The 115343-nt window shown below is 40.2% G+C and carries 79 protein-coding genes and 1 tRNA gene (1 of these 80 running past the window's edge); 33 read left to right on the top strand and 47 right to left on the bottom strand.

What is annotated here, in order from left to right:
- Nucleotides 1-398 precede the first annotated feature (398 nt).
- The 12 genes from B5X70_RS01435 (at nucleotide 399) to B5X70_RS01380 (ending at nucleotide 14008) form a co-directional block, all read left to right on the top strand.
- On the top strand, nucleotides 399-1448 hold the full coding sequence (locus B5X70_RS01435) for a nucleoside hydrolase (RefSeq protein WP_079556065.1): 1050 nt from the start codon (nucleotides 399-401) through the stop codon (nucleotides 1446-1448).
- A 131-nt stretch (nucleotides 1449-1579) separates the two neighbouring features.
- Entirely contained in the window at nucleotides 1580-2758 is a 1179-nt protein-coding gene (locus B5X70_RS01430) for a redoxin family protein (RefSeq protein ID WP_079556064.1), read from the top strand.
- A gap of 67 nt (nucleotides 2759-2825) precedes the next feature.
- Nucleotides 2826-3584 carry a ThuA domain-containing protein gene (locus B5X70_RS01425; protein WP_232468405.1) on the top strand — a complete coding sequence of 253 codons (759 nt, stop codon included), beginning with the start codon at nucleotides 2826-2828 and terminating at the stop codon, nucleotides 3582-3584.
- Nucleotides 3585-3626: 42 nt separating this feature from the next.
- Nucleotides 3627-6209 carry a beta-mannosidase gene (locus tag B5X70_RS01420; RefSeq protein WP_079556063.1) on the top strand — a complete coding sequence of 861 codons (2583 nt, stop codon included), beginning with the start codon at nucleotides 3627-3629 and terminating at the stop codon, nucleotides 6207-6209.
- A gap of 317 nt (nucleotides 6210-6526) precedes the next feature.
- A complete protein-coding gene (locus tag B5X70_RS01415) occupies nucleotides 6527-6760 on the top strand; it encodes a DUF4492 domain-containing protein (protein ID WP_079556062.1) in 234 nt (77 codons plus the stop codon).
- Entirely contained in the window at nucleotides 6744-8306 is a 1563-nt protein-coding gene (locus B5X70_RS01410) for a cytochrome ubiquinol oxidase subunit I (RefSeq protein WP_079556061.1), read from the top strand. The genes B5X70_RS01415 and B5X70_RS01410 overlap by 17 nt, the downstream gene beginning before the upstream one ends.
- Nucleotides 8299-9432 (top strand): cytochrome d ubiquinol oxidase subunit II, encoded by a 1134-nt coding sequence (gene cydB, locus B5X70_RS01405; protein ID WP_079556060.1) that lies wholly within the window; start codon nucleotides 8299-8301, stop codon nucleotides 9430-9432. The genes B5X70_RS01410 and cydB overlap by 8 nt, the downstream gene beginning before the upstream one ends.
- Nucleotides 9433-9764: 332 nt before the next feature.
- Nucleotides 9765-10622 (top strand): UDP-2,3-diacylglucosamine diphosphatase, encoded by an 858-nt coding sequence (locus tag B5X70_RS01400; RefSeq protein ID WP_079556059.1) that lies wholly within the window; start codon nucleotides 9765-9767, stop codon nucleotides 10620-10622.
- Nucleotides 10623-10625: 3 nt separating this feature from the next.
- Nucleotides 10626-10961: a hypothetical protein gene (locus tag B5X70_RS01395; RefSeq protein WP_079556058.1), complete on the top strand. Its 336-nt coding sequence runs from the start codon at nucleotides 10626-10628 to the stop codon at nucleotides 10959-10961.
- Between the two features lie 57 nt (nucleotides 10962-11018).
- Nucleotides 11019-11831, top strand: a complete 813-nt coding sequence (locus B5X70_RS01390; protein WP_079556057.1) for a peptidylprolyl isomerase — start codon at nucleotides 11019-11021, stop codon at nucleotides 11829-11831.
- A gap of 30 nt (nucleotides 11832-11861) precedes the next feature.
- Nucleotides 11862-12695, top strand: a complete 834-nt coding sequence (locus tag B5X70_RS01385) for a peptidylprolyl isomerase (protein ID WP_079556056.1) — start codon at nucleotides 11862-11864, stop codon at nucleotides 12693-12695.
- Nucleotides 12696-12697: 2 nt separating this feature from the next.
- Nucleotides 12698-14008: a peptidylprolyl isomerase gene (locus B5X70_RS01380; protein WP_079556055.1), complete on the top strand. Its 1311-nt coding sequence runs from the start codon at nucleotides 12698-12700 to the stop codon at nucleotides 14006-14008.
- Here B5X70_RS01380 and B5X70_RS01375 read toward each other — a convergent pair.
- Nucleotides 13995-14624 carry an NUDIX hydrolase gene (locus B5X70_RS01375; protein ID WP_232468406.1) on the bottom strand — a complete coding sequence of 210 codons (630 nt, stop codon included), beginning with the start codon at nucleotides 14622-14624 and terminating at the stop codon, nucleotides 13995-13997. The two genes, B5X70_RS01380 and B5X70_RS01375, sit on opposite strands and share 14 nt — an antisense overlap.
- A gap of 25 nt (nucleotides 14625-14649) precedes the next feature.
- On the opposite strand from B5X70_RS01375, the gene pyrE reads away from it, so the two are divergent.
- Together pyrE and B5X70_RS01365 are read left to right on the top strand one after the other, a co-directional pair.
- Nucleotides 14650-15282: an orotate phosphoribosyltransferase gene (gene pyrE / locus B5X70_RS01370; protein ID WP_079556054.1), complete on the top strand. Its 633-nt coding sequence runs from the start codon at nucleotides 14650-14652 to the stop codon at nucleotides 15280-15282.
- 12 nt (nucleotides 15283-15294) lie between these two features.
- Complete coding sequence (locus B5X70_RS01365) at nucleotides 15295-15705, top strand: SRPBCC family protein (RefSeq protein WP_079556053.1); 411 nt, start codon at nucleotides 15295-15297, stop codon at nucleotides 15703-15705.
- Here the strand turns inward: B5X70_RS01365 and B5X70_RS01360 are convergent.
- Complete coding sequence (locus tag B5X70_RS01360; protein WP_079556052.1) at nucleotides 15702-16442, bottom strand: biotin--[acetyl-CoA-carboxylase] ligase; 741 nt, start codon at nucleotides 16440-16442, stop codon at nucleotides 15702-15704. The two genes, B5X70_RS01365 and B5X70_RS01360, sit on opposite strands and share 4 nt — an antisense overlap.
- Before the next feature lie 138 nt (nucleotides 16443-16580).
- Between B5X70_RS01360 and rsfS the strand changes: the two genes are divergently transcribed.
- The 6 genes from rsfS (at nucleotide 16581) to B5X70_RS01330 (ending at nucleotide 22642) form a co-directional block, all read left to right on the top strand.
- Nucleotides 16581-16958, top strand: coding sequence for a ribosome silencing factor (gene rsfS / locus B5X70_RS01355; RefSeq protein WP_079556051.1), 378 nt, complete (start codon nucleotides 16581-16583; stop codon nucleotides 16956-16958).
- Nucleotides 16959-16983: 25 nt separating this feature from the next.
- Nucleotides 16984-19020, top strand: a complete 2037-nt coding sequence (gene ftsH / locus B5X70_RS01350; protein WP_079556050.1) for an ATP-dependent zinc metalloprotease FtsH — start codon at nucleotides 16984-16986, stop codon at nucleotides 19018-19020.
- Between the two features lie 11 nt (nucleotides 19021-19031).
- On the top strand, nucleotides 19032-19664 hold the full coding sequence (locus B5X70_RS01345) for a LutC/YkgG family protein (RefSeq protein WP_079556049.1): 633 nt from the start codon (nucleotides 19032-19034) through the stop codon (nucleotides 19662-19664).
- Nucleotides 19665-19918: 254 nt separating this feature from the next.
- The gene (locus B5X70_RS01340; RefSeq protein ID WP_079556048.1) at nucleotides 19919-20737 is read left to right on the top strand and encodes a phosphatidate cytidylyltransferase; all 819 of its coding nucleotides are present in this window, start codon (nucleotides 19919-19921) and stop codon (nucleotides 20735-20737) included.
- Nucleotides 20738-20763: 26 nt separating this feature from the next.
- Nucleotides 20764-21423, top strand: coding sequence for a phosphatidylserine decarboxylase family protein (locus tag B5X70_RS01335; protein ID WP_079556047.1), 660 nt, complete (start codon nucleotides 20764-20766; stop codon nucleotides 21421-21423).
- Nucleotides 21424-21520: 97 nt separating this feature from the next.
- Nucleotides 21521-22642, top strand: coding sequence for a lipid II:glycine glycyltransferase FemX (locus B5X70_RS01330; RefSeq protein WP_079556046.1), 1122 nt, complete (start codon nucleotides 21521-21523; stop codon nucleotides 22640-22642).
- 65 nt (nucleotides 22643-22707) lie between these two features.
- On the opposite strand, the gene B5X70_RS01325 is transcribed toward B5X70_RS01330, so the two are convergent.
- Both B5X70_RS01325 and B5X70_RS01320 read right to left on the bottom strand, forming a co-directional pair.
- Nucleotides 22708-23313 carry a hypothetical protein gene (locus tag B5X70_RS01325; RefSeq protein WP_079556045.1) on the bottom strand — a complete coding sequence of 202 codons (606 nt, stop codon included), beginning with the start codon at nucleotides 23311-23313 and terminating at the stop codon, nucleotides 22708-22710.
- Between the two features lie 78 nt (nucleotides 23314-23391).
- The gene (locus B5X70_RS01320; protein WP_079556044.1) at nucleotides 23392-23799 is read right to left on the bottom strand and encodes a hypothetical protein; all 408 of its coding nucleotides are present in this window, start codon (nucleotides 23797-23799) and stop codon (nucleotides 23392-23394) included.
- 354 nt (nucleotides 23800-24153) lie between these two features.
- On the opposite strand from B5X70_RS01320, the gene B5X70_RS01315 reads away from it, so the two are divergent.
- Nucleotides 24154-24726 carry a GNAT family N-acetyltransferase gene (locus tag B5X70_RS01315; RefSeq protein ID WP_079556043.1) on the top strand — a complete coding sequence of 191 codons (573 nt, stop codon included), beginning with the start codon at nucleotides 24154-24156 and terminating at the stop codon, nucleotides 24724-24726.
- Here B5X70_RS01315 and B5X70_RS01310 read toward each other — a convergent pair.
- From B5X70_RS01310 to ribD, 7 genes are all read right to left on the bottom strand, one after another.
- Nucleotides 24721-27903: a two-component regulator propeller domain-containing protein gene (locus B5X70_RS01310; RefSeq protein WP_079556042.1), complete on the bottom strand. Its 3183-nt coding sequence runs from the start codon at nucleotides 27901-27903 to the stop codon at nucleotides 24721-24723. The genes B5X70_RS01315 and B5X70_RS01310 overlap by 6 nt on opposite strands.
- Nucleotides 27900-28886 (bottom strand): hypothetical protein, encoded by a 987-nt coding sequence (locus tag B5X70_RS01305; RefSeq protein WP_232468407.1) that lies wholly within the window; start codon nucleotides 28884-28886, stop codon nucleotides 27900-27902. Before B5X70_RS01305 ends, B5X70_RS01310 begins: the two co-directional genes overlap by 4 nt.
- 18 nt (nucleotides 28887-28904) lie before the next feature.
- Nucleotides 28905-30347, bottom strand: a complete 1443-nt coding sequence (locus tag B5X70_RS01300) for a PKD domain-containing protein (protein WP_079556041.1) — start codon at nucleotides 30345-30347, stop codon at nucleotides 28905-28907.
- A 9-nt stretch (nucleotides 30348-30356) separates the two neighbouring features.
- A complete protein-coding gene (locus B5X70_RS01295) occupies nucleotides 30357-31265 on the bottom strand; it encodes a PorP/SprF family type IX secretion system membrane protein (protein WP_262481295.1) in 909 nt (302 codons plus the stop codon).
- A gap of 16 nt (nucleotides 31266-31281) precedes the next feature.
- Nucleotides 31282-33621, bottom strand: coding sequence for a T9SS type B sorting domain-containing protein (locus B5X70_RS01290; protein WP_079556039.1), 2340 nt, complete (start codon nucleotides 33619-33621; stop codon nucleotides 31282-31284).
- A gap of 333 nt (nucleotides 33622-33954) precedes the next feature.
- Entirely contained in the window at nucleotides 33955-35418 is a 1464-nt protein-coding gene (gene cls / locus B5X70_RS01285) for a cardiolipin synthase (RefSeq protein WP_079556038.1), read from the bottom strand.
- The gene (gene ribD, locus B5X70_RS01280) at nucleotides 35419-36486 is read right to left on the bottom strand and encodes a bifunctional diaminohydroxyphosphoribosylaminopyrimidine deaminase/5-amino-6-(5-phosphoribosylamino)uracil reductase RibD (RefSeq protein ID WP_079556222.1); all 1068 of its coding nucleotides are present in this window, start codon (nucleotides 36484-36486) and stop codon (nucleotides 35419-35421) included. It abuts the gene before it with no gap.
- A gap of 120 nt (nucleotides 36487-36606) precedes the next feature.
- Here ribD and prmC point away from each other — a divergent pair, with 120 nt between their 5' ends.
- Nucleotides 36607-37458: a peptide chain release factor N(5)-glutamine methyltransferase gene (prmC, locus tag B5X70_RS01275; RefSeq protein WP_079556037.1), complete on the top strand. Its 852-nt coding sequence runs from the start codon at nucleotides 36607-36609 to the stop codon at nucleotides 37456-37458.
- A gap of 7 nt (nucleotides 37459-37465) precedes the next feature.
- Here prmC and B5X70_RS01270 read toward each other — a convergent pair whose 3' ends face one another.
- Entirely contained in the window at nucleotides 37466-38068 is a 603-nt protein-coding gene (locus B5X70_RS01270) for an acyl carrier protein phosphodiesterase (protein WP_079556036.1), read from the bottom strand.
- 222 nt (nucleotides 38069-38290) lie between these two features.
- On the opposite strand from B5X70_RS01270, the gene B5X70_RS01265 reads away from it, so the two are divergent.
- A complete protein-coding gene (locus B5X70_RS01265) occupies nucleotides 38291-39625 on the top strand; it encodes a cyclic 2,3-diphosphoglycerate synthase (RefSeq protein WP_079556035.1) in 1335 nt (444 codons plus the stop codon).
- 100 nt (nucleotides 39626-39725) lie between these two features.
- Here B5X70_RS01265 and B5X70_RS01260 read toward each other — a convergent pair whose 3' ends face one another.
- From B5X70_RS01260 to B5X70_RS01235, 5 genes are all read right to left on the bottom strand, one after another.
- A complete protein-coding gene (locus B5X70_RS01260) occupies nucleotides 39726-42116 on the bottom strand; it encodes a TlpA family protein disulfide reductase (protein ID WP_079556034.1) in 2391 nt (796 codons plus the stop codon).
- A 312-nt stretch (nucleotides 42117-42428) separates the two neighbouring features.
- Nucleotides 42429-45572 carry a beta-galactosidase, LacZ type gene (locus tag B5X70_RS01255; RefSeq protein WP_159449972.1) on the bottom strand — a complete coding sequence of 1048 codons (3144 nt, stop codon included), beginning with the start codon at nucleotides 45570-45572 and terminating at the stop codon, nucleotides 42429-42431.
- Nucleotides 45573-45856: 284 nt separating this feature from the next.
- Nucleotides 45857-48313: an immunoglobulin-like domain-containing protein gene (locus B5X70_RS01250; RefSeq protein WP_079556032.1), complete on the bottom strand. Its 2457-nt coding sequence runs from the start codon at nucleotides 48311-48313 to the stop codon at nucleotides 45857-45859.
- Between the two features lie 196 nt (nucleotides 48314-48509).
- Nucleotides 48510-50699, bottom strand: coding sequence for an immunoglobulin-like domain-containing protein (locus tag B5X70_RS01245; RefSeq protein WP_079556031.1), 2190 nt, complete (start codon nucleotides 50697-50699; stop codon nucleotides 48510-48512).
- Nucleotides 50700-51536: 837 nt separating this feature from the next.
- On the bottom strand, nucleotides 51537-51977 hold the full coding sequence (locus B5X70_RS01235) for a hypothetical protein (protein WP_232468408.1): 441 nt from the start codon (nucleotides 51975-51977) through the stop codon (nucleotides 51537-51539).
- 145 nt (nucleotides 51978-52122) lie between these two features.
- On the opposite strand from B5X70_RS01235, the gene B5X70_RS01230 reads away from it, so the two are divergent.
- Together B5X70_RS01230 and B5X70_RS01225 are read left to right on the top strand one after the other, a co-directional pair.
- Nucleotides 52123-52878 carry an AraC family transcriptional regulator gene (locus B5X70_RS01230; RefSeq protein WP_079556029.1) on the top strand — a complete coding sequence of 252 codons (756 nt, stop codon included), beginning with the start codon at nucleotides 52123-52125 and terminating at the stop codon, nucleotides 52876-52878.
- A gap of 67 nt (nucleotides 52879-52945) precedes the next feature.
- Complete coding sequence (locus B5X70_RS01225; protein ID WP_079556028.1) at nucleotides 52946-53353, top strand: VOC family protein; 408 nt, start codon at nucleotides 52946-52948, stop codon at nucleotides 53351-53353.
- Between the two features lie 351 nt (nucleotides 53354-53704).
- On the opposite strand, the gene B5X70_RS01220 is transcribed toward B5X70_RS01225, so the two are convergent.
- Nucleotides 53705-55780 carry a beta-galactosidase gene (locus B5X70_RS01220; protein ID WP_079556220.1) on the bottom strand — a complete coding sequence of 692 codons (2076 nt, stop codon included), beginning with the start codon at nucleotides 55778-55780 and terminating at the stop codon, nucleotides 53705-53707.
- 423 nt (nucleotides 55781-56203) lie between these two features.
- On the opposite strand from B5X70_RS01220, the gene B5X70_RS01215 reads away from it, so the two are divergent.
- Nucleotides 56204-58465 (top strand): S9 family peptidase, encoded by a 2262-nt coding sequence (locus B5X70_RS01215; RefSeq protein WP_079556027.1) that lies wholly within the window; start codon nucleotides 56204-56206, stop codon nucleotides 58463-58465.
- A gap of 261 nt (nucleotides 58466-58726) precedes the next feature.
- On the opposite strand, the gene B5X70_RS01210 is transcribed toward B5X70_RS01215, so the two are convergent.
- From B5X70_RS01210 to B5X70_RS01200, 3 genes are all read right to left on the bottom strand, one after another.
- A complete protein-coding gene (locus B5X70_RS01210; protein WP_079556026.1) occupies nucleotides 58727-60394 on the bottom strand; it encodes a family 43 glycosylhydrolase in 1668 nt (555 codons plus the stop codon).
- Between the two features lie 284 nt (nucleotides 60395-60678).
- Nucleotides 60679-62166, bottom strand: a complete 1488-nt coding sequence (locus B5X70_RS01205) for a UxaA family hydrolase (protein WP_079556025.1) — start codon at nucleotides 62164-62166, stop codon at nucleotides 60679-60681.
- 31 nt (nucleotides 62167-62197) lie between these two features.
- Complete coding sequence (locus B5X70_RS01200) at nucleotides 62198-63679, bottom strand: tagaturonate reductase (RefSeq protein WP_198314233.1); 1482 nt, start codon at nucleotides 63677-63679, stop codon at nucleotides 62198-62200.
- A gap of 455 nt (nucleotides 63680-64134) precedes the next feature.
- Here B5X70_RS01200 and B5X70_RS01195 point away from each other — a divergent pair, with 455 nt between their 5' ends.
- Nucleotides 64135-64395 carry a RagB/SusD family nutrient uptake outer membrane protein gene (locus B5X70_RS01195; RefSeq protein ID WP_198314234.1) on the top strand — a complete coding sequence of 87 codons (261 nt, stop codon included), beginning with the start codon at nucleotides 64135-64137 and terminating at the stop codon, nucleotides 64393-64395.
- 94 nt (nucleotides 64396-64489) lie between these two features.
- Here B5X70_RS01195 and B5X70_RS01190 read toward each other — a convergent pair whose 3' ends face one another.
- The 17 genes from B5X70_RS01190 to tatC form a co-directional block, all read right to left on the bottom strand.
- The gene (locus B5X70_RS01190) at nucleotides 64490-66061 is read right to left on the bottom strand and encodes a glycoside hydrolase (RefSeq protein WP_079556024.1); all 1572 of its coding nucleotides are present in this window, start codon (nucleotides 66059-66061) and stop codon (nucleotides 64490-64492) included.
- 239 nt (nucleotides 66062-66300) lie between these two features.
- Nucleotides 66301-69393 (bottom strand): beta-galactosidase, LacZ type, encoded by a 3093-nt coding sequence (locus B5X70_RS01185; protein WP_079556023.1) that lies wholly within the window; start codon nucleotides 69391-69393, stop codon nucleotides 66301-66303.
- A 352-nt stretch (nucleotides 69394-69745) separates the two neighbouring features.
- A complete protein-coding gene (locus tag B5X70_RS01180; protein ID WP_079556022.1) occupies nucleotides 69746-70642 on the bottom strand; it encodes a 4-hydroxy-3-methylbut-2-enyl diphosphate reductase in 897 nt (298 codons plus the stop codon).
- A complete protein-coding gene (gene cmk / locus B5X70_RS01175) occupies nucleotides 70639-71355 on the bottom strand; it encodes a (d)CMP kinase (protein WP_079556021.1) in 717 nt (238 codons plus the stop codon). Before cmk ends, B5X70_RS01180 begins: the two co-directional genes overlap by 4 nt.
- A gap of 72 nt (nucleotides 71356-71427) precedes the next feature.
- The gene (gene porQ, locus B5X70_RS01170; RefSeq protein WP_079556020.1) at nucleotides 71428-72456 is read right to left on the bottom strand and encodes a type IX secretion system protein PorQ; all 1029 of its coding nucleotides are present in this window, start codon (nucleotides 72454-72456) and stop codon (nucleotides 71428-71430) included.
- Nucleotides 72457-72606: 150 nt separating this feature from the next.
- Complete coding sequence (locus B5X70_RS01165) at nucleotides 72607-73113, bottom strand: YkgJ family cysteine cluster protein (protein ID WP_232468409.1); 507 nt, start codon at nucleotides 73111-73113, stop codon at nucleotides 72607-72609.
- 80 nt (nucleotides 73114-73193) lie between these two features.
- Complete coding sequence (gene nhaC / locus B5X70_RS01160) at nucleotides 73194-74606, bottom strand: Na+/H+ antiporter NhaC (RefSeq protein ID WP_079556018.1); 1413 nt, start codon at nucleotides 74604-74606, stop codon at nucleotides 73194-73196.
- A 41-nt stretch (nucleotides 74607-74647) separates the two neighbouring features.
- Entirely contained in the window at nucleotides 74648-75607 is a 960-nt protein-coding gene (locus B5X70_RS01155) for a pyridoxal-phosphate dependent enzyme (protein WP_079556016.1), read from the bottom strand.
- Nucleotides 75608-75840: 233 nt separating this feature from the next.
- Nucleotides 75841-78045 carry a sodium-translocating pyrophosphatase gene (locus B5X70_RS01150; RefSeq protein ID WP_079556014.1) on the bottom strand — a complete coding sequence of 735 codons (2205 nt, stop codon included), beginning with the start codon at nucleotides 78043-78045 and terminating at the stop codon, nucleotides 75841-75843.
- A 471-nt stretch (nucleotides 78046-78516) separates the two neighbouring features.
- The gene (locus B5X70_RS01145; protein ID WP_079556012.1) at nucleotides 78517-81546 is read right to left on the bottom strand and encodes a basic secretory protein-like protein; all 3030 of its coding nucleotides are present in this window, start codon (nucleotides 81544-81546) and stop codon (nucleotides 78517-78519) included.
- Between the two features lie 197 nt (nucleotides 81547-81743).
- Nucleotides 81744-82583: an endonuclease/exonuclease/phosphatase family protein gene (locus B5X70_RS01140; protein WP_079556011.1), complete on the bottom strand. Its 840-nt coding sequence runs from the start codon at nucleotides 82581-82583 to the stop codon at nucleotides 81744-81746.
- A 159-nt stretch (nucleotides 82584-82742) separates the two neighbouring features.
- A complete protein-coding gene (clpX, locus tag B5X70_RS01135) occupies nucleotides 82743-83957 on the bottom strand; it encodes an ATP-dependent Clp protease ATP-binding subunit ClpX (RefSeq protein ID WP_079556010.1) in 1215 nt (404 codons plus the stop codon).
- Nucleotides 83958-83966: 9 nt separating this feature from the next.
- The gene (gene clpP / locus B5X70_RS01130) at nucleotides 83967-84647 is read right to left on the bottom strand and encodes an ATP-dependent Clp endopeptidase proteolytic subunit ClpP (RefSeq protein WP_079556009.1); all 681 of its coding nucleotides are present in this window, start codon (nucleotides 84645-84647) and stop codon (nucleotides 83967-83969) included.
- Between the two features lie 71 nt (nucleotides 84648-84718).
- Complete coding sequence (tig, locus tag B5X70_RS01125; protein ID WP_079556007.1) at nucleotides 84719-86080, bottom strand: trigger factor; 1362 nt, start codon at nucleotides 86078-86080, stop codon at nucleotides 84719-84721.
- Nucleotides 86081-86351: 271 nt separating this feature from the next.
- Nucleotides 86352-86433: transfer RNA gene (locus B5X70_RS01120), tRNA-Leu, on the bottom strand.
- A 72-nt stretch (nucleotides 86434-86505) separates the two neighbouring features.
- The gene (gene lptB / locus B5X70_RS01115; protein WP_079556006.1) at nucleotides 86506-87264 is read right to left on the bottom strand and encodes an LPS export ABC transporter ATP-binding protein; all 759 of its coding nucleotides are present in this window, start codon (nucleotides 87262-87264) and stop codon (nucleotides 86506-86508) included.
- 34 nt (nucleotides 87265-87298) lie between these two features.
- The gene (gene tatC / locus B5X70_RS01110) at nucleotides 87299-88105 is read right to left on the bottom strand and encodes a twin-arginine translocase subunit TatC (protein ID WP_079556005.1); all 807 of its coding nucleotides are present in this window, start codon (nucleotides 88103-88105) and stop codon (nucleotides 87299-87301) included.
- Between the two features lie 692 nt (nucleotides 88106-88797).
- On the opposite strand from tatC, the gene recQ reads away from it, so the two are divergent.
- Nucleotides 88798-90978, top strand: a complete 2181-nt coding sequence (gene recQ / locus B5X70_RS01105) for a DNA helicase RecQ (RefSeq protein ID WP_079556004.1) — start codon at nucleotides 88798-88800, stop codon at nucleotides 90976-90978.
- On the opposite strand, the gene B5X70_RS01100 is transcribed toward recQ, so the two are convergent.
- Both B5X70_RS01100 and B5X70_RS01095 read right to left on the bottom strand, forming a co-directional pair.
- Nucleotides 90975-93011 (bottom strand): ComEA family DNA-binding protein, encoded by a 2037-nt coding sequence (locus B5X70_RS01100; RefSeq protein WP_079556003.1) that lies wholly within the window; start codon nucleotides 93009-93011, stop codon nucleotides 90975-90977. The genes recQ and B5X70_RS01100 overlap by 4 nt on opposite strands.
- An 11-nt stretch (nucleotides 93012-93022) precedes the next feature.
- Nucleotides 93023-93925, bottom strand: a complete 903-nt coding sequence (locus B5X70_RS01095) for a hypothetical protein (protein ID WP_079556002.1) — start codon at nucleotides 93923-93925, stop codon at nucleotides 93023-93025.
- Between the two features lie 217 nt (nucleotides 93926-94142).
- On the opposite strand from B5X70_RS01095, the gene hpt reads away from it, so the two are divergent.
- From hpt to obgE, 3 genes are all read left to right on the top strand, one after another.
- Nucleotides 94143-94685 (top strand): hypoxanthine phosphoribosyltransferase, encoded by a 543-nt coding sequence (hpt, locus tag B5X70_RS01090; RefSeq protein WP_079556001.1) that lies wholly within the window; start codon nucleotides 94143-94145, stop codon nucleotides 94683-94685.
- A gap of 149 nt (nucleotides 94686-94834) precedes the next feature.
- Nucleotides 94835-95407, top strand: coding sequence for an adenylate kinase (locus B5X70_RS01085; RefSeq protein WP_079556000.1), 573 nt, complete (start codon nucleotides 94835-94837; stop codon nucleotides 95405-95407).
- A gap of 246 nt (nucleotides 95408-95653) precedes the next feature.
- Complete coding sequence (obgE, locus tag B5X70_RS01080) at nucleotides 95654-96658, top strand: GTPase ObgE (RefSeq protein WP_079555999.1); 1005 nt, start codon at nucleotides 95654-95656, stop codon at nucleotides 96656-96658.
- Nucleotides 96659-96664: 6 nt separating this feature from the next.
- Here the strand turns inward: obgE and B5X70_RS01075 are convergent, their stop codons facing one another.
- A complete protein-coding gene (locus tag B5X70_RS01075; RefSeq protein WP_079555998.1) occupies nucleotides 96665-100978 on the bottom strand; it encodes a hybrid sensor histidine kinase/response regulator transcription factor in 4314 nt (1437 codons plus the stop codon).
- A 306-nt stretch (nucleotides 100979-101284) separates the two neighbouring features.
- On the opposite strand from B5X70_RS01075, the gene B5X70_RS01070 reads away from it, so the two are divergent.
- Both B5X70_RS01070 and B5X70_RS01065 read left to right on the top strand, forming a co-directional pair.
- The gene (locus tag B5X70_RS01070) at nucleotides 101285-102760 is read left to right on the top strand and encodes an arabinan endo-1,5-alpha-L-arabinosidase (protein WP_079555997.1); all 1476 of its coding nucleotides are present in this window, start codon (nucleotides 101285-101287) and stop codon (nucleotides 102758-102760) included.
- Between the two features lie 34 nt (nucleotides 102761-102794).
- On the top strand, nucleotides 102795-103919 hold the full coding sequence (locus B5X70_RS01065; RefSeq protein ID WP_232468410.1) for an aldose epimerase family protein: 1125 nt from the start codon (nucleotides 102795-102797) through the stop codon (nucleotides 103917-103919).
- A 73-nt stretch (nucleotides 103920-103992) separates the two neighbouring features.
- Here B5X70_RS01065 and B5X70_RS01060 read toward each other — a convergent pair whose 3' ends face one another.
- The 6 genes from B5X70_RS01060 to B5X70_RS01035 form a co-directional block, all read right to left on the bottom strand.
- The gene (locus tag B5X70_RS01060; RefSeq protein WP_079555996.1) at nucleotides 103993-104940 is read right to left on the bottom strand and encodes a LamG-like jellyroll fold domain-containing protein; all 948 of its coding nucleotides are present in this window, start codon (nucleotides 104938-104940) and stop codon (nucleotides 103993-103995) included.
- A gap of 496 nt (nucleotides 104941-105436) precedes the next feature.
- The gene (locus B5X70_RS01055) at nucleotides 105437-107218 is read right to left on the bottom strand and encodes a RagB/SusD family nutrient uptake outer membrane protein (RefSeq protein WP_079555995.1); all 1782 of its coding nucleotides are present in this window, start codon (nucleotides 107216-107218) and stop codon (nucleotides 105437-105439) included.
- Nucleotides 107219-107237: 19 nt separating this feature from the next.
- Entirely contained in the window at nucleotides 107238-110381 is a 3144-nt protein-coding gene (locus B5X70_RS01050) for a SusC/RagA family TonB-linked outer membrane protein (RefSeq protein ID WP_079555994.1), read from the bottom strand.
- Between the two features lie 33 nt (nucleotides 110382-110414).
- A complete protein-coding gene (locus B5X70_RS01045; RefSeq protein WP_079555993.1) occupies nucleotides 110415-112169 on the bottom strand; it encodes a RagB/SusD family nutrient uptake outer membrane protein in 1755 nt (584 codons plus the stop codon).
- 10 nt (nucleotides 112170-112179) lie between these two features.
- Nucleotides 112180-115290, bottom strand: a complete 3111-nt coding sequence (locus B5X70_RS01040) for a SusC/RagA family TonB-linked outer membrane protein (RefSeq protein ID WP_079556215.1) — start codon at nucleotides 115288-115290, stop codon at nucleotides 112180-112182.
- Nucleotides 115291-115312: 22 nt separating this feature from the next.
- On the bottom strand, nucleotides 115313-115343 hold the end of the coding sequence (locus B5X70_RS01035) for a family 43 glycosylhydrolase (protein ID WP_079555992.1). It continues 2723 nt past the right edge of the window; 31 of the gene's 2754 nt are visible here — the last part of the coding sequence; the start codon falls outside the window, past its right edge; it ends in the stop codon at nucleotides 115313-115315.

Raw genomic sequence — 115343 nt, 5'->3', positions numbered from 1 at the left:
GCCTTTTGTTATATTATGCACACAACAAGCCCACCCCTTATGATAGGAGATGATGATGAGCTTTGCTGTGATGAATAAAAATCATATGGTAAAAGATTATTTACATGACAAAACTATGATATTTTTCTGGTTGATTCAAAATTTTCACAAAAAAAAAGAGCTTTGTCATAAATTTGCTGTTCAGAAACCTCTTTAGCCCATTGAATTTACTCGGGTCTTTGCTCCCTAAACTCATTAAGTAATCAACATGCAAATTACTGTTTTATTTTGTATATTCGTATACAGTTCCAGACCATTGAGAATTCGAATTCATTCCTGATATTAAAAGGTCATATTCGATGAAGCAACTTCACAAATTCCCCTATCACTTTAGAAACAACTAAATCATCAAAAAGATTATGGCAAACAACAAAATAAAAACAATCGTGCTTCTAGTACTTATCTTAGGATTGATTACCAGGAGCCCGGCACAAGTTAAAATCATCTTTGACACCGATATCGGCGGTGATGCCGACGATCTTGGTGCCCTCGCAATGCTTCACGGATTTGTAAAAAATGGAGAGTGCGAACTGCTGGCAGTTATGATCTGGAACACGGAAAAATACGCCGTACCAATGGTTGACGCCGTAAACAGATTTTACGGAAATTCGAGCATTCCTATAGGGGTAAGGTCGGGAGGAACGCATACTGTAGATTTTAACCATGGTAAAATCATTGCAGAAAACCTGCCACATAAACTTAAATATGAAGATGTGCCGGAAACAACCGACTTATACAGGAAAGTTCTTTCAAAACAACAAGATTCAAGCATCGTTTTAGTTTGTGTTGGACCTTTAAAAAACATCAAGAGAGTGCTTGAAACAACTTCTTGTGAACATTCAGAACTAAATGGGAAAGAACTTCTCCATAAAAAAGTAAAAAAGATGGTCATCATGGGAGGTGAATATCCTGAAGGTGAATGGGAATGGAATTTTTGTGGAGGGATGCCAGGAGTAACAAAGTTTGTATTAGAAAACCTGGAAATGCCTGTTGTTTTTTCCGGGTACGAACTTGGTTTGCAGATTCAAACCGGATATGCCTTCAACAATATTGACCAAAACCACCCTCTCTATTTGGGATTTAAACATTTTAGCAAGCATGCCCCCTGGATGAAAGAGAACTTTCAGGGTAGAATTCTCAATAACGCAACCTATGATCAAACAGCAGTGCTTTATGCAGTGCGTGGCGGCGTTGGCTTATGGTGGGATAAAATTACGGGAGGACATAACAAAGCTGATGAAAATGGTGGCAACAGGTGGATTAAGGGAACAGTAACAAATCATTCATACCTCCGTCTACTTGAGGATTCTTCGAAATTGGGATCTTTAATTGAGGATTTGATGTTATTTGATATTTGCAATAATCAATCAGGGATTCATCAAGAGCAGCAAATAAGTAAAATAGATTAAATGTTGCTCTATAAGACGATATTATTTTATCAAAAAAATGTACTAATATATCATTCTACCAGAGATCAAGTAAAAAAAACAGCAGAAACAAAATTTTATTATTACATTAACTCGATAAAAAACATCTGGTTATGAAAATTAATATCATTTTAAGAAACTGCGCCATTACAATAATGGCTTTTTCTGCTATTCAATCTTGTAAAGTTCCCTCTAGGGATGGTGAACTATTCGAACCAAATCCAATTGTTCTGGAACGAATGGAAGTTAAAACACTTGAAACAGGATCAAAAATGCCTCCGTTCGAGCTTCCTGACATGTATGGTCAAATGGTATCTCACGAACAATTTTCCGATGCTGAAGTACTGGTTGTTGCATTCATCTCAAACCATTGTCCTACCTCCCAAGCCTACGAGGATAGAATCATTCGTTTTGTTGAAGATTACGAGGACAAAGGCGTTACTCTGGTAGCCATTAATCCAAACAGTCCATTTGGATTGCTTCCAGAAGAGTGCAGCTACTCCGATCTGGACGACACTTTTGAAACCATGTCCATCAGAGCCGAACACAAAGGTTACAATTTCACCTATCTTTATGATGGTGATAATCACGCAGTCTCTCTCTTGTTTGGCCCTGTTTCAACCCCTCATTTTTTTGTCTTCGACAGCGAGAGAATACTTCGCTATAATGGCCGCATGGATGAAATAGAGCGTCCCGGAACAGCCAACGGTGAAGACTTAAGAAAAGCCGTTGACCAAGTTCTGGCCGGAGAAGAGGTATCCAATCCCAGAACTTCCGCTTTTGGGTGTTCTGTAAAATGGTCGTGGCTTGATGAGTGGGTGAGTCGAATAAACCGTGAATGGAGAGAACAAGAAATCACCATTGATTTCATTGACAAAAATGGGGTTGAAGAGATCATGGCAAACGACACAGAAAATCTGAGACTGGTGAATGTTTGGGCCAGCTGGTGTGGGCCATGCGTTCAGGAGCTACCTGATTTATTAGAAATTAACCGATACTACAGAAACCGTCGTTTTGAAATGGTCATGATTTCAGCGGACAGTCCCGATAAAAAAGATGATGCATTGCGTATTCTCAGAAACAATCATATGGCTGTCAGCAATTTCATTTTCAACGACACAAAGAGAGACGATCTGATTTATGCCATCGACCCAGACTGGCGAGGAGCCATTCCATATACACTCTTGATTGAACCGGGAGGGAACATCATCTACAAACATCAGGGGGTGATAAACGACCTTGAACTCAAAAGAATCATTGTTGAACATCCGCTTCTTGGAAGATACTATTAACAAAATAGGGTTCCATCATGGTTATCCCATGATGGAATCCTATTTTTCTAAGCAAAAAGACTAATCCATGAATTTAAAAACACTTATTTTCATCTTTTCGTTGGCTATGCTGTCATGCACGCAACCTCATCAAGAAAAAACATCCATCCTGGTTTTCACCAAAACCAACGATTTTAGGCATGATGCCATCCCCGCAGGAAAAGAGGCTTTGAAAAAACTTGGCAAGGACAACAATTGGCATTTAAACTTCACCGAAGATTCACTATTCTTCACTCCCGAAAATTTAAACTACTTTGATGCTGTGGTATTTCTGCTCACTTCGGGAGATATCCTGGACTCCGATCAACAAAATGCCTTGAAGCATTATGTTGAAACGGGAGGCGGATTGGTGACCATCCACACCGGCACGGTCACCGAAAACAATTGGCCGTGGTTTGTAGAAGCTATTGGAGCTATTTTTACCGGGCATCCACCGGTGCAAGAAGGGAAACTCATCATTGAAGACCCAACACATCCGGCCACCTCATTTTTACCCGATTCTATATGGATCCTTGAAGACGAATGGTACAGCTTCGACCGAAACCCCAGAGATGATGTACATGTTTTGATCTCCATAGACGAGAATTCATACGACGTGGATGATAATCGCTGGTTCCCGGAAGCCAACCAGCGCATGGGGGACCACCCGTTGGTGTGGTATAGGATTGTTGGCGAGGGACGCGTTTTTCAAACCGCGCTGGGTCATGTGCCTCAAATGTATGCTGACACACTCTTTCTCCAACATTTGAAGGGTGCAATAGAATGGGGAATAAAAAAATCTGACTAGCCAACCAAATAACACACTTTGAACCAAAAACACCTACAATTTATGATTAGAAAAATTACTCTGGCAATAACAACTGCCCTTGGAGCGCTGTTTTTTCTCAGTTGCGAAACATCAAAAGAAAACCTTCCAATGGTTATTGAAATTTCTCAGAATTGGACATTTACGCAAAACGGACAGGACAACTGGATGCCTGCCGCAGTTCCCGGAACTGTTCATACCGATTTAATGAACAACGGAATCATTGAAGACCCCCACTACAGACTAAACGAAAACGATGTACAGTGGATCGAGAATGAGGACTGGATATATCAGACAACGTTCAAGGTCGACTCAGAAATCCTTGACTCGGATGTAATAAAGATGAACTTTAAGGGGCTGGACACTTATGCAGATGTTTTCCTGAATAACAACAAGATATTGTCTGCCAACAACATGTTTGTCGGATACAGTGTTGATGTAAAAGAGCATCTGACTGAAGGAGTAAACACGTTACGTGTTTACTTCCATTCTCCTGTAAGGGTGGGAATGAAGAAGTTACAACAGGTTGACTATTACATCCCATCCATAAATGAACAAGCACCAGATGATAAAAGAACCAGCGTTTTTACCCGAAAAGCGCCATTTCACTATGGCTGGGACTGGGGGCCGCGTCTGGTTACATCGGGAATTTGGCGTCCCATCTATTTAAAAGCATGGAATCAGGCAAAAATTGAAGATGCATACTTTCATACCACTTCGGCAAACAGTGATCTGGCGAAAATCACCGGCCATGTTGAACTAAATGTTCTTAATAAAGGAACCCATCAGGTTCAACTCATAATTAACGGGCAGAAATCCGGAGTTGATATACAGACAGAGCTGGAAGAAGGGAAACATCAAATCCCTTTCAATTTTGAAATTGAAAACCCCAACCTTTGGTGGACAAACGGATTGGGAGAACCTTACTTGTATAAATTTGAATTAAGATTGGTTCAGGACAATTTGATTATTGACAAGTATGACTTGAACTATGGAGTGCGAACTCTTCGATTGGTTCAGGAGCCTGATGAATTGGGACGTTCTTTCTATTTTGAATTAAACGGAGTTCCGGTTTTCATGAAGGGAGCCAACGTCATTCCATCGGAAACACTCACTCCTTCGGTAACCCCTGAGGTATATGAACGATTATTGAAAAACACCGTTGATGCCAATATGAATATGCTTCGTGTATGGGGAGGAGCCATATATGAAGAAGATCTGTTTTATGAACTATGCGACCAAAACGGAATTCTGATCTGGCAAGACTTTATGTTTGCATGCAATCTCCAACCCGGAGATGAGGCTCATCTTGAGAACATCCGCAAAGAGGCCGTGTACAATGTTAAACGGTTAAGAAATCACGCTTGTATTGCTCTATGGTGTGGCAACAATGAGAATCTTCACGGATGGCACGAGTGGGGTTGGAAAGAGATGTATGAACCGGATGTAAGAGACTTTATGTGGAGAACTTACGAACGCATTTGGCACGAAATTTTACCGGAGGTTGTTGCAAAATATGATCCCAAGAACTCTTATTGGAGTTCTTCTCCAATGGCTTATGGAAATCAGAAGGCCGACAGAAAATCGGGCGATGAGCATGACTGGACCATTTGGTTTGGACAGGAACCATTCACCAGTTATGGAAAGAATGTACCTAGATTTGTGAGCGAATATGGAATGCAGGCTTTCCCGGGCATGCATACCATCAGTGATTTTTCGGTGGAGGAAGATTGGGATATTCACTCAGAAGTAATGCGACACCGCCAAAGAGGAACCATGGAGTACATAGAACCGGGATTCGATGGCAACGACATGATTAAAAGATACATGGAACGCTATTATAACGTGCCGGACAACTTCGAAGATTTTGTATATGTGAGTCAAATAATGCACGCCAAATGCTATCGCACTGCTTTGGAAGCTCATCGTCGCAATATGCCCCATTGTATGGGATCGCTCTATTGGCAAATTAACGACAGCTGGCCTACCATTTCATGGGCAACAGTTGATTACTACGGACGCTGGAAAGCAGCTCACTATGCCGTAAGGAAAGCCAATGAAGAGATAATTATTTCGGCAGAGGTGGATGGCAATGCAGGACGTATTTATGTGGTTAGTGACCGACTTACACCTGTTGAAAATGCTCGATTGCATATAAAAATAATGGATTTCTTTGGGCGGGAGATTTTTTCAACTTCGCAAAATCTAACAGTAAAAGCCAATACAACTATGATGGTTATGGAGAATGACATCAGAGAGTTACAACAGCATGCCAACTTAGCCTCTACAGTTGTCAGCATGAAGTTAACCGATGGCTCCACCACCTTGGCAGATAACATTTTCTATTTCCACAAACCCAAAGACCTGCTTTTACCGGAAGCCAACATCACTTGGAGTTCGGAAAAAACTACTGACGGTTACACCATTACAGTAACCACAGATAATTTGGCGAAAAATCTGTTTTTTGACACTCCTTATGGAGATGTCTTCTTTACCGATAACTTTTTTGATTTGCTGCCGGGTGAAAGCAAAACCATTGAATTAATTACAAAATATGATATAAATCTGAATGAAAAACTAAAAATCAAACACTTAAACGGACTTTAGTCCAACTTATGCAAAAAGAGACCTTTTTCAGGTTAATATTTAAGTTGGTTTGATGTATTTTTTATGCTTTACAGCATTATTTTTTTTGTTGACTTTTTAAAAAAGAGGTAATTTATTACCTCTTTTTTAATTTAGACCATCCTCGCAATGCGCTGTTTCTATGGCATATGTACAAATCAAAAATACCACATCACAACAATCCATACTAAATTACCCTGATAAAAAGTTATTTTTAATAACCGAAACTCAATAAAAAACGAAACACTCTTTTTACTATATTTGAAATTCGTTAACGATTGTTATATATTGCAAAAGCCATGAAGAATTTTTTCCTGTATATCTATAATAAGATAAAAGAATCAAGTCTTGCGAAGATTCTGCTGCTAATCATTTTTCTAAAGTTTGCAATGTTTTATGGCTTCTTAAAAGGCTATCTCTACCCAACTTTTCTAAAACCCAAATACGAAAATGAAGACCACCGAAGTGAAGAGGTGATAAAGAAATTACTTGACAACCATAATAAAACCCTTAAAGATGATAGAGAACATTGATTTCACACTGGTGAACTGGTCAAGGGGACAGTTTGCCATGATTGCCTTTTACCATTGGCTATTTATCCCAATTACCATTGGAACAACCTACATCATAGCCATTGCGCAAACCATACATGTAAAAACCGGTGACCCGGAATGGGAGCGACTGGCTCGATTCTGGGCAAAGCTATTCGGAATAAACTTTGCCATTGGAGTTGGAACCGGTATTATTTTAGGACTTGAATTTGGAACCAATTGGGCCAATTATTCGTGGATTGCCGGAGATATTTTTGGAGCACCACTGGCCGCAGAAGGTATAATGGCCTTCTTTCTCGAATCCACTTTCATAGCAGTTATGTTTTTTGGATGGGGGAAAGTAGGCAAAAAGTTTCACCTGCTTTCCTGCTGGCTTGTGGCATTCGGAGCCAGTTTGTCAGCCCTCTGGATTTTGGTTGCAAACGGATGGATGAACTACCCGATAGGAATGGTATTCAACCCGGACACTGCAAGGCATGAAATGGTTGATTTCTGGGCAATTTTATTCTCACCTTATGCCGTTAACAAATTCCTTCATACCATTACATCCTGTCTGGTTATATCTGCATTCTTTGTAATAGCCATCAGCAGTTGGTATTTACTTAAAAAGCGAAGTATACTTTTGGCCAAACGAAGCATTGTGCTGGCAGCTACTTTTGGACTTCTGTCCAGCGTTTATCTGGCCATGACCGGAGACGGTTCGGCCTACTACGTAGCACAAAAGCAACCAGCCAAACTGGCCACCATGGAAGGGTTGTTTGACGGAGAAGAAGGAGCAGGACTGGTTATGATGGGAATACTCAATCCAAACAAAAAGCTTGGCGACGACAAAAAGGATTTCCTCTTTAAAATGGAAATCCCCAAAATGCTTTCCATTTTGGGTTACCGTGATGCCAATGCATTTGTTCCCGGAATGAACGATCTGGTTTACGGCAACGAAGAGTTTGGCATCATGTCGGCCGAAGAAAAAATGGGGAAAGGAAGAATCGCTCTTGGAGCATTGGCTGATTACAAAGAGGCACATAGAAATAATGATCAACAAGCGATGGACGAAGCTGTTTTACTTTTTAATGAGCACTATCAATACATGGGATATGGCAATCTTCACTACCCGGAGATGATTATTCCACGAAAAATCCCATTGATTTTTTACAGTTTCAGAATCATGGTAATTTCCGGAATGTTGTTCATAGGTGTGTTACTACTATTCATGTATCTCTCAGTTAAAAACCGCCTTGAGAAACAGAAATGGTTGCTTTATGTAGGTATTTGGTGTTTTCCACTCTCCTTTATTGCCTCAATGGCCGGATGGATTGTGGCCGAAGTTGGTCGCCAACCGTGGACCATTCAGGGACTATTGCCAACCATGATTTCCACGTCCAACATCAGTGCAAATGCGGTAATAGCTACATTCTGGCTGTTTGCCGCCATGCTAACCGTACTTGTCATTGCAGAATACAGAATCATGATCGGAGCCATTCGCAAAGGTCCGGATAACTTATCAACGAAAGGAGGTCCAAATGTTTGAAACATTATCTCATCTACAACTGCAACAATATTGGTGGTTTATTATGTCGGTGGTTAGTTCCGTACTTGTATTTTTGTTATTTGTGCAGGGTGGGCAAACTCTGGTGGGTGTACTAGGAAAAACCGACAATGAAAAAAACATGATAGTAAACTCCATTGGTCGAAAATGGGAGTTCACATTTACCACACTCATTGTGTTTGCCGCGGGCATGTTTGCCGCATTTCCGCTTTGGTACTCCGTTTCGCTGGGAGGGGCATATTACGCGTGGAAGATTTTCCTTGTGTGTTTTGTCCTCCAGGCAGTTTCTTTCGAGTTCCGAAGAAAAAAAGGGAACATATTTGGTCAAAAAACATACGACTGGTTTTTAACCATCAATGGATTTCTTGGTACCATCCTCCTTGGGGTGGTGGTTGCCACATTTTTTACCGGCAGCGATTTCATTCGCAACGAATACAACCTGTCGCAATGGGGTTCAAGCTGGTACGGATTGGACATACTGGCCAGCTTCACCAACTTATCGCTTGGTTTTGCGGTGCTGTTTTTGGCTCGCACGCTTGGTGCCATGTACATCATAACCAACATTGAGTCAGACGACATCATTCGAAGAGCGCGTAAACAAACACTGATCAATGGTGCTATTTTCACTGTCTTCTTCCTCTATTTCCTGGTTAGAATTCTGATTAAGGACGGATATGCGTACAACCCTGAAACCGGAGCTGTTTTTATGGAATCGTACAAATACCTCAACAACTACCTTCAGATGCCAGTTGCTTTAATACTGTTTCTCGTTGGAGTTCCTCTGGTTTTGTATGGCATATTTATTACCTGGGCAAAAGAGAGCAATCGCGGAATTTGGTTTTCAGGTTTCGGAACCTTTGCCACCGTTATGTCTATATTCTGGATACTGGGTTATAATAACACCGCTTTTTATCCGTCGTATGACTTGCAAAGCTCTTTAACCATACAGAATGCCTCATCAAGCCATTACACACTTACGGCTATGAGCTATATTTCATTGTTTGTGCCGGTGGTAATTACCTACATTTATTTTGCCTGGCGAGCTGTTGATAAAACCAAAATAAGTGAAAAACATATGAACAAAGAGGGCGAACATCACGTTTATTAATCATTCAAAATTTAAAAGATGGAACATCTCACACAAATACTGTGGTTAGCAAGTTTTCCGGTTTTAATATATGTAGGATACAAACTAAGTTTGTATGCCTTGAAATTATTCCATAAAAACTACGAAAAAGACGAAGAAACTGAGTAAGGTTTAACAAGAACAATTGAAAAGAACACTATGTCTTTATAAAAAGGCATAGATTTGAATGTGTTCAAAAGAACCGGCGATGCCGGTTCTTTTGTTTTTATTTCACAGTTTCTTTACCAGATATAAACCACCTCATTCAAAATTAGAATTCATTTTTTATATCTTTGCTTTTATTACATATATGTATGAGTGAAAAACATGTAACGAAACGACAGGTAAAAGCGGTGGTCATCTCCGATGCCCACCTGGGTACATACGGCAGCAAAGCCGACCAGTTACATGCTTATCTCAAAACCATTCAACCCGAAACGCTTGTACTAAACGGCGACATCATTGATGCCTGGAGATTTTCACCCAGCTACTTTCCCACATCGCACCTGAAAGTTATTCGCTATTTTTTCAAGTTAGCCGAAGAAGGTACCAAAATCATTTTTATACCCGGCAACCACGATGAAATAGCCCGCCGTTTTACCGGCATAGATTTTGGACGGCTAAAGATAGACAACAAGGTTGTTTTAAATCTTGATGGAAAATCAACATGGATATTTCATGGCGATGTGTTCGATGTGGTGATGCACCACTCAAAATGGCTGGCAAAAATGGGTTCCGTGGGATATGGTATTCTTACCGGCATCAATAAAATGGTTAATGGCATATTGACCCTGTTTGGCAGAAAAAAAATATCCCTGGCAGGAAAAATAAAAGACAAAGTAAAAGGAGGGCAAAAGGAGGCCGTTTCCAAATTCGAAGCCATGGTGGCAAGGTTAGGAATTCGCAAAGGATACCATTATGTTATCTGCGGGCACATCCACCGACCGGCAAAAAAACGCATCAAGACCCCGGTTGGAGCCATCACTTACATCAACTCAGGCGACTGGGTGGATAATATGACGGCACTGGAGTATGAAAACGGAGACTGGCATCTGAAACACTGGAACTTCGACACTGATGAAATAGTTGAAGACCCATTGGTTGAGGAGATTGTTTCGGAAACCATTGAGGATGTCTTTGCCAGGGCATTTAAAGAAATTTTAAAAAGTTAGCGCATGGAAAGCATAGATTATACGTGGGATGAATTGGTGTTGATGGTTAGCCGTCACTTTAAAGTGACGGCAGATTACGACTTCATGCTGTTCATCATAGGAATACAAGAAAGGGGAACAGGAATGACCCACTATTCAAGAGAAGAAAAAATGGATTTAATCAATCTGGGGAAATGCAAACTTTTATCTCATCTGGGGTATCTCGACGAGATTGAAGAAGACCAGGAGGGGTGGCCAAGATTCAAGGAGATTAAAAGTGTCAAAGGATTAAGTCCTTCATTTCAAAAGCATCTGTTAAAAAACGCAATGATGGAGTACTTTAAGGATAAATTAAATTAAGCATCTCCAATTAACTGGCAAATCATCAATCTATTAACATAAACATTAAATAACATCATGAAAAAAATTCTCTTTTCTATATCACTTTTAGCATTGTTACAATTCTTTGCTTTTTGTCAATCCTCTGAAGGAACTTATGTTATACTAGAAACTGAATACGGAAATTTGGTTATTAAACTATACGATGAAACCCCGGTTCATCGTGATAACTTTTTAAAACTAGTTGAAGAAGGCTATTATGATGGCTTATTGTTCCACAGGGTTATTAATGAATTTATGATTCAAGCCGGGGATCCGGGGTCACGCGACGCAATTCCCAACGCTATGCTTGGTGGTGGGGGGGTAGATTACAAACTGGACGCAGAAATTATGTACCCACAATTATTTCATAAAAAAGGCGCTCTAGCTGCCGCCAGACAGGGTGACCAGGTAAATCCGGAAAAGAAATCTTCCGGATCGCAATTCTATATTGTACACGGTAAAGTTTACTCAAATGAAGAGCTTGACGAAATGGAACATTTTCTGAACGAGAGGAAGAGCCAACAGGTTTTCATGAAGTACGCCGAGCCATACCGCAATGAGATAATGCAGTTTCAACAAACAGGTGACCGGGAAGGATTTGAGAGATTAATGATAGAAATATCTGAAGAAGCAGATCCTGAAATAGAGGCATTACCCAGAATTGAAATTCCTCAGGAATTACGTGAAGCATATACCACAATTGGAGGAGTGCCGCATCTGGACGGGGAATACACTGTATTTGGAGAAGTTGTTAAAGGGCTTGAAATTATAGACAAAATTGCAAAAGTGGAAGTCAATCAAAACGACAGACCTGTTGAAGACATTAAATTGAACATCCGCATAAAATAAAAACAAACAAACCCCAAAGGATATCAAACTATGGGTCAAACACATAACAATTCAAACATATTAAAAACATGGCTGGTAATTAGTATTATAATACTAATTACCAGCCATGTTAATTCTCAAAACGAGCCAGTTCATCACGTCCTTATTGAAACCAATATGGGCAACATGAAAATAAAACTATACAACGATACACCAAATCATCGCGACAACTTTTTGAACCTGGTAAGTCAGAAACACTTTGATGGCACGCTCTTTTATCGTGTTATTGAGAATTTTGTAATACAGGGAGGCTCATCCGATTCCCGAAATGCAGCTCCCGGTAGGCGCATTGGGTACGGAAGTTCAACAAAAATCATAAGCTCAGAGTTTGTTCCTGATCGATTCCATAAAAAAGGGGCGCTTTGCGCTCCACGCCAACCTGAAGATGTAAATCATTTCAGAATGTCGGATGTATCTCAGTTTTATATCGTTCATGGAAGGGTTTTCACCCACGAAGAACTTGATATGCTGGAACGAAGGGTTAACAATCCGATTCGACGTAAATTGCGCGAAAAATATTACGATCCTCATAAAGAAGAACTTGATAGATTGCGGGAAGAAAACCCTAGAGGTTTCAATGAATTGCTGAGAGAGATCAGATCAAACATTGATATTGAATTCAATTTATCGGATCATCTTATTTATACAGAGAAACAACGTGAAATCTACACCACCATAGGTGGATTACCTGATCTGGATGGAGATTACACTGTTTTCGGTGAAGTAATTGAAGGTCTTGATGTGATTGAGAAAATTGCGAAACTGGCTACTGACGATCACGACAGACCTATACAGGATGTAAGGATTACCATTAAAAAACTATAGACATGTATAGAAGGATCAAAACATATCTTTATCTCCTTCTAATAATAATTGCAAGCAGCTGTAAAAGTAGCGGAGGGGAATCTCAACCCACTGCGGGAACCGAAAAACCTGTTTCCAGAGGTTCATTTAGCTATAATGTTGGAGCCATGGTGGATATTCATACTTTCGACCATTACACCAGGAACATACAGCGTGGTTTCGGATTTTACGTAGGGCCACATACCATCGTCACCAATCTGGATCTGGTACAGCAGGGTGCTTATCGCGTACGCTTTGCTCCCACCGGAACCCAACAATTCTTTAATGTGGACGGTTACACAGCATATTCTCTGGAGAAAAATCTGGTACTTCTTAATGTGCAAAGAGCCAACAACAACTACCTGGAAGCTGTTGACCCCATTTCCCCAACCGACACGCTTTATACTCTTCTCAGGCCTCAAAGCCAATTAATGGTTCAAAGGGCTGCTGTTAATAAAACATCAGCAAATGACACTGCAGAGTATTTCATTTTGCGTGCCGGACTTGACAATGGAAGACCTGCATTTTTTGACGACCATGGTCTGGCAGGAATTATTCAAACCATAACCGACGACGATACCAAACAACAAGTCGTTTTGCGGGGAAGTTCGATTAATAAAATGCTGGCAGACCAGCATGAATCTCGTCCGGTTATCGACCTAAGCAGAAAAAGCAACCGCGTTTACCCTTCTCATACAACAATAAGTGGCTTCAGAATAGTAACAGATATGGGGAACATCGAAATAAAACTCTACGATGAAACGCCAAATTATCGCGACAATTTCATAAGGCTTGTTACCGATCAGTATTACGACAATTTATTAATCCACAGAGTACTTAGAGGGTTTCTCATCCAAACCGGTGCTGCTGACACCAGGGAAGCTACCCTCGGTGAAGTGGTAGGCTGGCAAGGCCCGGGATATACCATCCCCATGAACATTGTACCCGGAAAATTCCATAAACGTGGTGCCATTGCTGCTTCCAAACTGCCACATGCAAGCAATCCGAGAGATGAATCAGATGGCTCCCAGTTTTATATAGTGGCAGGACGCAGGTTTGGAGAAACAGAACTGAATGAATTGGAAATGAGGTATGGAATAACCTATACAGAAGAACAACGGCACATTTACGGTACCATTGGAGGTGCTCCTCACCTCGACAATCAATACACGGTTTTTGGAGAAGTAACCTCCGGAATGGATGTTGTTGATAAAATTAGTCTGGTAGAAACCAGACGAGGCGACAGACCTGAAGAAGACATCTGGATGAAAAGAATAGAGATTATTTACAGATAATACCCCCAGCTTTCATCACTTCCAGTATTGAGGGGTAGGTCTGGTCTTGCGCGGTATTAACATCTCCCGGGTCTATCCAGAAAACTGACTCAATATCTTCAGTTGTTTGCGGAATTGGCTGTTTATTTCCAAGGTAAATCATATCATACCAACGAGTTTCTTTAAATATATGTTTATTCCCAATTTTGTATGTATGATAGGTTGAAACCAAAAATTTAGATAATTGAACACCACTAATACCACACTCCTCCTCTACCTCCCTGATGGCTGCCTCCTCAAAGGTTTCATCACGTTCAACCTTCCCTTTTGGCAAGTCAAAAAAACCTCTTCTTTTCATTCCCAGAAACAGGCTTCTATCACCATTCCACACCACACCCCCGGCAGCAGGCAGATTGACAAAACAGGCACGGAAATTTTGCAATAAATCATAAGCATTGTGATGGTATATGATGGCTGTCCTTAATCTTTCATCGGCACCAAACCGATTGATAAAATCCTTCAGTTCTCCCTGGTTACCATACTTTAAAACAGCGTCAAAATCGGTTGACATCAATGGAGCAACCTCCCTGGTCAAAAAAACGACCCGCTCCTTAAAAAAGATTTTATACATTTGCATAATCAAACAGGTAAACAAAACCAAAATGAAAAAAACTGAAGAGACAATCGCGTCACATTTATTACAAATAAAAGCAATAAAATTGCAACCGGCAAACCCATTTACCTGGGCATCCGGATGGATATCCCCCATTTATTGTGATAACAGAAAAACTCTTTCATATCCCGAGGTAAGAGATTACATAAAAAATGCATTTGCTGAAATCATAAAGGAAAAATATGCTGATGCAGATGTCATAGCAGGAGTAGCCACCGGAGCCATCGCACAGGGAGCATTGGTTGCCGACCTTTTAAACAAGCCATTCATCTATGTTCGTTCATCCCCGAAGGGACATGGTCTGGAGAACCTGATAGAAGGTGACCTAAAACCAGGACAGAAAGTAGTCATCATCGAAGATCTAATTTCAACTGGTGGCAGCAGTCTTAAAGCTGCCGAGGCTGTTCGCAATGGAGGTGGTGATGTACTGGGAATGTTGGCAATATTTTCTTACGGCTTTAGCGTTGCAGAAGAGAATTTCAGAAAAGAAAACGTAGATCTTCAAACCTTGAGCAACTACCAAACCCTATTAAAAGTTGCTGTAAGCAACGGAAATGTGACGGCCGACCATCTGGAAACACTGGATGCATGGAGAAAAGATCCGGCAAACTGGAACAAATAATTATTTTTTGTGATGACAAAATTTGAAGGTCCCATACGTACAATACCACATTCTTCGAATGTGGTATTTAATTTTCTTTCTAACTTCGACCATTTTGAGTCTCTTCTTCCTCCCGAAAAAGTAACAAATTGGCACAGTGCAGGTGACACATGCCGTTTTACCATTGAAGGCATTGGTGACATTGGGTTGAAAATCATTGAAAAAGAGCCGGAAAAAACCATTAAATATACAGCCGACGGAAAAACCCCGTTCAACTTTTTTCTCTGGGTTCAGCTAAAAGAGATTGGGGAGAACGAAACCAAAGTAAAACTTACGATAAAAGCTGACCTAAACCCCATGCTAAAGATGATGGTGAGCAGTCATGTGGAAAAGTTTCTCGACGTGGTTACCGATGCCATTGTAAAATATCCGTATCAGATTTAACGAAGAAATTCCACCTCTTTAAAAGCAAATCGTTTTATTCCGGTGGGAGTTTCAAGAACCAGATGACCATCTGGTTCAATCTCTCTGATTTGTGCAGAAAACTCCCCGGTATTGTCCCGGAATTGAAACACTCCATTGTTTCTATATAAGTTTTGAAAATATTGCCTGTGCAATATTTCATCATCCCCGTCTTCAAGCCAATGTAGGTATCGGCTTATGATGTGCTGCATGCACTCCTGAAAAACCTCTTCAACATCATACTCTTTACCGGTTATCATTTTTAACGAAATGGGATTCAGAGCACCCGAAGTGAATTTCTCTTGATTCAAGTTCAATCCTATGCCGACCACAGAAGTTACAACCTCCTTTCCGGCCAGACTGTTTTCAATCAACATGCCAGCCATTTTAAAATCACCCGAGTAAATATCGTTCGGCCATTTTATTGAAACATCTCCAATATGTTCTCTTAACCAATCAATCAATCCAAGTGAAACAACCTGAGTGATGCGGAAGTGATTCGGCACCTCCAGGCCGTGAGGCTTTAAAACCAGCGAAAAAGTCAGGTTTTTACCTTTTTCACTCTCCCATCTGTTTTCACCCTGGCCTCTGCCTGCTGTCTGGTACCCTGCAATAACTGCCGAAAACTCAGGCAAATCCCTTTCGCTATCTAACTCCTTAATTTTCTGATTTGTTGAAACCAACTCATCATAGTAAAATACCTCGGGCGTTTTATACATATCGCAACAATTTCCGCATGTCAATAAACAATTCACCGCTCAATTTAGGTAATTAAATCTTTTGAAAGTGTTATCTTTGAAAAAAATTGAATATTTAAAATTAATTAATCCCGAACAAAGCAAGATAAACGATTTGGAATGACAAAAAACCAGGAAAACCAAGCCACACAAAATCTCGTTAAAGCCATAGTAGAAGGCATGCAGGAAAAGAAAGGCGCTAACATCACCATACTGGATTTAACTTCAATAGAGAACACCATCACCAGTTTTTTTGTTATATGTAGCGGGGACAGTAATGTTCACGTTGATGCCATTGCCGATTCAGCAGAAGAATATGTCAGAGAGCATGTTGGTGAAAAGCCTTTTCATGTTGAAGGCAAACAGAATGCACAATGGATTTTGCTAGATTACCTGGACGTTGTTGTACATGTTTTTCAACGATCGACAAGAGAGTTTTACAATTTGGAAAATCTTTGGGCCGATGCTGAAAGAAAAGATGTTCCTGATTTGTTTTAGTAAGTAAATATAAGATCTTAAAATAATGACAGAAGAAGAAAAAAAGAAAACCACCGGAGAACAGGGAGACAAAATGCCTCCTAAAATGCCGAAATTCAATGCATATTGGATTTATGGAATCATACTGATCTCCCTGGTGGCCATCAGTATTTTTAATGTCGGACAAAGTCCGGCATCCGTATCCTGGAGTGTATTCGAAAACGAAGTCCTCCCTAAAGGTGACATCAAACGTGTTATTTTGGTTACCAATGAAGGAAAAGCTGAAATCACTTTTAAGCCGGAAAGCCTAGACAAATACACCGACATTTTTAAAGACGTACAGAGTCTGCCCCGTACAGGGCCACATTTAACGGTAAAAATTCCTACCGTTGACAGATTTGAAGATGCCAGAAAAGAGGCAGAAGAAAAACATGGCATCAGGATTCCAATTGAATATGAAGAGCGAACCAACCTGTTTCGCGATTTCTTTTTCATGATGTGGCCAATACTGCTGATTATTGCCATCTGGATATTCATTTTCAGAAGAATGAGTGGCGGCGCCGGCCCGGGCGGAGGAGGTAATATTTTCAACGTTGGTAAGTCCAAAGCACGTATGTTCGATAAGGAATCGGGCATAAAAGTGAATTTTGGAGATGTTGCAGGATTGGCTGAAGCTAAAACTGAACTGGAAGAGATCGTTGAATTTCTGAGGAAACCGGAAAAATTCACCGAACTGGGTGGGAAAATCCCCAAAGGAGCATTGCTGGTTGGCCCTCCGGGAACTGGAAAAACCCTGTTGGCAAGAGCTGTTGCCGGTGAGGCCAATGTGCCATTTTTCAGCATGTCAGGTTCCGATTTTGTTGAAATGTTCGTAGGCGTAGGTGCCTCTCGCGTTCGCGACCTCTTTAAAAAAGCAAAGGAGAAGGCACCATGTATTGTTTTTATAGATGAAATTGACGCCATTGGCCGTGCCAGAGGAAAGAATGTTAATTTCAGCGGAAACGATGAGCGCGAAAACACGCTCAACCAGCTGCTAACCGAGATGGATGGATTTGCAACCAACAGCGGTGTTATCATTTTAGCAGCCACCAACCGCGCCGACATTCTGGACCGTGCATTAATGCGTGCAGGGCGTTTTGACCGTCAGATTAGCGTTGAACTGCCTGATCTGAATGAGAGACAAGAGATTTTTGAAGTACATCTTCGCCCGCTCAGACTCAGCGAAGATGTTAAATCTGATTTTCTGGCCAGACAGACTCCCGGTTTTTCAGGAGCTGACATTGCCAATGTTTGTAATGAATCCGCATTGATCGCTGCCCGAAAAAACAAGAAGCTGGTAGAAAAAGAGGATTTCCTTGATGCCGTTGACCGAATTGTCGGAGGATTGGAAAAGAAGAATAAAATCATCAGCAAGGATGAAAAACGCGCGGTAGCTTACCACGAAGCAGGACATGCAGCCATCAGCTGGTTGTTGGAATATGCTCACCCATTGGTTAAAGTGACCATTGTCCCCCGTGGCAAAGCGCTGGGTGCAGCCTGGTATTTGCCCGAAGAACGATCACTAAATACTTTTGAGCAGATGCTGGATGAAATGTGTGCCACCCTTGGTGGACGTGCAGCAGAAGATGTTGTGTTTGGACGTATATCAACAGGAGCTCTTAACGACTTAGAGAAAGTAACCCGCCAGGCTTATGCCATGGTAAGCTATTTCGGCATGAGCAAAGAGATCGGAAACCTTAGTTACTTTGACTCTACAGGTCAGAACGAATATGGCTTTACAAAGCCATATAGTGAAAAGACCGCGGAGTTGATCGATAAGGAGGTATCCAGGATTGTGGAAGACCAATACGAAAGGGCTAAAACAATCCTAAAGGAAAACTCAGATAAGCACCAGCAATTGGCAGAATTACTGCTTGAAAAAGAGGTAATCTTTAGCGAAGACCTGGAACAGCTCTTTGGTAAGCGTAAACTTTCGCAGCATGTCATTCAGGAAGATTCCAACGGTAAGAAAGTTGAAGCCCCTGAAAACAGCTCTGCAAAAGAAGGTTCCGAAGGAAATGACAGCTCACCGCAGGAACAATAGTCTTGTAAACGATGGCTAACAAAAATGCCAGAGAAAATATACTTAGACGACTCAGGTCGGCTCCATCCTTTAAGTGGTCCGTTTCGCCCGGCGCAACCGGCGAAACGGATCCTTTTCCCACACCCGACAACCTCATCGAAGCGTTTCATAAAGAGCTGACCGAAGTCTCCGGAGAATTTAAACAGTTTAGTTCAATTGAAGACGCTATAAAGGAAATTGTTAGCATAGCCAAAGAATCGAACTATGATTCCATTTGGTGTTCAATTGAAAATCTCAGTCAGATAATATCTCAACACGGGATAGAAATAAACAACAGTCCCGAAACGCCATTGGCCGTTGCAGGATGCGAACATCTGATATCAAACACAGGATCGGTTTTTGCAAGCAGTTACACGGGATCTGGGCGGCAAGTTTATGTATCGGCAGAAACGCTCATCATCATAGCCTTTGAGACACAATTGGTACCACAAATTAAAGATGCTCTGCAAAATCTCCAAAAAAGCAACCATAAACCATCCTGGACAGGGTTAATTACTGGGCCAAGCCGCACTGCAGACATTGAAAAAACGCTGGTTTTGGGAGCCCACGGACCACGTCGTTTAATTGTTTTCCTGATCTCCAAAACAACTTCATCACAATCTTAAACCATATCACACTGGCTCTTTGCAATTTGCATTATTTATCCGTTCTGCAATTTTATAAACTGAAAGTTTCTATTAATTTTGCAGCAATTAGAAAGGTTGTTATATTTATAGTGCCGGAAAATTATTCCGGAATAAAAACAAAAATCACGATTAGCATTTTCTGATTGGCATCAGCAAATGTAAAAATGATGGCTCAGTAATGCATTGGGTCTTTTAATGATAACAAACAACCAGGTATATACAATAAAAACCGCATGAATAATTTCTGGCAGCGCCTTTTTACAGGAATCATATTTGTTATCGCCATAATTGGTGGCATGTGGTGGCATCCATACTCATACCTGGCAATTTTCTTTATAGTTGTTATTCTTGGTCTTCTGGAATTCATTAAATTGGTTGAAGCTCGCCCGGTAAGCATTAACAGGACATGGCCGATCATACTTGGAGCCTATTGGTATCTGTCATCATTTTTTGTTTTGGGCGGATTTGTAAGCCCTCTCTGGCTAATGCTCATTGTTCCTATGATAATGGGGGTGTTCATCACTGAACTGTTTCGAAACTCAACCACACCTTTACTTAACATCGCATGCACCCTTATCATTCCATTTTATGTGGCATTACCATTTTCTTTTCTTCATTTTTTGGTCTATTTAAATGGAGCATATTGCTACATGCCTCTTTTAGGATTTTTTATTCTGATATGGGCAAACGACTCGGGCGCATATCTTGTTGGAGTAAACTTTGGAAAGAACAAGTTATTTGAAAGAATATCACCAAAAAAAACCTGGGAAGGCACCATCGGAGGATTCATATTTACCGTTATATCCGCCTATGCGCTATCTTTACTTATAAAGGATGTTTCCACCCTAAACTGGCTGATAATAGGCATCATTGTTTCAATAATGGGATCGCTTGGCGATCTGGTAGAATCAATGCTGAAAAGGAGTGTAAACATTAAAGATTCCGGATCACTATTACCCGGGCACGGTGGCATTCTGGACAGATTTGACGCAGTAATTTTTGCTGCGCCATTGGTTTGCACTTATCTTTTTCTAACTCAAATACTGAATTAAAAAACCATTATTCATTTAAAAGCATCATGACAATTCACAAAGAGGGGTTTAAAATCCTTGGAGTAACTTTTCTAGGACTGGCCGCCATCAATATATTGCTGGCATTTATACCCGGATCACCGGCGCAAACCTTAAAATGGTCGGTGCCTGTATCTTTGGTCGTTTTCTTTTTTGTTCTGAACTTCTTCAGAAGCCCGCGCAGAGAAGGTTATTACCACGAAAATGCAATTATAGCTCCTGCCGATGGCAAAATTGTTGTTGTGGAAGAGACCGAAGAAGGTGAGATTCTAAAAGGAAAAGCCATACAGGTTTCAATATTTATGAACGTTTTTAACGTTCATATCAACTGGTTTCCTATTAACGGAAAGATTAGAACTGCCGTTCATCACAGTGGCCGGTTCATGTCGGCCTATTTGCCCAAAGCATCCACTGAAAATGAAAGAACCACTGTGGCCATTGAACACGAAAACGGATCCACGCTGGTAGTAAGACAGATTGCCGGTGCCATTGCCCGCAGAATAGTTTGCTACGCTAAATCTGAAAACACCATTAAACAAGGTGATCAAATGGGTTTTATAAAGTTCGGATCCAGAGTTGACATTTATTTGCCACCCGGTACAAGAATTGATGTTCGTCCGGGACAAAAAGTTGTAGGAAAACAGACCATTCTAGGCTGGCTGGAATAAACCATCAGTAAAAAAAATGATAAAGCCACGATAAAGGTCAACCAACCTTTATCGTGGTTTTGCTATATGTAAATTTTAACAATAAACAAAAACCATCATGCTATCTGAAGTCTGCCTCAAGCATCAGGAGGAAGTTTTCGAAACACCAATTATTCAACAAACCGCGTTCTGGTCGGAAGTAAAAAAACGAATGGGCGTAGACACCAAAGCCTTTAACTTTAAAAGCAGAACTGAGAAACTTTACAACAACTCTGATTTAAAGAAAACTCTGTTATCAGATCTTTTGATCATAGATCAAAAGATTGACAGTAATTACTCAATAGCCTATGTTCCATACGGACCTGAGCTGGAGCCTGCAATGGAAAATCAGGGCGTATTTCTTGAGGAGTTATCTGAATCGCTACGCTCCTATCTTCCTAAAAACTGCATTATGATAAGGTATGACTTACTTTGGCAATCGCACTGGGCGGCAGAAGATGATTACTATGACTTAGAAGGTAACTGGATTGGACCTCCGGCAAAAAACATACAGGAAATGAGGCTCAACTACAATACCATAAACTGGAATCTTCGCAAATCATTAACCAATTTACTGCCTTCAAATACAGTATTTCTAAATCTGAGAAAATCAGAAGAACAGATTTTGGCTTCAATGAAGCCAAAAACACGATATAACATCCGGTTGGCTGAAAGAAAAGGAGTAAGTGTAAAAGAGTATGGAATGGAGAACCTGCAAATCTGGTACAACCTTTACAAGGAGACATCCATTCGAAATGGACTCTATCTTCACAACATAGAATATTTCAGGACTGTTTTAACAGCAAAGGCCAAAAACACCAACTCTCCTGCCGATGTTCATTTATTGGTTGCCGAAGCCGGAAATGAGCCATTGTCGGCCATGTTTCTCGTAATAAGTGGGAATAGAGCCACATACTTGTATGGAGCTTCTGCATCAAACCATAAAAACTATATGGGCAGCTATGCCTTGCAATGGAAGGCAATACAGATGGCAAAAGAGAAGGGATGCACTGATTATGATATGTTTGGAGTAGCTCCCAACCCCAATCCCGAGCATCCAATGTACGGGCTTTACCGTTTTAAAACAGGCTTTGGTGGTGAAATCTATCACAGCATGGGTAGTTGGGACTATCCATTTAAAGAAGAAGCTTATAACTATTTTATAGCTAAAGAAATGAGCAGTCAAGGGTATTACTCCTGACAATCGGCCATAGAAACATTTAATTCAACGCATAATAAATTATGCGTTGAATTAACTTGTAAATGCTATCTGATATACTTATATCCCAAGGCCAACCGCATGGTTGGAGTGATTACTTTCTCGGTGAAAGGACGTTCAATGAACTCCTCTTTTTCGAAATTGTAATAGAATCTGTTTTTGTGCACCCAGGTTGGGCCTAAACCTACTGCAAACTCATAATTAAATCGTTTGCCAATGTTTCGTCGTAAACCATACATAGGAATAACTCGAGAGGTTGGATAGGCTTTAATATCGGTATTAGAAAAAGCAAACTGAGTACCATAGCCCAAATTGATGGAGAGGAAATTACCGCTGTTCCCATCTATTCGGCGAAGTTTTGCCTGACGTTTGCGGAGGTTATAATAATACCGGGGTTCTACACTGATTTTTGGAATAAGTGCCCAACCAAAAGAGCCATTTGGTGCATTGATATAAGGATCGAAAGCAAAAGCAAACATCAACTCAGATCGCAATGCTATTTGGTTAGATAGTTTTGTTTCGTTATAAATGGCAAGGGGTAAAATCCCTGCTTGGAATCCCCACAAACTACTTTCAACCTCTGAATTCTGAGATTTTATGAGAGAGGTTATGGAGATAAATAAAAGGAAAAAGCCAAGTTTAAAACTATTCATATATTAAGAAATAGGAGTTTTAAAACCTGTCCATAATACAACCGAAGGGATATTTTATGAACAGACGAATAAGCTAATCTAAAATCTATAACTGAGTCCAAATGATGGAATCAAAATATAGTCATCGCCAAAAACATTCTCAAGTTCCAAAGTGAAACCAAATTTTGGCATTTTGTCAAAAGGGTAAACCCTTAATCCCAGTGGGATGGATAAGGTTTCAAAGTCCTCTACTTCACGAAACCCAACACCAAGATAGAGTTTTGTAGATGCATCAATCTCCTTCAAATTCAAAATCACCATGGGAGAAACCGAATAACCATCCAGAACCCCTGCATGCAAACGCATTACTCCTGCAATTTTATTATTAAACCAATATTCAAAGCCAAGGGTTCGTTCGCTGTTAACATTCACTTCAAGTCCCTTCTGCGAAAAGGAGTTGATGCTGATAAAAGCAGAAAACAGCATTAAAAGAATTACTTTTTTCATTTTTAAAAGATTAAAATTTATAATCGATAAATTCATATGGGAGAGATTCATAATGACCATCCTTCAAAATCCAGATGTTCATCTATTGAACCGACACAACAATGCGCTATTTTGATCAGGAATCGTTACAACATAAGTCAAAAAAGGAGCAGACGTTTTTAGCTAAGAGTAGAAGAGGCTCTAAATAATGTATACGCAGAATGATAATCATGGGTCAAGATTTATGATTAATACAAAAAGTGATAATAAGCCAATAAATAAGGCGAACCAGACTTTCTAAGTGCAAATAAAACAAATATTTTCAAAAAACAGCAATAAAATATTTACATTTGATAAAAATGTATTGTTAAAACTATGCCAATCAACAACATATCCATAAAACTATTTACACACACGGAGGAAGAGATTCTCAAGGCGCTAGAAATGCTTAACGAAGAATTTGGCAATGATTTCTACACGAAGGATGATATTTACACCTATTCAAAAAACCGTTCAAAAAAGTTCATGATATCTGCTTTTCAGAATGGTATGATGATAGGAACAATGCTGATCAGGATGATAACACTAAGCGACAAAGATCAACTTATTGATCGAATTGCAAAAAATGGACTTAAAACACCTTCTTTACCTACAGCAATGCTACAGGCAGAAGTTGTAGATCAGAAATTTCGTAACATGGGAGTGGGTCGCACCCTTTTCTGCAAAGCGTTAGAAGAGATAAAGGCTATGAACCCAAACTCGATAATTGGAACAGCATGGCAAATAGAGGAAAACCCTATTCACCATATTTTCAGAACAGAAGGCTTTCATAGCCTCGGAATTATAAAAAATCACTGGTTGCAAGAGAGCATTTCAAAGCAATTTAAATGCCCCATTTGTGGCAATCCTTGTTATTGTAATGCCATATTGTACAGTAAGGAACTATAACCTGACTCCCACGAAAACCACATCGTCTACCTGTTCTTCATCACCTTTCCAGTTAAAGAACTCATTTCGGATTATATCGAGCTGTTCTCTCATAGGTTTATCCTCGATTTCAACCAGCAAATCTTTGGCTCTGGATGTCATATACTTTTTTCCTTTAGGCCCACCAAACTGATCTGTAAAACCATCAGAAAACATATAAAAGGTATCACCCTCCTTGGTTTGGTATTCAATATCTACAAACTCGGAGTCATCCTCCATCATCAAATCACCGATGCTGCGACGAATGCCTTTATAAATATTGAGTTCTCCGTTGATAAAAATATAGACCGGGCGTTTGGCTGATGCCAAACGTATTGTACCGTTTTTAGGATCTACTTCAACAATTGAGATATCCATTCCATCCCGTGTATTATCCTTGTCGTTCTTTTGGAGAAGAATTTTAATTTCGATATCCAGCCGACTAAGAATATCAGCAGGACTCTTAATCTCTTTTCTCTTTACAATATCATTTAACAGAGTAGTTCCAATCATTGACATAAATGCTCCCGGAACCCCATGACCAGTACAATCGGCAGCGCAAATCAAAAACTTACCATTGAGTGGGTGGAACCAATAAAAATCACCGCTCACAATATCTCGTGGTGCAAAGAATATGAAAGATTCTCTGAACTGATTTTCGATGACCTCAGGTGGTGGTAATATGGACGACTGTATTCGTTTGGCATAATTAATACTGTCGGTAATGTCCCGGTTTTTCCTCTCAATTTCGGCCTTTTGCAAACGAAGGATCACTGTTTGGGAGTCAACTTCCCGCTGCAGAGCTTCCTTCTGCTTTCGTAGTTTTCTCTCTCTGAAAACAATAATGAGATAAACCACGTAAGATAGAACAGATATCAAAACAAGATAGAACCAACCTTTTTTCCAAAAAGGACTGGCAATGACAATCTGAATTGTTAGTGGCTCTTCATTATATACCCCATCGGCATTAAAAGCTCTTATTTGAAGGGTATAACTACCATCCGGGAGATATTCGTATTCCCTGAAGCTGGTGTTTCCCAAATCAACCCACTCGGGGGTAGAAGACTCTCCCCTACGTAAAAGCCTGTACTGATATCTGACACCCAGCGGATCCTTAAAACTGATTCCTATAAAATCAAAACGGAAACGATATCTGTCTCCATAAGCATATGGAAGATTCAATTCTCTTACAGTACCAAACTCTCGTCCTGAAACTCGGACAGAGGTAAAGTTTAGCATAGGAGGCATCTTATTTATGACATCTTTATCAGGAAAATAGTTGATGGCTCCTTGTGTTGAACCAAACCAGATGGTTTGGTTTTCATCAACCATTGCATGATAAAAATCTGCACCAAGGTTTTGTTCATAGTCAAATCTCCTTATCTCTCCTGAATTTAGGTCAATACTACTCAAACCCGGGAAATGTGTAACCCATAAACGGTTAGATGTATCAATTACAACATTGTAACAAAAATTACGAGCCAAACCAGATGTCATATCAATAAAGCGAAGCGAATCCTCAGAGTATTGCAACACACCTCGTCCCTGAGTGGCCAACCATATGTTTCCATCATGATCCTGGGTCATATCAAAAACATCCAGCGGCGTATCCGTTATTCTGTGAATCTCAATGCTGTTGTTGACGATTCGTGACACCCCGCTGTTGCGAAGCCCCATCCAAAGGAATCCATCACGATCGAGGAAAACAAAATTCACGTTGTTATGTGGCAATCCATTCTCTGTAGTGAGATGCTGGCTGCTTCCCGATTCAATGTCAAGTTGATAATACCCGCCAATGGTTGCAAGGTGAAGAACGCCATTTGATCCGGTGATGTCATTGATCATATTCCCCATCCGGCTGCGGGTGAAATGATAACGGGAAAACTGAAACTCCCCGTCGCGACGGTAGTAGAGCCCGCTACCTCCTGTGGCGACCCACATAGTCCCCTCATCGTCCCTGTAGAAAGCAGTAACATTATCTCTGGGTATGCCTAACTCATCATCATAAAACTCAAAATCAGTAAAACAGAATGGATCTGCGATGATCAATCCATTCTCCATACCGATCCACAATTCATTGTTTTGTTGAAAAACGGAAATTACTTTGTTATTCTGGAAACCAATCTCATCAAGATCATAGAAAACCATACTCTCATCCACAAGAGAAGCTACCCCACCCCCATAAGTTGCGAACCAATAGTTCCCCTCATAATCGGCAAGTATGTCGCGGATGAAATTGTTGTTCATCCCATTCACGGTTGAGAATGTAAAAGACTCAGTAAACTCCTGTGATACGGGATCAAAAAAGAGCTTAATAACACCGTTTCCCCATGTTGCCAAAAGTAAATGCCCCTCTTCTTCTTCCTCAATGGCCTGAATGTTTTCCCACTCCAAATTGAATGTTAAGCACAAACTGTTGTCAATAATGTGAGAAGCCTGACCCTCCTTCAGAGCAAAACTGTAAAAACCCTCGTCTTCAGTTGTAATCCAGAATTGATCCTGAATGCCTTTGCGTGGAGTTATTGAAGTGATGGTTGTCATGGGTATTTCTGAGTAACGCTCAAGACTTTCGATCTTTCCGTCTCCTGAAAGAGTTAGTTTCATGAGTCCCTCAGAAGTTCCCAACAGAACCTGATTATTTCCCAAAGGATGTATGGAATAGAACAAGGTGAAACCCAAATTCCCAGTATCAAACCAAGTGGTAACATTGTTGTAACGATCAATACGAGCAAAACCACTGTTTTGAACCACTACCCATATGTGGCCATCCCTGTCTTCGGTTATATCTCTGACAGGGCTTGTCGTTTCTTCCAGAACAATGGGTGTAAACCTGTTGTTATGAAATACACTGACATCTCCATTGTTGTGTCCGACCCATAGTTTTCCGTCACGAGCCACTTTAAGGGACATAACAAAATCTCCGGCCAAAGAATCAGCTGTTGTGAATGATCTAAATCTGAGACCGTCATATTTTACCAGACCTTCACCTGTCCCGATCCACAAAAATCCATCATGCCCCTGCTCAAGGGCATAGACAAAATTCTGGGGAAGCCCCATATTGGAGTCATAGTTCCGAAATTGAAAGGTTTGAGCTTCAAGGTAAGAAAACACTAACACCCCGAAACAGATCAGACAGCAAATTTTCTTTTCAAACTTCATCGTGCAGGTGCTTTTGGTTTTATACCTATACTGTACTTATATCTTGGAATACCGCCAATGGGGATACTGTAGAACGGCATCAGTTCTCCATACTGGTTTTCCAGGTAAATAACCACATTGTTGTTCCTCATATTCCGGTTAGGATCCTTGATCATTTGGATGTCCAAGGAGCTGTTTATATCATCTTCGGTTATCTGATGAGTACTGGTTGCCCATTCATCATCGCCGGAAACAGCCATTAACTCTCCATTTTTACTGGGGGAAATGATGCGAATGATGCCATCATCATCCCAGTCAAAATTACTTTGTTTAATTGCAACCACCCTGTCGTCGATATAAGGATAGATATGAGACACCTCTCTGGCATCGTCATGCAGACGGAATTTATATTTAAAGTAGAAAGCAAATGCACCTTCAATGGGCCTGTTTTCATTTGGACTGGTGCTCAAAAACAATCGGTATAGATTTCCATCATCACCTTCCAATCCTTCAACCACCAGTTTGAATATATTGCCTCCATATTCCGGCAGAAGCTCTCCTTCACTCGGGTTAAATGGCCCAAAGGTAAACCAGCGACCATCCCAACGACCATCATTACCAAAGGTTCTTGACGCTAGCATGGTACCACTTCTAAAGTTTCCATCCCGGCGAATTCTTCGTGCGTCTTCATCAGAACATGCACCTTGACCACCATATACAGCAAAATTTGTGCGGGTATTCCATTCCCCTTTTTGTTCATCCAGATAACCTCCAACATCAGGATCATAAACCCTAATAAATATCGGATCCTGAAAAGTCTCAGGAACTGAGAAAAATATTACCTGAATAAAGTCATCATCACCCCATGCAGTATCTCCGTCCTTGCCAAAAGTAACCAAAGCCGGTATGTTTTCATCCACAGCCGGTACAGGCTGTGCGAAAATGCTTCCCTTAATAAGACAGACAAACAAAAAGAAAATAAAAATCGATTTAGAATTCATCATATTATCCTACAGTTTCCTTTATTCAACCACTATTGTCCGGTAGGAACAAACTTTATTGTCACCCCAGTATGCTTCACAACGTACACGATAAGTCCCTTTTCTGGTAAAAACATGTTGAACCGATTCTCCCCTGAGTCTGTGATCATCTCCAAAATCCCAGAAATATTCAACATGACCTACCTCTCCATATCCATTTAGTTGGGCTATTACGTTTAACGGTTCATTTACCTTAATGGTTTCAGGTATTTCAAACCAAACCTGTTTTGTTAACTCCAGATCAAGCACATAATTGGCAACAGAATATTGCTCTTCGCCTGTTATGGAATCTATTACATTGAGATGTATCTCGTACCTGCCGGGGCCTGGGAAACAATGGTCAACTTCGGCTCCCAGGGCTTCAGTACCATCACTGATGGTCCATTTAAATGCCAATGGAATGGTATCAGAATCAAGGCCACTGTCCTCAAAAAGGGTAAAACAGAAGTTGTCGTCGACAACTTCTAAAGCTTGTTCACAAAAAACCAACTCATATTCAAATCTGAATATATTATCTATCCCATCCCTATTGGATGCGAAAAAACCTGTTGTTTCATCATTAAAGATGAAACAACTAAAATCATCATATGGCGAATTAATCGGAGATTCCAGTGCAATTGGTTCACTCCAGGCTCCATTTTCATAGATCGAATAGAAAATATCCAAACCTCCATAACCACCATGGCCGTCGGAAGAAAAATAAAGTTTGCCGGACGGATGAAAGAATGGAAAAAGTTCACGACCCGGGGTATTAATAACTCCGCCCAAATTTTCAGGTGTGCTCCAACCATTTTCAGAAAGAACGCTCCGGTATATGTCTGTTTCGCCGTATCCGCCTGACTGGTTCGACACAAAATAGAGTTGACGTCCATCGGGGGACAGTGATGGCTGTCCAACTGAATAGCCTTCAATATTCAGTGGCAAAGGAGTAGGGTCTTCCCAACCTGAGGCGTGTCTCTCCAGCTTGAAAATGCCCAATTGGTTATAGCCCGACCTAGATCGTGCTTCCCTTAAAGAGCTTGACTTATTGAGAGTAGCGAGCATAAAATCCCCGTTGGGGGAGATGGTAACTGGTCCTGAAGTGAGCAAACTCCCTGCCAGGCCTTCAAAAGGAGTTACACGTCCTATGCGCCCATCAGGCAACAATGGAGCTTTGTAGAGTCGGTATAAATGTTCGTTGTCCTGATTGAAAACATTAATAAATATGGTACTTTTACGATTAGACACAAAGTAAATCACAGAGTCATGAACGAAAGGAGCCATTTCTCCTGAAGATACAGAATTAATCTTAAGACTTTCAACCTTTAACTCCTGAGCTGAAGCAGGATTGATTGTAAAGAGAATAAACATAAAGAAACCCGCAAGTTTAATTTTACAATAGAACTCACACTTTAGGCTAAAACTATATTTATTATCGTTGGTCATAGTTTGATATTAAAAGAACTTCGGACTAACTGTTGCAATGCGATAACCAAAATCAAATTGTAAAGAAACTTCATGACTGCCACTGTTCAGGTTGCTTAAATCTCCTGTTGGATAGTCATAACTATATGCCAACCGTAACTGTGGAGAAACCTGCCATCCCAACAAACCGATCAGTTCATTATTACTTCGGTAAGTAACCCCTGCCCATATTAAATTATGCATGATAACCGTTGCCGAAACATCTAAAGTAGTAGATAAATCGGGATTGTATCTTAAAAGTGCAGAGGGTTGTAATGATAAAGTCTGGCTTACATCATAAAGATACCCTGCTGTGATCAGGTAATCAGACTTTCCGGGCTCGAAAAAGGGAGAATCCTCGTCGAACATGTTTTTATAAAACAGATCGGCAATTGAAAATCCTACGAAATAGTTACTACTATACCATGCAACTCCAAACCTCAATTGAGGTTCGGATGCTGTTTCATTATATCCAAAAACCGGGTCATCGGGTTGAAGAAGTGAAACATCATCCCAACTGGCACTGGAAAACTCCATTCCTCCGCTAAGACTAAATGAAAGCCTGCTGCCATTGGTCATTCTAACACGGTAGGCATACGCAAATGAGAACCCTGAATTTCTTACAATAGGAAACTGTTCGTTATAAAGAGATAGCCCCAGTGCAACATTTTCGTTTTTTAAAGGGGCATGAGCTGTAAAATATTGAGCATATGGTGCACGTGGTGCACCAGTCCATTGCTGACGATAACCTCCGAAAGCAGTAAGCACTTCCCTGGAACCGGCAAAAGCAGGGTTTATGGCAAATTGGTTATGCATATAATGGCTCATGAACAATTTCTGTTGCGCATTAATCTCTGACACAGCCATCATAAACATTAGTATAATCAATAACCACCTCATCATAGTATACACTTAGTTATCGTTTTATGACCAAATAATCTTTTACCGGATCTATTCCATCACCTGTAAAAACGAAATAGTAGGTTCCTTCAGGTACCGGATTGCCCCTGGAGTCTTTTCCATCCCACCATCCGGGATCGTCGAAATTTTCATCGTCGCCGCCATAGTTTTGCTTTTGATAAACTATCTCTCCGGCCTGGTTAAACACCATCAAGCGGTTGTTGGATATATGTGTGGCACCTTTAATGACAAATCTGTCATTAAACCCATCCGGAATTTCGTTGGGCGAAAACCCAGTTGGATGCACTAGCCCTTTTACTTCAATGGTTAATTCATCCGAGAATTCAGGACAAATACCGTTCTTTACAGTCCATCTTAATGCCACCGAACCAAATGTTAAACCAGAAATTTCGGATTTGGGATCATTTGAATTCAGCAAATTCCCTTCACCACTCAAGATTTCCCATGTGCCAACACCTAAAGGAGGAGTCATGGCATTGAGGTTAATGGCGAATTGATGGTACACTTCAATATCATCTCCGGCATCAACATCCATAGGATCCACCTCATGATAGAATGTGACAGATATTTCATCATAGGCAGTGCAAACTCCGTTTACTTCAGTCCACCTTAAAGTAGGAGCGACCAATTCGTGAAAAGAATCGGGATAGAACACTGTTGTAGGATCAGAAGCATTGGCAAATGATCCGCTTCCACTCCAGGTTCCGATTCCGACGGAAGGTACAGCAGACAATTGGATTGACTCTCCACAGATTTCACGATCGTTGCCTGCGTATGGGGAAGGCATCTCATCAACGCTTACTGAAAAAACAAGGTCATCGAATGTGGTTTCGCATCCATAAGTATCGATGATGCTATGCAGATGGTAAACTTCGGTTTGTTCCGGAGCAAGTGATTGGTTAAATACTGTGGTTCCAAAGGAGATGTCATCATCATTTAATCTGACAGTCCATGGGCCGCTACCCTGGGCATTGAAGGTTAAGATGGTTTCGTCACCTTCACAAATAAGATCATCGATAAGTTGAGCTACAACATCAGGGTACTCAACAAAACGGATGGTAATCTGATCTGATGCTTCGCATCCCTCATTATTCATGCTCCAGGTAAAAACGAAGTCTCCATATTGTGATACATCCACCTGACTATTTTCTGAATCGGGATCAGAAAAGGTAGCAAATGCAGATTGTGATGACCAGGCTCCATCTCCGGGCTCTCCCCAAGCATTCAATGAAAAGGTTGCTCCACAAACAATTTCATTTTCTCCTGCATTTATCTGCGGGGTCAATTCAGCAACTATGGCTTCACCTGAAAGTTGTGCCTCCGTGGCAAAACAGCCATTAACATCCTCAATGGATATTAGTTGAAACTCCGCTTTCCCCGGCACATTCTCATGTGAAAACAAATAGCTATTGCCGGGGTCTCCGGTTCGTATAAAGTTCTCTCCATTTAATTGATAGATGAACTCCATCGGCCCGTAACCCTGTAGAAGCTCAATTTCAACCTCAGCATCTCCTATACCACAAACTTCTGAATTTGTTCGTATTTCTCCAGATGGTGAACCTTTTAAAACGACCTGAACTTCACTTTCAACCGGGGTACATGCCCCGTTTTCCTGAAGAAATTTAAGATCATAAATTCCATCCGTTTCTACAGTAAACAGTGCATTGGGATTTTCAAAATCAGAATTATTCTCTCCAAAAGATGCGCCATCAATAAGCTCCCACCAATAAGATGTGCTGACTGGATCCGGTTGTGCATTCAAAACTGTGGAGTAGCCACATTGGTCAACAGGGTCACCCGCAAAAGGAGCAGGTCTTTGGTGGGATATTACCAACAGTTCTCCAATAATATTTTGCTTTTCTCCCTGACCAATAATCCAGTCTCCATTCACTTCTCCATGAAAAAACTCAACGATATTGATCTTTACTTCCCGGGTTCTGTTCAACCAACCATCGGCAAAGGTTGTATTATAAGTATAGACACCATTGCTCATGTTGGCATTGTCATCATAAATTCCACTCAAGAGTCTTCGAGGAGGACCTGCGTCAACATTGCCATAAGCCGGACCTCTTTCTCCATTCCACTCCGACTCCTCATCGGCGTCCGAAAATTCAATCCAGGCATTGAAAGGCTCTACGCCGGTAAATCGAATTCGAATCTGAAACTCTCCTGTTTCGCACACCTCTATCACATCATCAAGCAATTCTGCCGATGGGGTTTGGGCTTCAATGTTACCCACACTTCCCAAAAATAGAAGTAACCCTGTTACATAACTCAAACACCGCCCCATGTGTAATATATCTTTTGCTTTTAGAATAACTCTGAAAGAAAACATTAATTTCTGTTTTACTCAAAATTTTTTGATGAATCGCTGCTTTTCTAATTGGAAATAGCGAATTTTCCAGACCAGTCAACTGTTATAGAGCCTCTCATCTGATAAAACACCCATTAAAAAGGGATGTTCTAACAGGGATCTTTCGTCAACCATAACCATGTATGAAACAGCAACTATTCGTTTGTCGATTACCGCTAAACCGTTGATTTAACAAATATGAATGTAATTTTAAATATTTTTACGCTAAAAAAAAAGTCAATATGCAATATTTCACACAATTAGGAGAATAATTTATACTCATTAAAGACAATTGAGCATCCAGACCAGAAAAAACTATAGCAGAGGACTCATCAGCCGTGCAAAGGATTCCTTGGTTTTTTCGATGAGTGGTCGGTTACTCCACTCCTCCGGATCAACGAGCCGGCTTGCACGAATATCATCCATAAAAGTCTCACGCATTTCAACAGCCGATTCTTCATCAAAAATAAAAGCGGTTATTTCAAAGTTCTGCTCAAAGCTTCTAAAATCCATATTTGCTGACCCAATAATTGCAATGGTATCATCCACTACCATTACTTTGGAATGTAAAAACCCTTCCCGATAAAAGTAGAATTTCACCTCAGCTTCCTGCATCTCCTTGATAAAGGATCGTGAAGACAATAGAGTGACAAAAGCATCACTTCTTTCCGGGATGATGATTCTGACGTCTACTCCTCCCAATGCGGCTGTTTTAAGCGCTAACAAAACGCTTTCGCTTGGCATAAAATAGGGTGTGGCGATATAAACATATTTACGGGCCGATGCAATGGCATGAAAAATTCCCATCATAATTCCCGGCCAGTCGGAATCAGGCCCACTGGCAACAACCTGAACCATTTTTTGTCCCAATGGCTCTTTGGTTGGAAAGTATTTCCGATCGTTCAACTCGGTTTGACTGACGAAATACCAATCGGTTAAAAATACCGTCTGTAGGGTTTTTACCGCATCTCCTTCTATTTTCAAATGGGTATCTCTCCATAATCCCACCTCACCATTCCCATCCAAATACCGGTCGGCAATATTTAGGCCTCCAATAAACCCAACTTCACCATCGATAACAATAATCTTGCGGTGGTTGCGATAGTTTACTTTGCTTGTAAGATTAGGGAATCTCACCTGTAAAAATGAGTATGCCTGAACACCAGCCTGCCACATCTCATCAAAAAAAGGCTTTTTCAATTCCCAGCTCCCCACATCATCTACGATAAGACGAACTTCGACGCCCTCTGAGGCTTTACGCTTAAGAATACTCTTTATTTTTCCTCCAATCTTATCATCAGCAAAAATGTAGTATTCCAAATGTATGAATTGTTTTGCCTTTTGGAGTGATTCAATGATCTCAGAAAATGTGACTCGTCCGTTTTGAAGTATTTTAATGCTGTTACCAACGGTAACAACAGCATTGCTGTTGTTTAAAAGCAGTGTAATAAGATTCCGGTTCTGCTCCACGGCCTGATTATCAAACATCTCTCCTTCTGAAAGTCTATGAATTTGTGCATGAGCAAGATTGGATAGCAGATCGTGATTTCGCAAACCTTTTCTCGCAATGATCTTCTCTTTTCGGAAATTTTGTCCGAAAAAAATAAAGAAAATGAACCCGATGACCGGAAGAAAAATCAACACCAAAACCCATGAAATGGTTTTAAGAGGACTACGGTTTTCAAGAACAGTAAACACCACAACAATTAGAATGGTGATAACATATACCACCAAAACCAATGGATTAATGATGTTTATTATGTCCTGAAAGGTTTCCATCTAAATAAGTATCTTGTTTCTGTACACGAACAGATCGCTCTCGTCGAAACGCTCATGCATAAGCGGCACCACGTTTATACGTGGCGCTTTAATTCCGCGCTGAAACCATCTGTTTCCTACGAAGACGCGAGCTTCGTCCCACAATCCCATCTCAATAAAGGCATTGAGTAATTGCGCCCCTCCCTCAATAATTACCGATTGAATATCTCGTTTATAAAGTTCATCTAAAACTTCAATGATGGGAACTTTATTCTGGGGCAAAACGATGTTTTCCGCCTTCCTTTTATCGTTAATCTCACCACCGGTAAACCAGAGTGTTGGTGCTTCGCCATCAAAAAGAGCCAGATATTCCGGGAGTTTATTCCCACGATCAATCACCACTCGCAAGGGGTGATGACCTGACCAATCTCGAACAGTTAAAGATGGATTGTCCTTTAAAGCCGTAATAGAACCAACCATGATGGATTGTTCTCGGCTTCGCCAAAGATGCACCATACGACGGGCATGATCATTGGTAATCCAGTTTGGGCGATTGTCTTTTACAACTTCACGATCTATATCAAGGAAACCATCACGGGTTTCGGCCCACTTAAGAATTACAAAAGGCCGATTTTGTTCATGAAAGGTAAAAAAACGGCGATTTAATTCCCTGCTCTCCTTCTCCAATATTCCGGTTACTACATCAACACCGGCATCCCGTAATATTTTTATACCCTTTCCGGCAACTTGCGAAAAAGTGTCAACACACCCAATAACGACCCGTGGAATTTTGTGCTGCTTAATCAGCAATGCACATGGGGGCGTTTTCCCATAATGAGCGCATGGTTCAAGATTTACATACAACACCGATTGCTGCAATAGTGATTTTTCCTTAACAGTTTCAATGGCATTCACTTCGGCGTGTGCACTTCCTGCTTTTTGGTGAAATCCCTCTCCAATTATTTTCCCATTGTGCACAACAACACTTCCAACCAGGGGATTTGGATAAGTAAAACCCTCTGCCTGAATGGCCAATTCGAGACATCGGCGCATATATTTCCGATCGGTTTTTAGTTGATTGTCCAGCATGGATGTTTTAATAAAAAAAGTACTTGTTGCTAAGATAATGTTTATTTTTACAACGTAAACTGGAGTGTTAGGTTTAATAAAAACAATTTTATTGCACCCACTCCCTGCAACGCTAAAAAGATGCAAACAGTTAATGAGTTTATCGCCCTTCTTCAATATAAATTAAATGGGATTACCAACCAGAATGAAATCCGTCAGTTTGGGTTTCTTTTGATGAATTGCCTCAGAGGATATTCGTTTACCGAATTCCACACATACAAGGAAGAGCAACTTACCGATCAGGAAATTATTTTTTTAGATTCTGCAATCTTACGATTGCAGAATCAGGAACCAATTCAACATATAACCGGTCAGACAGAATTCATGGGACTCATTTTTAGAACAGACAAAAGAGCCCTCATTCCCCGACCTGAAACGGAGGAATTGGTGCATCTGATTATAAACGACTTTTCCGATCAAATTTCCAACATCCTGGATGTTGGAACCGGAACAGGTTGCATTCCAATCTCGCTGAAGAAAAATTGGCCGAAAGCGAATGTGGAAACCTGGGATTTATCAGATGATGCCATTTCTCTGGCAAAAGAAAACGCGGAACTGAATCATGTTGAAATCATTTTCTCTAAAACCGATGTGCTTACGTCTCCTCCAGTATTGCGAAAATATGATCTGGTTGTAAGCAATCCACCTTATGTAACCAACAGTGAGAAGAAAGTAATGGATAACAATGTACTAAATTACGAACCTCATCTGGCTCTCTTCGTGGAAGATGGCGAACCATTGCTTTTTTATGATGCCATATCGACGCTTGGAGCCAAAGCTCTCTTGCCGGGGGGCTATATCTATTTCGAGATAAACGAAAAGTTTGGGAAAGAAGTTTGCCAACTGCTTGATGCTAAAAACTACAAAAAAACAATAGTAATAAAAGATTTATCAGGAAAAGACCGATTTGTAAAAGCCGTTTGGCCGGGGTGATTTCAAATCAAGCGCAATTGTTTACAGGCTGAACGTTCAGGTAGTCATCAGCCATCACCATTGTATCTGCAAAAACCTGAAAAAATGATTCCTGCAACTCATTATAACAGATGCTTAATTGATTAACAGCCCACTGACTATGGTCTGGCAATGAAGTATGGCCTGCCATTACCTTCAACGTTTTCTCAACACCTTCAAGATACTGATACTGCTCCATCCTCCTACTGTGGATTAGAAATGGTAAAAACTGCTTTACCACACCGGGGAGCGAAAAATAGTATCTCATTAAAATTTTATGAGATTCGCTCACAAATTTCCTCAAGGACACATCTGAATACCGCGCCCAATTAACAGCCAGAAAATGATCATATACAACATCCATAACAACCCCGGAATACCTTCCATATTCAGGTTTAAACATCTTTGCACTTTCCCTCAACTGCGGATGCTTGTCGGTAAATGAATCTATCCGGCGATGCAATAAAATCCCCTTCTGTATGGCAGGAGAGTATCGCTGATAACGTTTACCCTTGACATAATCGCCGATAAAGTTGCCAACCTTAACCCCCGGCTCAGATCCGGATAAATAAAGATGTGCCAAATAGTTCATGAAGCCTCTGTATTATGTTTTAAATTCTCCAGGGGAGAATAATCAATACCATCTTGTAATATAAGAAATTAACCTCTAACATAAACAATACCAAAAACTGTTATTTAACAGTTTTTGGCATGACAAAAGCAATTCATTCTATAACAAAAAAATAGCTATATTTATTTTAATGGAAATAAACGGAATCACATCTCAACATTCTTTAATCTAACAATAAGTTGTATGGGTAAAAGGGTTATAATAATAGGCGCTGCCGGAAGAGACTTTCATAACTTCAACACCTTCTTTCGGGACAACAAAGACTATGAAGTGGTGGCTTTTACAGCTGCTCAAATTCCTGATATTGATGGGAGAAAATATCCGGGGGAACTGGCAGGGAATCTTTATCCCGACGGCATCCCGATATTCTCGGAAGATGAGCTTCCCAAATTAATAAAGGAGATGAAGGTGGGTATCGCCGTATTTTCATACAGCGACATTTCGTATAATAAAGTGATGAGCACCTCTGCCATAGTAAATGCCGCCGGAGCTGCATTTATGCTCCTTGGGCCAAACGACACCATGATAAAGAGCAACAAGCCGGTAATCGCGGTTTGTGCCACGCGTACAGGTTGCGGAAAAAGCCAGACATCAAGGCGAATCATTGAGCATTTAATGGAAAAAGGGTTAAAAGTGGTCGCCGTTCGTCACCCCATGCCCTATGGCGACTTGACTAAGCAGAAAGTTCAGCGGTTTGCAAATCTTTCCGATCTGGAAAAACACCATTGCACCATCGAAGAAATGGAAGAGTACGAACCTCACGTTGTAAGAGGCAATGTGATATACTCCGGAGTTGATTATGGAGCCATTTTAAAAGAGGCAGAAAACGATCCGGATGGATGTGATGTCATTCTGTGGGACGGAGGCAATAACGATTTCCCATTTTTCAAACCCGACCTGATGGTAACCGTGGCCGACCCGCACCGGCCGGGACATGAATTGTCGTACTATCCCGGAGAGGTCAATCTGCGCATGGCCGATGTGGTTGTAATCAACAAAATTGATAGTGCCAACGGCGATGATATAGAAACAGTCCGAAGAAACATCAGAAAAGTAAACCCAAAGGCACAAATTGTAGATGGAGCCTCCCCTATTAAATCTGACCACCCGGAACTTATTGAAGGCAAGCGGGTTCTCGTAATTGAAGATGGCCCCACCCTAACACATGGTGAAATGAAAATTGGTGCCGGCACCGTGGCAGCACAAAAATATGGAGCCGCAGAAATTGTTGACCCAAGACCTTATGCCACAGGAAAACTCAAAAAGACTTTCGAACAATACCCGGATATTGGTATATTACTTCCTGCCATGGGTTATGGGAAAGAACAAATAAATGATCTGGAAAAAACCATCTCGGCCACACCCTGTGATACCGTTATAATAGGAACTCCTATAGACCTTAGTCGGATTGTTAAAATTAAACAACCTACAGCACGTGTTCACTACGACCTTCAGGAGATTGGCTATCCGGCTCTTAAAGATATTCTGGAAGGGTTTCAATTTTCGAAAAATCATTAGAAAACAAATAAATCTGATATCCAAAACGAAAGTAAATACAAAAACCGGGGAAGCCCCCGGTTTTTTATTGAATGTTATAGCGATACTTACTAACCCATTTTTAAAGGTATTCATTAAAAAGAGTTTTCAAAGCCTCATTATTCTTATAAATCTTATTTCTGACAACATTCCCCTCCCTGTCAACCAATAGGTAGTGCGGAATTCCACTGATGCCAAACATGCTTGAGAAATAGTTCCACTCATCCTGCGTTACCCGGTAATGTTCACCTTTTACATCTGGAATCATCAATTCCCATGTACTTTCAGGAGATGAAGGATTTGTGATATAAACAAATACAATGTCCTCATCGGCAAGCTCCTCTTTAAGAGGCTTTATTCTCTCCATTCCGGAGCGACAAGGGCCGCACCATGTAGCCCAGAAATCTACATAAACCAATTTTCCTTTATAGTTCTCCATAATGGCGTCAAACAATGCTTCTCCTTTTCCCTCAGGAGTTTTATTAATAACATAACCGGTTTTGGATTTGTTGGCCAGCATGGTTTCTTCAATTTCTCTGACCAACCGATCACTTTGCGCCAATATGTATTCCCGGATAAAGGGGGTTTCAATTTCCGTTTCTACCAATTCCCTATCCTGGTCAGACATTGGCTGCATTCTTGACTTCATTATTTGATTCTGTCGTTGAGATAACATCAAATCTCCGAACAGCCCCCCTGAAATGCCAAATAATTGTTCAATAGCCTTATTTCTATCTTCATTCTCATTGGTCACGATGTATTGCATAACGGCTTTTTGAACATGCTCCTCATTTTTAGCATAAAACTCCTCCCACAACAAAGAGTCGGCCTGAACGACATCATTCAGACAATCATCATCAGAGCAGGCCATCAGTTTTTCAACCAACGCAAGTTCTTCATCAGAAAGGGCAACATTAGCATCTTCCAAAACATCCAGCAAGTAAGTCATTACTCTTCGTTCTGATTCATTACTAGGACCTTGATAATAACCAACTCTGTTTAAAAAAATATAGTAGGAATATACAATAAGACTCAGTTGGGTGTTTAAATCGTAATTATGTAAAAACTCAAAATCTTCTGGTGTAAAAAAATGCGGTTCCAAATCAATTTCTCTCTGCTCACGGGGAATATCATGCACTCTCCGATATGCCGACTCTTTCATCCAATTATACTCAAGTAAACCGGAAACAATTCGCATAGGAATCTCCATGTTCATAATTTGCAAAGCTTTGGCACATAAATCAGTGGTTTGATTTAATCTTTGCATATTTGCCATTTCATTATTCATGGCGTTCATATAATATTGATAATACTCATCGGGGGACATTTCATGAATTCTGTCCCTCAAATGACCATGATCGACATAATTAATGGGACTCATCAACGCCAAATCTGAATTGGTTCTTGCCAAATCTCCCATAAAGAGTGATTGCCTTTTACGATTTGCAAACTCCTGGTAATTTCGGCGATAATTGGTGTATTCGCTCAGTCTAATAAAATGGGTTAATGTTTTGCCCGGCTCTAAAAAAACGACCTCATTAACATCTAACAACCGAATAAATATTGATTGTGGATGCATCAATGGTAGTTCAACAGAGAATGTTCCATCCTTTTTTATCAATACAATATGGCTCTCCTGCTCAGATGTAAGCAGGTTGTTCACATAAACAACTCCAGTTTCCCCCATTTTCGGATGATAACCTTCTATATAACCCTGATATACAGCGATTCCATTATCCAACAATGGTTCGCTATATGGATGATTATTCGGTATGGTGTAACTACTGACTCTAGTCTCTTTACGACTGACCAAAGCCACGTGATCCTTACTTTCACCAATTTTCAATAATTGGTCACCGGCATTTTGAGCAAAAAGATTAACCTTTTTATCGTCTTTTTTAAGGATAATCTTTAATTGATCTCCGTCTTCCTCGAATTCCACATCTCGCCAGATTGTGTTATCGTAGATAACACAATCTTTGTAAAACCCATATTTCCAGTTATTACTTCCATCACTTGCAAGCCAGTTTCCGCGAACCCATTCAGGGAAATTCAACAGATCATTGTTATCGGCACAAATGCGTATATCAAAAAAACGCCAGCTCTCACCAATAAGATCGAAGCTTTCCACGTCTTTATTCAACGGCGGAAAAATTAGCGAGTAGATATTTACACCTGATTCGGGAGTCCAGTGCTGCTCATTAAGAATAAGCCCCTCAGCAGCCTTGACATAAAGTTCATCGCCGCCGCTGCTATCTGTAATAAAAGTTTTATCGTCGTTAACCCGGATCCACCAGCCAGGTATAAATTCTGTTTTAAAATCGATAATGGTAGCAGTGTCGGTGAGTGTGACTCTTTCAATTTTAGCATAAGGTACATTTGCACCTCCAACGGAAGGATTTTCGATTACTGTCTGGGCGTGTAGTGTTGCAACAAAGCACAACATCCCCAATAGGGTTAGAGCAAGTTTCATAATTTGAGTTTAAAGTTAAATTTGTATAAAATGAATAGATTGTTAGTTCCGAACACCTTGTGATTAGTATACTAGATATTAGATAATAGCATATTCTTGATATTTTTGCGAACTGCGCATCCAACACCAGTTTACATATCTGTAAATAAAGAGACTAAAGACCTATTAAAAAGAACGTAAACTCAAATTTAAAAAACAATTCTGAAAAGTCAAAAAAACTCTTAACAAAGAATTGCATAATGCTCTCCTAAGAAGCATTATGCAATTCACTTTATGTGGATGAATCCAGAGAGATTCACCCCTCTTTGTTTTCTATTTCAAAAAATCAAACCCAGTTTTGATATTATCATTTTTATCAATGGCCTTTATTCTGAATTGATATTCATAATTGCGCGGCATTATGGAATATTTTGCATGCGGACGCGCTCCCCAGGAGGTGTCTCCTCCAACACCCATCACTTTATGATCGATATTTAGATAAACCTCATCCCTGGGATTAAGATCAATGGTATGGATTTGTCCTCGTCCTGGAAGCGTAAAGTCCTCAGGCGTGAAATTCAAAGCTGAGAAACCAATTAACTCCTCACCTTCTATAAGAAAGCCATTGCCATCATCATCGGTCAGTTTCAACCAACGAACATCGGCTCTATAACCATTCTCCTGTGGAGCAGGATACCATTCCAACTGATCGGCTACGGTGCTATGATATAGATCGATGAAAGCGGAAGTTTTTCGATCAGGGTAATTCTCCCAGGGACCTCTTCCATACCATGTCAGGTTATTAAATCGGCCGGGCAATGACATCATCATGCCCAATCGTGGTAATACTGGCAGATCATTCTTCCCCGGTTTAAAACGCATTCGCACTATGAGATCGCCGGAACCGTATATCGTATATGTTAGCTCACAACCTCCCGCATCACGATTAAGTGCATACTCAACCGTAACTGAGGCCTTCCCGTTTTGAACTGAAGAACTTTCAACTCTTACCACTCGAGCACTGTCTGCTGCATGTCGCCAAATATCCAACAATTGCGGCATCTGATAACCATAATCATTATCATTGGGAGCCCTCCAAAAGTTTGGTTTCGGTCCGTTATCGATTAGCTCCAACCCGTTACTTATCCATGAAGATAATTCTCCGGTATTTTGATTGAATGCAATCTCAAAATCGTCTCCGCTATACCTAAATTCTCCCGAAGCACGTTGAAAATTTAGAGATTCATAGGAAGGGTAATATTTCTCGCCAGCAGTATTTGGAATTTCCAACTGAAATGCTGCCAATTCATGTTCTTTTGACAGAATGCCCCAATCCTGATTTAAAACCTTTCTGATAACTACAAAATACTCCTCTCCGGGAATTATGTTCAGATTTTCGAGTGGAAGCACGTATTGACTCTTCTCTCCTGCTTTAATGTGAGGCGCACTAATAACTCCAGATAATTTTGTTTTGCCATTGGATCTTACCTCCCAACGAAAATCAAAACGAGCAAGAGAAGCAAAATCATAATTATTTTCAATTTTTATTTGATTAGATGTAAAAGGTACCGGTTCTATTTTCACATACTGATAAACATGTTTTACCTCATGAAGCGATGGATTGGGGGAACGATCCGGTCTTACCAGCCCATTCATACAAAAGTTGCTGCTTGAAGGGGTTCCTTCAGGTCCAAAATCACCTCCATATGCCCAATAAAGAGTTCCGTCGTCACTGTATTTTGCCAGTCCCTGATCAACCCAGTCCCAAATAAATCCTCCTTGAAGGTTTTCATACTTTTCTATGACGTCCCAATAATCACGCAGGTTTCCAACACTGTTACCCATAGCGTGTGCATATTCACACAAAATAAGAGGACGATCCTGTATAGATGTTCCATGGCCTACGAGTCTGTCGATTCTTGCATACATGGGAGTCACAATATCAGTATTCCTGCCAGTGGCAGCTTGCTCGTACTGAACCGGTCTGCTTAAATCTCTGGCTACAATCCAATCATATGTAGCTTCAAAATTGGATCCGTTTCCGGCTTCATTTCCAAGCGACCATATAATCACCGAAGCATGATTTTTATCCCGTTCAACCATTCTTCTGGTACGATCGATGTGTGCAGCCATCCAGGTGGTATCTTTTGCAAGACTTCTTTCGCCATATCCCATTCCATGGGATTCAATATTTGCTTCATCAACCACGTAAAGTCCATACTTATCGCACAATTCATAAAATCTGGTATCGTTCGGGTAGTGGCTTGTTCTTACCGCATTTATGTTATTCTGCTTCATCAGAAGAATATCCTGAATCATTGATTCCTCAGAAATAACATGACCGGTAAATGGGTCGTGGTCATGGCGGTTTACACCCTTTAAAAGCACCGCTTTCCCGTTAATCAACAGTTGACCACCTGCTATTTTCACTTCACGGAAGCCAACTTTAACAGCCAAAGACTCAAGTTCACGTCCTCTTCTGTCCTTTAAAGTGACAGCGAGAGTATAAAGTTCAGGTTCTTCGGCATTCCACAATCTGATGTTTTGCAAAAAACCTTCAAGCACAATCTGTGTATCATCATTCCCGTTTGATCTTACCTGACCGGTCGTTTTAAGAGCAACCTGATCACCATCTATGAGTTTGATTTCAACAGAACCACGTTCTGTTGATCTCAAATGATTTCTTAGGTCGACCTCTACTTTAACCTCAGCATCCCGGAAATCATTTTTCAATTCTGTTTTAAAAAAGAAGTCTCGGATTCTGAATTTTGGTGTTGAATAAAGATACACGTCTCTTTCGATACCAGACAATCGCCAGAAATCCTGATCTTCTATATAAGAACCATCACACCAACGATAAACTTCAAGCGCAAGTGTATTGCTTCCGGATCGGATGTAAGGTGTAATATCGAACTCAGCAGGAAGCTTAGAATCCTGAGAATAACCTACCTTCTGTCCGTTTACCCATATATACATAGCCGAAGTAACCGCGCCAAGATGAATAAAAACCTGACGGTTTGACCAATCATCAGGAATATTAAAGTCTTTGCGGTAAGATCCAACAGGATTATTATCGTGTGGAATTTTGGGCGGTTGTGGGTCGTTGGTAAAACCAAACCCGGCACTTACATATATAGGGACTCCATAACCATTAAGCTCCCAGTTAGATGGAACTTCAATTTCATCCCAGCCTGAAACATCATAGCTTTCCATAAAAAAATCACGGGGACGATCGCCAGGCTTAGGAACCCAATTAAACTTCCAGGTGCCGTTTAACAATTTAAAATATGGAGACTCCTCTCTGTTGAAAGTAAGTGCCTGATCGAGCAATGGAAATGAATAAAACGAAGCGCGCGGCTTCTCCTTATTAATATCAAAAACATGTTGATTTTCCCAATCTTTTCGTTTCTCTGCACTTATATTTGTTGACAGAGCAAAAAAAATGAAGATACTTAAAAGTGAAAATAGAGTTTTCATACTTATCATTATCATTGTAAAAATTACTTGTTACTCAAGATGCGTTTTCATTTCTAATTTTGGATCGTAACAGTTATATTTCAAGACAATACAGCCAATCTTTACTTAGTAACTGTTTAAATTTATATTTTAAAGGATTTTGTAGAATAAATCGGGATTAGACAGATCGAATAGTTTAAAAAGATTATTAGACACAACTGGCACTCTATTTTGTCTTTTCTATTGGTCTAAAAATCTTTTAAATTGATTCGATATAAATTTAAACAGTATCTATGTCAAAACATTTATTTCAGCAAAATCTTTATAACCTCACTCTCCCCATTTCTTTTTGATAACTGAACCAGATAATACCCTGGTTTTAAATGCTTCACATTTAAAACCGTTTCATCAGTACCTGCCTCTGCTTCCATCACTTTCAATCCGGACAAATTATAAACAGAAATTACACCTTCGTCATTTAAATAACCGGGATGAGTAATCAATAAATAGTCGCTGGCTGGATTTGGGGAAATCAAAAAGTTCTGTTTCTTAAAATTAGAATTCCGTATTGCCGTGGATTCGTCATCATAAGCTGCCTTTAGCGCATTCAACTCCACCTGCGTGATAGGAATAACCGTGCCATGCCGAGGATAAAAATCCATCGAAACCAGGTGATCTATTATTTCAAAGTTTTCCAGATCATAGGATTTCGTGAATTGGTAGGTTCCCCGCATGTAAACATCGTACATTAGAATATAAGTATCGGTGTTAATTAAGCGATACACACAGGATCCCTCAACAGCATCGTTGGTTTGTTGCAAAAACGGTTCTTGCACCACATAGCCTTCAGTTAATTGATCTGAGACAGCCTTTTTAATCCCATTGCCGGCACCCTCTGTTTTGAAAAACAGATGAAATACACCGTCTTTATAAACAATATCGCCATCAATACAAGCCACTTCATCCGGATGATACAATAATTGTTGTGGAGAAGACTCTAATCCTGTAAAATCTTCATTGGCATAGGCATAATAAATAATATCGTATCCTCCCGGCTGTCGCATTGAGAAATAAACCATGATCTTTTCTTCTGCCTCGTCATAAATACTTTGAGGCGCCCATACTCTTGTTACATCATGAAATTCACTAAAGTTTTGGGGGATATTGACAACAGAGTGAGTCCAGTCAATTAAATTTTCAGATTTAAGAAAAACCATGGCATGATTAGACCACCCGTCATTGGGTACATACAAATCGGTAAGAACCATATAAAACATTCCATCGGGGGCACGAAGGATGTGAGGGTCACGAACACCTCCCCGGGAACTAATGGTATCAGGAGATATGACTGCATCGTTGTTATTGAGTGCAGTAAAATTATACCCATCGTAGCTGATGGCGTAATGCACAGCCTCCTGACCCGGCCCGTTACCAAGAAAATAAGCAAAGAGATAAGCATCGTAACCTTCATCTTCGGCCACATAAACCTCAAAGTTACGAACCATTGATTCAGTTACTTTCGAAATGGTTGCAGTTAGATTAACCAGCTGTTTGCCTTCTCCATGAGGCGAGAGACTTATTAGAATCCCGTTGTCGGATAAATAAACGGGCTGATCAGACAACCATATTATGGTTGTTCCTTCAGTTCCAGTAAGTGGAAGCTCTATATTTGCTCTCAGATTATTAATATTTCCTTCCAACGTGATGTTGTCTGCATCCGTTTCAACAGAGGAGTGATCGGACAACCACGGATAGACAGTGGCAACATAATCATAAGAGAACGATTGTCCATCTTTAGAAAAAACTGCGGTCAGCACCACTTCAACCGGATCTTCACCTATATCGGGACGAGTAACCACACCGGTTTCAGAAATAAAATGAGGAGCAGAAGATTCCCACTCTACCACAATATTACCGATTACCAAAGGCAATGTCAGGTCGGTAAGAACTTTGTCGATATTTTCAATTAACAGTTCATTTGCAGCATCTTCGAGTTGTCGCAATACTAATGCCTGTTGCAAATTGGATCTGTTTGACTCTAAATTGATTATTTCAGATTCGGTTAACGCCGAATCATAAACTCGAAAATCAGACAGTAAGGTATTTCTCAGGTAGGCATCGCCTCTATATGCGGACTTCCCGATATAGTTATGTGTGGTGTTTCCTAAAGCAGAGGGAGTAATCGTTATATTACCGGATACAACAGATTCGCCATTTATAAAAATTGTACCGGTATTTCCTGATTGTCGATAAACCAGATGTTGCCATGCCCCTTTAGGGAACGCTGAATTACGATTAATCGATTGTTCACCGCTCCAGTGCGTTTCAGAAATTGCAAATCTGGTGGTTCGGGCAGAGAAAAACATAGTCCCATTTTGATCACTCGCCATATTATCAGAATTCCCAAAATTCCAAACAAACTGGCCATGGGCAGAAAGGTCTGTGGTTGCATCAATAAAAACATAAGTCGCGATTGTATAATCTTCCAATTCTCCTATTACCTCACCAACGGAAGCCCCCAGATTAAGATATCCATTTTTACTTCCAAGATTTAGAATAAAGAAATCACCTAATTCCTCTACTTTTGCATCATTTGAAAGCAGAGCCGGGAATTGGCCTGATTCATCGTAAATGTTGTTTCCACTGACATTATCCCCGTTAAAGGAATAATGTAAAATTAAACCGTTATTATTCTCAGCATTTACTATTGTAAAGCTAAAAATCAGCACAAATGCTCTAAAAAAAACATCACGTAATATCATAAGGTCTCGTATTAAATCAATCAAACTCAAAGTTTGTTAATTTTAGTTTAAACAAATATCATATACTTTAAAACATCTAATCCGTTTTCGACAAAATTGTTTCAAATAGTAACACCCGAGGTAATAATGAACAAAAACAAAAAGCAGAAGTGTGACTGAGCACATTTCTGCTTTTCTCATGATTAACCCAATCTAATTACCTCCCCCATCTGGTCATAATGTTATTCAATTCCTCCTGATTAATAGGAATAACAGTACCATGCCTTGGGTAAAAATTCATTGATATTTTATGATCGATCACTTCAAAATTTTCCAAATCGGTAGATTTGGTAAATTGATATGATCCTCTTGAGTAAACATCATACATTAAAATATACGTATCAGTATTAATTAAACGATAGACACATGATCCTTCTACAGCATCATTTGTTTGTTGTAAGTATGGCTCTTGTACCACATAACCTTCTGTTAAACGATCTGAAACAGCCTTTTTAATACCATTCCCTGCTCCCTCTGTTTTAAAAAACAGATGGTAAACTCCGTCTTTATAAACGATATCACCATCAATACATGCTACTTCATCGGGATGATACAGTAATTGCTTAGGTACAGTCTCCAGCCCGGTAAAATCTTCGTTTGCATAAGCATAGTATATGATGTCATAGCCTCCCGGCTGAAGCATAGACCAGTATACCATAACTTTTCCTTTCTCTTCATCATAATAACTTTGAGGAGCCCAGACCCGAAGAACATCGCTAAACTCTTCAAATTTATCTGCGATATTTATTTTTGCATGCGTCCAGTTAACCAAATCACTGGATCTTAAAAACACCATGGCATCATTACCTGACCAACCATCATTTGGTACATATAAATCGGTAACAACCATGTAGAAATATCCATCGGGCGCTCTTAAGATGTGTGGATCACGAACCCCGCCACGCGCACTTATGGTGTCGGCGGTAATAATTGGTCGATTGTTATTTAGAGCCCTGAAGTTATATCCATCATGACTTATGGAATAGAAAATAGCCTCTTCACCCGGGCCATTTCCAATAAAATAAGAGAATAAATAAGCCACATACCCTTCATCTTCTGCCACGTAAACCTCGAAATCACGGGTTTTGGACTCACTCCCTTTAGAAACATGAGCCGTAAGAGTCACCAATTTTTTACCTTCTCCAATTGGAGACAAATTAATTAATTTGCCATTGTCAGATAAAAATTCGCGATGAGATGACTCCCATCGAATGGTCGTTCCCTCAATACCACTAACAGGCAAAATCATATCAGTGCGAAGGTTATTTACGTTACCTATGAGTGTAATATTTTCAATATCCTTCTCAACAGAAGCTCTTTCACTTAGCCATGGCTGAACAACTACTGTGTATTTCTCTGAATAAGATTGCCCGTTTTTTGTAAACAAACCTGTTAAAGTAACAGACGCAGCTTTTGAACCTTCCGCTGGACGGTTTATTGCGCCTTCATCAGACAAAACATCCGGCTTGGATGAACTCCATTTTACAGAAACGCCATACTCAACAACAGAAGGCAACTCAAGATTTTCTACTACGTTGGCAAAACTGCCTGGCAAGGCGGTTTGTGCAGCAGATTTTAGCTGCTTATCAATGGTCGCTCTTTGAAGTTTATTGGTAAGATTCCTAAACCGTTCCATCTCCTCATTACTCAATGCGCGATTATAAACTCTGAAATCCGCCACTTTTGCATTTCTAAGAAATGCATCTCCTCTATATGAAGATCTTCCGATGTAGTTATGAGTCGTCTTCCCCAACACTGAAGGTAAAATAGTTACAGAACTCTCTGCGGTGCGGGATCCGTTTAAATATATAGTTCCTATATTGCCCTTTTGAACATAGGCAACGTGATGCCATTGTCCCTTTGGAAATGTGAGTAAACGAGCAGCACCCTGCTCTCCGGACCAATGCTGGCGAGAGATTGTATATCCTGTTGTTCGTGCTGAAAAGAACATAGAACCATTTTGTTCAACGGCCAGATTGTCTGAGTTTCCAAAATTCCACAAGAAGTTACCGTGTGCTGTAAGATCGGTTAACTCATCAACATATAAATAAGTAGCGACAGTAAAATCCTCAAGGCTGCTGATTAACTCTCCGGTTTTGGCGCCCATATCAAGAAAACCATTTTCACTGCCAAGGTTAAGAATTCCTATTCTTCCCAGAGACTCAAAAAATGCGTTATTGTGAACTTCTCCGGAATAACCATTTCCGCTGGCATCGCGCACTACATTACCAGAACCGGTGGTTCTGCTAAAGTCATAATGTAATACTAAACCTTCTTCTGTTTGGCAACTCGTAGTAGAATAAAACAACACCGCCAGCAACAACCAGTAAAATCTTTTAATCATCATTTGAGTAATATTTAAAACGTTTCAATTAAATAGAGACTGGGCTTACAGCGAAAAAACAAACAACTAAGAAATTCATCATTAAAGGAATAGATGATAGCTGCAAACACATTTAACGACGTTTCAAAAATTGCAATTAATTATCAAACGATGTGTCAGATATTTAAAAACTACTGTCTCTTTTTTAAAAAAAGAAACGACTAAAGTTACTTTTAGTTTATGTTGCGAGCAAGGAAGACGAAAGCTCATAACGAAAGAATCAAGGCATTACAGTACCTCTCACCCTCTTTTCTTCGATGCAGATCATGTTGCACGGTGACCATTGCAGTATCGTCAACCAGGAAAAATTCAACTGCATTGTAAAACCTTGGCTCATCTGGTGTAAACATCAAACCGAGAAAAGTGCCATCACCTTAAAATTCATAAGTTCTAAATGTACCATCCGCCAAGTATGCTTCAAATCGGTTCGCTGTTTCAATCATTCTCCACATTCCAATTAGTGGATTCCCGGTTTTTGCATTTAATGTCGCAACAAAAAAACTACAACTAAAACTGGTTTGATCAAAGGTTTCATAGTTTATGAGTATAAGATTAATGTTTTTGAAATCTAATATTTTAAAACCACATTTGGGAGAATTAGTTATTAGATGATTCAACCTTTCATTGCATAGTCATCGGGTGAGTTTTAACAATAGATCGTTAGTCCCGATACATCGGGATTAAGATCATTAGATATTAGAGGAAAGCAAGCTTTTTATTATCAACCAATTGAACAACATGACTATAAGTTCTCTTGCATTTGATAATCAAGTAAATAAAAAAGATTAACAAACTATTATTTTAAGAAACTGGCGTAAAAAACTCCACCTTTCCGCATTTAGGGCAAACATAAAGATCGAAACTCTCACGGTTCAGAAACAAAGAAGTCCATATACTGGCAAGTCCTAAACGACTGCCTTCGTAAAATTTGTAATTACCGGCATACACCAACGGAATTTCGCATCGCAAACAATCCACCTCCTTTTTACCGGCATTCGCATCTTTAAAATCCAGATGCTTTTTTTCTGTGAAACTGTAGTTGCAATTCCAGCATATTTCGAAATTGGGTTCAATTTCGGCGTTACATTTGGGACAGGTTTTCATAAGAGAATGATTATTATAAAAAAACATAGCAGGAATTATGTCAACTGACAAATAATTAAGTGCTTTTTCGCACTTGAGAGCCATATGGGATAAGCGGTGGATGTAATTACTGCTTCTGAGAAGAATTGGAGTTTGCATTTTGAATTGGATTAGCGTTATAAAAAAATAAATCTCAAACACACTTTTGTGATTTACTTAACAAAAGTAAAGAATTTGAAAGATGTGCAATATTATTTTTTCGAATATTATTGCATATATTCGAACAAAATACTTAATTTAACACATGTATTACGAATACCTCCCCGATAAGCGCCTGAGTCACCTCATAGAGGTCTATTGGATTTCCGAGAATTTCGGCATGTCGCCCATTGTTCAACGGATACTCCCTGATGGATGTGTAGATATTATTTTAAGTTTGGGCAGTACCAGCAGAGATAGTCACACGAATTCCCGCCATTTTTATATCGTGGGAACAATTACCTCCTATTTAGATGTTGCCTTTCAATCGGGAAAAATTCAAATGCTCGGTATTCGGTTTCGACCGGCAGGCATAACGGCTTTTACCCGAATGCCAATTGATGATTTAACCAATAAATTTATTGAATTGACTTTAGCTGATACTTTATTTGAAAAAGATTTTCATGAAAGGCTCTCTGATTTACCAACCATAGAAGAGTGCATAACCAAAATCGAGCACTTTCTGATAAGCCGATTGCCATACGCCTTTACACCGGAAAAACGCATTGAAAGCGCTATTGATTACATCCGTAAAGCCAACGGACAAATTTCCGTAACAAAAATTGCAGATATAGCTTGTTTGAGCGAACGTCAGTTGGAACGTAAATTTAAAGCAGTAGTTGGAATCTCCCCCAATAAATTTAGTCGAATCATAAAATTCAAACATGCTCTGAATCATCTGAGGCATTGTCCGCAGGAGAGTCTGTACTCAGCCGCCATTGATTGTGGTTATTTTGATCATTCCCATCTGATAAAAGATTTCAAGAAATTTGGCGGAACAGTTCCTTGTGAACTGAAATAATAATGTCGGATTTTTACACCAACCACCTCAGTTCCTATGACTATTTTTGCAATAAAAATAAAGCATTATGAAGATCAACGACCTATCAATTACCATCCACACTGACAAAATTAAAGAGTGTGTTGACTTTTATGTTCGTCATTTTAATGTAAAAATCACCTTCGACTGCGAATGGTATGTGACCATACAATTCCAAAGCCATGTGAATCCTGACATCTTCCTGTCGTTTATAAAACCCGAATATGGAGCGACCGGAAAAGCATTCTCAGGGGGTTTGACTTTGAATCTGAATGTTGACAATGTTGACAGTGAATATGCTAAAATACAGCAAACAGGTATCCCTTTCATCGAAGCAATTACAGACCACGATTGGGGCGATCGCGCATTTTCGATAAATGATCCGCTCGGCAATGCTTTATATATCTATTCGCCCCGGGAGATGAGTGCCGAATATCAAAATGCTGTAAAAGAGTAAAACAAGACCATGCAGCCAGTTTTGCTAAGCTCGTGCTGATTAGTGGTATTAACCTTCAACCGGTGGAAAGGTGACAGGGTAATCGGAGAACAGAAAACCATCAAAACCACAACCTTTAAACTTTAAACAGAAAATAAGATACATCTAATCGTCTTTCTCAACTGATCTATCTGTCTAAAATCTAATCCCGATTTTATCGGGACGCATCTATAACATATATTAGAAGCTAAATTAAAACAGTTTCTCTGTAAGAACTCATCCGATGACTAACACAATCGTGGGGAAGTCATCGGATGAGTATTAAAGCTCCTTGAACTGCAAGGATACGATAGGATGAGTATTGAAAATACTTTATTCAACTTTCCACACCACAACTTCAGCAGGAGCGATATTAGGTTGTCCCACCAAAATTTGTGAACCGGAAGGTATTTTTACCTCATAGTTTTTATCCGAGTAATTCATGGCTACGCCAAAGCCATCGCGATACTCCACAAGAATACCTTCGGGGTAGCTTTCGGTTTTAATATTTGCGCGCTCAAAAACGCGTGTGAGCACTTTGTGCTCCAGTTGGCCGTCATGGGTATCAACCCCAACATAAGTTACTGTGCCGTTACCAAGCTTTCGCCAGGTTACAGCAGGTTTTCCGGCATAAAAATCATCTTCGAAAGTTGCCCATGATTCTGTTCCCGGGAATGGTTTCAAAATTTCGCCCCAGCTTGTCCAGGGATGCATTTCGCCATCCATTTTCACATTATCCGGGGCATGGGGCATTAAGAGATCATAAAACTCAATTTCACTTCCTATCAAATCATAAATGGGCTGAGCATAAGGCGCTTCCCATAAATGTCCGTAAGGATCCTGATGGCCGGTACGAACAGTCATCACCAGATGTCCGCCATTTTGGGCATAGGCCGTTAAGTTTTGTATGAGATCGCGGGAAATTTGTTGATAAGCAGGAACAACCAATACCGGGTATTTTGAGATATCCATGGTGTCGCGCACAAAATCAACAGGAGCTCCAAAAGATTTTAGAGCTTTGTAATATTTCAACACATGATTTTCGGTATGCCATTCCGTAGTTTGCGGATTGTGAGCCATTGCAATGGCATTATTGGGGTCAAATAAAACACCGGTATAACGTTTCAGATAGTCGTCGGGAACACTGGAACCGGAGTAGTTCTCACGCAATAAATTGATCTCTTCAATAAATTGCTGGAACTCCAGCCCTCCAGGTGATGGACGCACACCATCAAAATCCATGATTCCGTAATGGTATTGTTCATAACCATATAAAGGCGCACGGAAACGGTATGTACAGGTAAATTTGCTGCCACCTGCAAAAACATGCCAGTTCCAAAGCCGAACAGCACCGGGAAGCGGTTGCGGATTAATTTGCCCCCAGTTCACCTGCCCGGGTTGAAGTTCCATAACACCAATAATTTCTGACAACGGCCTGAAATAATCGTTGGCCATGGCGATTCGAAGCGGCTCACCTATTCTGTATCCCTTTCGGCCAACTCCAAGTCCCTCTCCATAAATCATATATCGGGTATAAGTCACAAAGTCCAGTTCCCGGCTTTGTCCGATATAGCGGACATCATACATGGGGATATAATTTGTAGTAATCCATTGATCACGTTTTATATGCTTGCGAATGGTTCGTGCCTGCTTGTCCATAAACGAGGATGTTTCCCAATCGGAAAATCTGGTGTGATCGAGCCGTTGATGCAAATTCATGCCCCACTGTGAGTGCAGTGGAATATTTATTTGTGAGAAATCATTGTACAATCCACTCCAGAAATCATTGCCCCAGGCTTTGTTCAAAGCCTCAATGGTTCCGTACTTCTCTTTAAGCCATGCACGAAAACGTTCATGCGCATCGGATCCATAATCTACAGAAGTACGAGGTTCATTATCGAGCTGCCACCCAATAACCCGCTCATCATTTCCATAACGTATTGCCAACTCGGCAATCATTTTTTGAGAATACTCTCTGTAAAAAGAACTGGAAAAAGATGCATGCTGACGGGCTCCGTGATCCATACGGGTACCGTCTTCATGAGTTATAAGCACCTCTGGATATTTCCGCACCAACCATACTGGAGGCGTTGCGGTAGATGTACACAGAATCACTTTAAGACCATATTTATCTGCTAGTTCGATGGCGCGATCCAGCCAATCAAAATCATACTTTCCCTCTTCCGGCTCCAGTTGAGCCCATGCAAATTCACCATAATGGGTAAACTCAAAACCCATTTCGGCCATTTGTTTTAAATCCCTTTCCCATACCGATTCGTCCCAGTGTTCCGGATAATAATAAGCTCCTACAGAGATTAATTCTGACGCAGGATAGAACCGCTCTGCACTCTGCGGGTACGAAAAGCTTACCATTAAAAGTAAGCAAACTGACAAAATCATTTTTTTCATCCGTAAATCAATTTTTTTAATAAAGTCGGATGGAACTCGCATGATGAGTTTTCATCCAGATGTGTGATTAATTAATCATGCTCGTTTCATAGATACACTTGTTTGCTATATACTATTTAATAAAATTCCTTTATATTATTTAAACCGATAAAAAGAGCAGCCTGCGTCCAATTAATTTGAACAAAAGGAATGATGAGAGCCCGTTATTTAATGGACACTCCGGGATTTTACTTTATAAAAATAAACAACATAAGCAAATAATACAAATATTAACATCTCGTTACAAACAACACTTACCATATCGAATAACAATCCTAATCAAAATCGCACAATTATCACATTTTTAAAAATAATTGGCACTTTTTCTAAAACCATCATCACCATTTCTTAAAATCGTTATATTGCGTTTTTAAAACTGATTTTATGACATTTGGAATTAAATACTTCGGCTACTTATACCGCCTTTTACTGTTATTCATCACATTATTATCCATCCCTGTTTTTGCTCAGTTTACGGCTGAAGATTACAAGCAAGCCGACTCCATTTCTAAATTTAACGATATGGTGTACAACACCATATTGGGCTCCGGTTGGATTGACACCACGCACGTTTTGTGGTATGCTTTAAAGACCAAACAAGGTACTGAATATTTTCTTGCCGACTCAAAAGAGAAAAACATTCGCAAGGCTTTCGATCATGAAATGCTAAGCGATGCCATCAAAAAAGTAAATGGCAGCAATCGGGTATCTCCATACACATTGCCTATTAGAGACCTCTCTTTCAAAGCAGGTTTAGATACCATTACTTTTACGATAAATAACATAAACTATGAAGTCGATTTAAGCAGTTATGAACTAAAGGAGACCTCCCGGGTTCGCCAAAGAGGAAACAGAGGACATTGGGGACAAACAACAGATGAACTGAGTCAATCTCCCGTTATGTCTCCCGATAGTCTTTGGACGGCATTCATTAAAGACTACAACGTATATATTCGAAACAGGCAGGATAACACTGAGTACCAACTCAGTTTTGATGGGGCACAAGGGGACACTTACTCTTCTTTCATCTCATGGTCGCCAGACTCACGCTACCTGGCAACCAACAAAGTGCGATTACATGAGAAACAGTTCATTCGATTTATTGAATCTGCTCCTTCGGATCAGCTGCAGCCAAAACTACATGAAATAGAGTATCTAAAACCCGGCGACGCGCTTCCCATAAAACGCCCTTCGCTTTTCAATGTGGAAGAAAAGCTGCAAATTCCCCTTGAAACCAAGCCTTTTGAGCACCAATACTCACTTTCTAACCCGGCCTGGTGGGACGACAGCAGAGGGTTCACGTTTGAATTTAATGAACGCGGACACCAAACTTATCAGGTGGTTGAGGTTGATGCACAAACAGGAAATGTAAGGATACTCATTGACGAAACAAGCCCTACTTTTATCGATTACAGTGGAAAACGGTATCGACATAACATGAAGAATGGAGAGGAAATAATTTGGGCATCTGAACGTGATGGTTGGAACCATCTCTACCTTTACGATGCAAAAAGGGGAAGAGTAAAAAACCAAATTACCAAAGGAGAATGGGTAGTCAGAGGCGTTGAACATGTAGACGAAGAAAACAGGCAAATTTTGTTCCGGGCCAGTGGCCGGAACAAAAGTGAAGACCCATACAACATACATTACTATCGGATTGGATTTAATGGAAGAGGGCTTACTGAACTTACACCGGAAGAGATGAACCACCATGCATCTTTTTCGCACAATCACAAATTCTTTTTAAACACCTTCTCAACACCCGAATATCCGCCGATTAGCGTAATTCGAGACGGAGAAAACGGGAATATTGTACTTAAACTAGCGCAAGCAGACATCTCTGATCTGGAAAATGAAGGATGGATTGCCCCTGAGGTTTTTGTGGCAAAAGGGCGCGATGGAAAAACTGATATATGGGGCAACATTTACCGTCCGTCAAATTTTGATCCCGAAAAAGACTACCCGATAATAGAGTATATTTATGCCGGACCTCACAGTTCATTTGTACAGAAAAGTTTTGCGCCTTACATGGGTGCTTTTAGCAGTCTGGCAGAACTCGGTTTTATTGTAGTACAGATTGACGGGATGGGAACTTCCAACCGTTCCAAAACTTTTCATGATGTATGCTGGAAAAATCTAAAAGACGCAGGGTTTCCCGACAGGATATTATGGATAAAAGCTGCAGCAGTAGAATATCCATACATGGATACCACAAGGGTGGGTATCTATGGTGCCTCTGCAGGAGGCCAAAGTGCCATGGGCGCGCTTCTGTTCCATCCTGAGTTTTACATAGCGGGTGTAGCTTCATCAGGCTGCCACGACAACCGAATGGATAAAATATGGTGGAACGAACAATGGATGGGTTATCCGATTGGCCCTCATTACCAGGAATCATCTAATGTTGTCAATGCTCATAAACTCCAGGGAAATTTAATGCTGATTAATGGAGAAATAGACGATAATGTGGATCCTGCCTCCACCATGCAAGTGGCAAAAGCCCTGATAGAAGCCAATAAAGAATTTGAACTGGTAATATTACCATCTGTAGGACACACACTTGGCGGTGTATATGGGGAACGCAAACGAAGAGACTTCTTCATTCGTCATCTTTTAAAGCAGAAAACACCGAACTGGAACAGTCAATGAAATCCGTATGACAGGATACTTTAAAATGAACGGACATCACATACAATTTAATGTGGTTGATGCAAATACTTTAAGGTAAGCACAGGAATGCCCCGAAAATTACAGGGATTTAATAGTTAGAAAGCCGGTTACAGCGACTATTTTAATGACCTGATTCCGGAATTACAGGATGAAATCACAAGAAAGCAGAACAATATGGATAAAAAAACTCAAGGACTTTTCGTTGAAAAGTCCTTGAGAATATTTTAGCACAAGAAAAAATTAATCGCGTACCGGATTAACCCCTTCAGTTGTCATAATCACCCTTTGGATGGAGCCATCCTCATTATGATGTAGATAATCAATACAAACAGAACGCAAATAGCTTCCACCCTGTGTTGGCAATGCACCATTGTGATAAACAAAATACCATTGTCCCTTAAATTCAACAATAGCCTGGTGATTTGTATTGCTGTTTCCGGCTACTTCATTTAAAATACCCATGTACTCCCAAGGGCCATTGATGCTTTTACTTCTTGCATAAGCAGTTTTTTCCGGGAACCATGCAGCATAAGATAGGTAGTACCAATCATTCTTCTTATGGATCCAAGGTGCTTCGGTGAAGTGAGGAAGATCCTCGATTGTCATAATATCACCATCCATTTCAATCATATTGTCCTTAAGCTTTACATAGTAGCAACATGTGTTACCCCAAAACAGATAAGCCTGTCCGTCATCATCAATCCATACGGTCGGATCTATATCGTCCCAGGTAATGTTTGTACAATGAGTAGTCATATCATTGGTAATCAAAGCAGACCCAATGGCATCCACAAACGGACCGGTTGGGCTGTCAGACACTGCCACCCCAATTGCACGTGCCCCGGTATAATGTTGAGTTGATACATACCAGTAAAATTTGCCATCACGCTCAATAACCTGGGCTGCCCATGCATAATTACCTCTTGCCCAACTAAAATCAGAAGGTCGCAATGGAATGGGGTGTTCGTACCATGTTTCTAAATCTTCAGATGAAAACACTACCCAGTTTGGCATATTATAACCTCTTCCGTCACCAACATCCTGACCTGCATAAATATAAAAAACATCATCGTGAACAAGAGCAGCAGGATCCGCTGTGTATTTATGAGAGAACAGAGGGTTTCCATTAGCAATCAATCTAATGGGACGTTGAGCATACTCCACATGAGCCTCAGCCAATCCGCTGGTTTCTCGTCCCAACCGATTGATTTCTCTTGCCGTCAATGCTTTGTCATAAATTCTGAAATCAGCCAACAAGCCTCTCAAATAATTATCTTCCTTGTATGGAGAGCGACCAATAAAATTGAATTTTGTTTTGCCTATTGCTGATGGGAAAATATCTACAGTATTAGACGCAACCATTTTCCCATCTATGAAAAGGTTTCCCTGGTTGCCTTCTTGAGTATATACAATATGCATCCAGGCACCCTGTTGAACAGGTTCTCCCACTCGTACCGCTTGTTCGGCTCTATTGTCGGTTTTTGTAATGGCATATGCCTGATCGCGTGCACTTAAGAACATACAACCATTGCCATCGCTTCTAATGTCAGTTGAATTTGAAAATGTTAAGATAAAACTACCATGAAGACTCAAGCTAACACCCTCATCAACATAAACGTAAGTTGCGACAGAAAAATCTTTCAAAGAATTCACCAACTCCCCGGTTTTCTCCCCCATGTCGAGATAACCATTGTGGAACCCTAGGTTCAGAATATGGTAATCGCCCATATGATCCAAAAATGCTTCGTTTTTCAATTCTGCATTAAACCCATTTCCACTCATATCCAGGATTTCGCCTGAAGGAGTGACACTCTTGAAATCGTAATGCAGTTTCAAATTCCGATTCTGACTTGTCAGCTGAAAAAACATCAGCATAGCCATTGAAACAATAAAAACCCTTTTTTTCATATTTGTAGTTTTTTTGTCAAGGTCAGATGAAACTTGCCCCAGATTATTTTATGCCTTTAGAACAAAAAATTCCCTAATTGCTCATTTCACCTGTTTCCTTTTTAGTTATAAAATATAATACAAAACTGTGTAAAGATATTTTAAATTTTATACGTACCAAATACTTTTATAAAAAAAACTACAATATTTCACAATTTAAACTAGATTTATCACAAAAAAGCGAGTAGATCAAATTTGATCTACTCGCTTTGAATTCTCAATATATAACAGTTACAAACAAGTCATTAAAGGGTTACTCCGGTTTTAAAAATAGCGATCTCTTTAAACCCGGTCTCCTCGTGTTTCAACTTTTTTCCGCTGGCCACTTCAACCACAAAACTGATGAACTCTTCAAGCAACTGATCCATGGTTTTACCTTCCAATAGTTGACCAGCATTAAAATCAATCCAGTTCGTCTTTTTATTGAAAAGGTTAGAGTTGGTTGAAATTTTCATTGTAGGTATAAAACTACCAAATGGAGTTCCCCTTCCGGTGGTGAAAAGCACCATCTGACATCCGCTGAAACCAAGAGCTGATGCAGCAACCAAATCATTACCTGGAGCAGAAAGCAAATTGAGTCCATTCGTACGAATGGGCTCAGCATATTTCAATACATCAACCACAGTGGCTGTTCCTCCTTTTTGGGTACAGCCCAATGATTTATCCTCCAAAGTAGAAATACCACCATCTTTATTCCCGGGCGAGGGATTTTCATAAACCGGCAGATTATGCTTATGGTAGTAGTCCTTAAACCCATTAATCAACTCCACCGTTTTCTGAAACACTTCCTTATTAATGGCTCTCTCCATTAGGATGGTTTCTGCACCAAACATTTCAGGAACTTCCGTTAAAACCGTTGTGCCGCCTTGCGCAACCAGAAAATCAGAAAATACACCAACCAATGGGTTGGCAGTAATTCCGGAGAAACCATCGGAGCCTCCACATTTCAATCCAACTTTTAATTCAGATAGAGGCACAGGCTCTCGTTTGTCATAACGCATCTCCTCGTAAATCTCCTTGAGCATAGAAAAACCGGCTTCAACCTCATCATCCACCTCCTGTGCAACCATGTACCGCACTCGAGACTCATCGTAATCACCTATGAATTTTTTAAGATGTGAGATTTGATTGTTTTCACAGCCTAATCCTATAACAAGCACACCTCCAGCGTTGGGATGATTAATGACATCGGCCAAAGCTTTTTGAGTGTTTTCATGGTCATCTCCAAGTTGAGAACAACCGTAACTGTGTTTGAAAACTTCTACCCCATCTATATCAACAGGGTTAACTTCACGGTTAAACCTGTTGATGATTTGCTGGGCTTGCCCATTAACACACCCAACTGTGGGTACAATCCAAAGCTCATTTCGGATTCCGGTTTTCCCGTTTGAACGACGGTAGCCGTCAAACGTCATGTTTCGGTCGGAAAAGCGCAGTTCATTTAACTTTTGATTAAATGAGTAAACCAGATTCCCCGAAAGGTTTGTTTTCAAATTCTGCGTGTGGACATGCATTCCGGCGTTTATGGCCTGAGTTGCATGACCGATTGGCGCACCATATTTAATGATGTCCTCATTTATATCAATATTTTTTAACGCAACCTTATGTCCAACAGGAATATTCTCTGTTAGAGTTACCTGATAACTTTCAACGTTAACAACATCTCCGGCATTTGCAGCTTCCAGTGCAACAGCCACGTTATCTTCGGGGTTTACCAATAAGAACTTTGCCATTATATCATATTTTTCCGATGAGTAAAATGTATTAAGACATTTGCATCAAAGGATTGTTTTTATTTAATACAGCCTTTACAGCACGTTTCATTCCTACTTGTTGAATGAGGAACAGATAATGACTTACTGATATGGTAAGATTTGGAACTTTATTTAAATCTCGTTTCCATACCTTGTCCAGTTTTAGAACCTTCTCCACCAGTTGGTAAATTGAAACCGGTCGGCCATCGCATGCCTCCCATGCCTCTTTGTAAAAATCTATAATCCACTGATCGTCCTGAACCGGATATTTTTGACCATCGGCTTCTCCTTTAAAATAGGCGATCATGGCCGCAAGAGAAAAGACGAGTTTTTGCGGTAACATACCATGGCTCTCATAATAGTTCAGCAATGATGGAAGGTTGCGGGTTTCCCATTTCGACATGGCGTTTAAGGCAATACTCTGCCATTGATGACGGATATATGGATTTCTGAAACGCTCAAGAATTTTCTTGGCAAAAGATTTCAGTTCCACATCCTCGCCTTCAAGAACAGTAAGTACCTCATCATACACCAGGTCGCGCATAAATTCACCGGTTTCAAGATTTTCGAATGCCTCTCGCACTGTTTCAATTCCACTTAAAAAAGATACAGCATAACTTCCGGTATGGCAACCATTCAATACCTGAACTTTTTGTTCCCGATATTTGGTCATGTCCTTCACGAATTTCACATCCAATCCGGCCTTATCGGCAGGAAACTCTTTCTTCACCCATTCCGGAGCTTCAATTACCCAAAAATGGAAGTATTCACCTACAACTACTAAATCATCTTCAAATCCTAATTCACGTTGAATCTCTTTGATGTCATCTTTTGGAAAACCGGGAACAATTCTGTCAACCAAAGTATTACAGAAACAACATGCAACATCGACCCAATTGATGAACTCTTTTTCAAGACCCCACTTTTCTGCGTGCTTTAAAACAAATTTCTTTAAAATATCACCATTTCTATCAATCAATTCGCAGGGGAAGAAAATCAATCCTTTTGATGCATCGCCGTTGAACTGCTTGTAACGTGCATACAATAAAGCCGCCACTTTTCCTGGAAACGAATTTTGTGGTTTCAGATCAAGGCTTTCGTTATCATCCCAACTAATACCGGCTTCGGTAGTATTGGAAATAACAAAACGCAACTCAGGATTCAAAACAGAGGATTCGTATTTCTCATATTCGGTGTATGGATTGATGCCCGCGTTAAGACAATCAATTAGTGTATACTCTTGAATTGGCTGCCCGTCTTTTATCCCTTTTAAATAAACATGGTATAAACCATCCTGGTCGTTCAGCATATTAATCATCCCATTGGCCAAAGGTTGAACAACATCAATTCCAGTGTTAAAATCAATGGATTTGTTCATTTTGTGAACAATCCAATCGGAAAAAGCACGCAAAAAATTACCTTCTCCAAATTGTAGAATACGTGTAGGGTAAGTTTTGGCTTCAGTTGCATTCTGACGATTCAGCTTCATCATTATTATAGTTTTTTATTGGTTTAGATCGAAATAATTGAAATTCAAAACCGTTCTCGTTAACGGTAATTATATAAACGACTACATTCTAATATCCAGAGAACGGCATTAATAAAACAAACAACACCAAAAACATGTATCAAGAAAGATACTCTACGCTGTATTTCAGTTCATTTAGGGATATATCACAATGTAACAGCTTAAATAAACACAAAAAGACCAGCCAAAATACTTCGTTGCTTAATACAAAATTAATTTTCACAAAGATATGAAGGCAATGCTAAATAGAAAAGAAAAAACGGAAAACAAAAACAGCGTTAATGATTTTTAACTCTGCGAAAACTTTATATACCTGTATATCTACTCTTTAGCGCATTTAATAAACCTGCGTGTTCGTTAACGTTTCAAATCTTCTAAAGTAATCTTCTGCTTGAAAACATCAAGACACATTTTTTTTAGTGTTTCTATTTCCAATTGCATTAAACAACCTTGATTTCATACTTGATGAACGTGCAAGAGAGATGTTTGCTGAAGAAAATCGCCAATTAACAATAATGCGAACCGGAACTTTAATTGAAAGAGCAAAAATCAATAGCGATAGCTCAATTAAAGAAACCATTTCTGGGCTAAATCATCGCATTAACCTGTTCCCGATTCCATTAAGCGAAATACAAAGAAACAAGGACGTTAAATGGGAAAATAATCCGGGATATAATTAATTCAAACCGTAATTTTAAAAAATGCTATCTGAATTCTCAGATAGCATTTTTATCATATAACCAATTATTCGATCTTAATACAAATAAACGATCCTCAATTAACATTTGTTATCGTAATCATTGCTCTCGCTGGCATTTCTACCACGTCTCCAATGCCAATTGTACCTTTACGGGTAAGGTTGTTTTCAGATCTATGGTCGGTTAAGTAGTATTTGAATTCAGTATTAAACTCTCCATTTTCAGTGGTCATCACAAAAGGAATCGAAGTTTCTGAATAGTTAATCAATACCATCGTAGTATATTGTCCATCGTCAGACACAAATGCAGTACTCATTAAGGATTCAAGGGCAGCTTCGTCCTGTATGTTGTCACCCCTCGAAACTTGAACTCTCCTCATTCCTGGAAGTACAAATCGTGAAAAATGACCCATGGCCCACAATTTCTTAGAGTCATATATTTCTCCGTCATATTTATCATGATCTATATAAACCAAACCATCATTATAATCATAAGGACTTACACCAAGCCACCATTGCCACGATTGAGCATTGGCAAAAACAAGATCGGCAAACATCACCCTGGCCATATATAAGGCAGCATCCATCCCGAGATCTCGTCCTGGTCCCGTAATTTCGCTATTGTTTTCCAGAATGCAATACTCTGTCATCCAAAATTCAATGGACATGGGATTAGATTCAATAGCTTCGCGAACCCGTTTTCTGGTTTCAACCAAATTTTCTGTTGGCCATGTGGTAAAATAACTGTGCGCTGCAATTTTGGGAGTAACACGTGACAAATTACCAATGTAATTATCAGATTCTGGATCAAAAAAAGCACGGATCTGACTTCCTCTCCCTGGTTTATCGTTGGATTCATACAGATACTTATAATGTGCTGTTTCTGGAATTTCCAATTGAGAAACGATATTCCGTTTCTCAAATTTCTGATTAATAATTCGGGTTATGGCAGCAATCTCGCTATTTTGCGCAGGAGCCCCTTCTTGTCCCCCATCAATCCAGTCCCATTGAGGCTCGTTAAATGGGCTAATGTAATTCAAAAATACGCCATCATTCTTTTCAACATTCTCCACAACATCAGCAAGATATACAGCGAATGCTGAATAATTCTCTTCAGGCAAATTATATCTATGGTTATCTGAGGAGTACGCACGTCCATTTCTTGTCAGAAATACAGGAGGGCTGTTTAAAAAGCCAATAAAATGCTCCACGCCTCTTTCTTGCGCAGCTTTTAAGAACCATCGTTGACCTGATTGTTGATTCCAATCATACTGCGAATCTCCAACCATAAACGACTCTGCCCGTCGCCATTCATCTCTAATTCCGCTATTTCTCCCCTGTGCAGCGCTTCCCCCTCCTATGTTAAAGCGCCACATGTTTAAACCAATCCCCTTTGGATTTGAGTCTCTATCAAACTTTGAACTAAACAGCCAATCTGCAATTTGTTCCTTTTTGTCCTCCGGCCAATATTTGCCAACAAACTGGCAACTCCAAGCATCAGAGGCTCCAAAACCATGTATTATCTGATACTTTTTATTTTGATTGATAATTAATTCAATGGTTTCAGAACTGCGTGCAACATTATTATTTGCCTTACAACCAAAGGCCCCAATAATGACAATAAATGTTAGAAGTATTAAAATTTTCATCAGTTTATTTTTTGTTTTGTATTTGCCCCCGAAGCCTCAGGAGAACTCGCCAATCCAGTCATTGGCTACGCCGATCTTCGATTCCTCTGTGTGAGAAAAGCTATCTCATGGGTCGTTTCCCGCATGAAGAGCACTTATTAATTCATGTGATAATTTTAGCTATATTGAGATGGGCTAGAGATAACAAGAGCTGTGGTTAATTAAACCACAGCTCTGTTTGTATAACTTCATTGATTGAATTATTTCCTAAAGGGAGTAATTGTAAACTGATAGCTATACTCCGAATCCAGCAATTTATATTGGTCATGAGTATGGTTACCCCAACTATTATCTCCCCCAACACCCATCTGCTCCAAATCGATATTCACTTCTGTGATATTTCTTTGAGGCAATTCATAATAATGAGTCAGGTTGTTCCCAAGATCATCAATGGTAAAATGATAAGTACTTGAATTTAAAGGTTGCTTTCCATCAATTCGCAACCCAAAGCCTCTCTCATTGGAGACCTCAAACCAACGTACATGCGTCTTATTACCACTCTCCTGAGGCACAGGATAAGGAGTATGCTGATCAATTACTCTTCCACTGTATAAATCAACAAAAGCTGCCGACTCCCTGTCCTGATAGGTTTCAAATGGACCCTTGCCATACCAGGTTACATAATTAAATTCACCTGGCATTATCAAATTCATTCCAAAGCGAGGCAATTCTGGCAGGCTTTCATCTACCTTATTAAAGTAAACCGATACATCAACGCTACCGTCTCCCTTTATTAAGTAGGTTACATTATAAACCGATAAAGAAGGGGATATTGTGGATGCAACCTCTACGCGATAGATTCCATCCTGTTCTTTGGTTACATCAATGGACTCCAAAGTGCGCTCTCCCTGTACATTTCTCCACACCGACAGGCGGTTTGGCATATTGTTTCCCTTGTCGTTGCTGGTGGGAACCCTCCAGAAGTTAGGTTGTAATGAACGACGCAACATATCTCTTCCTGCATATTTCCAGTCAGAAATATTACCGGTCGATTTATCCATGATAATGGCAAAGTCTTTTCCCAAAAAGTAATAGTGTTTATCACTCTCTGTCAATGCAAGAGAAGGATAGTCTAGAGGTGCTTCATCCTTAGCTACAAAAACCGGAAGCAAAAATTGCTCTGTGGCAACCACATGGTTGGCACTTAGCATTCCTTCGTCATTCTTTAAAGTTGCATATAGATTAAGAAAATACTCTTTACCTGGTTCAGCTGAAAAATCCATAGGAATATTCACCACGGCATCCCCTTGAGCAGCAATGGGTCGCCTAAAATCAATGGTACCCTTGCTAACAACTTTCCCTTCTGACTTGATCTCGTAGGTAAAGTCATAAGGCTCAGTGGTGCGGAAAAAATGCTCATTAAAAATTCGAATTCGACCTCTAGATAAATCATTGGCTGTAAACCAGAAATTTTGATAGGCTTTTTTCACTTCCCACAATGCAGGTTTTGGGGTTCTGTCGGCAAAGACAATTCCATTCATACAAAAATCACCATCGGATGGTACATCATGTGGTCCAAAGTCGCCCCCATAAGCAATATAAGGAGTTCCATCAGCAGTATGTTGTAACAATCCCTGATCCATCCAGTCCCAAATAAAACCTCCCTGTAACTGACGCTCTTTTCTGATCAATTCCCAATAATCAATAATGTTCCCATTACTGTTACCCATACCATGAGAGTATTCGCACAAAATTAATGGACGGTGATCATTTAACTTTAAAAAGTCCTTCATCTCTGGTATAGGCATGTACATAGGGGCTACAATATCAGTGTAATCCTCTGTAAATGCTTGTTCATACTGAACAAGCCGCGTTGGATCCCACTCCTTTGTTGCTTTATAAAGCTGACGGAAATTTTCTCCACGTCCGGCTTCATTTCCAAGCGACCAGATTATAACTGAAGGGTGATTCTTATCTCTTTGCACCAATCTCTTCATGCGATCCATCTTTGGAGCAAGCCAATCAGGATCACGTGCAAGGATGTTATTCATATTGTATCCATTATCCGGAACATCATACACACCAAGTCCATGAGATTCTATATTCGCCTCATTTACCACATACATGCCATAGATGTCGCACAATTCATATAAATATGAATCATTGGGATAGTGAGCAGTACGAACGGCATTAATATTAAACTCCTTCATCAGTTTAATATCTGCCTCCATTGCTTCACGGGTAATATAGTGACCATTGATCATATCATGATCGTGACGATTAACTCCCTTTAGCAAGACCGGCTGACCATTAACCAAGAGCTGACGGTTCTTTAATTCTACGGTTCTGAAACCTACCCGCGAAGTTCTGATATCAACAACCTTGTTTTGATTATCCTTTAGTGTAATAAACAATTGGTATAGGTAAGGATTTTCAGCACTCCACTGATTTACACGACGAAGCCTGTGGTCAAAATTCAACTTGTTATTATTAACAGCCTTTGTTTCGTTAAAAACAGGACTCCCATTTGCGTCCACCAACTTAACATCAACTGAATACCCCGGCTTTACCTCATTTAATTCTACATCCAGATTCAATAATCCATCACGATAATTTGAGGTTAAGCCTGCCTTGACAAAAAAGTCTGCTACATGTGTTCTTGGTAACGAGTACAAGTAAACATCTCTCTCTATTCCAGATAAGCGCCACATATCCTGACCCTCAATATAGCTGGCATCAGACCAGCGAAAAACCTGAACAGCAAGCTTGTTTTTTCCGGTTTTAAGAAATTCTGTGATATCAAATTCAGCTGGCAATTTGGATTCCTGAGAATAACCAACTTTTTCTCCGTTTACCCAAACGTACATAGCGGAGTTTACGGCTCCAAAATGCAAAATAACTTGATCTTGGCTCCAATTGGAAGGAATTTCAAAATGTGTCACATAAGAACCTACTGGATTATAAAAATCCTGTATATGCGGGGGATCAACCACAAAAGGATATTGAACATTAACGTAAATCGGAGTTCCAAAACCATGCATCTGCCAGTTTCCGGGAACCGGAATTATATCCCATCCATCTGTGGATACCTCAGGATTATAAAAATCCTTTGGACGCTGTGACGGATTTATAGACCAATTAAAATCCCAATCTCCGTTTAATGATAGGTAATAATCCGAATTTCTTCTTTCATTTTCCCTTGCTTCATCAATATTCCTGAATGGAAACGAGTTTGCAAATGCTGGACGTTTGTTAACTGCAAAAACATCCTGTGCTTCCCAGTCATTTCTCTCAGCTTTGGAAAAACTGGTTGTACATAAAACCAAAATCAGCAAAAAAACTAAATTCCGCATAGTAATATATTTAATTAATTGAATATTTATCTATTTGTGCCATCTTTCATTATTGACTCTACAATTATATTAGAAAGAATTAATCTGTTTAAAATTATTGTTTTTATAACGATAACAAATCTAAACAGAACTATTAATTTCCAATAATACAAATTTCCCAAAAACTATAATAAACTCGAAGGTCAACTTTTCAAATACAGAAACAGCCATATTTAACACGTGTACATCAACAAAAATCAAGTTTTAATGAGATAATGCTCAACAGATACCGAAATAAAATTATGATTCGACATCGCGGTTTGCGCACATATAGCAGAAAACAAATTAGAAATTTAGATTAAAAAAAGGCTGCTCATTCGAGCAGCCTTTTCACTGATTCAGCAAGATTCTCCATTAGCCATTGTGGAGTAGATGTTGCTCCACATATCCCAATTGAAGTTATTTTATCCGAAAACCAATCCTTTTTCACATTTGTAATTCCAGTAACATAGTATGTTGCGCGATTAACCTTTTTACAGACTTCATACAAAAACTGCCCATTGCTGCTCTTTTTACCTCCCACAAATAGAATAACATCATATTTTGAGGAAAAATCCTGCAAATGAGGCACCCGATTACCAACCTGCGCACAGATTGTACGGTTTACCTTAAGTAAATCGGGGTCAACAAGGTGCTTTTCCAACAGATTGCGTATCTCATCGAATCCTGAATAACTCATGGTAGTCTGACTAAACAGAACGATAGGTTTGTTTCGTGCAAGGTTTTTGATCTCTTCAGGGAATTGTATTACAATCGCTTCGTCATTGGTTTGACCAACCAACCCTCTCACTTCAGCATGACCTTTTTTCCCATATATGATGATCTGTCCGTTTACCGACTGCATTTCTTTCCAGGCCTTTTTGACCCGCTCCTGAAGTTTTAAGACAACGGGACACGTTGCATCAATCAGTTTTGCACCGGATTTTTCAACTTTTATATAGGTGGAAGGAGGCTCTCCATGTGCTCTGAATAATATGGTCTGTTCATTAGAGTGTTCACCACAAGCATCGGGCAAAACACCCATCCCCTTCTTTTTCAGACGATTTACCTCCTCTTCGTTATGTACAATATCGCCAAGACTGGATAATAAATCTCCATTATTTAATGATTCTTCGGCCAATTTTACTGCTCGTGCCACACCAAAGCAGAAGCCCGATTTTTTATCTACCTCAATGATTAATTTCTGCATATCCAGAGAATCCTCCGTCATTTCTGTAGAAGTTTATATAAGCCACGTTCACTTAACTTTTCCAAAACCCAATCAAACTGCTCTTCCCTGTTCATGAAGCTATTATCAAGAACCAGAGCATCATCGGCCTTGCGCAAAGGGCTCTCGGCTCGTGTACTATCAATATGATCACGATTTTGAACATTAGAGAGAACATCCTCAAATGAAACGTCCTCTCCTTTGCTTTGCATTTCATCAAACCTTCTTTGCGCGCGAACTTCCGGACTGGCGGTCATAAACAACTTTATATCAGCATTTGGAAATACAACCGTTCCAATGTCACGGCCATCAAGCACCACTCCACCGCTTTGCCCCATCTCTTGCTGAAGTTTTACTAACCTCTCCCGTACGAACTTTAATGCACTGATGGCACTTACATTATTACTGACCTCCAGAGTCCGAATAGCCTTTTCAACGTTTTCTCCATTTAACCATGTGTCCAACTCTCCGGTGCTGGAATTGCGCTTAAACTCTACCACAATTTCTGATAGGCTGTCCTGCAGTTTGTCAACATTTATAACGCCATCATTAATGACTCCCCGGCTCAAAGCAAATAGCGTAACCGCTCTATACATGGCTCCGGTATCAATATATATCAGGCTCAGTTTCTTTGCTAAATCTTTAGCGATTGTGCTTTTCCCACACGAGGAGTGACCATCAATGGCGATGATTATTTTGTCTGCTGGTTTTGACATGAAGGTGCTGCTTAAGTTACAATGTGAATTCGTCCAAAGTTACAAAATATCATCAAAAACCATCAGTAAATACTAAAAGGCCGTCAAGTTGGTTGTAATAGAAAAATGGTTGGAAGTTCCACTCAGATGATATCTTGCAGATCCATAAGAAAAGTTAAACTTTGAGATCCTAATTCCGAAGCCCCAGCTAAATCCTACTGTTGAGGTCTTTGACTCAACTTTAAGCTCCTGCCTTCGACGCGGATTCATTCCTGCTGCCACATAAAAATTATCGGAAGGAACAAATTCAACGCCCACGGTTAGGTGTCTTGCAGCCTTTTCAACAAAGTTGTCACCCGTTCCCCTCTCTCCAAAAACCAGTCCGTGCTCTTCCTGATCCCGAAGAGAATATTGCAGTGTTCCACCCAGCAAATCCTGCACAGTTAGTGAAAACCGGAAAGGTGCGTGTTCAAGTTTTTGTGCAATTCCAAATTGCAGATCAGACGCAATAGGCTCTGTTTGTCCACCGGAATATGAAGCGATCTGATGTCCATAATTCCGAAGCACAGCTCCTCCAGTTAATAAGCCATCCCTGTGGCGATAAAAAAAGCCAATATCTGAAGCAATACCCCATGAATTGTATGATTCAATGCGACTGAAAACAGGTTTTATTGAGATTCCGGCGCTCCAATGTGGAGAAAGCTGCCGACTGTAAGTAAGTTGTACAACCGTTTCTCCGGCGCTGAAAGAACCGGTTATTAAACCGGTTTCATCAGCCGCTACAAAAGACCCATAACCAACATGGTGGAAACCGATTGCAAAATTGCCAACACCCTCAAAAGAGTATGCAGCACCTGAAAATCCATAGTTGATGCCAGCCATATAAGGCACATAACTCATAGATATTTGCTGACTCAATGTCGAATCCAACATACCTGGATTGTGCATCAGCATAGACAAATCATGGCCGTGCAAACCAACCTGGTTTCCTCCTAAAGAAGCAACTCGTGCTGACTGCGTTAAATTAAGCAGTCCAAACACAGATTCTCCTCCTCGTTGGCCGTGAGTATTAACTGTTCCGGCAAGAAAAACCAAAACCAATAATATCCTTAAATTTTTCAAATCCTGTATTCTATTATGAAATTACTCTTCACTCTTTAAACCTGAACTTCCCTCAATTGGCTTAAACTGTCTATTTCGTTTTCACATCTTCATGCATAATCAACGAAAAAAATCGATTTTAATTGTAACAATCCAACTTTCTGTAAACCATTATTTATTCCCATAATGATTTTTAAGATTTTCTACCACATCCAATACAGCAGGACAAACCATCGTGTTTTTCCAGGTAAGATTCAGTATCTGATAAAATCTCTTTCTGTTGGTGTGAGGATATTCTCTGCAAGCCCTTGGCCGATCTTCATAGATCATGCAATAATTATCTGGCATTAGAAAAGGACAGGGAGCGCTTCTAAAAACAAAGTCTCCATCATCATCCAGATTCAGATAGTCATCAATCATCTGTGACGGTTTTATTCTCAACCTTTTAGATATGCGATCTATGTCCCTGTCAATGAGAATGGGACTGGTTGTTTTACAACAGTTGGCACATGATAAGCAATTGATTTTTTCAAATGCTGCGTCATGAAACCCCGCAACAGTCTCATCCAGATCTCCCGGCTTTTTTTTTCGCAATCGATCCAGAAAAATCTTATTTTCTCTGGATCGATTTTGAGAGGCAGTTTTAAACCTCTCTATAAAATCATCACACTCCTTCACTATACCACAATTAATTCAGTTCTGAATCAGATGCCCACAAATCAACACAACAAGTAAAACATAAACCGGATGACTGCAGATCATACATCCTCATTCTCTTCTGGTTCGTCATTCTCCAATTTGTGCATGGTTACTCCGGCATATCCATAAATAGCAACAACTATTGCTGTCAGCCAGCATAATACCGCATATGGCGCATATTCCAGAGCCGAAATTCCCAACGTGGCATAAACAAACACACCACTGCTGTTCCAGGGTATTAGGGGTGCCGTAAGAGTACCACCTCCTTCCAGAGTACGGGTAAGATTTTTCAACTTTAATCTTTTATCCCGATAAGACTCCTCAAACATTTGACCCGGTAAAATTACAGCCAAATACTGATTTGCTCCAAAAATATTAATAAAAAGTGATGTTCCAAGCACGGTTAAAGTAAGGTTTCCAATTGTTCTGACAAGGGAGGAAAGCTTAATAACAATACTATGCAACATTCCGGTGCTATCCATTATTCCTCCAAATGCCAGAGATATTAATGCCAATGAAACGACATTATACATGCTCTCCATACCGCCTCTTGAAAAAAGGGCATCTGTTTCTTCATTTCCAGATTCCAAAACAAACCCGGAATATACAGTATCAAAAAGAGCGGTAAAACTACCTCCCTGAATAAGTATAAAAACAACCCCACCGGACAGGACTCCAGCAATCAGGCTGGGTATGGCAGGAACTTTTCTTAAAATCAAAAATATTACTATTATGGGAGGAACAAATAACCAAACAGAGATATTGAAATTATCCACAATGCTTTTGGTGTATATTGAGACATCACTCCCCTCTCCATTTCCGACAAATAGAATCCCAATTACAGCATAGACTGCAAACGAGACAATCAGTACAGGAATTGTCGTGTAAAGCATATGCCTTATATGTTCAAACAGGTTTACTCCCAGTACCGATGGAGTAAGGTTTGTCGAATCGGACATGGGTGATATTTTATCTCCAAAGAAAGAACCGGAAACTACAGCACCGGCAGTTATAGCAGGAGGAATTCCAAGTCCCTGGCTAACTCCCATAGCGGCCACCCCTATTGTGCCTATTGTTGACCATGAACTTCCGGTAATCAGAGCCATAAAGGCAGAAAACAACAATATCAGAGGAAGAAACCATTGTTCAATCAGAAACACAAATCCATAATACATTAAAGCCGGGACAATTCCGCTGGCAATCCAAACAGAAATTAACATCCCTATGATCAATAAAATGATAATGGATGGAATCGTTCTGTTGATAGCTGACTTAAATCCATCTTTTATTGTGTCCCATCTATATCCATAGAAATAAGCACAAAGACCGGCACTTGCAGCTCCCAAAAACAAGGAAAAGTGAGGTTGAGCATCAAATTTAAAGACAGAAAAACCAAGAGAAACTCCTGTTACAACAATTGGTATAAGAGCCAGCCAGAAAGGGGGAGTTGGTAAATCCCAATTTTTATACATAGACAATTGCGATGAATAATTATATTCACTAAATATATAGATTAATAATCAGCATCCCAAAAATCATACTTCCCGGGGTCAATATTTCCACCTGAGATAATTACACCAACACGTTTTCCTTCAAAAAATTCACGGTTCTCCATGATGGCTGCCATTGGAACTGCAGAGGAGGGCTCTGCGAGTATTCCAGCATGTTTTCGAAGCATCACCATCGCGGCTTTAATAGACATTTCAGAAACTGTAAATATTTCATCTACATTCTGTTTTATGATAGAAAATGTCAGTTCACTTAACGATGTAAGCAAACCATCGGCTATGGTTTGCGGATTTACAGGCCGAACCAGAGTGCCTGAGTAAAAGGATCTACAAGCATCATCGGCATTCTCCGGCTCAGTACCAATAACCTTACAAGCAGGGTAAATTCCTTTCACAGCTATTGACGTACCGCTTAACAGTCCACCGCCTCCAACAGGAGTTAAAACGTAATCAAGTTCACCGGTATCCTTAATCATGTCCAGAGCGGCCGTTCCCTGTCCGCAAATCACATTAAAATCATCATACGGATGAATAAAAACCGCTCCTGTATCCTTCACCACTTTCGACAGAACCTCTTCACGTGCTTTCAGGGTTGGTTCACAGAAAGTGATATGACCTCCCATCTCTTTTACGTTTTCCACCTTAACAAGAGGAGCCGTTTCGGGCATGACAATGTGGGCTTTTATCCCGCGCATTGCAGCAGCATAGGCCAATGCTGCTGCATGATTGCCGGATGAATGGGTGGCTACTCCACGTAAGGACTCTTCCTGGCTCAAACAAAACACAGCGTTTGTGGCTCCTCTAAATTTAAACGCACCAGCCTTTTGCTGGTGCTCGCATTTAAAGAAAAGGCGTCCATGCAGCAAACGATTTATAATAGTACTCTCAATTACAACCGTTTGACGAACATATGGTCTGATTCTTTCGTGAGCATTTAAAATATCCTGAAAAGTTGGATGAATCATAGTTAAATCATGACTAATTTCTCAAATATAAGAAATTCAGATGGAGATTGCACACTCCGGTGGAATCGCAATTTCAGCTAAAAAAAAGCCTCTACAATTAAAGGAGAAATAACCGGAAGCACAAATATTAAATATGCTTACATATTTAAACATTTTGCTCCCGGCCTGTACTTTGTGCTCCATGTGATTTAGAAATTTTAATCCGTGACAAAGTCCGGCTTAAAATAAAATTTCTATAACCAGCACTTTATTATCGGATAAGAAACTGCAACACCAACTGTTACAACTGAAGCCATAACCATTAATTTTATAAGGATATTCAGACTTGGCCCTGAGGTGTCCTTAAACGGGTCGCCAACAGTATCACCAATAACAGTCGCTTTATGCACATCTGATCCTTTACCTCCATGATTTCCTTCCTCAACGTACTTCTTGGCATTATCCCACGCACCACCAGCATTCGCCATAAATATGGCCAAAGCAAAACCACTGGATATTGTTCCCAACAACAATCCTGCGATACCAGGAACCCCAAAAATGATTCCAACAATAACAGGAATAAATAATGCTATTACAGATGGTAATATCATTTCCCTTTGGGCACCACGAGTTGAAATCTCAACACATCTAGCGTAATCTGGCTCTTCCGTACCTTCCATAATTCCCGGGCTTGCTTTAAACTGCCGGCGAACCTCATCTACCATTTTTTGAGCAGCCCGTCCCACTGCATTCATCGTCATACCGCTAAAAATGAAAACCGACATGACACCTAAAAACATTCCTACAATAACAGTTGGGTTCATCAGGTGTATTTGATAATGCTGAACAAAATCAAGAAACTCAGCGTCAATAGCAGGCACGCCATTGATCAATTCATATGGCATATCGAGGAATTTTACAAACATCATACGCACCTCCTCAAAATATGATGCTAAAAGAGCAAGTGCCGTAAGAGCGGCACTGCCAATGGCAAAGCCTTTTCCTGTAGCTGCAGTTGTATTTCCTAAAGAATCCAAAGCATCAGTACGCTTACGAACCTCATCACCAAGATGACACATCTCTGCATTTCCTCCGGCATTATCAGCAATTGGGCCATATGCATCTGTGGCCAGCGTGATTCCAAGAGTTGAGAGCATGCCCACAGCAGCAATTCCAATACCATAAAGTCCCTTATTTAATTGTGCCATGGTAAAATCGAAACCAGTTGCAAACGAAAAAGCAAGCGTGATGCCCACCACAATAATAATTAGAGGAACAGCAGCTGATATAAGACCGGTTCCAATGCCACTTATAATAACTGTTGCAGGTCCGGACTCTCCGGCTTCTGCAATTCGCCTGGTGGGTTTATATGCAGATGCAGTAAAATACTCCGTTGACTGTCCAATGGCGATACCTGCCAAAAGACCAGTTACTATGGATCCCCAAACTCCTGCATAGTTTGGCATATTCAAGAACCTCAGAATAAAGAAAGAAGCAATTACAATTAAAAAGGCGCTAAAATTAACCCCAAACCCAAGTGACTTTAGCAAATCTTTTTGAGTGGCACCTTCCCGTGTACGAACCATAAAAACACCAGCGATGGATAAAAGTGTTCCTACTGCGGCAATCAACATGGGTGCCAACACCGCATTGAGCTGAACGGCCTGATTATCAATATAGGCGGCAGCACCCAGCAAAGCTGTAGCTAATATAGAGGCGGCAAAAGACTCAAACAGATCGGCTCCCATCCCGGCAACATCACCTACATTATCTCCAACATTGTCGGCAATGGTGGCAGGATTACGCGGATCATCTTCCGGTATGCCTGCTTCAACTTTCCCAACCAAATCTGCCCCAACATCTGCTGCTTTGGTATAAATACCTCCACCAACACGGGCAAACAATGCCTGTGTTGATGCTCCCATACCAAATGTAAGCATTATGGCGGTGATGGTCATCAACTTATACCCTCCATCCATTTCAGGAATAAAATGATTTAGAACCAAGAACCAGGCTGAGATGTCCAATAAAACCAAACCAACCACCACCAAGCCCATAACAGCACCGCTTCGAAATGCCAGTTTTAGTCCCCCATTCAGCGAAGTACGGCAAGCATTAGCCACCCTGGCCGATGCATAAGTGGCTGCCTTCATGCCAAAAAAACCGGCCAGTCCTGAAAAGGCTCCTCCGGTAATAAAGGCAAAAGGCACCCATTTATTTTGAACGCCTAAACCATAAGCCAGTATTGAGAAAATTACAGTGATAACAAGGAACACAATGATTACAATTTTGTATTGCTGCTTTAAGTATGCCGATGCTCCTTTTCGAACATGGGCAGCAATCCGTTTCATGTCATCAGTTCCCTCGGAACTTTTCATCATTTGCCTGAAAAACCACCAGGCAAAAAAGAGCGCAAATAGCGATGCAATTGGAACAATTACAAAAACTGAAGTAAGCATAGGCGATAGTTTTTAGTTATTCAATCTGATATTTTCAATTCTGATAAACAGCTAATTCTTCAGATTGGATTCTCAACTTCACATCCACCATATCTCTGAAACCAATATTCAAAAGATCAATTTCACTTTTCACCCCTGATGCAATCAATAAATATCGAGGTTAAGAATTCTTCGAATTCTTAACCTCATTCGTCTCTTTTAAAGATAAAAAGAAATAATGGCTATCCCAAACGGGTTTTCGCACTATTTAATTTAAAAAGAGAATTTGCAAAATGAGTGTGATGTCTTAAGGCTATATATTCCCCTACGTTAGGTCACACACAATTTTGAAAAGACATTGAGTCTTTAAACCATCAACTTGAATGTAATATCAATTATACGGACTGGAAACCAGAATGGTTATAGAAAAAGAGAGGCTGTAACGACAAAAATTAAGCTGCTTTACAGCAGCTTTCTTAAATAGAGCTATGATTAAAATCCCGGCATCAGGTTAAAGCCAATTTCACCTCTGTGGAAACGTTGCTGAAAAAAAGGAATTGCGTAATAGGTTTCAAGCACCATAACTCCAAAAATATTAAATCGAAATGTAACACCTGTACTCATTACCGGTATTCTGTTTTCATCACTGTTGGAAGTAAGCGAAAAAACCGGAGCACTTGTTTCATCCCAACTAATACCGCCATCCATAAAAAGAGCCATTTCACTGACAAATAGCCCTGAACGAACCATAGCAAAGTCCATGGGGCCGCTAAATGGAAGTCTCCACTCAAAATTCCCCAGCAACAATCTAGAACCAGCCAACTGATTAAAAGAGATAGAACGCCCCTCAACCGTTTCAGATGAATAACTGGCAGAAGTATTGTACCCCCTGATCAACCAGGGATATCCTAAAAACAATCTGTAAAACCTGTTGTCATCAGCATCCTGACCATATCGCCCGTAATGATATACCCTGAGAGCAAAACTATTGGGCCGAACAAACCAGTATTTCCGATAATCGAATAGAAAACCCCGGTAATTCATATCGTTAAAATATTGTTCAGCCTGAACTCTGAAGCGATGCCCATCAACCGGAGAGGTTATACCAAAACGGGAATTATCGGAAACAAAAGCCAAATCAAACGTACCAACACCAAAGGATGGCGGTGATTCTACGCGCTCACCTGCAGCGCTATAAACCGGATAGTAAAAGGATGGTGTGGAAATACGCTCGGTTCGGTATGTGTAAAAAGCATAGGCAACACCTGCTTCAATTCTACGGTATCGATTTAATGGCCAATTTGAAAATGTGGCAAACTTATCCTCAAAAATGCGTCTGCTATAAAAAACCAACTCTCCCCGGTCGTTAATGTCCGGATCACCATTCTCATAGGTATAATAACCGGTTCGGTATGGAATATGGGAGAAACTTCCACCTAAACGCAATCGCCGGCTTTGGTTCATATAAGCCAGCTGACCACCAAAATCATGAATCCTTCCATTGATACTTACAGCAGTATAAAGTAAGTTTCGCCCTAATATATCGCTGAACAGAGCCTCCACACTTCCGGCCATCCCGGTTCCAAACCTTCCGGTTGAAACGCCTACGCCCATGTTCCCTATGTAATCAAGTTGAAATTGTCGCCTTAAACGCGATTGAGAAGCTTCTACAGATGGCTCAAAACCAGGTGACATCTCTAACAAGTTTTGCTCTACAAGAGATAAATTTGCTGAATAGGGAACTAGGCGAGCAGCATGATTATTCTTTTGTCGGTCAGTGATGGGTCTCGAAAGAGACCATAAATTATCAAAAGTGGTTTTGATAATTTGAAACTCGCCACCCCACAAAAGGTTATAATATAACGTATTTCCTCCAAACCCCATAGCAGGGGAAAGTTCAGTCATGCCTGTTATCCCTGTAGGATAATCAGTTATTTGTCGCAAAAATCCTGTTTCAATTTCAAAGGCATACAGATTTCGCCGACCATCGCGATTGGAAAGAAATACCACATGCCGGCCATCGGGAACCGGAATTGGATTTAAATTCCTCGCACCGTCAAATGTAAAATGCACAAGCGCTTCACCGGACCCAGGATTCAATTCGGCAATATTATAAAACCCTCCGGTGCGTGATGTTTGCCAGCGGGAAGGTTCGTCGGTGGAAAACCAAATGGTTTTCCCATCGGGCGACCAGGCAGGTTGTATGGCTGCCCAGTTATTGTTGGTGAGGTTTCGACAAGATCCGCTTTCTAAATCCAATAGAAACAAGTCACTTTGCAGGCCGGTTTGTCCCGAAAAAACAATACTGCGGCCATCGGGAGACCAGGCCGGGTAACTTATGGCTGAAACGCATTCGGGTGAAATTTCACGTTTTACCCTTAATCGTTCCACATCATATATGACCAGAACCGAGCGTCCTTTTGAATAGGCAACAAAGGCAATGTGACGATTATCGGGGGACCAGCTTCCGGCAGTTTCCAGAAAATTGAGTGCATCAATTTCACTGTGACGCGTTGAACTGAATACTTTCTTTATAATTTTCCCTGTGGTAGCATCTGCTAAAAAGAGATCCAGACCATAAATATCCTTTTCCGATAAGAAAACAATATATTTTCCATCTGAACTAACGGAAGGGCTTAAATTATATCGTCCGGCATTTTGCCTGGTTATAAGACGATTTCCAATGATATTATAAGTGCTATCGTTAACATTCTCCAGCAAGTGATTTCGTAAAGTTTGTTCCCAGTCTGCAGCAAAATCCTCCGGGGTTACAAACAAAACATCTCTCAATGCCTGACGGTAACCTTGCCGGGCTGTTGCGCGAAACAGACGAAGAATATATTGCTCTCCATATTTATAGCTGACATAAGCCCAGAAAGCCTGCCCAAACCGATAGGGCGAATAACGATGAGAGGCTGTCATTTGCTCTAATGTTGGGAAGCTGTTTCGCATCAGTGCATCCCTCATCCAAATGGCCGTTTGTGCATCCACACTCCCAATCGAAAGATATTCAGCCATCCCTTCAATCATCCACAATGGGATGTTTTGTATAGATGATAATCCAGTACCGGCTCCTGAGGTTAAGTTATTAAATTGAAAAGCATGAACCAATTCATGACCTAGAACATGGTTGGTTTGTTGCCATGTAAAACCCATGGGCATAACAACCCTGTTCTTCAACCCCTCAGTAACACCTCCAACTCCAACTCCAATATGGCTCATGATGGCCGTAGTTTGTTGAAAATCGGCATGATTATCATAAAAGATGATCGGACTTCGGGTTAAAAAAGTATCCAGAAATATTTGCTGATGAAACCGATACCATCTTTCGGTCATTGCAGCCAGTTGATTTACCACAGAGTCATCATCAAAATAGTGATAAATTTGGAAATGAGGGGTTTCTATCAATTGGAAATCAAAGGTGCGGTAAAAAGGTTTATTCTTCCCGAAATACTGACCAGAAACAGTTATCGGAAGAATCAGAAGTACCCCTGAAAGAATAATATACCGCAGCCACGACATCAAAATATAGGTGTTTTATGAAATTGACTGTTAAAACAGATAACCAGAACATTAGAAATCTGATCGATAGACTAGTCAAAACAAACTTATAGTCACTTTATACAGTCAACATTAACTCAATCTATCCACTAAACTGATCTATATATCCCTAATTTTCGGAATTATCTTCAAAACAATAATACTTTTAACAGCCTAAGTCATCTCAAGGTTACACGCACAACCACCGGTAAATGATCGGATGGAAATCGTCCATTGAGAAAATCGGTTAATGCTCCATACTTATGAACTCTGAAATGCCCGGAAACAAAAACAAAATCAATCCGGTTATTCAACGGTGCATTTAAATCAAAACCATTAAACGTACCTACAGGGCCGTATGGGGGTAACTCAGTTATATCATAAGCATCATATAGAAAACTGTTGATGACATTATATGGTTCAGTACCGGGAGTGGAGTTTAAATCAGTAGTAAAAATAACAGGATAACCATCAGCAATCTCTTCTATTTTTGTTCTCACAAGTTCTGATGACCTTTGGCGAGCCTCAACCCCCCGATGATCATAATGTGCATTAAAAACAAAAAGAGTATCTCCCGATGTAAAATCCTTTAACTTTACCCAGGTGCAAATCCTATTCAATGCTGCATCCCAACCCCTTGAAGGGATCTCTGGTGTTTCACTTAACCAGAAATCACCATAATCCAACAAGCCAAAACGGTCGGTTTTGAAAAAAATAGTAGAATGCTCCCCCCCGGTAAAGCCATCATCTCGTCCCCCTCCTACATAGGCAAACTCCTCCATCTCCGTCAGGTCTTCAATCTGGTTAAACAGCAATTCCTGGGTTCCAATAATATCAAATTCATGATATCTGATCAACTGCATCACAAAATCGCGACGATTTGGCCACGCGTTGTCACGATCACGCCGGGTATCATACCGCAAATTAAAAGACGACACGTTAATGGGCAAGTTCTCTTGCGCCTCTGCCAAAAGCATTGAAAATGAAATAAGAAACAGAAAAACGAAACGAAATATCATAACAAAATCAAATTATGTGAATTTATTAGAATACAGGAAAGATACATTTTAATTCAAAATTTACAAAAACCATGCTATTAAGGATGTACTTTAGGCATGAAACAAAAAAAAAGGAATCTTACGATTCCTTTTTTATAAAATTCATTCGATTTTATCTCATCAACCCGCTTTAAGAAGAGCGATGTTGGCTTTTTCAATTTTTTCGCGTGCAAACTCAATGGTGATTTCCAACTTTCCCGTTTTTTTCCCGGGACTTTCAAACATATAATCCATCATAATGGTTTCACAAATAGAACGCAATCCTCTGGCACCGAGCTTGAACTCCACGGCCTTATCCACAACATAATCCAGCGCCTCGTCCTGAAAATGGAGCTCTATTTTATCCATTTCGAACAATTTGACATACTGCTTTACTATGGAGTTTTTAGGTTCTGTCAGAATTTTGCGTAGAGTACTCCTGTCAAGAGGATTAAGATAAGTAAGAATCGGCAAACGTCCTATGATTTCAGGAATCAGTCCAAAAGCTTTTAAATCCTGCGGTGCGATGTACTGCAACAAGTTATCAGGATCGATGGCATCTCTGGTTTCCGAAGCTTTGTATCCAACTACCCGGGTATTAAGTCTCTGCCCGATTTTCCGTTGAATTCCATCAAATGCACCCCCACAAATAAAGAGAATATTTTTTGTATCCACCGGAATCATTTTCTGATCAGGATGCTTACGCCCTCCTTGCGGTGGTACATTAACGACTGCTCCTTCCAGCAGTTTCAACAATCCCTGTTGAACACCTTCACCGGACACATCCCTTGTGATGGATGGATTATCGCCTTTCCTTGCGATTTTATCTATCTCATCAATAAACACGATGCCCTTTTGTGCGGCTTCAACATTATAATCGGCAGCTTGTAGAAGTCGCGTAAGAATGCTCTCAATGTCCTCTCCAACGTAACCTGCTTCGGTTAGCACCGTAGCATCTACAATGGTAAAGGGCACATGCAACATTCTGGCGATGGTACGTGCCAGTAATGTTTTTCCCGTACCTGTTTCTCCAACCAACACAATGTTAGATTTTTCAATCTCCACCTCATCTGAGGAGGAAGGCTGCATTAACCTTTTATAGTGGTTATAAACAGCTACCGAAAGATACTTTTTCGCTTCATCCTGACCAATGACATATTGATCAAGAAACTTTTTAATCTCCTTTGGTTTTAACAGATCAATACCTTTAACGTCAAAAGAATCATTTTTATTAAACTCCTCTTCAACAATGGCTTTGGCCTGTTCAACACAACTGTCGCAGATGTGTCCTGACACACCTGCGATCAGTAAATTTGTATCTTTACGGCTTCTGCCGCAGAATGAACATTTATCCATAATTATCCTCTACTTCTTCTTCTCACGAACCAACACATCATCAATCATTCCGTATGCCTTAGCTTCTTCAGCTGTCATCCAGAAGTCACGGTCAGAGTCTTTTTCAATCTTCTTGTAGGTATTACCTGAATGTTCGGCAATGATGGTGTATAACTCTTTTCTGAGTTTTACAATTTCTCTTGTGGTAATTTCAATATCAACGGATTGTCCCTGTGCACCACCCATCGGCTGATGGATCATGATACGAGAATGCTTCAAAGCTGAACGTTTTCCTTTAGTTCCGGCAGTAAGCAAAACTGCTCCCATTGAAGCAGCGATTCCGGTACAAATAGTTGCCACATCAGAAGAGATGTACTGCATGGTGTCATAAATACCTAATCCTGCATATACCGATCCCCCCGGGGTATTAAAATAAATTGAAATATCCTTAGTTGGATCTGCAGAATCCAGATACAGCAACTGAGCCTGAATGATATTGGCCACATAATCGTCGACGGGTAAACCAAGGAATATGATTCTGTCCATCATCAGTCTGGAGAAAACATCCATACTGGCAATATTAAGCTGACGCTCCTCAATAATAGTGGGTGATATGTAGCTGTTAGCAATAGACATGTATTTGTCCATCACCATGCTACTTATACCTATATGCTTGGTAGCGTATTTGTAAAAATCCTTAGGGTCACTCATATTTGTGTCAAATTAATGTTAGTAATCCGCTAATTTAATAAATGTTTTGCTCACATCTTTCGCGAAAACCATTAATTGTTCTCAAACAGTTTATTAAACTCTTCACGCGAAATCTCCTTTGGATCGAGTTTAACAGACTCCTTCACAAACTCCATCACCTTCTCAGAAAGAGCGCCTTCGGCAAATCTGCGTCCATGATCCTGATTTTTCATCATATCCATGGCGTATCCTTCGATGTGCTCATCAGGCAGATTGGTTAAACCATACTGCATAAACTGAACGCGAGCTGATTTTTTAGCAAACTCAACCACATCTTTCTCTTCAATTTTCAACTCATTGGTGCGGATGATTTCATTTCTGATCAGTTGCCATTTCAGATCCTCAAGGAATTTAGGCATATCGTTATCAATCTGCTCATCAGAAATTTGCTCTTCACCTCTGTTGGTGGCTTTCATCCAACGTTTCAGGAATTCTGCAGGCAAATCCATTTCAATTTTTCCTGTTAGTTTTTCCCGTGCATCGGCAGAAAATCTGTATTCAGACTCCATTTCAAAAGTCTTTTGCATATCTTCCTTCACCCGTGTTTTCATCTCCTCTTCCGATGTAACGGCTCCCTCTCCAAAAAGCTTATCAAACAACTCCTGATTAAGCTCGGGGTCAATATGCTCGGTTATTTCCTTAATGGTAAAGCGGAATGAACCTGAAACATCAGCAGCCTGCTCTTTGGTTACTTTCAGAAGATACGAGATCTCTGTATCGTTGGGAAATGCTTTTTTGGGATCAAAAATAATATCGTCACCCACTTTCTTACCAACAAACTCTTTCTTAGCCTTTTCATCTTTGATGATGGCCAGAGACATAACTGAATCTTCAGCCGTAATGCCCTCTTCGATGGCATTACCTTCGGCGTCAACCTGCACGAAGTCACCTTTCACCAACGACTCTTTACCAACTACATCAACATTCTGGCTGGTTCCGAAACGGCTGGTCAGCGTTTTAATCTGTCCATCCACCATATCATCAGTTACTTCGATGGTATAGTAAGGAATTTTTTCTCTTTTTGTAAGTTTCACCTCAATTTGCGGCGACAGAGCAATGTCGAAAGCAAACTCAAAGCTATCCTGTGTATCGAAATCGATGGGTTGTTGCGACTCACTTGGAAGAGGCTCACCCAATATATTCAATTCATTTTCTGTTAAAAAATTTGAAAGATTCTCAGAAACCAGTTTGTTGATTTCATCTACTAAAACAGCGTTCCCATACATCTTTTTCACAAGACCTGAAGGCACCTTTCCGGGACGAAACCCTGGCATATTGGCTTTTTTCTGGTATGATTTTAACACGTCAGCCACACGCTTTTCATAATCGTCCTTTTCGATGGTCAGTTTAATTACCGCGTTAAGGTCGTCAATGTTTTCCCTTACAATGTTCATTCGAAAATAATTAAAAATTAGTTATGAATTGGCCGAATTGACCGCTTTACATCACAAAGCAGCCAGTTTTGGTTCTATTATTTCAGCGCAAAGATAATGAAGCATTTACAATGTAACAAGTATGCCTTTGACATTCCCCTGTGTTGAGCAGCTTTTATCTGCTAAAAAAATCAAAATATTAAGGGGATTTCTTAATTGTAATATGCAGAAATTACAAAACCGCCTACTCCCGATTATAAGTCGTTCGTCAGGCGGTTTTATATTTTTAAAGTGCGGACGAAGGGACTCGAACCCCCACGCCTTTCGGCACTAGATCCTAAGTCTAGCGCGGCTACCAATTACGCCACGTCCGCTTAATTGCGGTGCAAAAATAAATGCTTTTTTTTAATTCGCCAAAACATCGACCGCTTTTTTTAAAAAAATCATCATTCTACCTGAAAAGTTCTTCTGCGCAAGATGAAATCATCTCCCAGGTATACCCTTCTCACATCGGGATCATCTGCCAACTCTTCTGCAGTTCCAGCTTTAAGAATATCTCCTTCGAACAACAAATATGCCCTGTCGGTAATAGAAAGAGTTTCATGCACGTTATGGTCAGTTATCAGGATACCAATGTTTTTAAACTTCAGTTTTGCTACAATCTCCTGAATATCTCTAACCGCGATAGGATCTACCCCTGCAAAAGGCTCATCCAAAAGAATAAATTTAGGATTAATTGCCAGGGCTCTGGCAATCTCGGTACGACGACGTTCCCCTCCGGAAAGCTGAATTCCTTTACTTTTACGAATATGGGTAAGGCTAAATTCCTCCAGCAACTCTTCTACCCTGTGCTTTTGATATTCCTTGGAAAATTTGGTCATTTCCAAAACCGATCTGATGTTGTCTTCAACACTCATGGTACGAAAAACACTGGCCTCCTGTGCCAGATACCCAATACCTTTTTGAGCGCGTTTGTAAACGGGCTCCCTGGTAATTCGCTCTTCGTTCAGATAAATCTCCCCTGCATTTGGCTCAATCAGCCCTACCATCATATAAAAAGTGGTGGTTTTTCCAGCTCCATTTGGCCCCAACAGTCCCACAATCTCGCCTTGCTTAACCTCAACCGAAACACCTTTTACTACCGTCCGGTTTTTGTATCTCTTAACCAGATCCTTTGTATGTAATACTAAACCCTGATCTTCCATAGAATTTTAGCTATATCAGTTTTAAGCCGGCATTCTATGCCATGGCTTTTTTCCTCTCAACTCTTTTAGCAATAACTATACCAGCTTCGTATAAAACAATCAGCGGTAAGCATACCATGATTTGGCTGATCATATCGGGCGGGGTGATAATGGCTGCCAGTGCAAGAACTATCACAATGGCATGCCTGCGATACTTTTTAAGAAATTCAGCAGTAACCAGTCCTACCTTGCTAAGGAAATATATGAATATTGGTAACTCAAACATCACTCCACTTGCCAGAACTATAGAAGAGATAGTGGACACATAGGAACCAAAGTTGATGATGTTCTCAACGCTTTCACTAACCTGATAGTTTCCAAGAAAATAAACAGACAGAGGTGTGATGATATAATAGGCAAATAAAATACCGAGTGAAAATAGAATACTGGCAAAGAATATGGCACCCCGACTGTGCTTCACCTCATTTTCGTATAAAGCAGGCCGGACAAATCTCCAGAATTCCCAAAATATATACGGAAAAGAGATCACCAGTCCCGTGATAAAAGCCACCCAAATGTGCATCACAAACTGTCCTGACATCTGGATATTCTGAAATTTAAGCTGTTCTTGATTGATGCATAAAACAGGGAGATTAAGAACCTCCGAAATGCGACACAATAATTGATTGGTAAAAAAATCCGGCCGACTGGGACCCAAAATCACCACATCAAATACAAAGCTTTTAAAAACAAAAGCAAGTATTGCAAACACAAATATTGAGGCGAACGAACGAATAATGTGCCATCTCAACTCTTCAAGATGATCAAGAAATGACATTTCAGTTTTTTCTTTTTTAGCCATAGCAGGGATTTAGTCTTTCAGCCATCCTTTAATTTGCAATTAAAATACAAATTAATAAAGTGCGAAGATAATGTGCTAACTGTTATTGCGAAAATAATTTTTATAAATAATGATGACTTGACCTATTTAGGTCATAGGCAATCACACTTGATCCGGTAAAAAATTCAACCCGATTTTCATTTTTTTGTAACAACTGATTGTTGGATATGATAAAAAGTTTTTATAATTTCAATAATAGTTTTAAGAAAGGTAATTGCCATATATCAACTCTGGGATTCTATTAAACAAAGCCATCTTATTATAGATTTAAGGTATCATATTACATTATCCCTTTTCAGGGAAATATACCCACAACAAGAATAAGATACCAATTGGAAGGGAAATGAATATTTTCCTTCCTGCATGAAGAAATTAAACCTTATGAAATCATAAGGTTTAAAAATAAAGCGACCGGGAGATTACTTTAATCAGGAACACTTCCGGGACAATATAACGAAGTAAAACACAGATAAAGCCCCCCGGAATAAAGAATTACATGATGTTGTTGTATCAAAAACAATGTGATTCACAGGAAGACCGATATTTAGTTATTTTAAGTTATATTTGTCTGTTTTTTTGAGAGATGGGAAAAATCCGGCTCTGGTAAGCCGATAGTTAGTTGAATTTAAAAAGAAGAACACGCGATCTAAGTTATGACTAAACAGATCAACTTAAAAGCTCACTTGAAGCAACATTTTGGTTTCGAAACCTTTAAAGGAAATCAGGAAGAAATTATAAAAAATGTTCTTGCAGGTAATGATACATTTGTATTAATGCCAACAGGTGGCGGAAAATCACTTTGCTACCAGTTGCCATCCATGATTTTGGATGGCACGGCCATCATTATCTCCCCACTTATTGCCCTGATGAAGAACCAGGTAGATGCCATGAGAAATTTTGGAGAAGATGACGGGATCGCTCACTTTCTGAACTCTTCCTTAACCAAATCGGCCATTACACAGGTTAAAGAAGATGTGTTGTCGGGGAAAACCAAGTTGTTATACGTTGCTCCTGAGTCATTGACAAAGGAGGAGAACATACTTTTTCTCAAACAGGTTAAAATATCCTTTTACGCTGTTGATGAGGCTCATTGTATTTCTGAATGGGGACACGATTTCCGCCCGGAATATCGCCGCATTCGCCCCATTATCAATGAAATTGGGAATGCTCCCCTGATCGCATTAACAGCCACTGCTACACCAAAAGTGCAGCATGACATACAAAAAACGCTGGGGATGTTGAATGCCTGCGTTTTTAAATCATCATTTAACAGGCCCAATCTCTACTACGAAGTAAAACCAAAGGTTCATGCTTCGAAGGAGATCATCAGGATTCTGAAGGAAAATATAGGTAAATCGGCCATCATCTATTGCCTGAGCAGAAAAAAAGTAGAAGAACTGGCGGAAATGCTCATTGTAAACGGGATTAAGGCATTGCCTTATCATGCCGGGATGGACGCTTCTACCAGATCGGGAAATCAGGATAAGTTCCTGCACGAAGAGGTTGATGTCATTGTAGCCACCATAGCATTTGGAATGGGGATAGACAAACCCGATGTACGCATTGTTATGCACTACGACATTCCCAAAAGCCTTGAAGGATATTATCAGGAAACTGGTCGTGCGGGACGTGATGGCGGTGAAGGACGTTGCATCACTTTCTACAGCTACAAAGACATACAGAAACTGGAGAAGTTTATGCAGGGTAAACCTTTGGCCGAACAGGAGATTGGAAAACAGTTGCTGTTTGAAACCGTTGCCTATGCCGAAACCTCACTATGCCGCAGAAAACTTCTGCTTCACTATTTTGGTGAAACCTACAAGGAAGATAACTGCGATACTTGCGATAACTGCCTGCATCCAAAAGAACAATTTGATGGCCAGGATTCCATTGTGAAAATGATTAAGGTAATACAAGTTATCAAGGAAAAATTCAAAGCAGAACACGTGGTGGATATCCTCACAGGAAGAGTCACCAGCAGTGTAAAATCTTACAACCATGAAGATTTGGAACTCTTTGCATCCGGCAAAGAGGAGGATGGAAAATATTGGAATGCCGTAATCAGACACGCCCTAATTGCAGGCCTCATCACCAAAGAGATTGAGAACTATGGTTTACTGAGAATCAGCCAAAAAGGTCTGGATTACCTTGTCAAGTCCTATCCAATCATGCTGACCAAAAACCATGATTATGATGAGATGGAGGAAGAAACCAGAACAGCCGGGGGAACAGCGGCAGTTGACCCGCAGCTATTTTCAATGCTTAAGGACTTACGAAAACTCATCTCCAAAAAGCTCAACCTTCCACCATTTGTGATTTTCCAGGACCCATCATTGGAGGCCATGTCAACCTACTATCCCATTACACTGGATGAACTCCAAAATATGCCGGGCGTTGGAGCAGGTAAAGCCAAACGATTTGGGAAGGATTTTGTGGATTTGATAAAAAGACATGTGGATGAAAACGAGCTTGACAGACCCATTGATTTAGTAGTAAAGTCGGTTGCCAATAAATCCAAACTAAAAATCTCGATCATTCAAAGCATCGATAGGCAAGTGCCCCTTGATGACATAGCCGAAAGCAAAGGCATAGAGATGAATGACCTCTTGAAAGAGCTGGAATCCATCGTTTACAGTGGAACCAGGGTCAACATCGACTACCATATTGATCAGGTAATGGATGAAGATCACCGTGATGATATTTTTCTCTATTTTAAAGAAGACGCAGAGACAGACGATGTTGCCTCAGCATTGGATGAATTAGGTGAAGAGGAGTATTCAGAGGAAGAGATCAGGATGGTGCGCATCAAATTCATTTCCGAAGTAGGGAACTAAAACCTCTTTCTTAACTGAAAACGAACCTCTCTGCTAACGTTGCCGGGAATTGTCATGTTTCCTGAACCTATTGTTTCCCTGTTGGCATAATGCCAACGGGAAAATCTCACCCACAAATCCAATCGACGAAGTGGTGTATATTTTACCATGGCAACCACTCTGTTTCCAACTCCATAGTATGAAGGAACACTAAAGCTGTAAAGCAAGTCGGGTTCATAGGCATAAATCCTCGTTTCATAATCATCAACATCCATCATGGCATACCTGAGGGTCGCATTCCACCTATCTCCGGGATGCCGGTAGCGAACATCCTGTGCCAAAAGAAAGCCGGGTGATTCAGTTCTTTCGCCAAACCTGGAAACATAATGGAAATCAGCGCGAGTTGTAAAACTCCACGTATTATCAGGAGAATATCTGGTTTGCAATCTGAACTGGTTTTGAACCAGTTCACCCGTTTCATAACCGGGATTAACCATGGGGATATTAACCATCTTGCTTCGGTAGCGGTATCTCAATAAATTTTCCCATCCTCTTGAAGGACGAAGGGTTAAAACAGACAGAAAATCATACCCGTTGGATGGTGATTTGGTTTGAAACCTGAGCCAGTTGTGTTCAAAATAGTCAATGTAAGCCGATAATGAGAGCCCTGCCGGCAACCCCAACTCCATTCCGGCATAAAACCCCGACTCCCCAGCCGGATTTCCGGCTTCGGTTAGCGGAGCTCCAAGCGGAGCGATGAAATCAACCGGAATGCGACGATACGCAACCGCCATATTTAGCTGACCCGATAAGGCAAAGAGTGTTCCGGTCCAAACAGCCGGCTCGGGGTTGTCGTTAAAAGCAACCTCCCCAAACCAATGCACATTATAAATGCTGCCTTGCCATCCAAACCAACCGTTTTGGTTTTTACTTCCCCTGAAATAGTGGATGTTGTATGGCCGGTCAACCGGATATAGTGGATACTCCAACTCATAATGCAAAAAGCCGGCATCTAGTATAAAACGTCCTGCATGCCATCGGGCAGAAATCCCGTAAATCTCCTCACGTGTTGTTTTACGTTGCTTAAGTTCTGTTAAAGTACGATGAAACCCATCTGTTTTGATACTTGTGATAAATCTGTTCCCATCATCATCTTCGCTGATTCTTCCGCCTACATTCTGAATGGAAACAAATGGAACAACTGTGAAGTTATCCGTTCCAAAAGCAATCAATCCCCCATTGAGCCCGCCACTCTCTGCTACCGATAGTGAAGGCCGATAAGACTGGTGGCGATTGCGGATGGAAGTTGTCATGGAGCTTTTACGGGGAGCCATAGCGGTTTGTAAAACCAATCCTTGACCCGTGCTCATGCGGTACTGGCCAACAATTACCTGCTTGACAATTCCATTGGGTTTCCACGACAAATACCCGGAAACATAATCGAGGGTATTTATCTGATTATTGAACATGGGCTCTCCGGCATCTTTCTCAGTTACAAATCCCAGCTCCACATCACGCATCGGCTCCATTTCCATTCGTGAATAGAGTTTCAGTTTATTCCCCTGAAAAGGCGTGGAACCATCCTCTCTCTCCCTGTACCCGGAAGGCGTTTCCAATACCCACTGGGAACGAAAAAACAGATCTCCCCTGCGCCTAAAGAATCGATGATCGTCATCCGGCTCCTCGTCAAATAACAACAACGGCTCAAGCAACATTATGGTACGTCGATCCAGCCCTTCAACAGCCTGAAGATCAAAGATTGTAACAAACTTCTCTAATTGATATCTTCGGAAAAGGATGGCTTCAATCTGGATGTCATTCAGGAAAAAAATCTGTTCCAGATCTTCTCGTCTAGCCCGGTTAATTCTCACCGGATTACGTGCCAACCGGATCAGTTCTTCGGTGAACCAGGTGAGATCGACATCTTCATCCAAATCAGCTGCCAGGCTTTCCATTATTTCTGATGCCCATAAGCGCAGGTCATCCTCATTTTGTCCGGCAGCAAAATGAAACATGCAGATATAAACAATACAGAGAACTGAGATTCTGACCATGGAGAAATGCGTTACCTTTTAATAACATATACAATTCCAAACGCCGAAGAGTACCCAAGTGCAGGATGATGATTTATTCCTGCGTCAAACCGAATCATTTCCCATTCCAATCCGGCTCCAAAAGCCAGACGGAATGGTGCCGACGAAACCCCTCCTCTCAGATTTACCTGCTGGTGAACCGGAGCTTCAACGCTAAAATTAACCACTGCATCCTCTTCCATCTCTTTAATCACCCCAAGTTCAAGAAACAACCCCGAGGATGGCTCATACAGAATGGAAGCTGCAGAATATGAAGCGTGGTATTCAGTATGATTGTCCAGATCCCATATTTGTCGCGAGGGATTTGCTGTAAAAAAACCTATGGCGAATTGTGAAGATGGCATAATTTGCAGACCGGCATCCATCAGAAAAATTCCATGATTTCCATAGGATTGCTGGTACCGAACCATTCGCGTACCTTTTATACCAAGCCGCAGCCAGGGAGCCATTTCACGTGCAAAAGAAATACTGTATTGCTGGAGATTAAAACTTGAAAATCCATATTGAGAAAACCCACCAGACACTACCCCGTATCTGCTGGGATAAACAGCAAAAGCCGCTCTGGAACTCAGTTTACTCAAATGAAAAACACTTTCATACCCGGCTCCTGCTGCCAAAACGGGATTGTGAGCCGTACCTGCCGGATTTGTAAAAAAAGCCCATGCATCCCCGCTCATAGCTCCCGATCGAACCATGATTCCATCCACCGGGGAATTGAAAACCTGAATCTGGCAGAAAACCACCGAAAGAGATAAAAAAGAGAAGAAGAAAAAGCAAAATAGAAACGAAATGATAAAACGAGATGAATGAAGCAGCAGTGAAAACGGGTTTCCGTTTTCATGCCTGAACTGACAGTTAATCTTTAAAGCAAACATCTTTCAAAATTTGGGTTAGTTAAGGTGTCAATATCAAGTCCAAATTAAAAAAATCCAAAATAATTGTCAATTGTTTGTTTAAACTTATCATCACCTCAACAACCCGGGTGAATTGAAACACTGCATCGACAAATACTAAAATCACAGAATCTTATCACATCCATGTGCTTCATTTTTCTTACATTTGTAACTTAAACCATATAGGAAATTACCATTAATGAAAAATATTCAGTTACTTGACAAGACCTTTAGCCTGTCAATCCCGGCAAGTGATATTAAAAAAGCCATTTGGGAGATGGCCGAAAAAATCAACCGGGAATTAAGAGATTCAGACCCTCTGATGATCTGCATCTTAAATGGATCATTTATGTTTTCAGCCGACCTGATGAAACTGATTGATTTCCCCTGCCAGATCAGCTTTGTTAAACTGGCATCATACGAAGGCACCGGAAGCACAGGTAAAGTAAAGGAACTGATTGGTTTTAACGAAGACTTAAAAGGCAGAACAGTGGTTCTTTTAGAGGATATTGTTGACACCGGCGTAACTGTTGAAAACTGTGTTAATCAGCTTAATAAAATGGGGGTAAAAGAAGTGGTGGTGGCATCACTCCTCTTTAAACCAGATGCTTTAAAAAAAGACATTAAACTTGATTATGTGGGGTTGAAAATACCCAACGATTTTATCGTTGGATATGGGCTTGATTACAATGGCTACGGTCGTAATCTTCCCGACATTTACAGCTTAACAGCTGATAATTAAAATGTCTCATCCATGATTTTTTTCTTCTGTTGAAGCAACAAATCTTGCCAAAATAATATGTTTGGTGCAAGTTGAGACTTAAAAATAGCTTAGAAAATCAGAAATAAATAACAGCCAAACAGTAACTAATCTATTAACCAAATTCTCACATGCAAAATGTAATTATTTTTGGCCCTCCGGGCTCCGGAAAGGGCACACAGAGTGAAAAAATCATTGAAAAATTCGGTTTTGCCCATATCTCCACAGGAGATATATTAAGGGCAGAAATTAAATCCGGAACTCCCCTTGGAGTCACAGCAGCTAAGTTTATTGACAACGGTCAGTTGGTGCCCGATGACCTGATTATAGACATGCTGGAAAACAAACTCAACACCCTTAACAACATGCCGGGTGTTATTTTTGATGGGTTTCCAAGAACCGTAGAACAGGCCAAAGCGCTTAAAGAGATGCTCGAAAAACGGGGTGAAAAGATCAGCGTAATGATCAATCTTGAAGTGGCTAAACCTGAACTTATTGACAGGCTTCTAAAACGAGGTCAGATTTCCGGTAGATCGGATGACAAACTGGAAACCATTGAGAAAAGAATCAAAGTGTATGAAAGTCAAACAACTCCGGTGATTGATTTTTATAAAAATGAGGGATCATATCATGGAGTAAAAGGGGTTGGCTCCATTGATGAAATATTTTCTTCAATAAGCGAATCCATTGAATCCTGTGTTTAATATTTGTTCAACAGGAAATAAGTAAAGCAATTTTTCTCTGTGGAACTCCGCAAAGACTTTAGCCATTCCTGTGTAATATCATTACACAGTATTGAGTGGGATTAATGTAGAGTTTCACAGAGTTTTTAAATATATTAATCATCATCATTTTCCCAGAACAAAAGAACCCATAGTTTTCTATTATAATAAAAAAAAACGTGTTTTCATATTATAACAAGTTTAGTTTAAACAATCATAAACAGAGAGATGGCCGGAAGTAATTTTGTTGACTATGTAAAAATATTCTGCCGTTCAGGGAAAGGCGGACCCGGATCGACCCATTTGCGGAGGGAAAAGTTTGTCCCCAAGGGTGGTCCGGATGGAGGTGATGGGGGGCGTGGCGGTCATGTGATTGTTCGCGGTAACCGTAATTTATGGACCTTAATTCACCTGAAGTTTCAGCGGCATGTATTTGCCGGACACGGAGAGTCGGGAAGTCGACAGCGCTCATCTGGCGCATCTGGCGAGGATAAGGTGATTGAAGTTCCTTTGGGAACTGTTGCCAAAGACGCAGAAACGGGAGAAGTTCTATTTGAAATAACCGAAGACGGGCAAGAAGTAATTTTGGCCAAAGGAGGCCGGGGCGGGTTGGGAAACTGGCACTTTAAATCATCAACCAACCAAACACCCCGTTATGCTCAACCCGGCGAAGATGCTGTGGAAATAGCAGCTATTCTGGAATTGAAAGTACTTGCAGATGTAGGGCTTGTAGGTTTTCCAAATGCCGGAAAATCAACGCTTTTAGCTGCCGTAAGTGCAGCAAAACCGGAAATTGCAGATTACCCGTTTACCACTCTCATTCCAAATCTTGGGATAGTGGAATACCGGGATTTAAAGTCCTTTGTGATGGCCGATATTCCTGGAATTATAGAAGGGGCGCATGAAGGGAAAGGCATTGGACTAAGGTTTTTGCGCCACATTGAGCGCAACTCCATTCTGTTGTTTATGATTCCGGCCGACAGCAAAAACATAAAGGATGAATACCGCATTCTTTTAAATGAGTTGGAACAACACAACCCGGAGTTACTGGATAAGCAGCGTATTTTGGCCATCTCCAAATCCGACTTCCTGGATAAAGAGCTGATACAGGAAATGTCAAACGAACTTCCGGAAATACCCCATGTATTCATTTCATCGGTAACGGGATATGGCATTCAGCAACTTAAAGATATGATCTGGAAAGAACTTGATCAATCCATATTGGAAAGGTAGTATCTCCTATCCTACATATTCGCTGGGCGATTTTTTATAGAATTTTTTAAACACTCGGCTAAAATACTTGGGATCATTAAACCCTATGCTATAAGCCACTTCGTTAATCGACAACTCTTTTGAGAGTAACATAGGAAGAGATTTTTTTAATCGGAATACAGTTATAAAGTCATTGGGGGAGAAATCCACCAATGCTTTTAATTTTTTATATAGTAACGAACGGCTTACAAACATCTGATCTGCAAACATTTCAACGCTAAACTCAGGATTTGAATACGCTTCTTCCATTACTTCATAGGCACGTGCCAAAAACTTATCGTCTAAAGTTTCAGTCTCTTTTTTATCGATATTTATTTCATTACTGTTTGCAAATTTTGATCTTAAACGGCGCCTTGATTCAATGACATTTGAAACTTTAGCTTTTAATATATCGAGGTTAAAAGGTTTGGAAACATAATCGTCGGCACCGGTTTGAATTCCTTGAAGCTGATCTTCAAGCAAAGCTTTAGCAGAGAGCATTATAACAGGAATATGACTGGTATATAGATTGTTCTTTATCTGTCGACACATCTCTATTCCATCCATTTCGGGCATCATCACATCACTGATGACTAAGTCGGGAGAGTGCTTCCTGGCTAGTTCGTACCCAATTTTCCCATTGGCAGCAAGAATTACCCGATAATTACTGCTAAGAGCATTGGCAATAAAGAGTGCCAATTCATTATTGTCCTCAACTACTAATATGGTCTCCTCCTCGTTATCAACATCGCTAAGTTCGTAATTAAATGGCTCCTTCTCACTGATGTTGTCATAAATCACCTGAACTCTGTTATTGAGATCAATCATGTCAAAAACAGGAATTTCATTCACTTCAGCTCCAGGGAAGTCTTCCTTTTCAATAGGCAAAGTAACTATAAACCGGCTTCCAGATTTTCCATTTTTGGTCACCATAATTGATCCATTGAGAGCTTCAACCAATTCTTTAGTCAGTGACAAGCCAATGCCGGAACCTTTGGTTCTGGCATCGTTTTCTCCTCGGTAAAACCGATTGAAAATTTTCTCAATTTCGTTTTCACCAATGCCCTTTCCTGTGTCATTCACTTCAATGGATAGAGAATTGAATGGTTTATCGTCTTTCATTACAGTTTCTTCGGCCACAATTAATTCAATCTTACCTTTGTGGGGAGTATATTTAAAGGCGTTTGATAACAAGTTATACAGTATATTCTCAACTTTTTCAGGGTCGAACCAACAAACGGGGTTTTGTAATTTGAACCTCAGTTCAAAATTAATTTCTCGTTGATTGGCAAGATTTTCGAATGCATGAAAAACCTCTTTTACGAATGTCTCAACATTTTCATTTACAATTCGGACACGTAAATTGCCTGTCTCAATTCTGCGAAACATCAACAACTGATCAATCAACAGATTAAGTCGGCGAGCATTCCGCTGAACCGACTGTAGCAGATCATTCGCGATACCGGGCAGATGAATCTCTTTTAACAACCTCTCAATAGGAGATATGATCAATGTTAGAGGCGTTCTAAATTCATGGGAGATATTGGTAAAAAAGCGTAGCCTGGATTGATTGATCTCTTCAATCTCCTTATTGAGGGCAATAAGCCTGTCGCGCTGATTAACAATTTCAACATTTTTTTCTTCTAATTCCTTTTTTTGTCCCTCGATCAGTTCCTTTCGCTTTTGAAGTGTTGTGTTTACTTCTTTCAATTCTTCAGCCTGAGCCTTCATGAAACTATTTTGTTCCTCAATTTGAGCTGTCCGCTCCTTTACCATAGTTTCTAATTTTGATTTTTCAAGCAGAAGTCGCCGTGTATGGTGTTTCATATAAAATGAGACACCAATTATGACGCACAAAACCATGAGTAGTAGGAACCAGGTTGTTTGCCAAAAAGGTGGGCGCACAATAATGAGTAGTTGTCTTTCGTGGCTAATCCATTCCCCCTCGCTATTGGTGGCTCTAACTCTGAAAAGATACTGCCCTCCCTTCAGGTTAGAGTACGTAGCAACTCTTTGATCTGATGAAACCTCCACCCAATCTCTATCAACATTTTCAAGCTGATAAGCATATTTTACTTTCCTGGGATTTAGAAAATCCAGTGCGGAAAACTCAATTGAAAAAATATTGTCTTTGTAGGAAAGAGAAATCTCGGTTGTTTTTGACAGTGTTTGATTCAATACTGTCCTCCCATTGCGCCTGTCTCCAACATTTAGTATTTCATTGAAAACCCTAAAAGATGTAATGGCAACCTCTGGCTCGAACAGATATTGCGGGAATCCGCATGGATAAAAATAATTAACTCCGCTTATGCTTCCAAAAAACAGTTCTCCATCTGAGCTCATATTTGATGCCGTCCAATAGAACTGATTACTCAACAATCCATCATCGGTTAAGAAATGATCTATCTCATCAGAGTCGAGACACAATCTGGACAACCCATAATCGGTGCTTACCCAGAGAAAACCTGCCTTATCTTGTTCAATGGAGTATATCACATTATTGCTTAACCCATCATTAACCGTATATACCCTTGATTTAAAATCCCCACCCACAACTTTTTCAAACTTAACCAGACCATCTCCATGTGTCCCAATCCATATGTTTGCATCCCTATCTTCAAAAACGGTTGTAACATAATTTCCAGGTAGCTCACCATTGGTAATAGTTGTGGTATTTTGTCTGTATATGGTCAGGCTTCTTTCCGGGAAAAGTGCATCGTAAGCAAAGTCTATTTTATCAGCCGGAAATCGATATAAACCCACACGTGTGGCAGCCCATATTTGATCACTACTGTCAAGCAGAAGGTCGCCAATTTCCCTGATGTGAGCCAACGCATTATGATTTTCATTAATGACCTGAAACTGTTCTGTTTTCAGATCCAGAATAGAAAGCCCCCCTTCTGTTCCAATAAACAAATATCCTCTGTCATCATATAAAAGGGAGGATACAAAAACATTTTCGTAACCTGTTTCCGGATCTGGGACAACAGGAATATACCTTTGAAAATTTCCATCGGATAATCTCTTTGCGATACCTCCCCCCCAAGTTCCAACCCATAGGTCACCATCGGGTGTTCTTAAAATAGATGTAACATAATCGCTAGGAATTGATGCTTCATCATTGGCATCAAAACGATAATGTTCAAACCTGTTTTCATTTCGGAAGAATTTATTTAGTCCACCTCCTGCAGTACCTATCCAGACTATGTCTGCATATACCTGAATAGAATTTACCGTACTCTCTGATAAGCTGTTCGGATTCGTCTCCTTATGCATGAGATGATTAAAGGGTTTTTGATATAAACTGATTTGATTTACTCCGCCTTTTTCTGTCCCAATCCAAATGTTTCCCTGGTCATCAATATAAATCAAATTAATAAATATGCTATTAAGAGAAAAGTCAGCCGGGGTTTTGTAAGGCAATGAAGTAAAGGTGTTGGTTTCAGGTTGAAATATATCAACCCCTCCAAGGGTTGATATATAAATAACACCATTTCTGTCCTGGGTGATATGATTAACTCTGCTGTGGCTCAATCCTCCAATATCAGAAGGGTTAAACGCATACCAGACATCCAATTCTGTTTCAGGGTTATAAACCCATACACCATTAAATGTTCCGATCCAGAGATCCCCATTAAGAGTTACATACATTGATAAGATTAAGGAAGATCCGGGTGACGAGTATTCAAATTCATATAATGAATTTGAAGAGTCACTATAAACATATATTCCGGCATTGGTTCCTATAAGTAATTTATCATTATAAAAAACAAAACAGGGAACATGGTTACTTGCCAAAACACTGTTTTGGCTATTCCAGTGCTGCTGCACATAATCTCCATCATCATTAACTTCTATCATAAACAGCCCCTGACTGGAAGTACCCACCCAAATTCGCCCCAGTTTGTCGATGAAAAGAGATAATACATTAAGAGTCCTAAAATCATGGCTAAGAGAGAACTCTCCAAACTCCTCCTTTTCCTGATCGTAATATGATAATCCCTGAGAGGTTCCTATCCAGATTCGGTTGTTCGCACATTCGGCAAGAGCATGAATCAGGTTGGAAGGCAGATCGGGCTTCCAATAATTTACGAAGTTATGGCCATCATAACGACTGAGACCATTGCCAGTTGCAAACCACATAAAGCCAAACTGATCCTTCAAAATAGAATAGACTGTGTTTTGAGGCAAGCCTTCGTTTATGGTGAGATATCTGTAGTGGTAATTAAGCTCTCCACTCGCAGATGTATTGCTCGTGAGAGCAATACAGAAAAAGATCAATAGAATTCTAATACCCATCATCTTGTCAACATATCAATAGATTTCCATCGGCAATTATTTTGAGATACAAAATAATTAAGTGTGGAATTGTTGTTTCAAATACTAAACATTTAGATCCTAAAACTATATAAAATTAAAAAAAAGGAGGAAATTTTTCTTTACCAGTAAATACAAATATTCAATAATCCCCCTTTTTTAACTAACAATCCTCTCATTCAAATTACAATCTGGATACTTTTGAAGTAACCACATTTATAAAAAAAGAGATCAAACACACCCGCCCGTAAAACTAAAATTAAGCATTAATTTGATGGTAATCTAAAGAACATGAAACAAATCATTATTAAAAGTTTTAGCTATATTATACTAGCGCTTATGGCTTATGCCTGTAATTTTTCCGATGGAATCTCAATCAGTGAGAATCCTTATAAGGATGACTACTCAGATATTACTCCACTATCAAATAGAGATTTATGGGGAGCTGCAAACGTTCATGATCCGGCAATCATTAAGAGTGGAGAATACTACTATGTTTACTCCACCGATGCATATTACCACAAAAGAGGAGTTGAATTTAACGATATAGGGAAAAATATCGGTAATATCCCCATAAGAAAATCAAAAGATCTGGTTAACTGGGAGTTCATTGGATGGGCGCTAGACACCATTCCAGCTGCGGCAGTTGAGCACATACACAATTTAACTGGTGGAAATGGTGCCGATAACATGTGGGCACCATTTGTATATAAGTATGAAAACACCTACAGATTATACTATTCAGTATCCAGCTTTGGCGCCAACACGTCGGTAATAGGGCTTGCTACGGCATTGTCGCCAGAAGGGCCGTGGACCGATTTGGGAATTGTTATTAAAACGAGCCCTGAAGATCCAATGAACGCCATTGATGCCTCTGTTATAACAGACAAAAAAAACGGACGCATGTGGATGCACTATGGCAGCTATTTTGATGGTTTATACTGTGTTGAACTTGACCCAAAGACCGGATTCACAAAGAAAGAAGGAGACCTAGGACATTTAGTAGCAACAAGAGGTGAGTACAAAACAAGAATAATCGAAGCACCTGAAATCACCTATAATGCGGAACTCGACCAGTATTATCTGTTTGTTTCATACGAACCATTATTTACTTATTACAACATTAGAGTTGGACGGTCCGATTCACCTGAAGGCCCTTTTTATGATTATTTTGGAAACAATATGGCAGATACTACCAATAATTTTCCTATTTTAACGCATTCTTACAGATTTAGAAATCATCCGGGTTGGTCAGGCAATGGACATAATGCAATATTGAACGACAACGGTCGATTCTTTGTTTTGCACCAGGGTCGGCTTGCACCTGAAAACCTTATGATGATAATGCATGTGAGGGAAATAAAATGGTTACCCGATGGATGGCCAGTATTTTCTCCACAAAGATATGCAGGAGAGTTTCCCGATATCAGCATAAGAAGTAAGGATTTGGTCGGAAAATGGGAGATAATACATCTAAATGATCTTCCCGATCAGGTTGAACTTTGGCAAGGGCAAATTCCTCCAGGAGGATGGACCTACAAAGATGAAGCCTTTAATACATCAGAAATAGTACAATTCGGAAGGAACGGAGCAATAAATCATCGTCTAGCATCTCAATGGAGTTTTGATGGCGATGTTCTGTACCTCGACGACAGCTTTTGTGCCATTTTTTATGGATGGGATTGGGAAAATCAAAAACCTGCGTTATTATTCTCTGGCATCTTGCCCGATGGATCCGGAATATGGGGAAAAAAAATTGACGACTAATTTTCTTGAATAATAACTAAAACAAACATTGATCGTGAAACGGAATCTCAAATTTAACATCATTGCATCGTTTATTCTGGTTGGAACGATGCTCATGTCCTGTGGAGACGGGATCAAAAAACTCTCAGACAACATGACCGTGCAGGAATTTGGAACAATGCCTACAGGTGAGGTTGTAGAACTTTATACCATAACAAGTACCACAGGGGTTGAAGTAAAAATCATGACCTATGGGGGAACCATCACATCCATTAAAACACCTGATAAATCGGGAGAATTTACCAACATCACCTTAGGATTTGACAGCTTTGAGCCTTACCTTGAAGGAACCCCTTATTTTGGTGCAATAATTGGACGCTTCGGGAACCGAATAGCCAATGGAGTTTTTACACTTGACGGAGAAACTTTCCAACTTGCAACCAATGATGGACCAAACCACCTTCACGGAGGAGATGTAGGGTTTGACAAAGTGCTTTGGAATGCAGAGCCATTACTTAGTACTGAAAAACCCGCATTAAGACTTACCTATCTTAGCCCTGATGGAGAAGAAGGCTACCCCGGAAATTTAAGCGTGGAGGTAATTTATACATTGGATGGCAACAATTTAAGAATTGATTATCGGGCAGAAACCGATAAAGCAACTCCCATTAACTTAACGAACCATGCGTACTACAATCTTGCAGGAAAAGGTACCATTTTGGATCATCAACTTACTTTAAATGCTCCTCAATACACTCCGGTAAATGAACATCTAATCCCTACAGGTGAGATTCTTGATGTTACAAACACACCTTTTGACTTTTTATATTCTCAGTACATTGGTGCCAGGATAAATAATGTCCCCGGGGGTTACGACCATAGTTTTGTTCTTGCTCCTCACGATGGCTCAGGTTTAAATTTTGCAGCAAAATTAAAAGAACCTAAGTCGGGAAGAACCATGGAAATATTCACTTCAGAACCTGCAATTCAGTTTTATTCAGGTAATTTTCTGGATGGAACTTTGAGCAGCGGGGATTTTGTTTTTGAACAATATGCCGCATTATGTCTTGAAACTCAACACTTCCCTGACTCTCCCAATCATCCGCATTTCCCTAACACCATTCTTCGTCCGGGAGAAGTTTATGAAACAACAACGGTTATGACTTTTGGAGTAGAATAAAAATAAATAATAGAACCACAAAAAAAGAGTTGCCACATTTTGGCAACTCTTTTTTTGTGGAATATATTGCAGACTAACGTCTGGTTTTAATTACTTTGGTGCTTTCGGTTACTCCATTGCTGTATACCACTCTCTTAATATAAACTCCGGGAATCAGAGTGTCGAAGTCTGAACCAACGTTAGCTCCGGCTATGTTGAAATAGGTTTTAGAGACAACATCTCCATTATTAACACCGATTTGATCTACAGCGGAACTCACTGTAAGTTTAGAATCCATAATAGCATTCATCTGCTCAACGGTAAGAACATCTGAATAAATAACCAAATCATCAAACATAAATGCAGCATCAACATCATTCCAGTTCCATGCTTGATTTCCACCTAATGCAATATAAGTTAAATCTTCTCCATTTGTAAATAATCCGCCTGCGGATCCGCCATTGTCATCTCCAGACAATGTCCATGAGTTTTGAAGCACACCATCCACATATATAGCAGCTGATGTGGGAGTAAATGTGGCTGCATAAAAATGCCACTCACCATCATTAAGCCACTCTTCTGATTCGAAATTTGTTCCTGCGTCATTTTGCGCATTTGTAAAATCTGACCATCCAGCATTATTCACCTGCGCAAACAAGCGAGTTTGAAGAACCATCATTGGCCATGTATTATCTGGATCAGGAGCTGCACCGTATGCAGAGAATAGTGGTGTATACCGATAATCTGTCGCAGTTCCCTCATTCACCCAGAATGAAATTGTAAGTTCGTTTGTTTCAGCAGCCTGTAAATTGGCGAAGACATCATCTGGTAACAAGAGATAATTAGCTCTCACTGCTTGTCCACCAACAGCATTATGAAAAACGTGTCCAAAAGCAGGATTTTCAGAATCAATAATTTCTCCGCTGCCTATTATGGTAGCATCACCTGCACCATCTTCAAAATCATTAGAATAGATAACGTTCTGAGCATTCACGCCTACCATTACCATTAAGGTTACAATCATTGTGTACATTTTTTTCATAATTTTTTAATTTTAAGTTAAAAATAAAATGATTCAAGCCGGAAAAGTAATCTGATCCGATTTTCAATAAATAAATCAATCAATAATTTCGTCTTTGTTACTACTTTACTACTTCTAATCTGTGTGTTTGAAATTCAAGAAAAAAACTCTTCTTTGGACAGTATAACCCGTATTATCATAAGTTCACCCTGAATAATGCTTGGAGAAAAATATTAGGGAAAAATAATTACAATTCATCGTTATGAACTAAACATCTATCCTTCTTACAAAACATAAGCATAACATCATAAACTATATAATCAGTTGTCGTTGATATTTAATAACGGATCTAATGCGCCCTGTCCTGAAACTCTACTATCAAATATATGGATGAATTAAGAAACCGTTAGTGGACAAAAAGATATATAAGGAGGATTATATGAGAAAAGTAATGATAAATAGAAGGGTGTATTGGGAAAAAACACCCTTCTATTTTTAATCACACATTATAAAAGCACTATTCTTCAATTGACCAACCGGGGTTTTGGCCCAAATTGGGAGACTTAATAGTTTCGTTATAAGGAACCGGGAAAAGGTAGTTTTTTGGAACATTAAAAACTCTTCTTCCTCCTCTTTCGGAAACCACCATTCTATTGTAACGGGTAATTGCACCGGCTCTTCTGACATTTACACCTCCTATTACAAGAAGCTTATTATCAAAACGCCCATCTATCTGATATTGTGCAAGTTCGCTTTCATATGTTCTGCCATCATAAGCTCTCCACCTGCGCAGATCAAAGAAACGGTGATCTTCAAAACAAAGCTCAACTCTTCTTTCATTTCGAATTCTTTTACGCATATCCTCCTGACTAAGGCCAGAGGGCAACTCAGGCATATCCACTCTGGCTCTAACTTGGTTTATGGCCCAATGAACATCACTAACCGGCCCTTGTGCTTCATTAAGAGCTTCAGCATAATTTAATAGAATTTCAGCATATCGGTATATAATCCATGCATGAGGAAACACACCAAGATTCTCAAAATCAACATTTGGATTAACAAATTTCCGCATGTAATAACCTGTGAGAGTTCCACCATTAGAACCTTCATAATCAATTCCCTTTTCGTTGGCATTGTTCATATGAACATCGATGGCCCTTCTCTGTCCAAGGTCCTCACGACCCCACATGGCTCCATGATAAAGCACAGTAGCATAGAAGCGTGGATCTCTGTCAACATAAGGATTGTTTGGATCGTAACCTGACTCGTCCTCCCAAATAAAACGTCCGTTTGCCATCTCAAATGCATCAACAAGATTTTGAGAGGGATTTGTTTTACCATTCATTCCGGGAAAACCTGGAGGTAAAACTTGGGTTTCAATTGCATTGGTATTCCAAATAGATCTACTGAGTATAATCTCATCGTTAAGATATGGAGCTTCATAAAACATGCGTTCGTAACTGTTATATAAAGCAAAGGGATTACTCTGTTGTGCATTTTTATCAATAAACGCTTTAGCTGCATCAGCTGCTTCCTGCCACCAGGCAGTCATGCCGTTTGGATTATGAAAATTACTGGCTCGGTACAAAAGAGCCCTCGACTTCAAGGCATACGCGGTAGCGCCACTTACTCGACCCCAGTTCCCGCTTGAACTGTATCTGAATGGTAGCAGATCCTTAACTAGGTCACATTGCTCCGCAACCCATTTCAGCACCTCAGCCGCAGGTTGACGCACCATATTCATCTGCTCCTGATTATCCATATCTAACACTATATCATCAAGAATCGGAGCATCTCCAAAATATGCAACCAGTTCAAAATGGAACATAGCACGCAATAGAATCGCTTCGGCACGATAGCGATCATATAAGTTGTTATCGTCTCCGGCTAATGATTGATTCTGAATAACATTTGGATCAATATTTCTCAAGAATTGATTGGCCTTTCTAATTCCTGAGAAATTGGTATTCCAAAATCCAAGCATTGGATGATTGGTAGCTGTATAGCTATCGTTGTTCACCATATTATACCAATGTAGTCCCCACCATGTGGTGGCATTATCGGTCATGGCATCCCTCGATGCAGATTGAAACTGGAAATCACCAAAAACTCCAATCCCATCAGGTAGGTTTGTGTATATGTTTGTCAAAAATTGACGTGTTAACCTTTCGTTGCCAAACACTTTCTCTTCAGATAGCGATGCATCATACTCCTTGTCAAGGAAATCATCACAGGCTGAAAATCCGGGGATAAGCAAAACTGCTAAGGCAAACATCCATATTTTTTTAAATATCCTCATAATCTTAATGTTTAAACAATTAAAAACCAATATTTACACCAAATGAGAATGATTTGGTTTTTGGGTATTGCCATATATAGTTGGTTGGGTTTTCAGGATCAAACCCGTTTTCAAAATGGCTCCAGTTATAAAGATTATACCCGCTAAAATAAACACGACAACTGCGAATGTTCACGCTTGCCAGCAAAGATTGAGGCAAAGAATAGCCTATCTCAACATTTCGAAGAGAAACAAAGTTTCCATTTTGATGCCAAATGGTTGATTGGTTTCTTGGAAAATTTCTGTCATTATCGCTAAAGCTCATTGAAAGTCTCGGATATTTGGCATTGATATTACGTGGGTCTGTAGGATCATCATTAAAGTATCCCCATGTTTTGGTTACTTCATGAGTTGTAGCTCCACCCCATCCAAAACCAAAGTCCATATTTTCACGAGTCTCAACTGTTCTGTTCAGATATGCAGTGATTAATACCCGTGCATCAAATCCTTTCCATGAAAAACCGAAACGTCCTGCAGGTATTATTTCCGGGATATTGGTATATCCATAAGGTATCATATCATAGTCATCAATGATTCTGTCTCCATTTGTATCAACAAAAACAGCATTACCAAGATTCATAGTTCCCTGGAAAGGATATTTTTCGGGATTATCAATGGCATCCTGGTGAGAGGTTGCAATTAAATCAGGATCGGAAGCCCACTGATCTTTGATTAGCAGCAATCTTCGCCCAATGGGCTGCCCTGTTAACTGCTGATAATCGAAGACTCTTTCAATCTCGTCCATATCAACAATCTTACTTCGATTCCAGGTAAACATTCCCTCTACAAAGTAGTTAAAGCTGCCAACATTACCTCTATGTCCTAGGGTGATTTCAGCTCCAATGGTTTCAGCTTTTCCGTATGAGTCGAGTGGAACTGCAACTCCATACATATCCGGAATAGTTGATCGAGCAACCAAAATATTAGAGCGCCACTCCTTAAAAGCATCCAAATTACCATAAAGTGCACGTCCCCATATATCAAAGTCAACACCAACATTTACCATATCAGAATACTCCCACTTAATATTGGCATTTCCTGCAGCAGATTCGTATGTTCCTTGAAAATAGGCCTGAGACGTCCCGAAATTGTAACCACCTCCCTCGATGTATTCACCCTGAAATGGATAGCGTCTTAGCCCTTGATTAGACTGTCCTGAACGTCCAATAGAAGCCCTTAATTTTAGCAAGTCTACAGCATCCGTTTGCAACCAACTCTCTTCGGACATTACCCAACCGGCACTAAAACCGGGGAAAAATCCGTATCTATCTCCTTTTGCGTAGTTATCACTACCCATATAGGCGGCATTAAATTGTGCTACATAGCGATTGTCGTAGATATAATTAAACAGTCCTGCATAGGTTAGGTATCTATATGAAGATACGTATCCTGTAACCACATTCTGATATGTTCGCATCATTACCTGACCACTGACGTTGTGTACATCATTAAACAAGCGATCATAATTTAAAGATCCAATGAGGTTGATGTTATATGACATCCCCCTTGCAATTGGATTTGGGTTAGACAAAGGAGCAGCGGTTCTACGTCGAGTATAAGTATAAGATGCAGGATCATCTGCCACCCCCGAGTTCCAGTCATAATGAAACCCATCAAAATCCTGACTTTGGGTGTATTGAAATAAATTATAGGCATCAAAACCTGCGATACCTCTAATAGAAAGTCCTTGCGTAATGAAACCAAGATCTCCGGTCGCAGTCACATTTGAATACAGGTTTCTCCTTCTGTTATAATCAATCCCCGACATGGCAATCCTTGCAGGCCCATTTTTAAATGTATTATCCGTGGGTAGAAAAAACTCTCCGTTGGGCGCAAAAACCGGATAGATTGGCAAATTTTCTGCACCTCCCCAGGTAAAAAGAGACCAGGTATCGGCAAGAGGTTGATTAATGATATCAATTCTACCTCCTAAATCCAATGATACATTAAGTCCCCTAGTTACATCAATATCTATATTTGAACGCAAGTTGTATCTATCAAGCTGGTGTTGGGTAGAATATCCATCATTCCATTCTGTCCATTTAGTGTCATACAATCCTTCCTGACGGATATATGAGAAAGAGACAAAATACCTGGCATTTTCATTTCCTCCACTGGCATTGATATTTGTCCTGAACTGAGGTGCAGCATCTCGCATCATTTCTTTGTGCCAATTTGTGTTCACATAACGATAGCGCAAAGAAGGATCCAGAGTTCCTGTAACTGCCTCGTAATAATGCTGAATATCCTGATCAGAATATAAAGGAGAATTACCATCAAGATACCTTGCCTGATTTACAGTAAGAGCATAATTATAAGAGTTTTGCAATTCAGGAAGCCCTGACAAGGTTTGAAACCCAACTTCCTGATTAACATTAATTCGAGTACGTCCGGCCTCACCCCTTTTGGTTGTAACAAAAACGACACCGTTGGCTCCTCGCATACCATAAATGGCTGTTGCTGCTGCATCCTTCAATAGGGTAACAGATTCAATAGGATATGCATCCAGAAAAGAGATATCGCGTTCCACATTGTCCACAATGATCAAAGGAGCTCTGGCTGAACCGTTCATAGTACGCAGTCCCCGAATAAACATTTGAGTTTCTGACCAACCCGGCTCGGAGTTGGCTTCATAAGTTGCAATACCTGTTAAACTTCCAACAAACGCATTCTGAAGCACCGTAACGGGGTGCTTTTCCAATTCCTCACCTGAAACAGTGGATGTTGAGTTAACCACAAATCTTTTCTGTTGTCTGTGGAACGGCAACGCAATAGTTCTGTGATAAATATCCGTATCCAGTTCTAAGACAATCACAAAATTACCTGAAAAATCAGCTCGAACAATTACTTCTTTATAACCTGCCAATGAAACATATATTTCATCCAACGGGTTTACATTCGATAATTCAAATTGACCTTCACTATTGGTCATTTCGATACGAGTAGCTTCGGAAACATTAACAACAGCTCCCTGTAGAGGATTGTTATCAACATCTACAACTCTCCCCTGTAAAGACCTCCCTCCGTCCTGGGCGACCAATGCATGAGCCGAAATTATAAAGATGCCACAGATTAGGACCTTGTCCAATCCTGCAACTAATTTGGCATATATGGTTTTAAACATAAATTCTAAATTTTATAATCAATTAAATGCCTGTTACCAACCAGGATTATTCTCCATTCCAGTCTTCCATATTTCTGCTTCAGGAATAGGATAGAGATACATTCGCGGTTCAAAAACTCTCTCCTGAGCAACCCTTCTAGAAAAGTGCAATTCTTCACCCACTGCTTGTATGGTCATCCCATAAATAGGACGGGCAAGAGCCTCCACTGCAACATTCCAACGTCGAACATCCCATGCGCGATGATCCTCAAAAGCCAGTTCAACTGTTCGCTCTTTCCTTATAAAATTGCGCATACTTTCCTGGTCATTCAAATCCGAACGATCCCTCAAATCAGCAGTCAAACCAGCTCTATCCCTCACCTGTTGCAGAGCATCGAACACTTCATCAACTGGTCCATAGGCTTCATTCATCGCTTCTGCATAATTTAAAAGAATCTCTGCATATCTGATAAAAATCCAGTTTCTCCACATGGTTCCACCTGTAATCGGGTGTGTACGTGAATCGTCCATGTATTTCCTGTTATAATAACCTGTTGGTGAGGCCGTAGAGCTACCTCTTGGATTATCTGCGCCTCCTTCTGAAACATCAATCGGACGATTCCACCACATGGCTCCATGATGAAGAACAGTGGCATAGAACCTTGCATCTCTTCCTGAGTAAGGATCGTCATCTGAATACCCGGAAGCTACGTTGATAGATGGGGCTCCGTTATTATAAACAGGCGCTCCAGTTGCATCATAACTTAAAAATGGAGAATGACCGTTGGCCATATCATACATGTCAACCAAATTTTGGGATGGGGATAATCCACCATCTCCTCCAAAACCAACAGGAGATTCGCTTCGCAACCAATCACTTTGTCCATCATTCCTCCAGAAAATTACTTCAGGATTTAAATCCTGTTTCCTTGTAGTGATGGCCTGCATATATGCAGTAACAGGGTCTGCATGTGTATGTAAACGATAATATGTACCATTCCCAAATAGTTCTATAAATTGCTCGGCAGCCTCAGCAGCCTCTTCCCAGGATACGAGATTCAAGTTTTCAAACCTTGGACTGGCTAAATAAAGCTTTATTCTGCTCTGTAAAGCCAGATTTGCACCCTGAGTAAATCTTCCGTAGTTCTCCGCTGACATAGTCATTTCATTGTCAAGGCTGTCACGACTTGCTTCTAACTCATTTAGAATGAATTGAAAATTAGCACTTACAGAACTTGGTCGAGGGATCTCGTTAATAGACTCATCCTTTGGGTCAAGCCGTTCAGTGATAATTGGAACAGCACCATAACGCAAGGCCAATTCCCAATAAAAATATGCTCTTAAGGTACGGGCTTCAGCCTTCATCCGTCGAACTTGTGCTAAACGTTGCGCGACAGTTTGATCATCTGTCATTGGAACACTTTCAATTCGTTCTAGCAGAGTATTACATTTTCTGATTGCTCTGTAATAATGTTCCCAGGTGCTAATTAATTCTGGAGCCCCACTTCCTGCATAATAATTACCTATATTAAAACTGGATCGTGCACCACCCCACGAGTAGCTGGTTGTAGCCAAATCGGTAGTTGCGTCCATCCAAGAATTATTAATTCGTCCACGCCCATTTCTTAAAAAATTATATATGTCGTGGTAATAGTAACGGGTATTGGTCCAGTTTGAAAACACCTGTTCTTCAGTCAACTCGTTACTGGGCTGTTTGTCAAGAAAATCGCCGAATGCATCTTCACAAGATGTCAAAGCAAAACCCGACAAAATAGAGATTATGGTGATACTTAAAATAACTTTTTTCATAATCTGATTTTTAAAATTTTACATTAACACCAAGATTGACGGCTTTCATTATAGGATAATGAAAAGAGCCCCTGCTTTCAGGATCGACCTTAATATCCAAATTGTCCCAGGTTATGAGATTGTTAGCATTTACATAAAATCTTAGTTCACTCATATGCCAACGTTGCGAAACCATTTTGGGGACTGTATAGCTCACCTCAACGTTTTTCAACCTTATAAAACTTCCATCCTGAAGGAAAAAAGAGTTCAGTCTTTGGTTGTGGTTCCCAAACTCATCATAATGCAGTAAAGGATATTTTGCATTGGCCAAATTTTCTGCTTCGCTGACAGCAGGATTCCAACGGTGAAGGTGATGCTCACTCACTTTGCCATTATTTACAAAGGCAAACATGGTTCCTGCGTCATAAAAACGGCTTACATTTGATACTCCTTGGAACATTGCACTAAATCCCCAACCTTTATAGTTACCTCCGAATGAAAAGCTAAAAGTATTTTCCGGAATGTCACTGTAACCTATAAAGGTCACATCTCTTTCATCAATAAATCCATCACCATTCATATCCCTGTATTTGAGATCTCCCGGTTGAACATCGCCAAATGTCGACACAGGCAAATTACCAGCATCAATGTCAGCTTGGGTTACAAAACCGTCAGCAATCAATCCAAAAAACTGATTAATAGGTCGTCCTTCACGCTTTCGGTAATCAGGCATGCCAACTGGCTCATCCATGAATTTGATCTCATTACGGGCATGCATAAAATTGGCGTTCACAAAATAATGAAGAGCTCCTAAACGGTTATTGTGGCGTAGCTCAATTTCGAACCCTTTGTTTTGGGTTTCTCCCAGATTACCAGGCGCCATCTCAACTGCCAGCCATGCCGGCTTAGTTAAATAGTCCGTCAAAATATTGTCCCTGTTCTCCAAAAAGACATCAAAATTCAAAGCAAAAAGCCCATTTCTAAAACTGGATTCAACACCTGCATTATATTTACGGGCACGCTCCCAGGTCACAGCGTAGTTTGGATATCGACCTTCAAATATCCCTGGTTGAAAATTATTACCAAACATGTAGGCACTGTTAAGTTGCGTCCAGGAGTCGACATAAAGAAATCTGATGTCTTGTCCATTACGTCTAAATGCATCATTACCGACCTCTCCATATGATGCTTTAAGCTTAAGGGCATCCAGCCATAAGTTAGTTTGATCCATAAAAGATTCATTGGACAACATCCAACCAGCAGAGAAAGAAGGAAAGAATCCAAAACGGTTTCCTTTGGCAAAGTTTTCTGAACCATTATAACCGGCATTCATTTCCCAAAAATATCGTCTATCAAAATTGTAGGTTACACGTCCTACCAAACCTTGGTATCTTCTGGGTAACTGAGCTTGAAAACTATAGTCATTCTGATTGTATAAAACTAAACCAGTAACTTCATGAAGATCGTCAAACATCCTGGAATAATTAAGAGCATATTCCATATATGTTTTCATGGATGTGCGTTGAACATTCCCCTGATAAACCAACTCGCCATCTTCTCCAAATCTTGTGTAACTGGTTTCCAACTCCGGATTATCCCTATCAATCAATTCATATGTTGCAAATGGAGCTGAGAACCGACGATCATAATCGGTATCATAATCAAATGACACCATCCCTCTAGCAGACAATCCAGGGGTTATATAATCCATCTTATAATCTAGGATAAAGTTGGTTTCATTAATGGTTCGAGTAGTTTCATAAAATCCACCGTTGGCCAACTTTGCTGCAATATTATTTTGGTGTTGAGAATTACCTCCATAAAAGCCATTCTCATATTGAATTGGAAACTGCCATCCGGGAGTGTGGCTCAATTCGTAAAAAACCTCATTAACAATACCCGAAGTTTGGTCATCAATGATATTAGGTCCTTTACGTTCCTGAAAACGAGTTCCAAAATTCACCGAAGCAGTTAAATTACTGGTGACAAGAAAATCCAAATTAACTCTGAACGAGTATCGTCTGAAATTCACATTTCCGCTCTGCCCGTAATCATAATTGTTGTTATCTCGATATAATCCACCCTGGTTAAAATATTCCAATGAGGTGAAATACCTGATCCTACGGGTTCCTCCTTGAATGTTGACGTTGTAACGCTCTGCTGGCGCAGAGCGACGAAGAATTTCATCATACCAGTCAACATTAGGATAAAGTTGCTGTTCCCTCGGGCTTAACTCACCACGTACAGATCGACGAAACATCTCTATATCTTGTGCTGAATAGATAGAAGAAAGACCATCATTCGCTCTGGCCTCTTCCAAAAGTTTTACTGACTGGTAAGAATCCAAAAATGCATCACCACGTGTTGGCATTTGCATTTGGTAATTCGCGGTGAGGCTAACAGTAGGTGCCTGTTCACGTCCTCTCTTTGTTGTGACCAAAATAACACCATTAGCACCTCTAACACCATAAACAGCAGTTGCTGAAGCATCCTTTAAAACAGAGATGCTTTCAATATCATCAGGCGCAATTTGGGAGAACTCTCTTTCAACACCATCTACCAGCACCAGAGGCTGGTTGTCACCGGCAAACGAGGCCCGACCACGAATAAATATCTCGGCATCGTCCATTCCAGGTGCTCCTGACGACTGAGAAGTAATTACTCCGGGTAGTTTTCCAGCAATGGCCTGTGTTATATTAGGCGAAGATGATCGCAATATTTCTTCTGTTCCAACAGAAGAAATCGCTCCAACAACACTTTCTCTCCTTTGCTGTCCATAGCCTACAACAATTATGTCATCCAATTGATAGGTATCTTCCTGAATAACAATATCAATTACCGATCGACCATTAACCTCAACTGTTGCATTTCGAAATCCAATAAAACTGATCAGCAATTCAGAATCAGGAGATACGTTGATGGTATACTGACCATTAATATCAGTTATGGTGCCCACGTTTGTTCCTTGTTCTCTTATATTCACACCGGGAATATAATCTCCGTTTGAATCAGTGATTGTTCCCGTTACTGTGTGCCCTTGGGAATAAACAATCTGACTGAATAACAAGATTAAGGCGAATAATAAAAGGCGGAAGGGATTGCCTCCCGCTCTTTTTCTATTTATATTAAATAAATTTGTCATAAAAATGAAGTTAATTAAATGATTACTGGCCATTAACCACTTTCTTCATCCAA

Origin of the sequence: Alkalitalea saponilacus (assembly GCF_900168165.1) — a bacterium.
Taxonomy (GTDB): Bacteria; Bacteroidota; Bacteroidia; order Bacteroidales; family Marinilabiliaceae; genus Natronoflexus; species Natronoflexus saponilacus.
Note: the sequence above shows the minus strand (reverse complement) of the source record. Positions and strands in the feature narration are given on the sequence as shown.

Excerpts from the sequence above, each read along its gene's own strand:
- B5X70_RS01435 (WP_079556065.1), top strand. The coding sequence starts at position 399 with ATGGCAAACAACAAAATAAAAACAATCGTGCTTCTAGTACTTATCTTA.
- B5X70_RS01430 (WP_079556064.1), top strand. The coding sequence starts at position 1,580 with ATGAAAATTAATATCATTTTAAGAAACTGCGCCATTACAATAATGGCT.
- B5X70_RS01425 (WP_232468405.1), top strand. The coding sequence starts at position 2,826 with ATGAATTTAAAAACACTTATTTTCATCTTTTCGTTGGCTATGCTGTCA.
- B5X70_RS01420 (WP_079556063.1), top strand. The coding sequence starts at position 3,627 with ATGATTAGAAAAATTACTCTGGCAATAACAACTGCCCTTGGAGCGCTG.
- B5X70_RS01415 (WP_079556062.1), top strand. The coding sequence starts at position 6,527 with ATGAAGAATTTTTTCCTGTATATCTATAATAAGATAAAAGAATCAAGT.
- B5X70_RS01410 (WP_079556061.1), top strand. The coding sequence starts at position 6,744 with ATGATAGAGAACATTGATTTCACACTGGTGAACTGGTCAAGGGGACAG.
- cydB (WP_079556060.1), top strand. The coding sequence starts at position 8,299 with ATGTTTGAAACATTATCTCATCTACAACTGCAACAATATTGGTGGTTT.
- B5X70_RS01400 (WP_079556059.1), top strand. The coding sequence starts at position 9,765 with ATGAGTGAAAAACATGTAACGAAACGACAGGTAAAAGCGGTGGTCATC.
- B5X70_RS01395 (WP_079556058.1), top strand. The coding sequence starts at position 10,626 with ATGGAAAGCATAGATTATACGTGGGATGAATTGGTGTTGATGGTTAGC.
- B5X70_RS01390 (WP_079556057.1), top strand. The coding sequence starts at position 11,019 with ATGAAAAAAATTCTCTTTTCTATATCACTTTTAGCATTGTTACAATTC.
- B5X70_RS01385 (WP_079556056.1), top strand. The coding sequence starts at position 11,862 with ATGGGTCAAACACATAACAATTCAAACATATTAAAAACATGGCTGGTA.
- B5X70_RS01380 (WP_079556055.1), top strand. The coding sequence starts at position 12,698 with ATGTATAGAAGGATCAAAACATATCTTTATCTCCTTCTAATAATAATT.
- B5X70_RS01375 (WP_232468406.1), bottom strand. The coding sequence starts at position 14,624 with ATGCAAATGTATAAAATCTTTTTTAAGGAGCGGGTCGTTTTTTTGACC.
- pyrE (WP_079556054.1), top strand. The coding sequence starts at position 14,650 with ATGAAAAAAACTGAAGAGACAATCGCGTCACATTTATTACAAATAAAA.
- B5X70_RS01365 (WP_079556053.1), top strand. The coding sequence starts at position 15,295 with ATGACAAAATTTGAAGGTCCCATACGTACAATACCACATTCTTCGAAT.
- B5X70_RS01360 (WP_079556052.1), bottom strand. The coding sequence starts at position 16,442 with ATGTATAAAACGCCCGAGGTATTTTACTATGATGAGTTGGTTTCAACA.
- rsfS (WP_079556051.1), top strand. The coding sequence starts at position 16,581 with ATGACAAAAAACCAGGAAAACCAAGCCACACAAAATCTCGTTAAAGCC.
- ftsH (WP_079556050.1), top strand. The coding sequence starts at position 16,984 with ATGACAGAAGAAGAAAAAAAGAAAACCACCGGAGAACAGGGAGACAAA.
- B5X70_RS01345 (WP_079556049.1), top strand. The coding sequence starts at position 19,032 with ATGGCTAACAAAAATGCCAGAGAAAATATACTTAGACGACTCAGGTCG.
- B5X70_RS01340 (WP_079556048.1), top strand. The coding sequence starts at position 19,919 with ATGAATAATTTCTGGCAGCGCCTTTTTACAGGAATCATATTTGTTATC.
- B5X70_RS01335 (WP_079556047.1), top strand. The coding sequence starts at position 20,764 with ATGACAATTCACAAAGAGGGGTTTAAAATCCTTGGAGTAACTTTTCTA.
- B5X70_RS01330 (WP_079556046.1), top strand. The coding sequence starts at position 21,521 with ATGCTATCTGAAGTCTGCCTCAAGCATCAGGAGGAAGTTTTCGAAACA.
- B5X70_RS01325 (WP_079556045.1), bottom strand. The coding sequence starts at position 23,313 with ATGAATAGTTTTAAACTTGGCTTTTTCCTTTTATTTATCTCCATAACC.
- B5X70_RS01320 (WP_079556044.1), bottom strand. The coding sequence starts at position 23,799 with ATGAAAAAAGTAATTCTTTTAATGCTGTTTTCTGCTTTTATCAGCATC.
- B5X70_RS01315 (WP_079556043.1), top strand. The coding sequence starts at position 24,154 with ATGCCAATCAACAACATATCCATAAAACTATTTACACACACGGAGGAA.
- B5X70_RS01310 (WP_079556042.1), bottom strand. The coding sequence starts at position 27,903 with ATGAAGTTTGAAAAGAAAATTTGCTGTCTGATCTGTTTCGGGGTGTTA.
- B5X70_RS01305 (WP_232468407.1), bottom strand. The coding sequence starts at position 28,886 with ATGATGAATTCTAAATCGATTTTTATTTTCTTTTTGTTTGTCTGTCTT.
- B5X70_RS01300 (WP_079556041.1), bottom strand. The coding sequence starts at position 30,347 with ATGACCAACGATAATAAATATAGTTTTAGCCTAAAGTGTGAGTTCTAT.
- B5X70_RS01295 (WP_262481295.1), bottom strand. The coding sequence starts at position 31,265 with ATGAGGTGGTTATTGATTATACTAATGTTTATGATGGCTGTGTCAGAG.
- B5X70_RS01290 (WP_079556039.1), bottom strand. The coding sequence starts at position 33,621 with ATGTTTTCTTTCAGAGTTATTCTAAAAGCAAAAGATATATTACACATG.
- cls (WP_079556038.1), bottom strand. The coding sequence starts at position 35,418 with ATGGAAACCTTTCAGGACATAATAAACATCATTAATCCATTGGTTTTG.
- ribD (WP_079556222.1), bottom strand. The coding sequence starts at position 36,486 with ATGCTGGACAATCAACTAAAAACCGATCGGAAATATATGCGCCGATGT.
- prmC (WP_079556037.1), top strand. The coding sequence starts at position 36,607 with ATGCAAACAGTTAATGAGTTTATCGCCCTTCTTCAATATAAATTAAAT.
- B5X70_RS01270 (WP_079556036.1), bottom strand. The coding sequence starts at position 38,068 with ATGAACTATTTGGCACATCTTTATTTATCCGGATCTGAGCCGGGGGTT.
- B5X70_RS01265 (WP_079556035.1), top strand. The coding sequence starts at position 38,291 with ATGGGTAAAAGGGTTATAATAATAGGCGCTGCCGGAAGAGACTTTCAT.
- B5X70_RS01260 (WP_079556034.1), bottom strand. The coding sequence starts at position 42,116 with ATGAAACTTGCTCTAACCCTATTGGGGATGTTGTGCTTTGTTGCAACA.
- B5X70_RS01255 (WP_159449972.1), bottom strand. The coding sequence starts at position 45,572 with ATGAAAACTCTATTTTCACTTTTAAGTATCTTCATTTTTTTTGCTCTG.
- B5X70_RS01250 (WP_079556032.1), bottom strand. The coding sequence starts at position 48,313 with ATGATATTACGTGATGTTTTTTTTAGAGCATTTGTGCTGATTTTTAGC.
- B5X70_RS01245 (WP_079556031.1), bottom strand. The coding sequence starts at position 50,699 with ATGATGATTAAAAGATTTTACTGGTTGTTGCTGGCGGTGTTGTTTTAT.
- B5X70_RS01235 (WP_232468408.1), bottom strand. The coding sequence starts at position 51,977 with ATGCAAACTCCAATTCTTCTCAGAAGCAGTAATTACATCCACCGCTTA.
- B5X70_RS01230 (WP_079556029.1), top strand. The coding sequence starts at position 52,123 with ATGTATTACGAATACCTCCCCGATAAGCGCCTGAGTCACCTCATAGAG.
- B5X70_RS01225 (WP_079556028.1), top strand. The coding sequence starts at position 52,946 with ATGAAGATCAACGACCTATCAATTACCATCCACACTGACAAAATTAAA.
- B5X70_RS01220 (WP_079556220.1), bottom strand. The coding sequence starts at position 55,780 with ATGAAAAAAATGATTTTGTCAGTTTGCTTACTTTTAATGGTAAGCTTT.
- B5X70_RS01215 (WP_079556027.1), top strand. The coding sequence starts at position 56,204 with ATGACATTTGGAATTAAATACTTCGGCTACTTATACCGCCTTTTACTG.
- B5X70_RS01210 (WP_079556026.1), bottom strand. The coding sequence starts at position 60,394 with ATGAAAAAAAGGGTTTTTATTGTTTCAATGGCTATGCTGATGTTTTTT.
- B5X70_RS01205 (WP_079556025.1), bottom strand. The coding sequence starts at position 62,166 with ATGGCAAAGTTCTTATTGGTAAACCCCGAAGATAACGTGGCTGTTGCA.
- B5X70_RS01200 (WP_198314233.1), bottom strand. The coding sequence starts at position 63,679 with ATGATGAAGCTGAATCGTCAGAATGCAACTGAAGCCAAAACTTACCCT.
- B5X70_RS01190 (WP_079556024.1), bottom strand. The coding sequence starts at position 66,061 with ATGAAAATTTTAATACTTCTAACATTTATTGTCATTATTGGGGCCTTT.
- B5X70_RS01185 (WP_079556023.1), bottom strand. The coding sequence starts at position 69,393 with ATGCGGAATTTAGTTTTTTTGCTGATTTTGGTTTTATGTACAACCAGT.
- B5X70_RS01180 (WP_079556022.1), bottom strand. The coding sequence starts at position 70,642 with ATGACGGAGGATTCTCTGGATATGCAGAAATTAATCATTGAGGTAGAT.
- cmk (WP_079556021.1), bottom strand. The coding sequence starts at position 71,355 with ATGTCAAAACCAGCAGACAAAATAATCATCGCCATTGATGGTCACTCC.
- nhaC (WP_079556018.1), bottom strand. The coding sequence starts at position 74,606 with ATGTATAAAAATTGGGATTTACCAACTCCCCCTTTCTGGCTGGCTCTT.
- B5X70_RS01155 (WP_079556016.1), bottom strand. The coding sequence starts at position 75,607 with ATGATTCATCCAACTTTTCAGGATATTTTAAATGCTCACGAAAGAATC.
- B5X70_RS01150 (WP_079556014.1), bottom strand. The coding sequence starts at position 78,045 with ATGCTTACTTCAGTTTTTGTAATTGTTCCAATTGCATCGCTATTTGCG.
- B5X70_RS01145 (WP_079556012.1), bottom strand. The coding sequence starts at position 81,546 with ATGTCGTGGCTGCGGTATATTATTCTTTCAGGGGTACTTCTGATTCTT.
- B5X70_RS01140 (WP_079556011.1), bottom strand. The coding sequence starts at position 82,583 with ATGATATTTCGTTTCGTTTTTCTGTTTCTTATTTCATTTTCAATGCTT.
- clpX (WP_079556010.1), bottom strand. The coding sequence starts at position 83,957 with ATGGATAAATGTTCATTCTGCGGCAGAAGCCGTAAAGATACAAATTTA.
- clpP (WP_079556009.1), bottom strand. The coding sequence starts at position 84,647 with ATGAGTGACCCTAAGGATTTTTACAAATACGCTACCAAGCATATAGGT.
- tig (WP_079556007.1), bottom strand. The coding sequence starts at position 86,080 with ATGAACATTGTAAGGGAAAACATTGACGACCTTAACGCGGTAATTAAA.
- lptB (WP_079556006.1), bottom strand. The coding sequence starts at position 87,264 with ATGGAAGATCAGGGTTTAGTATTACATACAAAGGATCTGGTTAAGAGA.
- tatC (WP_079556005.1), bottom strand. The coding sequence starts at position 88,105 with ATGGCTAAAAAAGAAAAAACTGAAATGTCATTTCTTGATCATCTTGAA.
- recQ (WP_079556004.1), top strand. The coding sequence starts at position 88,798 with ATGACTAAACAGATCAACTTAAAAGCTCACTTGAAGCAACATTTTGGT.
- B5X70_RS01100 (WP_079556003.1), bottom strand. The coding sequence starts at position 93,011 with ATGGTCAGAATCTCAGTTCTCTGTATTGTTTATATCTGCATGTTTCAT.
- B5X70_RS01095 (WP_079556002.1), bottom strand. The coding sequence starts at position 93,925 with ATGTTTGCTTTAAAGATTAACTGTCAGTTCAGGCATGAAAACGGAAAC.
- hpt (WP_079556001.1), top strand. The coding sequence starts at position 94,143 with ATGAAAAATATTCAGTTACTTGACAAGACCTTTAGCCTGTCAATCCCG.
- B5X70_RS01085 (WP_079556000.1), top strand. The coding sequence starts at position 94,835 with ATGCAAAATGTAATTATTTTTGGCCCTCCGGGCTCCGGAAAGGGCACA.
- obgE (WP_079555999.1), top strand. The coding sequence starts at position 95,654 with ATGGCCGGAAGTAATTTTGTTGACTATGTAAAAATATTCTGCCGTTCA.
- B5X70_RS01075 (WP_079555998.1), bottom strand. The coding sequence starts at position 100,978 with ATGATGGGTATTAGAATTCTATTGATCTTTTTCTGTATTGCTCTCACG.
- B5X70_RS01070 (WP_079555997.1), top strand. The coding sequence starts at position 101,285 with ATGAAACAAATCATTATTAAAAGTTTTAGCTATATTATACTAGCGCTT.
- B5X70_RS01060 (WP_079555996.1), bottom strand. The coding sequence starts at position 104,940 with ATGAAAAAAATGTACACAATGATTGTAACCTTAATGGTAATGGTAGGC.
- B5X70_RS01055 (WP_079555995.1), bottom strand. The coding sequence starts at position 107,218 with ATGAGGATATTTAAAAAAATATGGATGTTTGCCTTAGCAGTTTTGCTT.
- B5X70_RS01050 (WP_079555994.1), bottom strand. The coding sequence starts at position 110,381 with ATGTTTAAAACCATATATGCCAAATTAGTTGCAGGATTGGACAAGGTC.
- B5X70_RS01045 (WP_079555993.1), bottom strand. The coding sequence starts at position 112,169 with ATGAAAAAAGTTATTTTAAGTATCACCATAATCTCTATTTTGTCGGGT.
- B5X70_RS01040 (WP_079556215.1), bottom strand. The coding sequence starts at position 115,290 with ATGACAAATTTATTTAATATAAATAGAAAAAGAGCGGGAGGCAATCCC.